The sequence below is a fragment of the Helcococcus massiliensis genome, from assembly GCF_900258485.1.
Classification (GTDB): domain Bacteria; phylum Bacillota; class Clostridia; order Tissierellales; family Peptoniphilaceae; genus Helcococcus; species Helcococcus massiliensis.
This window is the reverse complement of the sequence record NZ_OGVE01000004.1, coordinates 1-115343: the sequence shown is the minus strand read 5'-3', so window position 1 is coordinate 115343 and position 115343 is coordinate 1. Positions and strand designations below refer to the sequence as shown.

Sequence of the window (115343 nt, the reverse complement as noted above, 5' to 3'; positions counted from 1 at the left end):
TGTTTTTTATACTTACAAAATTACAAAATCCATAAGTATAAAATCCACTTTCTGATTTTAAAACTTATCAAAGCCTGAACCCAATCATATAAACAAAAAGCAGGTAATTGACCTTAGTCAATTACCTGCTTCCTTTTTATATTATTCTACACCCTTAAGGGCATCAACCATTGAAATTTTCTTCATGTGCCTATTGGCTACAAGTATTACTAAAATAGTAAATACTGAAATTATAACCGCTGCCAATAAGTAGGATATAGGATTTAAGTAAGGGTCAAATAAGATTGATCCCGGAGATAGTTTATACACTATTATATTGTGCATAAATTTAGCTACACCTATACCTAACAACATGCCTATGGCACTCAATATAAAGTTTTCCTTAAATACATAGGATGCAACTTCCTTTGGTCTAAAACCGAGAACTCTTATGGTTGCTATTTCTCTAACTCTCTCAGATATATTGATATTTGTTAGGTTATATAATACAACAAAGGTCAATAAGGCTGACAAAGCTACTACCAAGACTATAACCAACTTCAAGGAATTACTTAAATCGTCCAAGTTAGCCTTTAGGCTCTTATTGGTTAAGTAGGTCAAGTAAGCGTCATATCCTTTTACTTTTGAATCATATTTACCTACTTGGTCTTCATCCATATTTTCAAATTTTACCAATAAAGTATTTTTTTCTTGTAAGGAATCAACTTCTTTTTTGTAGGTGTTTTCTGTCATATAAATTTTGTGACCCAGGTAGTGTTCAACGATTTGCCCTATTTCTAGACTTCTAAACTTTCCATTTGGATCTTTAAATTCTAATAGATCACCTTCGGATAGTCCCATTATCTCAGCTAATTTTTCATTGATAATTATCTTTCCATCTTCTAGCTTATAGGTTACTTTTCCATTTTTGGACCTTAAGTCTATAAAATCACTTAGTTTATTTGTATCTTCAACTGCTACAAAACTAACTTCTTCTTTAAGGTCTGACTTATTTTTAATAGACCCACTAGTTTGGATTATATTCAAAGTCTCATCACTATCTTTTTTAACTCTTGCTAAAAAGTCATCATAATCGTCTGCATCTTTATTGTAGATGATTTGCGAATCATACTTGTATATATCTTCAAATTGCTTGTCTGACACATTCACTATGGATTTATATATACCAAAGGCCATGGCTATAAGTCCAAAGGATCCGGCAACTGCAAAGATTGTCATAAACAATCTGACCTTGGATCTCATGATATTTCTTACTGATATCTTATTTAAGAAAGAAAGCCTAGACCAGATAAATTTAATCTTTTCGAAGACTGTCCTTACTGCTTTTTTAGGTGGTTTTGGTCTCATCAAGTTTGCTGCTTTTTCTTTCAAAGAATTTGAAACAGATAAAATCACCGTCAAGGCAATGACAACTACTGATATAACAAATATCAATAGGGCCAACTGCCATTTAAATATCATAGGACTATTATTAAGGTCGGTGCTTGATAAATAAGCATTTACCACTGGTGGCATTAGTATATAAAAACCAATTACTATACCTAAGAGAGTACCGATTAAACCAGCAGATAATCCATAAACCATAAACTTGCTTAGTATAGATCCCTTTGAGTATCCCAAAGCCTTAAAGGTACCTATTTGTAACCTGTCCGTTTCTATCATCCTTAGAATGGTTGTTAGAGTAACTAGGATAGCTACCAGGTAAAATAGACTTGTAAAGATTATAGCTAGGTTTCTTAAGCTATCAGCTTGAGATAAGACTGAATAAAAGCTTTGGTTGTCATACTTTCCTTCAACTTCATATAAAGGAACCTTTATTTTTTCTATATCCTTTTCTGCCTTTGCTATATCTTTTTCAGCATCTTCTATTTTTTCTAGGGCCTCTGCCTTTTCTTTTTCAAATGTTTCAAGGCCTTCTTCATAGTCTTTTAATCCGTTTTGGTAGTCAACAAGACCTTCTTGGTACTTGTCTTCTGCATCTTCCAAGGTCTTTCTTTGGCTAGCTATTTCAGCCTTACCATTAGCCTCTTCTGTATCTATCCTTGCTAGATTGTCATTTAGTTCTTTTTGTTTTTCATTTAATTGAACTTGGCTTTCATCTAGTTTTTTCTTTGCTTGATCTAACTGTTCTCTTGAGTTAGCTTCTTTTGCATTGAGCTCTTCCTTAGCTTGTTCAAGTTTATTTAGCCCATTTTCAATTTCAAGACTAGCTTGGTCAAGTTTTTCTTTTTCACCAGCAAATCTTTCAAGGCCCATATTTTTTTCTGCTTCTAAGTGTTCTTGACCTGCTTCTAGCATATACATGCCCTTATTGTATTCTGCCTGCATCTGTGCAAGCCTATCTTGGTCAAAATTAGGGTCTTTTTTTGCTTGGTCAAGGGCTATCTTAAGCTTGTCTAAATCAGCCTTCTTATTTGATAAATCTTCCTCTGCACTCTTTATTTTTTCTTGGAAGTCGGTATAGGCCTCATTGTATAGGTCTTTGGACTTGTCTAGTTCAGCCTTGCCACTATTTATCTTATTTTCTTCTTCTTGTAATTTATCTTTTCCTGCTTGTATTTCATTTTCAAACTTAGACAAGGAAGCTTGGTATTTCTTCATGCCAGAGTCAATTTCCTTTTGACCCTGGTCTATCTGTCTTTGACCCTCTTCAATCTTTTGTCTAGCTGCTGCAATGTTATTCTTTAGTTTTTCTTCTCCATCAGCTAATTTTTTCTTTCCATCCCTGATATCAACTTGGGCCTGGTCTAGTTCTGATTTAGCCTCAGTTAAGTCTTTATCAGCTTGGTCTAGGTCTTTTTGGCCCTTAGCTAATTCATCTTTAGCATCTTGGATTTCTTTCTTCCCTTTATTTATTTCTTCTTCAGCTTCTTCTTTGATAGATTTTTCAACTTCCTTTGGTCTTTGTTCCAAAAGATCATTCAATTTATCTGAATAAATACTTTCCTCATGCCTATAATCTAAACTTCTAATATCAAAGTCTGCCAAGGCTGGTATTTTAAGTAAGGCTGTGTCTGCATATTTCTTATTTAAGGCATCAACTGTAACTACAGCAAAGTAGTCAGAGGCTGAAAGTCCTGAATCTCTTGTATTTGAAATGTGTTCAACAGAATTTACATATCCTACTATTTCAAATTCTTCCTGACTTAAAATATTTTCTTCATCAAGGTTTTCCTTGTTTATAAATGAAATTTTTTGACCAATCTTATTGCCATGGTCTTCAAGGTAGGCGTAATCCAAGGCTATTTCATTTTTATTCTCAGGTAGTCTTCCTTCAACAGGAGTAAACTTATCTATTTCTTTTGTATCTTGGTAGATATTTACAGAATAGTTTTGATCTTTGAGGTTAAATACTTCGTTTGACCTGTATTCTACCTTAGCCTTTTCAAAGGCTTCCAAGATTTTTTTATCTTCCTCCCTTATCCCAGTATAAGAATTCACCTTGAGGTCATGAAAACCATGACTTTGAACCCTGTCAACTAGCATAGCTTTCATATTTGGAACACCAGCTGCTAGACCAATAAATACCATGGCACTTAGGCCTGTCATAGCTATGATAGCTAAGTACCTAGAAAAAGAATCTTTAATTGTTCTAATAGTGGTCTTCCATAAGGAAGATGTAAAAAACTTCTTCATATAACTCTCTTTTTATATTTGTTCTAACTTACCTTCTTCAGTAATTTTTAGGACAGTTTTAAATAAATCAAGGTCTTTATCACCATTCTATATCCTCAATTGCCTTTGGACTAGCATTTTTTTCAACACTCTGCACTTTCGCATCCTTCAAGTGTATGATCTTATCAGCCATTGGTGCTATTGCAGCATTGTGGGTAATTACAATGACGGTAGTACCAGTTTTTCTACATGTGTCATGTAAAAGTTTCAATATTTGCTTACCTGTCTTGTAGTCTAAGGCGCCGGTAGGTTCGTCACAAAGTAAAATCTTAGGATTTTTAGCAAGGGCCCTAGCTATGGCAACCCTCTGCTGTTCCCCACCTGATAATTGGGATGGAAAGTTGTCAATCCTATGGTCAAGCCCAACCATTTTCAAGGTTTCCTTTGGTGAAAAGGCATCCTCTACTATCTGGGTCGCCATTTCAACATTTTCTAAGCTTGTTAGGTTAGAAATAAGATTATAGAATTGGAAAACAAAACCTATATCATATCTCCTATATTCAGTAAGGGACTTTTCATCATAGTCAGATATGATATTTCCATCAACTATTACCTGGCCCTTAGATACTGTGTCTAGGCCACCAAGTATGTTTAAGGTGGTTGACTTACCAGCTCCTGAAGCTCCCACCATGACAACAAATTCACCCTTGTCAATCCTGAAGTTTACCCCATTATTAGCATGGATTTCATTGTTGCCCATCTTGTATATCTTATGAACGTCATTAAATTCTATGTAAGCCATGCTTCCTCCAAACTATTCTTCCCTAATGAAATTTTTTATAGAAACAAATTTTCCTTGACTATTTTTGATTTTCCTTATATTTTTATTAAAATCAACTCTTTTTACCCAAAGTTCCCTATCGCAACCCGTACACCTAAGTTTCATATCAACTCCTGTACGAAGGACCATCCATTCATTTTGTCCACATGGATGGCCCTTTTTAAGTTGGACCAGGTCTCCTAGCCTATATTCCATCTTTATCACCTATTCTTGAAAATTCAATCTCTGACTCTTGTAAGGACTTTATAATTTCTTCCCTCATTTTTCTTTGGATATTAAATTGGCTACCATTTTTTGTCATTGCTTGAACTAAAACTGTATATCCAAATTCGGTAAAGGAATCAACACCTAAAATTTCTGGTTTGCTTACAAAATTGTCCATAGAGTCATAGACTTTATCTACAGCTTCCTGGATTTTTTTAGCAACCTCTGTATAGGGTCTATCGTCTGATATATAGACTAAAACGCTAGCCCTCATATCATTTATTGAATGGTTTATAACACTTGTAATATTTCTATTTGGTATTATAATTTCCTTGCCATCTATATCTCTTAACTTGGTAAGCCTCATGCCTACATCTATAACTGTACCACCCTTACCATCAATAGTTACCCAGTGACCTATTTCATACTGGTCCTCCATAATTATAAAGGCACCACTTATTAGGTCTTCAATAATTGATTTGGAAGCAAAGGCTATAGCCATACCACCAACCCCAGCTACAGCTAAAATTGAACTAGTAGATATATTGAAGACTGATAAAATTTGAGTCAAGGCTATAAAGTATATTACAAAGTTTAGGACATTTGTAAGTATGGAAAATATTGTTTTAACCTTACCTACATTTAGCATTTTCTTATCTTGCTTTATTTCTACCTTTTTCACAAGATGATTAACTATAGCCTTGATAATAATAGCAACTACTATAATCAATAAGACTTTTGTTAATTTTAATAGTAAAGGATATTGATTAAAAAATTCTCTATAATTAAGATCATTGAATAATTTATTTAACATCTATACTCCTATTTTTCCACTTTTACAATTTTATCTTTATAAACCACATAATCATTTCCAGCATTTTTATAGAGGGATATGGGATTTTCAACTCCAATAGAACTTATATTTTGCTTTTTATAGCTATAAAGGTTGGTTTTTGTAAGCACAGTTATTCCGCCCCTATTTATGGATATACCAATAGCTTCTTCTGATAAATCTTTAAGCACCTTTCCATTTAAATCACTATCAAATAGTTTTAATTCGCCCTTGTCAACCAAGGCAAGCTCATCCTTGTAAGTATCTAAGGCCTGGATATTTCTCAATAAAATCTTGTCCACTATTGCCCTATCTTCTATTACATATATATAGGCATTTGAAACGAGGATGGCCTTATTTCCAATTATTTTAGTATCTATAAAAGTTTCCCTACTAGTAGATAAATTGAATATTTTTTCTTGATTTTGATATAGAGAATAGTTTGAAATTGCCTTTCCCTTATCTAAAGTTAAACTTACAACTGATTCTAAGTCATTATTAAAGGCATACTTTACTGGATTATCTTCCTTGTCCATGGTATTTTTTACCTTTAATTTTTTATTCAATCTTATGACCTTATCTTTTCCATAAACTATTATGCTATCATCTTGGAATTCAGCATGGACTATTTCCATTTCTAAGTTGACTTGGTCCTTTTCCTTACCACTTTCCCTATCAAGTTTTCTAACTATACCATCCTTGTCAAAGGTATAAATCCTTTTGTCTGCAAGGACCTTGATAGCATTTTTAGCATCTTGGCTAAAGATTTGACCATTTTTACCATAAGCTGTAATTTTCCCGTTTTCAAGACTATAATATTTGTCATCCACAATAGCAAAATCTTGAATACCATCACTTTGACTTACTGAAAAGACTTCAAGCTTAGCGTCTAATTTATTAAATTTATAAAGTTTATAAAAGATAAAAATAAGAACTATAGCTAATATAGTAAAAATAATTTTACCTCTTCTATTTAGTCTTTTCATAAGGTCTCCTCATTAAAATATAGCGAAATATAGTAAAACTAAAATACCTAAAGCAATTCTATAATAACCAAATACTTTGAAGTCGTTCTTTTTAATATAGTCTAAGAATTTTTTAATAACTACATAGGCAACTATAAATGACAATACAAAGCCTAGGCCGATTAAGAACCATTGCCAGCTTGTCATCCCTGAAGCCTTAAGTATCTTTAATAAGCTAGCACCTATCATGGTTGGGATAGCTAAAAAGAATGAAAAGTCAGCTGCTGCTGTCCTATTTAATCCTAAGATCATAGCACCTATAATAGTTGCTGCAGACCTTGATGTACCTGGCCACATAGCCAAGACTTGGAAACACCCTATTAAAAATGCTGTTTTCCAATCTAGGTCAAAAACACTTGTAAATTTGAAGTTTTCTTTTCCTTCATTTGCTTTTTCTAAAATTATAATTATAATACCGTAAACTATAAGGGCTGCAGCTACAGGCATAGGTCCAAATAGTTTTTCTTCTATTATATCGTCAAATAATACACCTAAAACCGCTGCTGGTAAGACAGCAAATACTATTTTAAGCCAAAGGTTGGCTGTTTTATTATTTTTAAACCAAAAGTAAATATTATTTACTATCTTTTTAAATCCTGTCATTTGTGACACATGGCTTGGTATCAATCCCTTTGGATTTTTTTCTTTTGAAAAAGGGTTTAACTTATTAAAGTAAATCACTATAACTGATAAAATAGCCCCTAATTGTACTATTATCATAAAGTTATATGAAAAATTTTCTGGTGACAATTTAACAAATTCATTTGCTAGTATCATATGTCCTGTTGATGAAACAGGTAAAAACTCTGTAATTCCCTCAACTATTGAAAGAATCACAACTTTAATTAAATCTAAAATCATTTATTTCTCCTATATGGTGTTCAATTAAGAACAATATTCCTATATATTATATCAGAAATAAGGATTCTTACTAAATAAAAAACACAGCCAGGATTATTCCCAAGCTGTGTTTACTATTAACTTATATATTTAATTTCCTAGTCAAATTTGATAAATGCTCCATCATCTGCTGATATTACAACGTTTTTACCATCTTCAACATCAATATCATATACTAATACTCCATTTTCGGTGTCAAGTTCCCAACCTTCTATCTTAGTAGCATTAGCTTGTTTTAGAGCTTCTTCTATAGCCTTTTCTGGGCTTGTAATTTTATCAAGCTCTATAACAATCTTATCCCTATCAATATCGTCATCCATTTCGGATTCTTTCTTTAAGATTTCTTCTGTTTCAGCATCAATTTCAATCTTATATTCTTGATTATCTTTCCAACCTTCTATTTCATAGGTGTATCTACCATTGTCTCTATCATAATCTATTTGTGTAATATTTATAGCTTTGTCAGAGAAAGTATCATGAAATATTTCAACTGCCCTATTTATATCTACCTTGCTAGCGGTAGCTTGATTATTAGTAGTTTCTGTTTGTTTGGTTTCTTCTACTTTTGTTTCTTGCCTTGTTTCAGTATTTTGTTCTACCACTGTTTCTTTTGTTGTTTCACTTTGATTAGTTTTACCATTAGAACATGCTGTTAAAAACACTAGTCCTGATAATAGTAAAGCTGTTAATTTTATTCCTCTTCTTTTATACATAAAATCCTCCTTTAGATTTCTAGTCTATAATATACCCAGAAGGATTTTTACTTAAACATTACTTGTGGTAGGGTTCATTTTTCAATATTTTGAAGGACCTATAAACTTGTTCCAAAAGGATTACCCTCATTAATTGATGGGGAAAGGTCATCTTTGAAAAAGATAATTTCATATCAGATTTTTGTTTCAGCTCATTTGACATCCCATAAGATCCACCTATTATGAAAGTTATATCTGAATATCCATCTATAGTTAGATCTTCTATTTTTTGTGCCAAGGCCTCTGAAGTGACTTGCTTACCTTCAATGGCTAGGCTAATTACATAAGACTTTTCCTTTATCTTAGCTAATATATCTTGGTCTTCTTTTTCAAGAGCTTGCTCGATTTCTTTGTCCGATGCCTTATTTGATAATTGATATTCATTTATTTCAATGATATTTACATTAGCATAGGGTCTTAGGCGTTTAAGGTATTCATTTATAGCCTGGGTCAAGTAATTTTCTTTTATATTTCCTACTGTAATGATATCTATATTCATGAATAATCTCCTCCCAAATCTATAAGTTTTCCAAGTTTAAATTCTTCTGAAACTTCTAGGTCTAAGTCATCTCCTATTTTTATTCCCTTGTTTACTAATAAAGTTTCCATACCACTATAAACTATTTCTTTGCTATTGTTTGTAGAAGAAAGATGGCCTAAGATTATTTTTTCACCCTTGGCTTGTGCCAATTCATCAACAATTTCCAGAGCCATGTCATTTGAAAGATGACCATATTCTCCCCTTATCCTATATTTCAAACTTTGCGGATAAGGCCCTTCCATAAGTCTCTTCTCATCATGGTTGGACTCTAAAATCAGTATATTTGAATCTCTTACTGCATCAATTATAGGACTTGATACTATACCTGTATCTGTCAATATGGATATCTTTTGTTGCTTTTGATAAAAAACAAAAAATACAGGATCTGCAGCATCGTGGAAGGTTGACACATTTCTTATATCTAAGTCTCTAAAGCTAAAAAAGGTATTTGACTTAAATACATTTATATTTTTGCTAGCAATCTTACCTATTTTTGCCTGCATGGCCAGCCAGGTTTTAGCATTGGCATAAATGGGGATGTCGTATTTTCTTGATAGGACGCCAACTCCCTTTATGTGGTCAATGTGTTCATGGGTCACAAATATAGCATCTATTTCATTTGCCTTGATATTTGCCATAGCCATAAGGTTTACAGCCATTTTCCCTGTCAAACCCACATCTATTAAAATTTTACTTTTATCAGATTCCAAATAGGTACAATTACCCGCAGAACCTGATGATAGTGTTATAATTCTCATTCTTCATCAATCCTAAATTTCTACTTATATTACATAATAAAATTGCTTTATAACCTAGATTATTTAAAATAAAAAAAGGTATTGTATATTTACAATACCTTATTATATTAAAAATCCAATGCATTTTCAAAGTCTGCAATTAAATCTTCTATATCTTCGATGCCGCATGATAATCTCAATAAGCAATCTGTGACCCCTTGCTTTTTCCTTTCTTCGCAAGACAAGCAAGCATGAGACATGGAAGCTGGATGGGAGATTATAGATTCGACACCACCCAAGGAAACAGCTAAAATAGGGATTTCCAACCTTCTTAAAAACTCTTTCATATCCTCTTCATTGTATAATTCAAAGGACAATACTGCTCCCCCATTTGTAGCTTGCTTAAAGTGAACTTCGTGACCAGGGTGTGTTTTTAATCCTGGATAATAGACATTCTTTACTTTTGGATGCTTATCTAATAGCTCTGCTATCTCTTGAGCATTTTTCACAGATTCTTTTAACCTAATCCCCATGGTTTTCATGCCCCTTAAAATCAACCAGGCATCTTCAACCCCTACTATTGCACCGAAATTCTTCTGGTATAGTTTTAATTTTTCATAAATTTCCTGGTCATTGGTAGCTGCTAAGCCAGCAATTACGTCACTATGGCCATTTATAAATTTACTTACACTTTCAACAACTATATCAGCTCCAAGCTTTAGAGGTTCTTGGGCTAGGCTAGTCATAAAGGTATTGTCTACAACTGTTAGTAGATTATGATCTTTAGCTATTTTTATTATTTCATCTATATCACAAATTTTAAGCAGAGGATTGGATGGTGTTTCAATATATATCATCCTTGTATTTTCTTTTATACTATTTTTTACTTCTTCCAAGTTTGCCATATCTATATAAGACCTTTCTATGGCAAAATCCGGCAAGATAGCATTTGAAAATTGGCAGGTTCCTCCATAAACTTCCAAGGGGAAAATCACATGATTTCCTGCTTCTAATAGCATAAGAGATGTCGTAATCGCCGCCATACCTGATGAAAAACTTACAGCATATTTAGATTTTTCTAAACACCTAAAGCCATCTTCTAATGCATCGATGGTAGGATTTGAAAATCTAGAATACTGGTATTTTTGTTTTTTACAATATAACTCTGAATTGTGGAAGGTTGAGGTTTGATAAATTGGTATAGAAGCTGCACCTGTATATTCATCAATTACATTATATCCATGCAAAAGTCTAGTATTATCCTTCATTTTCTACCTCAGCAATCACCTCTATTTCTACTAAAGCATCCATTGGAAGCTTAGCAACTTCAAAGGCTGATCTTGCTGGATAAGATTTTTCAAAAAACTCTTGGTAAACTTCGTTAAAGTCGGAAAAATCTTTTATATTATCAAGATATACAGTTGCCTTAACAATAGAATCCATTGAAGAACCATTATCTTCTAAAATAGCCTTTACATTGTTTAAGGATTGTTTTACTTGCCATTTTATAGAATCTTTTTCGTCAATTTGCCCAGTTTCTGGATTTATTGGCAATTGACCTGATGTAAAGATTAAATTTCCAATCTTAGTAGCTTGTGAATAAGATCCAATAGCCTTTGGAGCTCTCTCACTTCTGATTCTTTCTAACATATTTTACCCCCTATTTTTTAGTTTTTTCCAAGCCATCAATGTAAATGGTAAGACTATATAACCCACAACCATAGCTATTATAGCGAAGGTGTTTGCTACTAGATCTCCATTTTCATTGGTCATTGTAAATTGTCCCTTCCAATTGAATTGGTATAGCAAGACTAGGGTTAGACCCAAGGCTATTATAGGAATTATTAAGTCTGTTAAAGTATTTTTCTTTACATTTTCTAATACTTGTCCCTTTTCCTTACCATAGTAGAACATTATGATTGCTATTGGTACAATTACAAATTGTACAAATCTTGATATGGAACTGATGATTATTATATTTGTCATATCAAATTTGAATGCCATTGGTATCACAACAGCTATAGCTATAGTTGTTAAAAATGATACTATTGGGAAACCATTGGATGTTCTTCTGGCAAATACATGAGGCACTTGGTCTTGCTTAGCCATTGATTCTAAAATCCTTGGTGTATGGAAGGAAGCTGCCACATTGATACCAAACATTGAAATAAGTGCACCTATAACAATCATATTTCTTATAATTTTATTTGAAAATACATCTGCTAGGGCTACTACTTCCTTAGATTCTACAAGGGCTTGTGGATTAATCGCCATTGCTATTCCTACAATTCCAATATAAATCAAGGCAATTATACCGATAGCTAGAGGAATTGCTCTTGGAAGGTTCTTTTCAGGCTCTTCCATATCTTCTGAACCCGATGCAACACTTTCAAAACCAGTAAAGGCATAGAAAGCTGCAATGATAGCCATTACCCATCCTGTTAAATCCAAGTTTGATCCTAGGGCTTGACCAGATTCATCTGTTATAGTTTTGATAGCAGAAAAATTATTTTCTCCCATGATAAATACCATTACAAAACCTACGATTATAGTTGTAACTAAGGCTCCCACCTTACCAATAGTAGATAGGTTGTTGATTATTTCAAAAACCTTGGTTCCCATTAGGTTAATAACCATCAAAACAAACATCAATACTAAAAATCCCATAGCTATATTGCTTAAACTTTCATTGTTTAGGTTAAATATCTTTAGAACAGTTTTAACTACTGCTGTTCCCATTACTCCCCAGGCTATACATGCTGCTACATATCTTGTTATACCAACATAGTATCCTAGGTTATCTCCAAAGGCTGCTTTTGTATAGGCATAGGCTGCCCCACCCTTTGAAACATATTTAGCTGCTGCAGCAAAGGTAACGGCTAAAACTGTAGAAAAGATAGCAGCAAATAGGTAAACTACTAAAGCCTTATCTCCTGATTGTGCTACTACAGAACCTGGTGATAAAAATATACCGGTCCCTATTATTGAATTTATTGTAAGTAATACAATAGAATAAAATCCCAATTTCTTTTTCATTTTCTACCTCTTCTCACCCGCTTCTTTTACGAGTTCATTAAATAAGCCTTGCATTTCATCCTTTACCCTGTGTAGCATTTCTGGATGGAATTGTACACCAAGTAAAAACCTATAATTAGGATCTTCAAAGGCTTCCACTACTCCATCCGGTGCTTGGGCTGATAATTTCAAGCCTTGTCCTAGATTTTTTATTATTTGATGGTGGAAACTATTTACGCTCAAAGTATCTTTTTTGAAAATATTGTGTAATTTAGTTCCCTCTTCTACTTTTATGCTATGGGTAGTTATTTCTGGTCCATAAACTTGATTGTGTTTTATATAGTCTTTGTCACTATAGGATAAGTCTTGCCATAAGCTGCCACCATAGCTTACATTTATTAGTTGGAATCCTCTACAAATACCTAAAATTGGAATGTTTTTTTCCTTAGCCTTTTTTAATAATTTAAGGTCAAAGCTATCTCTTTCTGGTAAAACTTGTCCTAGTTTTGGATTTGGATTTTCTTCATAATTTCTAGGATCAACATCATGCCCACCAGATAAGATTAATCCATCAATTATGTTAATATATTCATCTATTACTGAATCTTCATCATTTATAGATAAAACTAAAGGTGTAGCTCCTGCTTTGATTACCGCATCAGCATAGTCTTCATTCACATATATTCTCCTATATCCAGCAAAATCTCCATTGTCTATAAGAATACTTGCTGATATACCTATGATTGGTTTTGTCATATCTTACTTCCTTTCTGTCTCTGTAATTATATATTACTTTAATATGAAAATATTTCAAAATTCTTTATTATGTTATTTTATCAGCTTTATCTTTAAAATTCCCTAATACTTTGCTATAATATTCATAATCCTAAGGGGAGTAGCTTAATAATATTTAGTCGTCATTACGGATATAAGATCCCGGCTAAGTACCGAAAGGAAGCAAGACCTAGATTGAAATATTAAGGTCTTTTTTATTTTAAATAAATTGACCAAATGGAGGGTATTATGGAAAAATTCTATCTTAAGGGTAGAGATGAGGTTCTATCAAGCTTAGATGTTGATAGCAACCAGGGGCTTACTAGCCAAGAAGCCCAGGCCAGACTTGAAAAATATGGTCCAAATGAATTACAAGAGAAAAAAGGCAAATCCTTTTTTGCTAAACTTATAGATCAATTACTTGACCCTATGGTTATCATACTTTTAGCAGCAGCTACCTTATCAGCTTTTTCAGGCGATAAAATAGAAACTGTTATTATTTTAGCCATAGTTGTCTTAAATGCTGGTCTTTCTCTTTTCCAAGAAGGAAAGGCAGAGGATTCAGTAAAAGCCTTACAACAAATGTCGGCTCCAAATGCTAAGGTCTATAGGGATGGGAAGCTTACACAAATCCCAGCTAGAGAATTAGTACCTGGAGATATAGTTGTTTTAGAAACAGGTGATATAGTTCCAGCCGACCTAAGACTTATAGAAAGTCAAAACCTATCATCAGACGAATCTTCCTTGACTGGTGAATCAGTTCCAGTGGACAAGGATGCTGAAATAATTTTTGATAAAGATACAGAAATCGGAGATCGTTCAAACTATGTGCATTCTTCATCAATCATTACCAGAGGAAGGGCCAAGGCTGTAGTTGCCAAAACTGGCCATGATACTGAAATAGGTAAAATCGCAACAAATATCCAATCTAGTGAAAATGAAAGTTCACCTCTACAAGGAAAGTTAAACAAATTATCTAAAAGCTTAGCCCTTTTAGTAATAGCAGTTTCTATCATAGTATTTATAGTTGGTCTTTTCAGAGAAGACCTAGACTGGTTGCAATCCTTGATGACTGCGGTATCACTTGCAGTTGCAGCTATTCCTGAAGGTTTAGCAGCTGTTGTTACCATAGTTTTATCTATAGGTATGAATAGGATGGCTCAAAACAATGCAATTGTAAAGAAACTATTAGCCGTAGAAACATTAGGTACTACAACCTTTATAGCTTCAGATAAAACTGGTACTTTAACACAAAATGAAATGACAGTAAAAACTATCTACACTTCATCTAAAGATTATACAATTGATGGTGTTGGATATGAACCTGAAGGTGATATAAAATTTGACGGACAAGCCGTAGATCCAGTAAATGATAAGGACTTGAAAGTATTGCTTACTGCTGCAAGTCTAAACTCAGATGCAAAATTAAACCACACAGGAAACAAATGGGAAATAATGGGTGACCCTACAGAGGGAGCCCTTATCACTGTAGCTGAAAAGGCTAAGTTAAATAATGAAGAATTAAATGAAATGCTAAAAAGAGTCAAGGAATATCCTTTTGATTCTACAAGAAAAATGATGACCACCTTCCATGAAAACTTCTTTGAAGATGCCTATGTAGCCTTCACCAAAGGAGCACCAGATATAGTAATTGACAGGTGTAATCATATACTAATCAATGGTAAGGTTGAAAAATTAACTGAAAGTTTAAAAGATGAAATTTTAAATAAAAATAGTGAATATGCTAAACAAGCCCTAAGAGTTTTAGCTATTTCTATGAAGAAATGGGAAAATTTACCTGATGATCAAGACCCTGATAAGGTTGAATCCGACCTAGTATTTATCGGACTTGTTGGTATGATAGACCCAGCTAGACCAGAGACTAAAGAAGCTATTAAGCACTGTAAGACAGCTGGTATCACTCCAGTCATGATTACTGGTGACTACTTAGAAACAGCCATAGCGATAGGTAAAGACCTGGGTATAGCTGAATCTGATGACCAAGCTATCATGGGTAAAGAACTAAATGATATGACTCCTGAACAAATAAGGGAAATTGTAAAAGTAAAGAGAATATTCGCAAGGGTTTCACCTGAAAATAAGGTGCAAATTGTAACAGCCCTTAAAGAAAATAACCAAATAACAGCCATGACTGGTGATGGTGTAAATGACGCCCCAGCTATTAAAAAAGCCGATATCGGTATAGCCATGGGAATCACTGGTACAGACGTTGCTAAAAATACTGCTGAAGTTATCCTAACAGATGATAACTTTGCTACAATAGTAAAGGCTGTTGAAGAAGGTAGGGTAATTTACTCAAATATCAAGAAATTCGTTTCCTTCCTTCTATCATGTAATATCGGTGAAGTACTAATAATGCTAGTAGCCATGTTAGTCGGTTGGCCAATTCCATTGACAGTTATTCAACTGTTATGGTTAAACCTTGTAACAGACTCCTTCCCAGCCCTAGCCTTGGGTGTGGAACCGGGTGAGCCAGATATAATGAACCAGCCACCAAGAAAGACCGATGACCAAATTATAGATAGAAATCTTGTGGATAATATAGCTACTCAAGCTATAGCCATAGCTGTAGCAACACTTGCAGCCTTCTATATTTCATTCACCTACCTATATCCAATAAATGGTGTTGAAGCTGCATTAAGAGAAATTAATATCAACAAGGCAGAAACAATTGCCTTTGCAACCTTGGTATTGTCAGAGTTGCTAAGATCATTCTCTGCAAGATCAGAAAAATATACAGTTTATGAATTAGGAATATTCTCAAACAAGAGTTTAGTTTACGCCTTTATAGGTTCAACCTTACTAACTCTAGCTGTTATCTATATTCCATTTATGCAAGTAATTTTCCACTCCCATGCCTTTGGATTAAAAGACTGGGCAATAGTATTACCATTTGCATTTTTACCATTTGTAGTTGGTGAAATTCATAAATTAGTTGAAAGAAAATTTTTCAGAAATAAATAGTTTTTTATAAGATACCAGCCTAGCTGGTATCTTTTTTTGTGAATATTTGATAGCAATTTCTGTCGTGATAAGTTTTAAAGTCGGAAATTGATTTTAAAACTTACAATTTTTGATTTTTTATAAGTATAAATTTCAAAAAATAGTTTTAAAACTTATTTTCCCATTCACAGATAAGTTTTAAAGTCGAAAATTGATTTTAAAACTTACAATTTCCGATTTTTCATAAGTATAGATTTCAAAAAACAGTTTTAAAACTTATTTTCCCATTCACAGATAAATTTTAAGGTTAATTCTTTTTCTAATATTTACAATCCTCAGCATTTAGTAAATACAAAAGATGAATTAAAAACTTACATTCTTACTGTATTTATTTTCCAGCTATCTCTAAACTATCAGAATCTAAAATCCACAAAAAAAAATGGTGTGCAGACTAGATTTAACTAATCCGTAACACCATTTTTATCTACCTAATTAAGCTAATGATCCCATTGGGTCCCAAGGTCTTAATTTTATTGGTTCTTCCTCATAAGCTACAAGTACTTCTTCAGGTAGGTAAGCTTTGTTTACCAATACTTGGTACATGTATTCGTCAAACCATTCATCTGACATTACTAGGTAACCATCTATACCACTCTTGCTACCCCATGAGTTTTCAACCTTATATCTTAGAGGTCTTTCATTCTCCATATCATAGTCAAGGCCCATAAATACCATAGCATGGGTCATCAAGGATTCGTGATAGTCTAATCTTTCTTCCTTGCTAAAATCATAATCAACATCCAGCATATCAAAAACATTTACTGTAGTTAGGTCTAGTTTTCCAGATTCTCTTGAGAAAAATTGTCCAACATCACAACCAAACCATACAGGTTCATTGGACCTGATTTGGTCTACAACAGCTTCTTTCATAACTTCTATTGGTACATTTACATATTTTACCAAGTCGCCTTCTAGTACATTTCCTAGGTGTTCAACTGTATAAGATTTGTAGTAAGGTTTATCTTTGGTTGGTGCATTTATCAATGAAATATATTGGTCAAGGTCAAAATCGATTAAATTAAAGAATTCTAAAGGACTTAATCCTTTTTCAGAATGAACTTGGTCATCCTTGTCTCTAGCTTCAAAGTCAATTTTTTCTGGTGGTGTACCTAAAGAAATTGCTAGGGCATTATAAAATTGTCCCATGTATTCTTCAACCATTGCTCTTAAATCATCTAATGATTTACCTTCTTGATGAGCTTTTCTAATATTTTTAGCATACATTCTAAGAATTTTAGTCAAGTAATCATTCATATTTGCTGATGCAGTAGAATTTGCTGTATCGGGCATGGAATTAGCAGGTACAACACCATACTTTTTCACAATATTTTTAATCATATCCCATTGACCACCATCACCCATTGGTGATGATAAGATATGGGAAACTAATCTTGAAGATGGTTCTTCATCAAGTGTTTCTAAGATTGAATTAAAGAAATAATTTGCCCTTTCTAACTTGTCATAGAAATATATGTAATTTTGTGATAATTCAAATTCTTTTAGATTATACTTTTGGCACAAGGCATATTCTAAAACATTCATAGCTGCAAATATCCAGCATCTGCCAGATTTATTTTGATTTCTTATCTTTGTTTCAGGTAAGGAAATATTGAAATGAAACCTGTTGCTATCATATTCTCTTTTATCTATACTTGCTTCTACTAGACCTGTTGAACTAGCCGCTCTTTGCGAAATTCTCAAGGCCCTATTGTTGTTAAATTCTTTAGCTTTTTCTTGTAAAAATTCTCTTTCAATTTTCATAACTTCCTCCTTGTAATTAGTTTAAATTATAGCACTTTTATTTATTATGTAAAATTTTTTTGTTAGGTGAGCCTAAATTCTTAAAAAGAAAACTGATTTCGCAAAAATAAATATACCTCTGCAAAATCAGTTCTAAATTTTAATATTAAGCTTTTATTCCCAAGACTTTTCTAAATTTTTTAATTACTTTTTTTTCTAACCTAGATACTGTCATTTGGCTAACACCTAGTTTATCAGCTATAGCTACCTGGGTCATTTTATCGAAATATCTATAATAGACTATTTTCTTTTCTACATCCGAAAAATCTTTCATAGCTTCTGTAATATAGTTCATATTGTCAACAAATGCATAATTTTTATCCTCTTCTCCTAGTAAATCAGACAAACTAATTTCACTATCTTCAGAAGAAGTATCAAAATTTTTGTCTATAGATTGTGGCGAATAAACTTGTGAAGCATCTAGGGCTTCTAAAACCTCTTCTTCAGATACATCCAATAAATCGCTTATCTCATCGATCCTTGGAGTCCTTTGTAACCTCTGGCTAAGGGTTTGTTTAGCATTATTTATTTGCTTGGATAACTCCTGGATTCTCCTTGGAACCCTTATAGTCCAGCCCCTATCCCTAAAGTATCTTTTTATTTCACCAGTTATAGTTGGTGTTGCAAAAGAAGAAAATTCAAAGCCCCTATCGACATTAAACCTATCTACAGCTAAAACTAGTCCCAAAGAAGCTACTTGAAAGAGGTCATCATATTCTATCCCCCTATTTGTATATTTCTTTGCTAGTATCTCTGCAATATACAGGTTTTCTTCAATTAAATAGTCCCTAAGACTTTTAATTTCTCTTTTGATTTTGTTCAATTCTTCCTTATCTATTTCACCCTTTGCTTTTTCTAATTTTTCTTCTTTTAGCCTCAGTTCCTCTAGTTGTTTAAACTCGTCAAAGTATTTAATATCCTTGTTTACTTGTTTTTCTTTAGCCATTATGGACCTACTTGTTTACAACTATAGTAATGCTATTTTTTTCAATTTTAAGGTCATCAGACAAGGCTAATAATATTTGTTTTTTCAATTCAAAATCTAAATCACTAGTGTTTAATTTATTAAAAGCTTCTATATCATCAAAAACTATATTTAACTTGTCCTTATCTACTTCAAATATGACCTTTACTTCATCATAGGATGGTAGCAAGTAGGTATAAAGCTCAGAAACTAAAACCTTTATATCTTCAATCTTGTCTATATCCATTTCTAAAGTATTTGCTAAAGAAGATGCTGTTAGTCTTAAGCTAGGTAAATATTTGGGATTTGATGGAATACTTAATTTTATTTTATCCATTTAATCCTCCAAATTTAATATAGTATCTAATTCAGTAATCTTAAATAATTTTACGATATTTTTCTTGGGATTTATTATTTTAAGTTTTCTGCCCCTATCTTCTACTTCTTTGTAGATTGTCATAAAGGCTCCAAGACCTGTAGAATCAATATAATCTAATGATTCTAAATTTATAATCAAGTTTTTGTCTTCTTCCTTAAATTTATTTATTAGACTATCCTTAAATTCTTCTACAGTATTGATGTCTAAATCTCCAATAAGTGAAGCTTCTAAGCAATCACCAATATTATAAATTATATCGAAAGTCATATTAACTCCTATTCTTCAGCTATATATTTAGCTGCTGCAACAATCTTGTCACCATCTTCTTTTACCCTCTTTAGGATTACACCTTGGGTTGCCCTTCCTACTGTAGATATGTCTTTGCTTGAAAGTCTGATAACTTGACCATTAGCTGAAACTAGCATAATTTCATCATCCATATTCACAAGTTTAGATGCAATTAAATTACCTGTTTTATTTGTTATCTTGTAGGTTCTAACACCCTTACCACCACGATTTTGTTCCTTGTAGTGTCTAAATAGGGTCTTTTTACCATATCCATTTTCAGTTACTGTAAATAGGTATTCTTGGTCTTCATAGATACTTAAATCTACAACAAAGTCTTCCTTGTTTAGGCTAATCATTTTTACACCCTTGGCACTTCTACCCATTGGTCTTACACTATCTAAGTTAAATACTATAGATTGACCTAGGGAAGTAACAGATACAGCAAGTTGATTATCTTCAACTTCTCTTGCAGCTATTAATTCATCATCGTCTTCTAAGCTTATAGCTATGATGCCGCTAGTTCTGATATTTTCAAATTCTTCAGAATGGGTCTTTTTGATCTTACCATGTTTTGTAGCAAGTACTAGGTAGGTATCCTTTTCTACACCAGACACTGGTACAACTGCTGATACTTTTTCACCTGCTTGTAATGGTAGGATATTGATAATAGCCTGTCCCTTAGAAGTTCTCTTACCTTCTCTTATTTGGTAAGCTTTTTTCACATATACCCTTCCCTTATTTGTGAAGAATAATATGTTGTTGTGGGTAGATGTTACAAATAGGTCTTGAACAAAGTCATCATCCTTTGTTGTCATACCTGAAACTCCTCTACCACCCCTATTTTGAACCTTGTAGGTATCTGCTGGAAGTCTCTTTATATAGCCTTGATTTGTAAGAGTAATCAATACTTCTTCTTCTTCAATTAACTCTTCTTCGTCAAAGTCACCTTCTGCTGGAACTATTTTTGTTCTTCTTTCATCACCAAATTTTTCTTTGATTTCTAAAAGTTCTTCTTTTATTACTCCAATTAAAAGTTTTTCATCAGCTAAAATAGCCTTTAGATTTTTAATTGTTTCTAAAAGTTCCTTGTATTCATTTTCTAATCTTTCTATATTTAAACCTGACAATCTCTTTAATTGCATGTCTAAAATAGCTTGAGATTGGGCATCTGTTAAAGCAAACTTCTTAGCAAATTCTTTCTTGATTTCTTCATCATCATAGTTTGATCTAATAATCTTAATGATTTCTTCAATATTATCGTAGGCGATTCTTAAACCTTCAACTATGTGAGCTCTTGCCTCTGCCTTGTCTAAGTCAAATTGTGTACGTCTTGTAACAACTTCTTTTTGATGGTCTACATAGTGGTGAATTAACTCTTTTAAAGTCAATTCCTTAGGTATACCATTTACAAGAGCTAGGTTTATGATACCAAAGGTTGTAGTCATTTGTGTTTGTTTGTACAAGTTATTTAAAACAACATTTGGATTTGCATCTCTCTTTGTTTCGATTACAATCCTTGTACCATTTATATTAGACTCATCTCTGATATCTGTAATGCCTTCTATTTTCTTATCTCTTACTAGTTCAACTATCTTTAAGATTAGTTTAGACCTATTAACTGTATAAGGTATTTCTGTAACAATAATTACATGTTTAGATTTGAACTCTTCTATATGAGCCTCTGCCCTTACTCTTACCTTACCACGTCCAGTTTTATAGGCTTCAATAATTTCCTTTTTACCTAATATATTAGCTCCAGTTGGAAAATCTGGACCTGGAATATATTGCATCAAATCTTCAAAAGAAATTTCCGGATCTTCCATATAAGCTATGGTACCGTCGATAACTTCTCCTAAGTTGTGTGGAGCCATGTTTGTAGCCATACCAACAGCTATACCAGCTGATCCATTTACTAATAAGTTTGGAAATCTTGATGGTAAAACTTTTGGCTCAAGCTCTTCCTCATCAAAGTTTGGTTGGAAATCTACTGTGTTTTTATTGATATCTCTTAGCATTTCTTGGGCTAACTTTGTCATCCTTACTTCGGTATAACGTTGGGCAGCTGCCCCGTCACCGTCCATAGAACCAAAGTTACCTTGCCCATCAACTAGTGGATATCTTGTGTTAAAGTCTTGGGCTAGTCTAACAACTGCATCATAAATAGCTGAGTCACCGTGTGGGTGAAACCTACCCATTACTTCACCGACTAGTCTAGCTGACTTTCTATGTGGTTTATTTGATAAGAGACCTAGCTCATTCATCCCGTATAAAATTCTACGGTGAACAGGCTTTAGACCATCTCTTACATCAGGTAATGCTCTTGAAACAATAACTGACATAGAATAGTCTAGATAAGACTGTCTCATTTCTTGTTCTATATCTCTTTGAATTATATTTGAATGTTGAAATTCTGTCATATACTATCTCCTAAGCATCAATATTTTCTGCATATTGAGCATTTTCTTCTATAAATTCTCTTCTAGGTTCAACCTTATCTCCCATTAACACTGAGAATGTTTCATCTAAAGTCAAGGATTCATCATCTAAAGTAACTTGGATTAAAATCCTATTGTCTGGGTTCATGGTTGTTTCCCATAATTGGTCGGCATTCATCTCACCAAGCCCCTTATATCTAGATAATTTATACTTTTCACCTTCTATATTTTCCAAGATTTGTTCTAATTCCCTGTCATTATAAACATATCTTTCCTTCTTACCCTGGGTCAACTTATATAAAGGTGGTTGGGCTATAAATACCCTACCAGCTTCGATCAATGGTCTTAAGAATCTGAAGAAAAATGTTAATAACAAGGTATCGATATGGGAACCGTCAACGTCAGCATCAGTCATGATAACAATCTTTCCGTATCTCAACTTAGAAATATCAAATTCTTCACCAATACCTGTACCAAAGGCTGTAATAAGGGCTTGGATTTCTTCTGAAGAAAGAACCCTATTCATCCTTGCTTTTTCAACGTTTAGGATTTTACCTCTGATAGGTAAGATAGCTTGAGTTTTGTTATCTCTCCCCAACTTAGCTGAACCACCCGCTGAGTCCCCTTCGACTATAAATATTTCATTTTCTGAAATATCTGTTGACTGGCATTCTGCAAGCTTACCAGGTAGGGTTGTATTGGATAAGATAGAATTTTTCTTTCTTGACAAGTCCCTAGCTTTCTTTGAAGCCTCTCTGGCCCTTCTTGATGCTTCAGACTTTTCAATTATAATCTTTGCTGTCTTTGGATTTTCTTCTAAGTAGGCACTGAAGTGTTCTGTTAAGAAGGAATCAACTATACCTCTCATTTCTGAAGATCCCAACTTAGACTTGGTTTGTCCTTCAAATTGTGGATTACTCAATTTTACAGCAACAATAGCTGTTACACCTTCCCTAACGTCTTCACCAGAGAAGTTTTCATCCTTATCTTTTAGTAACTCATATTCTCTAGCATATGAGTTTATAACCTTAGTCAATCCTGACCTAAATCCTGTTAGGTGGGTACCACCTTCTGGGGTTAAAACTGTATTAGCAAATGATAAAACAGTTTCTGAATATCCATCTGTATATTGGATAGCTAGGTCAACTTCACAGCCATCTGTTAGGCCTTTAAAGTGCATTACATCACTATGTAAAGGTGTTTTCTTTTTATTTAAAAATTCTATAAATGATTCTAAACCACCTTCAGCATGGAATACTTCCCTATATGGCTTGCCATCTTCGTCTTTTTCTCTGTTGTCTATAAATTCAAGACGTAGGCCTTGGTTTAAAAATGACATTTCTAAAAATCTCTTAGCCAAAGTCTTTCTATTAAAGATAACTGTTTCAAAAATTTCATCATCTGGCATAAAACTAATTTTTGTACCAGTTTCATCTGTTTTTTCATGCTTGGTCAAACCTTTTACAGTTTTACCTCTTGAAAACTCTGCAGTATACCTATAACCATCTCTTTTTACTTCTGCAACCATCTTTTTAGATAGGGCATTTACAACAGAAACCCCAACCCCATGTAGACCACCAGAAAATTGGTAGGCTTCTGAGTCAAATTTACCACCTGCGTGAAGAATGGTAAGTACTGTTTCCAAGGTTGATAAACCTGTAGTTTTATGTTTCTTAACAGGAATACCTGACCCATTATCAGATATTTCTATAGAACCATCTTCTAAAATTTCAATTTTTATAGAGTCTGCCCTACCTGCCAAAGCTTCGTCAACTGAGTTGTCAACAACTTCGTACACCAGGTGGTGGAGGCCCTGCTCACCAGTAGAACCGATATACATACCTGGTCTAACACGAACAGCTTCCAGACCTTCCAAGACCCTAATACTTTGTTCACTATAGTCTTTACTTTGTACCATCTTTTTCCCTTCCTGTAATCACTTTTCCCTTATCTATTGTAAATACTTTTGAATCAGAATTGTCCAAATCCAAGTTTACTAAAGAATTTGTAGTGATTATATTTTGATATTTCTTAGATTTTTGCACCAATAAGCTAGCCCTTGTATTGTCTAATTCTGAAAATACATCATCCCACAAAAGTATAGGTTTGGTGGATGTTAGGACTTCTATCAGCTTAGCCTCTGCCAGTTTTAGTGACAACATCACAGTCCTTTGCTGGCCTTGGGAGGCATAATTTTTAACATCTTTTCCATTTATTAAAAATATTATTTCGTCCTTATGAGGACCATAAAGGCTTTGATATCTTTCTATTTCACTTGTTTTTTTATCAAGTAAAATGTCATAGTATTGTTTTTCAATAATTGTTAAGTCATCCAGCTTTTCTGCAAAATTGTATTCATAGATTATATCTAAATCTTCCTTGGAAGAAGTTAATTCACTATGGAATTCCTTGGCATATTTTTTTAGTATATTTAGGTATTTGTACCTGTAAATACCTATTTTCGCCCCATATTCCACAAGCTTAGTATTGTAACTTGCAAGCATTTGTTCAAAATATTTGTTTTTTGCTGGATTTTTCAACACTAAATTTTTTTGCCTTCTTATATTATTGTAATTATTTAGATAAATCTTATAAGCAATGTCGTTATTTGAAATTACATCGTCAATAAATTTTCTTCTCAATGAAGGAGTTTCCTTTATTATCAATATTTCTTCTGGAGCAAATAAGACTACTCCAAATTGACTTTTCATATCAGAAACATTCACGTCTACGTCATTTATTTTGATTTGCTTATTATAACTTCTTGATAACTTAATTTCTACATTTTTTCTCTTATTTTTACTAAGAATCACAGCCTTCAAATACATTGCGTTTTTATCAAAATTGATAAGCTCTGTTTCTTTTATACTTTTAAAACTATATCCTCTTGCAGCAATATAAATAGCTTCAAGCAAATTAGTCTTTCCTTGAGCATTTTTCCCTACTAATATATTGGTATTATCATGAAATTCAATGAATTCATCATCATAATTCCTATGATTAATAAGCCTCAATTCTTTTATTATCATGCTGCCTCAGTTCTTAAATAATTTCTAAAGTCTCTTCTAAAATTTCTATTTCAACCCTGTCTCCAGGTCTAATTTTTTTTCCTCTTTGGGTAACAACTTCACCATTTACCTTTACCTGTCCATCCAAGATAAGATTTTTCGCATCTCCACCTGTTTGTACAAGGTTAGCAAATTTTAATAAAGAATCTAATTTTATAAATTCAGTTTCTATTTTTATTTTTTCCATAACTACTCCTATTGGGATAATCTTACTGGTAATACTAAGTATAAGTAGTCATCATCTTCATTAGCTGGGTAAATGTTCATTGGTGATAAGGAATTTTGTAGGTGAAGTAGAACTTCATCTTCATTGATAGCCTTCAAACCTTCTAGTAAATATCTAGTGTTGAATGCTATATTTAAATCTTCACCTTCTTGGCTTGCAAAAACATCTTCATCCAAGCTTCCATATTCAGAATTTGATGATATATTAATCACTCCATCATGTATTTGTAGTTTTGTAAGGGATGATGACATACCAGTTGTTAATAACTGAGCTCTTTCTAATGAGTTTATTAAATCATGCCTATTAACCTTTACACTTGTTTGGTAAGAAGAATTTAATAGCTTCTTATAGTCTATATAGTTTTTAGATATTAGACTAGAATACATCTTGGTATCACCATTTATAAACACTATATGTCCTTCAACTACAACTATTTCTGTCTTATCATCATCCAAGATTTTTGTTAATTCACTAAAGGCTCTCTTTGGAACGATAGCTGACACATCTAAGTCTAAGTTACAATCTAAGGTTCTTACAGCCATCCTATAACCATCTAGACCGACAAAGTTTATCTTCTTATCTTTAATTTCGAATAAAACACCTGTCAAGGCTAGTCTTGTTTCATCTGTTGAGGTTGCAAACAAGGTTTCCCTTATAGCTTTTGTTAGAATAGTATTATCTAGAGTTAATATACTATTTTCTTCAACGTCTGGTAGTGGTGGATATTCTTCGGCATCTTGTCCTTGTATATCAAAAACTGAATTTTGAGATTTAATATTCACCTTATCATCTTTTACTGTAATAGTAATTTCATCTTGAGGCATTTTGTTTATAATATTTCCTATGATAGTAGACTTAATTAAACAAGCACCTTCTTCTATAACATCACACTTAACTCTTGTTTCTATAGACAATTCCATATCTGTTGATGAAAGTATTAATTCATCGCCCTTAGCTTGGAATAATATATTTTCTAATGTTTGTATATTAATCTTGTTAGATATAGCTTTTTGAGCTATAGAAATATGCTTGTATAAGTCAGATTTTAAAATTTTGAATTTCATAAAAAACTCCTATATATATAATTTAAATTAGTAATAATAATAGTAGGGGGCGTTTATAAGTGGATAAGTCTTATAAAGTTGACAAATCCAAGAAAAACTATTACTGATATCCCTGTGGATAAGTCCCTAAATTTTATCTTTACATACTAAGTTTATCAACAAGCTATTCCTTACTTTGTAAAATAGCAGTTATATTTTCTACATCTTTTCGCATTTCGCTATTAGTTTTAATCATCTCTTTTATTTTATCATCCCCATGAATGACAGTTGCATGGTCCCTTTCAAATGAGTTGGCTATCTTTATTAAAGAAAGAGTTGTTAAAGCCCTTGAAAGGTGCATGGCTATTTGTCTTGGTTCCGATATAGTTTTTTGCCTATTTTGCTTGATAAGGTCTTGGACCTCTAAATTATAATAATCAGCAACTACCTCTTTTATTTTTTCCAATGTAATAGGTTTTTGTTTCTTTTCTTCTATAGATAAGGCTTGTTGAGCTATTTCTAAAAATTCCTCGTCCGAAACATCTCTAGCACCTGCTGGATTTTTAAGCTTATAAACAGCCATTACCTTCAATAGAGAACCTTCTAAGTTTCTAATATTTGATGTTATATTTTCTGCTATGAATGCAAGTACATTATCTGGAACTGTGTATTTCTCCATCTTTATCTTATGTTTAAGTATAGCAACTCTTGTTTCATAGTCTGGCTTTTGTATGTCAGCAATCATACCACCAGAAAATCTAGTTACCAACCTTTCTTCTAAGCCTTTTATCTCTTCAGGTCGTTTATCAGAAGTAAAGATGATTTGCTTTTTAGCATTATATAAAGAATTAAAAGTATGGAAAATTTCTTCCTGTGTAGATTCTTTACCAGATATAAATTGGATGTCATCAATCATTAAAACATCGCAATTTCTATACTTATCCCTGAAAGATTTAGAATTCGATACAGAATTTTTACTATCTGTAATTGAAGATATAAACTCATTCATAAAATTCTCTGAAGTTATATAAATCACCTTTGCTGAAGGATTTTCTTCTAAAATTTTATGACCAATAGCCTGCATCAAGTGAGTTTTACCAAGTCCTGAAGCCCCATATATATAGAATGGATTGTAAAGGGTACCCGGATTTTCAGCAACATTTGTAGCTATTGCCAAAGCTAGGTCATTGGATTTACCTCTAATAAAATTCGAAAAAGTATATTTTTTATTTAGAGTATCTTTATAATGGAAGTTTGCAGGAGTTGTTTTGTTTATATTTTTATCTGCATCTTCGATATACCTTGAGATATCATCCATTTCAGTTTGACCAGGCACTTGATTTTCCTGACTTGTCTTATCTTCATTTATCAATTCTGTGAAAAGTTCATCATTAGGATGTAAGATTACAACTTTTATATCTTCACCTAGAATTTCCCTAAAGATATCTTCTATATTACTTTTATATTTTTGATCAGCTATCTTAGCAACAAAAGCAATAGAAGAATATAAATAAATGATAGAATCTTTTCTTTTCAAGGGAGTTAATGGTTTAATCCACGTATTATAATGTACTTCAATCATGTTTAAGAAAAGTTTTCTAGTAACTTCTTCCCACAATTGATTTAAGTTATCCATTTTTCCTCCACATATCAACAATTTATCCACGACAATTCATAACTTATGATGTTTGAAAACATCAGAATCTAGTTAAACAAAATAGACTTATCCACAAAAATGTATTTCAAAGTTATAGACAATTATTCACAAGAAAAAGACTTGAAAAATTAAGATTTTTAAGACTTATCCAAAATAAATATCCACAAGATATCAACTTAGTGGATAAGATTGTGAATAAACTGTTGAAAAGTTAATATTTCCTTTAATATTATAGCAATAAACAGCATAAACATCAAATTTTAATAGACTTATCCACAGAAGTGGATATTTTACTTTCGATTCACAAAACAGAAGTTTGAAATAAGATGGATTAAGACATGTTTAGAAAAATAAGATTTATATCTTTGATTACTATGCTTAACTTGACAATAGCTTGCAAAATATCTATAATGTTAATTGATTTATGTCGTTATTTTGCGATAAAAAAATTAGAAGGAGAAAATTATGAAAAGAACTTATCAACCAAGTAGAAGAAAAAGATCTAGAACACACGGTTTTAGAAAGAGAATGTCAACAGTTGGCGGAAGAAGAGTTTTAAAAGCAAGAAGACAAAAAGGTAGAAAAAAAATATCTCTATAGAAATTTAGGTGAAAGATGGAATCTAAAAACAGGATAAAAGATAACGAAGAATTCAAGAGATTATATAAAAAGTCAAAGAGATATCATAATAAAGATTATAGGATATTAGTTGCTAACAATGAATTTAACTTTCCTAGATTTGGATTTACCATTACAAAAAAATTTGGAAAAGCAAATAAGAGAAATAAAATAAGACGAAGGCTCAAAGAGATTATTCGTCTTAATTTGGATAAATTTGAAAATAAAGACTATATAATTACACCTAAATATCATACAGTAGATTATGATTATAAGGAATTAGAATCGTCATTACTCCATCTTATAAATATTACTAAGAAGGGCAAATAATGAATAAAATAATGGTGTTTTTAATAGAACAATACAGAAAATTTATTTCTCCTATGTTTGGACAAAATAAATGTAAATACACACCTACATGTTCTCAGTACGCAATAGAAGCCTATAAAAAGTACAACTTTTTAAAAGCTTCTTTTCTTACTATATGGAGAATTTTGAGATGTAATCCCTTTAGCAAGGGAGGATACGATCCCTTATCTTAGGAGGAAAAATGATAGAAATATCAATGATATTAGCTAAAACAAATGCAAACTACCAGCCAAATTTTCTAGCAGGCTTATTGGGTAGGTTATTTGAATTTATATTTAACACAGTTGAAGGCTTAGGCTTACAAACACAACACATATCAGATTATGCTGTTACCCTTATAATCATGGGACTTTTATACAAGTTGATAACTTTGCCTACAACAATACAAAATGCTAAAAATGCAGAAAAACAAAGATTGTTACAGCCAGAAATGGAAAAGTTAAAAGAAAAATATGGATATGACCAACAAATTTACCAACAAAAATTGATGGAATTCCAAAGAGAAAATAAGTTGATGGCTGGTACAGGAAAATCTTGCCTAATGCTTATCATACAAATGGTTATAGTATTCGCATTATTGAGTGTTATCAACAATGCAGACTACTTCTTAGGAAAAGAAAAATTTGCTGAAATTCACAAAAACTTTTTCTGGATACCAAACCTATCCTTAGCAGACCCTACAGGATTTGCTTTACCATTGATTAACTCATTGTCACAATTAGCTTATTCATGGTTAAATAGTAAAAACATGGCCCAAGCTAACCCACAAGCAGCAGGTATGAACACAATGCTTTATGTAATGCCATTGATGATGTTCTTTATCTTTAGAGGTCTTGCAGCTGGTGTTGTTTTATATTGGACAGTTGGTAATTTCCTAGAAGTTATAATAAGAGGTTTAGTAAAATTATTTAGATTGGCTACAGGCAAAACTGAAACAAAGTAAGAGGTAAGAATGAGATCTATAATAAAAACAGCTAAAACAATTGAAGAAGCAGTTGAAGCTGGTATTAAAGAATTAAATATAGATAGAGATGATGCAGATATAGAGATTATACAAGAAGCTACTAAAGGATTATTTGGCTTATTTGGTGGTGAAGATGCAATTGTAAAGATCAAAGAAAAAGAAAAACTTTCAATTGATGTAGAAGATATATTTTCTGATTTAAAATCTGATAACAAAGATAACTTAAAAGGAAAATTATATAAAGATTTTACAGATAAAGATGTTAATACTTTAGATTCTGACATAGAAACTGAAGAAGATTATGATAATAGTGTTGAAATCAATATGTATAAGAAGTCTGATGATGAGGCAAAAGAAGAAGTTGAAGAACTTTCAGCTGAAAATGATTTTGACCAAGACTCAGATGATGAATTTGATGGTTTATATGAAGAAGGATACCAACCAGAAGAAGAAATCATAGAAGAACAAGAAGAAAAAGAAGAAACTATCTATAGGTCAGACTTAGAAAAAACATTAAACACCAGAGAATTACTATTTTCAGGAGAAGCTAAAGAAGTTACAGATAATGATAGCTTAGTTGAAGTAGCAGAAAAAGTTAAACAAAACTTGGAAGATCTACTTATCAAAATGCACATAGAAGCTAAGGTTAGCTACGAAACTGCAAGAGATAATATTATTAATTTAGAATTAAGCGACATATCTGAAAATGATACTGGTATAGTAATTGGTGCTAAGGGCGAAACATTAAATGCGCTTCAATATATATTAAGCTTTTTAACAAATAACAAAACAAGTAATTTCTATAGAATAACTTTAAATGCAGGTAACTATAGGGATAGGAAAAAAGCAAATATTGAAAATAATGCAAAAAGAGTTGCTTATAAGGTTCTAAAAACTAAAAAGCCTATAGCACTAAAAGCTATGAATTCATACGAAAGAAGAATTGTCCACACAGCTTTACAAAGTTACAAGGAAATAGAAACAGTTTCAACTGGTAAATTCCCAAATAGAAAAGTTGTTGTGAGATATAAAGGCTTATAAGTAAAACGTCCCTAAATGTTAACATTTGGGACGTTTTTTATATAAAAAGAAAGGGTAAATATATGTCTGAACAAACAATTGCAGCAATATCAAGTGCTGTTGGTGAAGCTGGCATAGGTATAGTAAGGATGTCTGGTGACCAATCCTTAGACATTGCAAAAAGAATATATAGAAACTATAAAAAAAATACTGTAGATAATTTTGAAAATAAAAAAATGACCTATGGCTATATTTACGACCAAGATGAAATGATAGATGAGGTCCTTTTAGCCTATATGCAAGGTCCAAAGACTTATACAAGAGAAGATATGGTTGAAATATATTGCCATGGTGGTTTTATAGCTGTAAAGAAAATCCTAAACCTACTTTTGAAAGAAGGGGCGAGAATAGCTGAAAGAGGTGAATTTACCAAAAGAGCCTTCTTAAATGGGAGGTTGGACCTATCCCAGGCAGAAGCTGTAATAGATTTAATTGATGCAAAAACTGACAAGGCCTATGAGGCTTCCCTATTACAATTAAAGGGTTCAGTTGCTTCAAAGGTAAAAGATATCAAAACAAAGATGCTAGACCTCTTAGCTAGAGTTGAATATTCCATCAATTTTATGGAAGACTTTGAAGATGACCTACCTATAGAACCAGTTTATGAAAAATCTGATGTCATAATAGAAGACTTAGATGCTTTAATAAATTCTGCCAATAAGGGTAGAATTATAAAAGAAGGTATCAAAACTGCTATTATTGGTAAGCCAAATGTAGGTAAGTCTTCCCTATTAAACGCCCTAGTCCAAGACAACAGAGCCATAGTAACAGATGTGGCTGGTACAACTAGGGATACTATTGAAGAATCAATAGACCTTGGAGGCATATCTATAAATATAATAGATACTGCAGGTATAAGAGATACAGAAGATTTAGTAGAGTCAATCGGTGTAGAAAAATCAAGGAAAATAGCAGAGGAAGCAGATTTAATCATAGCTATATTTGATGTTTCTAAAGATTTTGACCAAGAAGATAAAGAAATAATGGAATTGATTAAAAATAGAAAGTCCATCATTCTTTTAAATAAAAATGACTTATCTAAATTAATGGATAAAAATATCATATATGATAACTTTGAAAATAATATGATAATAGAAACTTCCATTTTAAAAGAAGAAGGAATCAAGGAACTAGAGAATTCTATAATTGATTTATTCTTAGATGGAGATATTAAGGTGTCTAACACTACATTGATCACAAACCTCCGTCACAGGGATTTATTGGTCAAGGCAAGGGATAATATAGCTACAGCTATAAAAAGCTCTAAGAAGGGCTATCCTTTAGACGCTATTGAAATCGATCTAAGAAATGCTTATAATCAATTAAGTGAAATAACTGGTGAAACGATTGAAGAAGATGTCCTAGATAAAATCTTTAATGATTTTTGTATAGGAAAATAAAAAAAGAAGATTAGAAAATAGATATAAGAAACAGTCAAAGTGTTAATTATTTAACTATTTCAAGGAGATTTTATGGAAATAAGAGAATATATTGCTGACAATGTTGACGTTTTTGTAATCGGTGCTGGACATGCTGGTGTCGAAGCGGGATTGGCAGCAGCAAGATTAGGAAAAAAGACAATTGTAGCAAGTATCAGTCTTGAAGCTATAGCTGACCTACCATGTAATCCAAATATTGGTGGTACTGGTAAGGGTCACCTAGTTAGAGAAGTTGATGCTTTGGGTGGAGAAATTGGACTAAATACAGATAAGGCTTCAATTCAATCAAAGATGTTAAACACATCAAAGGGCCCTGCAATCCATTCTTTAAGAGTTCAGGCTGATAAAAGACTATACCACGAAGAAATGAAGAAAACCTTAGAAAATACAGAAAATTTAAGGGTCTTAGAAGCTGAAGTTACAGACCTTATAGTAGAAGATGGTAAGGTAAGAGGAGTTAAAACTACTACGGGAGCTATCTATGAAGCTAAGGCTGTAATAGTAGCAACAGGAACCTACTTAAATGGATTGATAATGATGGGTGAATTACAGTATTCATCAGGTCCTCACGGGATGAAACCTTCAAAATTCTTATCTAACAGCTTAGAAGAATTAGGCTTTGATTTAAGAAGGTTCAAAACTGGTACCCCAGCAAGGGTAAATAGTAGGTCATTAGACTATTCACAAATGGTTCCGCAATATGGAGATGAAAACCCGGTTCCTTTCTCATTCTTAAATATAGACAAAGACTTTTCTTACGACCAAGCCTTGACTTGGCAGACTCATACAAGACCTGAAACCCATGAAATCATAAGAAGGGAATTACACAGATCCCCTATGTATTCAGGTATGGTTGAAGGTATAGGTCCAAGATATTGTCCTTCGATAGAAGACAAGGTTGTAAGATTTGCTGACAAAGACCAACATATTATATTTATAGAGCCAGAAGGTAGGTCTACAAATGAAATGTATGTACAAGGTGCTTCATCTACCTTACCAGTAGAAGTCCAAGAAGAATTCTACAAGACTATAGTGGGCCTAGAAAATGTTGAATTTATGAGACCTGCCCACGGTATTGAATATGATTGCCTAGATGCAACCAACTTAAAAAGTAATTTAGAGTCTACAAATATAGATAACCTGTTTTTTGCAGGACAAATAAATGGTACATCAGGCTATGAAGAAGCTGCTGCCCAAGGATTAATGGCAGGTATAAATGCCGTATTAAACATAGATGGCAAAGAACCATTCATTTTAGATAGGTCAGAGGCCTATATAGGCGTACTTATAGATGACCTAGTAACTAAAGACCAAGTAGAACCATATAGAATGATGACTTCAAGAGCTGAATATAGGCTAACTTTAAGACAAGATAATGCTGATTTGAGACTAACTCAAAAGGGATATGATCTAGGTCTTGTAAGTCAAGAAAGATATGACCTAATGCTAGAAAAGAAAGAAGCAATAGAAAAAGAATTAGACAGACTAAAAGACATCATGATAACCCCTACACAGGAAAATAATGACCTATTGGAAGATTTAGACTCAAATCCAATTAAAACAGGTACTACCCTATATGATCTAATAAAAAGACCAGAATTAGATTATGAATTAGTAAAGGTATTTGATACGGAAAGACCGGAAATAAAGAGACCATATATATTAGAAGTCCAAACACAAATCAAGTACGAAGGCTATATAAATAAGCAAAATGCACAAATTTCACAGTTCAAGAAAATGGAAAACAAGAGATTAGACCATATTGAAGACTATGGTCAAATAGATGGGTTAAAACATGAGGCTGTTGAAAAATTAAATAAGATTAAGCCGAATTCTGTTGGACAAGCTTCAAGAATGTCAGGTGTGACACCTGCAGATATCAATGTTATCCTAATATACCTAGAAGTACAGAGAAGGAAGAACAATGAAGTATAAAGACTTATTTGAAAAAGAAGGCTTTGCCTTATCAGATAAAGAAATCAAAAAATACGAAGCTTTTTATAATCTGTTGGAAGAATGGAATTACAAGATTGACATAACAAAGATAATCAATGAAGAGGAAGTTTATATCAAACACTTCCTAGATTCTCTATTGGTATACAAGTCAGGCTTGATAGAGAAAAACCAAAAGATTATAGATATAGGTACAGGTGGTGGGTTTCCAGGTATACCACTAAAGATATATAATAATAGTCTGGAATTTACTTTATTAGATTCATTAAAGAAAAGAATCAACTTCTTAGATGTAGTAATATCAGATTTAGAATTGACTAATATGGAAACAATCCATGGTCGTGCTGAAGAGTTAGCTAGAAAAGAAGATTATCGTGAAAAGTATGATATATCAGTATCTAGAGCAGTTGCTAACCTTTCTACCCTATCCGAATATTGTCTCCCTTTTGTAAAAGTTGGAGGATACTTTATATCTTTGAAGGGACCAAATTACAAGGAAGAATTAAAAGAAGCCAAAGGTGCTATCAAGCTACTTGGTGGATATGTAGACAAGGTACTCGAATACGAACTTCCTAATGACTTAGGGTCTAGAAGTCTTATAGTTATAAGAAAAATTAAAAACACACCACATAGATTTCCAAGAGCTGGTGGTAAGCCAAGAACTAAACCATTGAATTAAGAGCTGTTTCCAGCTCTTTTTTCATTTTAAAGTTTCATATGAAACATTTAAAATTATCATAGGAATAAACACAACAATTGTTTCATATGAAACAATTAAATTTGATAAAAAATAAATATATACGACAATATTGTTTCATATGAAACTTTAAAACAGGACTCCATTATCTTATACAAGAATTAGTTTTCTATTATTTCTTTTTCGTATAGGTCAGCTTTCAGTTTGAGTAGTTCATACTTTGTATATGATAGTTCTATAAATACAAAAGAAAGAACTAAGGCAGGTCCAAGCTTAAACTTCCAACATAAAACTACAATTAATATTGATAATAAAAGAAAAACCCATTTGTATCGATTAAATTTTTCTATTGGATTTAAATTCCACCAAAATAATTTGTCCATATTTACTCCTTAATACACAATTACTAGTACAAAGCGATTAATATCTTATATTCATCTAAATATTATTACACGAAACTATCTTTGTCAAACAATAAACAACTAACTCTTATTAATTTGTTTCATATGAAACTAACTAGCCAAATAAAATATAAAAATATATAAAAATGTTTCATATGAAACATTTTTCTTATTTAATAATATCCTAATATCTGATATAATTTTAAATGAGGTGAATATGAAAGTTATATCAATATTTAATCAAAAAGGTGGCGTTGGAAAAACTACAACTGTTGTAAATTTAGCCGCTTATTTAGGAAATAAAAAGAAAAAAACATTAGTTATAGACTTGGATCCACAAGCTAACAGTACTTCTGGACTGGGTGTAGACAAACATTCTTTAGAGTCAAGTCTGTATGATGCCTTATTAGGTGAAGAAGTAAAAATTTTAGAAACAAGTGCCAAAAATGTTAGTATACTTCCTTCTACTTCAGACCTATCAGGTTTTGAAATAGAAGCTGTTAATATAGAAAATAGAGAAAGTCTATTAAAGAACATTTTAGAGAAAACTGAAGATTATGATTATGTGATAATTGATTGTCCTCCATCATTAGGACTTTTAAGCATAAATGCACTTGTAGCTAGTGATTCAGTCTTGATCCCAATACAAACTGAATACTATGCCTTAGAGGGTGTTTCTCAATTAGTACAAACGTTAGAATTGATTAAAGAAAGCTTAAATCCGAACTTAGAGGTTGAAGGTGTGCTAATATCTATGTTTGATGGTAGAAACAACTTATCATTAGATGTAGTTGAAGAAGTTAAGAAGTATTTTAAGGATAAGGTCTTTAAGACTGTTATCCCTAGAAATATAAGGTTGGCGGAAGCTCCTTCACATGGTTTATCTATTTTAGATTATGATCCAAATTCTAAGGGTGGCTTAGCTTATAAGAAATTAGCTAATGAAATTATAAAAAATAATAAGTAGGTGGATATGGCAAAGAAAAGAGCTTTAGGTAGAGGTCTGGGAGCTTTGATACCAGAAAGAGGAGATGCTAAAAAAGAGAATAATTATTCAGAATCTACCGATAAAAAAATAAACAAGAAAGAAGAAAACAAGACTAAAACTAATAAAAAAACAAACTCAAAAGACAAGATTGTTGATGATGTCTTATCTATTAAAATTGATCAAATAAAGGTCAATGAAGATAATGCTAGAAAGACTTTTAACCAAGAAAGTATAGATTCTTTAGGTGAATCCATTAAGTTATATGGAGTCTTACAACCCTTAGTTTTAATTAAAAGAGAAGACCATTATGAAATAGTAGCTGGTGAAAGAAGATTTAGGGCTGCTAAGTCAGTTGGTTTAAAAGAAGTGCCAGCTATTATTAAAGACTTATCTAAAAAAGATAAAGACATGGTTTCTATGGTGGAAAACATCCAAAGAGAAGATTTGAATCCTTATGAAGAAGCCCAAGCTTATAACAATATAATGAAAGATTACAAGATGACTCAGGCTGAGCTTTCTGAGCTTTTAGGTAAGTCTAGAACTTATATAGCCAACATAGTTAGGTTATTAAAGCTTGATGATTTTACCATTAAAGAATTAGAAAATGGGAATATCACTTCTTCACAAGCTAGAGCCTTATTATCTATCGATGACATCTTATTAAGGAAAGATTATTTAGATAAGCTAGCTAGAAAAGAAATCACTGTAAATGAGATTGAAAAGAAAGCTTCTCGTAAAAAGAAGAATGTAAGCAGAGATATCTTTGTAGTTGATATAGAAGAGAGGTTAACTGAGAGTCTTGGAACTAAAGTTAAAGTTAACAAAGGTAAAAATAAATGGACTGTCAATATTGAGTTTTCAAGTGATGATCAATTAGAAGATTTCCTATCTCAATATGAAGAAGAGGTATAAATATGCAAGTAATCCTATTATTAATAATTATAATATTAACCGTATTACTATTCGTTACCATCTATAGTTTAAACCAACTTTCAAATAAGATGAAAAGAATTACTTCAAGATATAATAAGCTTCTAAGAGGACGCGGAGAATTAAGTTTTGAAGAACTTTTAGGTGAATTATCTGAAGATGTGGATGTGGCTTTTGAAAAGGTTGAAGAATTAGAGCATCTTTCAAGAAGACTTGAAGATAATCTAGACAAGTCTACAAATGGATTTACAAAAGACTTTAATACTTCTATAAATGAAGTATCAAATGATATTTCCAGCCGTATATCAAGTCTTGATGCAAGATATAAAAATGAACTGGACGAAATAAAAGAAAGACTAGATAAAAGTTTTGATAGCTTAAACAAGGCTCAGGAAGACTTTGAAAATGAAATTGGTAAAGATACAGATAAAAGACTAAAAAACATGAATGAACAACTAGCATTCGCTGTTCAAAAAGTTGTTTTACACAAGTATGATGCTTTTGAAAATCAAACAGGAAAACTATCTTTCACTATGGTTTTACTAGATAGGTTTAATAATGGTATAATGTTGACGAGCATAAATGCAAGAGAGTCATCATATAACTATACTAAACATATTCAAAATGGTAGGTCAGACATTGAAATGTCTAGAGATGAACAAATTGCGTTGGACAAAGCTTTAAATAATAAATAGGGGGAGAAATGTCATTAAAAGTAATTGATGAATTAAAGGAAAAATTAAGAGGTAAGGATAAAACAATTGTTTTACCAGAAGGTACAGATCCAAGAATCTTAGAAGCTACTGAAAGATTACATAAAGAAGGAGTAATTATTCCTATCTTACTAGGTAATCCTGAAGAAGTGAAAAATGCTGCTAAAGAGCATGGTTTTGATATTGAAGGAGTAACTATCAGAAATCCTGAAGATGATCCAGAATTTGATAGGTATGTAGATGCTTTTGTAGATAGAAGAAAAGGGAAAAATACAAAAGAAGAAGGTCAATCAATGCTTAAAAATCCAAACTACTTCGCAACAATGATGGTTCAAGTAGGGGATGCAGATGGTATGGTTTCAGGAGCTGTTCATACAACTGGTGATACAGTTAGACCTGTTTTACAAATTATTAAAACAAAGCCAGGTGTTTCTAGAACATCAGGAGCTATGATATTACTAAGAAATGACGAAAAATACTTATTTGCTGATGTTGCTATCAATACATTCTTAGATGCACAACAATTAGCAGAAGTTGCCTTATCTTCAGCTGTTACAGCTCAAACATTTGGTATCGATCCAAAACTTGCCTTACTTTCATATTCTTCAAAGGGCTCAGCTGTTACAGAAGATACAAAGAAGGTAGCAGAAGCTACAAAAATAGCTAGACAATTAGCTAAAGAAAAAGGATATAACTTTGATATAGATGGGGAAATGCAATTTGACGCTGCCTTTGCACCAGAAGTTGCAAAATTAAAAGTTCCAGATTCAGTTGTTGCTGGCAGGGCAAATACCTTTATATTCCCAAATCTAGAATCAGGTAATATCGGTTACAAGATAGCTCAAAGACTTGGTGGTTTTACAGCTGTTGGTCCTATCTTACAAGGATTAAACAAACCTGTAAATGACTTATCAAGAGGATGTAATGTTGAAGATGTTTATATGACATCTATTGTTACAGCTGCACAATCATTATAAAAATATAAACTGGCTAGGCAACTAGCTAGTTTTTTATTAGGAGATAAGATGATAGGAATAATAGGGGCTATGGATGTAGAAGTCCAAGCAATTAAAAATAAAATGCATAATATAGAAGAAATTAATTATTTGGATTCCATTTTTTATAAAGGAAATATAAAAGAAAATGAAGTTGTCTTATGTAAAAGTGGGGTAGGTAAGGTAAATGCAGCTATTATAACAACTATTCTTTTGTATCATTTTGACATAGACTTTGTTATAAATGTTGGTACTGCAGGAGGAATGATATCTAGCCAAGAAACTTTAGATATAGTGATTTCGGATAGGGTAATCCAGCATGATTTCGATACTAGTTATTTAGATGGTCCTGAGGGGCTTGGAATTTATAGTCAGTCAGATAAAAGTCTAGGAGATAAAGTAAAGGAAGCCTTTGATAAAAACCATATAGGGGCAAATATTTACTTTGGAGATATCATTTCAGGCGATAAGTTTGTAGGTGATAATAATCTAATTAAAGTCTTAAGAGAGAAATTCCCACAAGCCATAGCTTGTGAAATGGAAGCGGGGGCTGTAGGTCAAGCTTGTGAAAAGTTTTCTATACCTTTTGTGGTGATTAGGTCCTTATCTGATATTGTGGATAAGGATAATAGTGAAAATGACTTTTTGAAAAATGTAGAAATAACTTCAAAAAGGTCAGCTGATATGGTTGAATCTTTTATAGAAAATTTAGCTTAAAGAAAAGAGTAAGAATACAAAGTTCTTACTCTTTCTTTATATATTAATCTTCTTTCTTATCTGAATCTTCTAATTCATCAATAGTTTCTTCAGAGTCTTGGTTGACATCTTGGTCTTTTATTTTTTCTTCCAAGTTTTTAATATAATCTGGTTTTTCAGTTAAAACATATTCATTATGGAAGATATCCATAAATTGTTCACCAGTAATAGTTTCTTGTTCTAATAGGTATTTAGAAATTTCGTGTAACTTATCTATATTTGCATTTAATAGCTCATGAGCCTTAGCATGGGCTTGGTTTATGATTTCCATAATCTTCTTATCAACCATGTTTTCTGTTTCTGCGGCTGCATAAGAGTTTGTACCTGAACCCTTTAGGTATTGGGAAGAAGGTTTTTCAAGTAAAACAAAGTTAAAGTCTTCATCCATACCATAAGTTGCTACCATAGCTCTGGCTATATTGGTAGTTCTTTCTATATCATTTGAAGCACCGGTAGTTTTGATGTTGAAGATTATTTCTTCAGCAGACCTACCACCAGCTAGGGTAACCATTTCTCTAAAGAGGTCATCTTTAGACATGAGGAATTTCTCTTCTTCCTCAACTTGCATAGTGTAACCTAAGGCTCCTGAGGTACGAGGAATGATTGTAATTTTTGTTACAGGAGCTGTATCTTCTTGGGCAACAGCCGCTATAGCGTGACCAACTTCGTGGTAGGCTATAATTTCTTTTTCTTTTTGAGTAATTACAGCATTTTTCTTCTTTTGACCAGCTATTACAACTTCAACTGACTCTGATAAGTCTTCTTCTGTAACGCTATTTCTACCTTCTCTAACGGCCTTTAAGGCACCTTCATTTATGATATTTGCTAGGTCGGCACCTGATGCACCAGCTGTCATCCTTGCAATATTCTTTAAGTTTACATCCTTGTCCATTTTTACTTTTTTAGCATGGACTTCTAATATTTCTTCTCTTCCTTTAATATCTGGAAGTTCAACCCTTACTTGTCTATCAAACCTACCAGGTCTTGTTAAAGCTGGGTCTAGGATTTCAGGTCTGTTGGTTGCTGCCAGGATTATAACGCCTGAAGTAGCATCAAAACCGTCCATTTCATTAAGCAATTGGTTTAAGGTTTGTTCTCTTTCATCATTTCCACTATAGCCTGAAGTATCCCTTCTCTTACCTATAGCATCAATTTCGTCTATAAATACTATACAAGGTGCTTTTTCATTAGCTTGCTTGAACAAGTCTCTAACTTTAGAAGCTCCAAGACCTACAAACATCTCAACAAATTCTGAACCAGATAATGAGAAGAAAGGTACATTGGCTTCACCTGCAACAGCCTTGGCTAAAAGAGTTTTACCAGTCCCTGGAGGTCCCACTAAAAGCACACCCTTAGGAGTCACAGCACCGATTTTTGCATATTTTTTTGGATTGTGTAAAAAGTCTACAATCTCTTCTAAAGATTCTTTAGCTTCATCTTGACCAGCCACATCCTTAAACTTGGCTGCATTGGTCGGTTGAATATATATCTTGGCATTGGATTTACCAAAGCTCATAGCATTTGACCCGCCCATCATATTTTTGGTTATAAATCTAATACCTAAAAACATTATTGCAAGCGGTACAACTAATTGGACTAGAAATAGGATAACTGGATTGGTTGGTTCAACAATTTCTGTTCCAAACTTAGTTTGGGCATTCAAAAGTCTACTTGTTATATCTGGATCTCTCCATTTACCAACTCTATATACTTGTTCGTTTTCCTTGTCACCAGTTTTAAATAAGTATTGGTAAGATTCTTCTTTTAATTCTTTTATTTCGCCACTAGATAATTTTTGCACAAATTCACTATAGCTAACTTCTTTTATACTGCTATTTTTTACAGTAGGTAAAACAAACATCTGTATAGCTAAAATAATAGCAGCACCAATCAAATACCATTGCCATATAGGTCTAGGACTTCGATTGTTTTTATTGTTTTTATTATTTTTTCTTCTATCTGTCATCAAAATCTCCTATTAAAATAAAAATATTTCTTCATATTATATATATTATATAAAAGTGTTTAAATAATGTATTACCTATAAAAAAGATTATATAATAAATACCCAATTAACAAAAATATAATAATGAATCTTGCTTCTTGTAAATAAGATGACTATATGTAATAATAAAATTACTTATTGAGTTACAATAAATATTAATTGAATTAAAACAAATAACGGAGAAAAAATGAAAAATATAGTATTCGTAGGAGCAGCTAGATCAGCTGTTGGAAAGTACTTAGGAAAATTAAAAAATATTGCAATTGAAAAATTAGGAGAAAAAGTCCTTGAAGATGCTATTTCTAGATCAAGGATAAAGAAAGATGATATAGATGAAGTCGTAGTTGGAAATGTTATTTCTAGCAATACAGCTATAAATTTAGCCCAAGTTATTGGAATAAATATGGGCTTAAAGGATGAATTAACTGGAATGACTGTAAATAGGGTCTGTGGGTCTGGTATCCAAGCTGCTATATCAGCCTTCCATGAGCTACAATTTTCAAAGAAAGAAGTAGTAGCAGCAGGTGGTATAGAAATGATGTCTAGGTCACCTTACCAACTACCTTTAGAAGCTAGGTTTCAAGGTCTAGGTCTTGCTAATAAAGCACTGATAGATACAAATTTTGAATGTTTAAGAAGTGTATCTGGTACAGACCATGTTATAGAAAATATGGGATTGATAGCTGAAAATATAGTAGAAAAATATAAAATATCTAGAGAAGACCAAGATAAATTTGCTTATGACAGCCATATAAAGGCTCAAAAAGCTAAAGAAAGTGGTAGATTAGGCCAAGAGATAGTAGGTATAAAAGTAGAAAATGGTTTTATCTTTGATGAAGATGAACAAGTAAGACTGGATACAAGTATAGAAAAACTTGCTAAGTTAAGACCTGCCTTTAGAAAAGAAGGCTCAGTAACTGGTGGGAATTCTTCTTCCTTTAATGATGGAGCAGCTTTTACTATTATGACAACAGAAGATTATGCTAAAGAAAACAACTTAGACATAATGGCGAAATTTGTCGACTATTCTATTATCGGTCTAAGACCAGATATGATGGGGATGGGACCAGTTGAAGCTATAAATAAGATATGTAGGGACAATAATTTAGACCTTAAAAAAGATATAGATATCTTAGAAATAAATGAAGCCTTTGCAGGTCAAGTTCTAGGATGTCTTGAAGAATTAGATATAAGCATGGATAGTGAATATTATAAAAATTCATTTAATATAAATGGTGGAGCTATTGCTCTTGGACACCCTTTAGCAATGTCAGGTGCAAGGCAAATTACATCTATTATTTATGAATTTAAGAATAATCCAAATAAAAGATATGCTATAGCATCTGCATGTATAGGTGGGGGTCAAGGTATAGCAATCCTTTTAGAAAACCCAGCCTATAAGGGATAGGAGAAAAAATGAAAGAGAAATTTAATAAGTTTTATAAAAAAACTCTTGAAGAAAGAAGACAAATCTTAAAAGAATTAAACATGTTAAATGAAAAAATTTCCCTAGATGAAGAAATAGGTGATACCATGATTGAAAACTATGTTTTAAACATGGAGATACCTTTAGGACTTGCTATGAATTTTTCTATTAATGGAAAAGAATATATTATACCAATGGCCATAGAAGAACCTTCAGTAGTGGCGGCTGCAAGCAACGGAGCAAAAACCTTAGGTAATATAGAAACTAGTATGGATAGAAAATATTTAATCGGTCAAGTCGTCTTAGAAAATGTTGAAGATCCGGATGCAGCTATAAAAATATTAGAAGAAAATAAGAATAGTTTAATGGATCTAGCAGAGGAACATTCTCAAAGTATGATAAAAAGAGGTGGTGGTCCAAAAGAAATCACATTCAAGAAATTTGACCAAGGCTTTGTTTGTATCTACATTTCAGTAGATACCTGTGATTCCATGGGAGCTAATACCATAAATACAATTTTAGAAGCCTTGGCTCCTTTAGCTGAAGACTTGACAAATTCTTCTGCTTTATTGAGAATTTTGTCCAACCATGCTATAGAATCAGTAGTTGTAGCTGAAACAAAAACTCCGGTACAAAACTTAGACAAGGATATTGAAAAAGCTAGACAGGTAGCTAGAAGAATAGAAGCGGCAACTAAATATGCAAATATTGACCCTTATAGGGCTGTTACCCACAATAAGGGGGTAATGAATGGCGTAGATGCAGTGGTCCTTGCAACAGGAAATGACTTCAGAGCTGTTGAAGCGGGAGTCCATGCCTATACTGTAAGGGATGGTCAATATAGATCTCTAACAAGTTGGACTTTTGACGAAGAAAATGACCTATTATTAGGAAGAATAGAAATCCCTATGGCAGTTGCCACCCTTGGAGGAACCATATCTATAAATCCGATAGCTAAATGGTCCTTACAGGTTTTAAGCAATCCAGACGCCAAAGAATTAGCTAAAATAATAGCTTCTGTAGGACTTGTTCAAAACTTTTCTGCCCTAAGGGCCCTTGTAACAGATGGTATCCAAAAAGGACATATGAGCCTGCATGCCAAAACTTTAGCTAAGCAAATAGGAGTTAAAGAAGAGGAAATGGATGAATTTATGAGGAGCTTACTTAAGGCTGACAAGGTAAACCTAAGTCTGGCCAAGGGAATATTAGCTAAGATGAGAGAAGAGGATTAAAATGAGTAAAACAAATAAAGTAGGAATAGAAAAAATTGGTCTCTACCTACCTAAATATTACGTAGACCTAGTAGATCTGGCTGAAAAAAGAGGAGTAGATCCAAACAAATGGACTATAGGAATAGGTCAGGAGAAAATGTCAGTAATAGAAGAAAGTGAAGATATAGTGACTATGGCAGCTAATGCAGCAAATAAAATATTGACAGAAGAAGATAAAAAGAACATAAGTCAAGTTGTCTTTGCTACAGAATCTTCCATAGATTTTTCTAAGTCGGCAGCTAGTCAAGTCCACAGACTTTTATCAATAAATAAGTTTGCTAAGTCATATGAAGTAAAGCAAGCTTGCTATTCTGCAACAGCAGCCTTATTAAATGCCTACAACCACGTAAAATTGAATCCAGAAGAAAAAGTACTTATCTTATCTTCTGATATAGCAAGTTATGGTGCAAACAGTGGTGGAGAGGTTACCCAAGGTGCTGGTGCTATCGCTATTTTAGTTTCTAACAAGGCTGAAGTGTTAGAATTATCAGGAAAAAGCCTAGCTCTTACCCATGATTGTTATGATTTTTGGAGACCATCCTATAGGGAATACCCTCTAGTAGATGGAAAATTATCAACAGATACCTATATAAATATGTTTAAAGAAAACCTGGAAGGATTTATGGAAAAATACGAGGATAGTGAAGATTCTTTACAAGCCTTTTTATTCCACCTACCATTCACTAAAATGGGCAAAAAAGCCTTAGTTGCAAGTAGGGAAGACCTGGGTGAAAAATATGGGAAACAAATAGACCAATGGCTTGGAAAATATGAAGATTCTACTAGACTTACTAGACAAGTAGGAAACCTATATACAGGTTCTCTATACCTGGCTTTTATTTCTCAGTTGATTTATGGAGCTTTAGAAGCTGGCCAAGAAATAGGCCTATTCTCATATGGTTCAGGAGCAGTTTCTGAAATATTTACAGGCTACCTAGCTGAAAACTATAGGGACCATATTGATGTAGAAGATATTGAGAACTCTTTAAATACTAGAGAAGAGATGTCTCTTGACTATTATGATGAACAATACTTCAAGTCTAAATATATTGAAAGCCAAGATAAAGAAATAAGGGTAAGAGAAGATGTTGAAGGCTTCTATTTAGAGAAAATTAAGGATGGAAAGAGATACTACAGTCATAGATAATGTTTTGTGTTTTAATCCACTAAGATATATAATTAAAGGGAAGTACAAAATATAAAACACAATAAGGAAAGGATATTTATGGAAAATTTAATTATCAATACAATTAGATCTTTATCAGCCGAAATGGTGTTAAAAGCTAATTCAGGTCACCAAGGTGCACCAATTGGTATGGCACCAATGGGATACGCCCTATTTAATGATGTGATGAAATACAATCCAAAAAACTCAAAATGGGTAAATAGAGACAGATTTATCCTATCAGCTGGCCACGCATCAGCCCTACAATACTCACTATTACACTTGTATGGCTTTGATGTAACCATGGATGATATCAAGAACTTTAGACAATTAAATTCTAGAACTCCTGGTCACCCAGAATACGGATTTACAGATGGGGTTGAATTGACAACAGGACCACTAGGACAAGGTGTAGCTATGGCTGTTGGTTTTGCTATGGCTGAAAAGCACTTAGCAGCAAGATTCAATACAGAAAAACACAAGATTATTGACCACTATACCTATGCAATAGCAGGTGATGGTTGCCTAATGGAAGGTGTTTCAAATGAAGCGTCATCATTGGCTGGTACCCTAGGCTTAGATAAATTAATAGTTTTATATGACTCAAACCAAATTACAATTGATGGTAGAACAGACCTTGCCTTTAGAGAAAATGTTGCAAAAAGATATGAAGCCTTAGGATGGCAAGTATTAGATGTTGCAGATGGTACAGATGTACAAGCTATCGAAGCTGCAATAGCAGAGGCTAAAAAAGATAAGGAAAGACCTACTTTAATTGAGATTCACACTGTAATCGGTTTTGGTTCAAACAAGGCTGATACATCAGCTGTACATGGGAATCCTTTATCAAAAGAAGACATTCAAGAAATGAAAAAGACTTTAGGCTACCAATACGAAGATGAATTCTTTGTAGCTGATGAAGTGAGAGAGTACTTGAAAAACAAACAAGAAGAATTAGCTAAAAATGAAGAAGAATGGAATAAATTAGTTGAAGAATATAGCAAGGAAAATCCTGACCTATATGTAGAATTCAAAAAAGCCTTCAAAAATGACTATGACTTCTCATTCTTAAATACAGAAGACTACTACAAGTTCGACAAGGCTTTAGCTACAAGAGCATCATCAGGTATAGCCTTAAATAGGTTAAATGAACATGTTGGAAACTTATTTGGTGGTTCTGCTGACTTAGCTGGATCAAACAATTCAAGATTAGAAGGTGAAGAAGACTTCTCTAAAGAAAATCCAAGAGGTAAAAATATCAACTTTGGTATAAGAGAACATGCTATGGCTGCAATGGCTAATGGTATTAGCTTACATGGTGGTTTAAGACCATATACAGCAACATTCTTATCATTTGCTGATTATATGAAACCAGCTATAAGATTGTCTGCCTTGATGCACCAACCAGTTGTGTATATCTTCACACATGATTCAATCGGTTTAGGTGAAGATGGACCTACCCACCAAGCTGTAGACCAACTACCAATGTTAAGAGCTATTCCAAATACAGTTACACTTAGACCTGCAGATGCTAAAGAAACAGCAGCAGCATGGGCCTTTGCTATAACTGAACACTCAAGACCAATAAACTTGATCTTATCAAGACAAGCCTTACCTAACTATGAAAATACTGGAGAGAACCTATTTAAAGGTGGATATATCCTTAAAGACTTTGGAGAAAATCCAGAAATAGTATTGATTGGTACAGGTTCAGAAGTACAATTAGCATATGAAGTAGCAGAAAGCTTATACGAAAAAGGTATTTCAGCTAGAGCAGTATCAATGCCTTCAATGGAACTATTTGATGCGCAAAGTGAAGAATACAAGGCTGAAGTTTTACCTGAAGGTACAAGAAGAGTTGCTATCGAAGCATCATCAGACCAAGCTTGGTACAAGTATGTAGGCTTAGATGGCTTGATTGTACAAATGGAAACATTTGGTTTATCAGGTCCAGCTGAAGAAGTATTTGACCACTTCGGATTTACAAGAGATAAGATTTTAGCTAAGATTGAAGATAAATTTGACTTATAAAATAAAAAAGGTTTTTCTGGATAGGATAACTATCTAGAAAAACCTTTTTATTTTGTAGATTCTCTTTCTATAAGTTGAGTTGGTATAAGGATTGTCTTCTTTTTATAAGCAGAATTATTCAATGCATCTAAAATATTTTTAACGGTTTCATCAGCAATAGTCTTGATATCTTGTTTTATACTTGTGAGTTTTGGGCTAGTATATTGGCAAGTTGGTATGTCATCAAATCCAACCAGAGAAATATCTTCTGGTATTTGTATATTATTATTTTTTAATATTTCAATTAAATTTATAGCCAAGCCATCATTTATGGCAAAAATACCATCCAATTTAGGATTAGATTTTAAGAAATTTATTACTTGATTTTCTAAAGCCTTATCATCAGAAATTTGTAAATGATTTTTATTCTTACAAAACTCAATATTTCTATCTTCTAAAGCCTTCAAGAATCCATCAAATCTTCTTTTGTTTGCAGATGATAATTTTTTAGGTCCCAAAAAGGCTATTTGCTTACACCCTTTATCTAAAAGGTGTGAAGAAGCCTGATATGAACCGGAAAAATGATCTGAAGAAATATAGGTGCTCTCATCAAGATTTGCAGGTTCCCTATCTATACAAATGTAAGGAATATCTTTGCTTTTACCCGAAAAAGCAAAACCCTTATCGATATTACCAGATATGGCGACTAAGGCATCTATGTTTTTGTTTTCTAATATTTGAAGGTAAGTTTTTTCCTTTTTTAAACTTCTATCTGTATTGCAAATAATAGTAGAGTAAGAATTTTCGAAAAAAGATTTTTCGATTTCTTGGACAAGATTAGCAAAAAAGTAATTACTAATATCTGGTACCAAAATACCAATAGTATGGCTTACCTTGGTTCTAAGACTTTTGGCATTATAATTAACTTGATAACCAATGTCATTAACAACCTTTAATACTTTTTCTTCAGTTTTCTTTGAATATTTACCTTTTTTATTTAGGACACGAGATACTGTTGCTATAGATACACCAGCTAATTTCGCTACATCTTTTATAGAATAGTTTTCCACAAACCCCTCCTGGATTGCTAATATGAAACAATTATATCAAATGAAGGAAGATTTTGAAATTATAGCTTTGGATATAGATATGTGGTTGACAAAATACGATAAAAGTAGTATATTTAAAATAATAGTAAACGTTTACCCTAAACAAAAGGAGGATTTATGAAAGAAATTTTACTTTGCCCATCATTAATGTGTGCTAACTTTGATAACTTAAAAGAAGAAGTAGAACAATTAGATAAGGCAGGCATCGATATTTTCCATGTTGATATAATGGATGGTCAATTTGTACCAAACTATGGTATGGGATTACAAGATTTAGAATCCGTTAGAAGAAATACAGATAAATTAGTAGATGTACACTTAATGACTAAAAATCCTGGTGATTATATAGATTTATTTGCAGAAAAAGGTGCAGATATTATATACATACATCCAGAAGCTGACCTACATCCAGCACGTACATTAGCTAAGATTAAAGACCATGGTAAAAAAGCAGGTATAGCTATAAATCCTGGTACAAGTCTAGAATGTGTAAAACCACTTTTATCACTAGTAGACTACTTTATGGTGATGACTGTAAATCCTGGTTTTGCTGGACAAAAATATTTAGACTATGTAGATGAAAAAATAGATGAAATAGTTAAATTAAAAGATAAATACAATTATAAGGTATTTGTAGACGGAGCAATTTCTCCAGAAAGAATAGAAAAATTAAGCGCCAAAGGTGTTGAAGGTTTTGTGTTGGGAACTTCATCCTTGTTTGGTAAAGAAAAATCATATGATGAAATAGTAAAAGAATTAAAGAGCCTATAGGAGGGGAGTATGAGATTAGCAATTGGATGCGATCATGTTGCATTAGACTTAAAGAAAGAAATAATTGAGTATGTAGAATCATTAGGACATGAAATAGAAGACTTAGGTCCTTTTACTGACGAAAGAACAGACTATCCTATATATGGACAAAAGGTAGCTAAAGCAGTTGCCAACAAAGAGTATGATAGGGGAATATTAATCTGTGGTACAGGTGTAGGTATTTCCATAGCAGCAAACAAGGTAAAAGGTATAAGAGCAGTTTGCTGTAGCGAACCATATTCTGCAAAATTATCTAGACAACACAATGATTCAAATATTTTAGCCTTTGGTGCTAGAGTTATAGGACCAGAATTAGCTAAAATGATAGTTAAAGAATGGTTGGATGCTGAATATGAAGGTGGAAGACACCAAAGGCGTGTTGACATGCTTGCAGAAATAGAAGCAGAGGGTCAAGATTTAGAAGCTTACCTTAAAGATGTAAAAATAAATTGTTAGTCATAGGAGAAAGATATGAGTAATAAAGATTTAGCAAAAATTATATTGCATAATATTGGGGGCAAAGAAAATATCAATGATTATTCCCACTGTGCTACAAGATTAAGATTTAATTTAAAAGATGAATCAAAGGCAAACACAGAGCTTTTAGAAAACCAAGATGGTATTGTATCTATAGTTAGGAAGGGTGGACAATATCAAGTAATCATTGGTTCTAGCGTATCTTCAGTATACGATGAATTAAGAAAAATAACTCATGGTGGAAAGGTTTCTGAAGAAGATGAAAGTAAAAGCGAAGGAAGAAAGAAAGGAAACTTCTTTACAACAATCGCAGCTATATTTTCTCCTGTATTACCAGCCTTTGCAGGATCAGGTATTTTAAGAGCCTTGGTTATATTGGCTAGCCAACTAGGTATCTTAAGTGAAAGTTCAGGAACCTATCAAATTTTAACAATAGCTTCCATGACAGTATTTTACTTTTTACCAGTAGTTTTAGCCTATACAACAGCTAAACATTTTGGTGCTAACCCAGTTATTTCAATGGTTATAGGTGCGGCTCTTATTAATCCGGATTTAATTGCCATGATGGGTGAAATAGGTAATGGTGCTAGGACCGACTTCTTAGGTATACCAGTAGTATTGATGTCTTACGCATCAACAGTATTCCCAGTAATCATTGCGGTTGCAGCATTTTCGTATTTAGAAAAATTCTTAAGAAGGTCTATACCAGAAGGTGGTCATTTAGTATTTGTACCTATGATTTCATTTGCTGTTATGATACCTCTTACATTAATAGTTATAGGACCTATCACATATAATGTGTCAAACTGGATAGCTAAATTGATAAATAGCTTAATAGAATCAAGTCCACTTTTAGCAGGAGCTTTAGTAGGTGGTGGTTGGAATGCTTTAGTTTCAGTAGGTTTACATTGGGCAGTTAATCCGATCATGATTCAAAATATAGCAACACAAGGCTATGACTATATAGTACCATTCACCTTTGCTACAAACTTCGCTATGATGGGTGCAGCTTTAGGTGTATGGCTAAAAGCTAGACATTTAAAGAGAAAACAATATTCATTGACAACAGCCTTGACAATTGCCTTCTCAGGTATTACTGAACCAGCAATCTATGGTGTTGCTATGATATTAAAACGTCCATTTATCGCAGCCTTGATAGGTGGTGCAGTAGGTGGAGCCTATATAGGAGCTAATGGAGTTACAGCACAATCATTTGTATTTGGTGGATTAACAACATTACCAACCTTCGCAGGTGGTAAAGAAGGAAACTTCATGCACGCTATAATAGGTTTAACAATATGTGTGCTAGTTGCAGCAGTATTGACTTATGTATTTGGTTTTGAAGAACCAGAATTGAAAAAAGAAAAATAAAATATGTTAAATGGAAGGGTAGAATTTTTCTATCCTTCTTTTTTTGTGCATGTATGAATCTTCCCAAATCTGTTATAATAATTAGACAAGGAGATGACTATGAGATTGAGATATAAGCCTTTTGCGCTACCAGAATTACATGAAAATAAGTTGGTATATTTTGACCCAAAAGAAAATAAGGGAAGATGGAAAGAAATATTTGGAAATGACAATCCCATCCACATAGAAATCGGAGCAGGCCGTGGTGGATTTATAAAAGAATTGGCTCTTAGAAATCCTGATATAAACTACATAGCAGTAGAAATGGATGAAAAGATTTTTGTCTATACAGGAAGAATGTTTCTAGAAGAGGAAGAAAACATTCAAAATGTAAGACTATTAAAGGACAAGGCTGAAAACTTGGCAGAGTTTTTTGAAGAGGATGAAGTAGATAAAATATATATAAACTTTTCAAATCCTTGGCCAAAAAAGAAACACCATAAGAGAAGGATCACCCATCCAAGGCAGCTTGTAAACTATGTTAAGATCTTGAAAAATGGTGGTCTAGTAGAATTTAAGACAGATGACAGACCATTTTTTGAAGATTCTTTAGAATACTTTGAAGAAAATGGCTTTGAATTATTAGAATACACCTTTGACTTAACAGAAGAATTCAAAGCTGACAATATAGTTACTGAATATGAAAGAAAATGGAGAAAAAGAGACATTCCTATAAACTATTTAAAAGTTGAGTTACACAAGTAAGAAAAGAGAAGAGGTAAAAATGTTATTTATATGTTATGAAAAATGTTCCACATGTAAAAAGGTAAAAGATTTGCTGGATGACAAGGGGCTTAAATATGACTTTAGGTCTATAAAGTCTGAAAATCCAACAGTTAAAGAATTAAAAGACTGGCACAAAAAATCAGGACTGGATATAAAAAGATTTTTTAATACATCAGGAAAAATCTACAGGGAAAACAATCTAAAAGACAAACTAGAAACTATGACTGAAGAAGAAAAATATGACCTATTAGCTACAGATGGCATGTTAGTGAAAAGACCTATATTGATCACAAATGATAAGGAAGTCTTTGTTGGTCCAGATGTTAAAAAATATGTAGAAAGCCTATGATAAACACAGAAAACAAGCCAATAGGTTTATATATACACATACCTTTTTGTGAAAAGAAGTGTAACTACTGTAACTTCCTAACCTTTGTAAACAATGATGAACAAATAGAAAAATATGTACAATACTTGATAAAGGAAATCAACCTATATAAGGGTGAAAATATCCACCTAGATACAATCTATATAGGTGGGGGGACACCATCATATTTGGATGAAAAATACATGGTCCAAATAGTTGATGCTATAAAAAATGTATTTGTATTGGAAGATAATTTAGAATTTACCATAGAAATGAATCCGGAATCAGTTGAAGTAGATAAGATAAAGACCTATCTGCAAATAGGAATAAATAGGTTTTCTATGGGAGTCCAATCTTTTAATAATGATGTTTTAAATATAATGGGAAGGCTCCACAACAGGACTTCAGTATTCAAGAAACTAGCTCTTATGAGGGAACTTGGTTGTAAAAATATATCAATAGACCTTATGCTGGCCAACCCAAAACAAGATATAGAAATTTTAAGGGAAGACCTGGCCATAGCTTGTAAATTAGATATAGACCACATTTCCTACTATTCTTTAATTTTAAAAGAGCAGACATATTTTGACCTTTGGTACAGGCAAGGGAAAATAGAGCTTTTTGATCCTGAAGAGGAAAGAAAAATGTACCATGAAGTGGTAGATACCCTGGTTAAAAATGGCTTTGACCACTATGAAATCTCATCATTTGCTAAAAAAGGACTAAGGGGAATCCACAATGCCAAATATTGGACCCTCAATGACTTTATAGGCCTAGGCATGGGAGCTGCAGGAAATATTTCTAGAACAAGGTTTGAAAATGTTAGAGATTTTGATAGCTACTATGAGCTCTTGGACAAGGATCAAAAGCCTCTTTTAGAAAAGGAAGAGCTTTCCATAGAAGATAGGGAAAAAGAATATTTAATGTTAAATCTAAGAATGATGAAGGGCTTTGACATTGACCAGATGAACAAAAAGTTTTCAATAGATTTTGAAGAAAAATACAAGGATATTTTAGAAAAAAATATAGGTGCAGGTATACTAAAGAAAGAAAATAATAGGATAAAATTTACAGATTATGGCATAGATAATGGAGAAGTATTTTTCCATGAACTCTATGGGTTAAATTAAGGAAAATATATGGCGATAAAAGTTGTAAAAATAATTGATATGGTCTTGCCAAACTTTTCAATTGGTCAAGATGATGAAGGAAAAGAATACAGGTTCAAGGGCGGCGTCCTTGGCCAAAAAGTTTTGATAAAAACTGGTAAAAAGAAGGCTGGTTACTTTTCAGGCAAGCTATTAAATATTGAAGAAAAGTCAGACTTGGAAACACTAGGAAACCATGACAAGTTGAATGAATTATCAGGTAACAAGTTTGAAAACATTCCTTATGAAAAAGAACTGGAAATAAAGAAAAACATGCTAACTAAGCTCTATAAGGACTTAGATTGGAAGGAAGACATTAAATTAAATCCTTCACCTTTGATTTCTGGATATAGGAATAAGATGGAATACACCTTTGGTGATTCTGAAAAAGATGGTCCCCTTATCCTAGGCATGGCCAAGCTTGGAAGATTTTATGAGAAAGTTGACTACGGTGGAGGCTCAATAGCAAATCCAGACTTTGATAAGATAAGAAAATTTACCCAAGAATTTTTCAGAGAAAAAAATATTAACCACCACCACAAGACCAGACATGAGGGAGAACTCAAGTTTTTCATCATTAGATATTCATTTTATGAAAATGCCTATATGCTAAATCTTGTAACAAAAGAATCAGAAGTCATTAACCAAAACTTGCTTGAAGAATTTATAGACAGGGCTAGACAGTTAGATTTAGATGGTGAAATATCATCATTCTTCCATACTGTTTCAAATTCAGTAGCTGATGCTGTTGTTGCAGAAAGAGTAGAAAAGGTATGGGGCAAGGACTATTTGACTGAAAAAATCAATGGATTAATCTTTAGAATAAGCCCATTCTCATTTTTCCAACCAAATCCAAAGGGAGCAGAAAATCTTTACCAAAGAGCCCTTGAATTTGCAGGAGATATTGAAAATAAAATAGTATATGACCTCTATTGCGGTACAGGAACCATATCGCAAATCTTTGCCAAAAAAGCCAAAGAAGTAGTTGGGGTAGAAATAGTAGAAGAGGCTGTAGAAAAGGCTATAGAAAATGCAAAGATCAATGAATTGGATAATCTAGTTTTCAAAGTTAATGATGTATTAAAAGAAATAGATAGCCTAACAAAAAAACCAGACATAGTGGTAGTAGACCCACCAAGAGCAGGGATACACGCAGAGGCTATAGGAAAAATAAGTAAAATGCAGGCCGACAAAATCGTCTATATATCCTGTAACCCTGTAAGCCAGGTAGAAGATATAAAACTATTTGAAGCAAATGGATATAGGCTGGAGAAATTAGAAACCTTTGACCAGTTTCCAAGAACAGTTCATGTTGAGGCTCTAGTATTGATGACAAGGGAAAGGGAGTAAAAAAACTCTGAAAGGCTTGAAATCAATAGGTTATTGATTTATTAGGCTGCTAATGAGAAGATGAATTTATTGAAATTAGTGTTCAAAAATATCTTTTAAATACCAACTTGTAGCAACACTATGAATATTATGAAAGGGTCGTAGCAACACTTTGGATATTTGATAGGTTGTGTCAACGGTATTGATGGAGTAAAAAAGGTAATATAAATTAGAATTTGAGGGGGATGATGAAATGATATTCATTCAGGAGATACCTGTTTCAAAAATCAACGAGTATTGGGACATTCAGTTTCAGTATTTGGTGAATGACGGAATGATAACGACGGAAGAAGAAAAGAAATACTTCCAGAGTGCTGAGTATCGAGATGTATTACAAAGTCATATGTTACGCACTCCGGACACTTTACATATGGTATATTTTGTGCGTGACGGAGTTAAGATTGGTGCTTCTCAATACTGCACTTACAAGAGCGAAGACGGGAAATGTTTCATTCTTGATTTTTGGGTATTCCCGGAGTATAGAGGAAACGGGACAGGACACAAATGCTTCCAAACGCTTTTGGAATATACAAAGAATGATGGTGCTTTGTACTATGCTCTCAATTATGCGAAAGAAGATTCTCGCAGATTCTGGGAGTCTCTTGGATTTATTGATAATGGTACCGATGAGTACGGCTCTCCATTGATGATAAAAAAATAGATCGATTCCTGTTTATTATTAGAAGCTTAAAGTAATAGTTAAATCTGAAATTAGGATTCAAAAATATCTTTCAAATACTTACTTGTAGCAACACTATAAATATTATGAAAGGGTCGTAGCAACACTTTAGATTTTTGGTAGGTCGTGTCAACGGTATGGGTGGAATTAAAAACAGGATAAAATAGAGTTTTATAGACTTTAGATATGTATGCAGAGAGCATAAAAAGAAATTTTGTGCTTTTTTCTGATATTAAGATAAAAATAATAAATTTATACACATTAAAGTATGCTGATATATTGAGGTATGCAGAGTATTCATTTTTAAATAGAAACAAAACAAAGCACTTTGATGAAGGATTGGGAGATTTCATCCTTATTCAAGGCTATTGAGAGTATATGGATTGATAGAACAATTTAAAAACGTTAATGACAGGTAAATGTAGCTAAATAACAACTAATAACATTAAATCAATTGATAAAAAAATGTGTTCAAGCTATAATTATTACAGATTATAGAAACGAGGTTATAAATGAGCGATATTAATAAAAATCAATTTATAGATAAGTGGATTAGTATTGATGAAGCTGCAGAGTATTTAAGCGTCAAGCCAGTAACTATCAGATCTTGGATAAGAAAAGGGAAGGATATTCCAGCTCATAAAATAGGACGTCAGTGGAAATTTAAATGTTCAGAACTTGACGAATGGGTAAAGAGCGGGAATAGTGCAATCAAATGATGAAAAATATTAGTGAAAATATAATAATCCAAGAAACGTTGAATATCATTTATCAATATATTAATAATAACTATAGTGATAAAGAGATTAAAAAGATAAACAAAGAACTAAATGTTTTATGTGATATTTCTAAGGTCAAATTTTCTAAAACAGAGTCTATTGGATATGAGACTGCTCAAAAAATGTTATCTTCAATTAATGAAAAAGAGAAAATAAGAAAGATTAAAGGAGTATATTATACGCCACATGATTTGATAAGATTTATTGCAATAAATACAATCAAGCTACATTTTGGAATATTAAATAATAATAATCTTCATGTACTAGATTTAAATGGAGTACCATATAGAAAGTTCTGTTTTGAAAAAACATTATTTGATCCAACTTGTGGAGCTGGTGAGTTTTTGCTTGTTGCTGCTGAACTTAAATTTGATGTATTAGAACTTCATAGAAAAAATATAACAAATGGTAACATCAAAAATATTTTGTCAACAATATATGGTAACGATGTTAATCCTGAATCTACTTTAATAGCACAATTACGATTATTTTTATTTGTACTAAATAGATATGGTGCAGAAAAAATTAGAGGCATAAGCTCAATTTTATTAGCTAATTTTTATTGCTATGATTTTATTACTAGCCCAAATGAAAATGATAAGTATGATTTAATTGTTGGCAATCCTCCTTATGTAGAAGACACGAAGAGTGGATTGTCCCTCAATAAAAGATATGGAAATATTTATGCTAATACTTTAGAAAATTCTTCATTGAAAGTAAATAATTTAGGAGTAATAGGATTTGTTATACCTCTATCATATATATCTACTCCAAGAATGAAAGAAATCAGAACGGTTATTAATGAAAACATGAATGAACAATATATACTTAGTTATTCAGATAGGCCAGATAGTTTATTTGTTTCAGTACATCAAAAATTATGTGTAATATTTGCAAAAAAAGATAGTAAATATCCAGCTTTATACACAGGAAATTATCAATATTGGTATAAAGATGAAAGAGAGGCATTGTTTGACAATACAATGTCATATAAAAATAATTTTGCTGAAACAAAATTTATTCCTAAACTAGGCACAGAACTAGATTCAAAAATATATGAAAAAATAATTAATAATGAAAAATCTTTATTATCAAAAATGAAATCTGGAGATGCCTCAATATTCCTAAATATGAGAGCTGCATTTTGGATTAAAGCTTTTATGAATTTTCATGAAGGATCTGAGTATAAAGAATATAAGGTAAATAAAGAGGCAAAATATTTTATAATGTGTTTATTAAATTCATCATTGTTTTGGTGGCATTGGATTGCAGTTTCTGATTGTTGGCATATAACAATGAAAGAATTAGAGAATTTTAAGATTCCGAATAAAATAAAATATTCAGATTTTAAGGGTTTGGCTATTGAATTAGAGCAAAAACTCGAAGAAACAAAATTATATGTGGGAACAAAACAAACTGAGTATGAATATAAGCATAAGGAATGTATAGATATAATACATGAAATAGATGACATTATTAATAAATCATTTAATTTAACCGAAGAGGAGAGTATTTATATAAAAAACTTTGCTCTCAGATATAGAATAGGAGGTGGTGCTAAGTGAAAGCTATTGATTTATTTGCTGGATGTGGTGGACTATCATTAGGATTTATTAAAAATGGATATGAAATCACAACCGCAGTAGAGTTTGATAGGAGCATAGCGGAAACTTATAAAAAAAATCATGAAGGAGTAAATGTCATAGTTGATGATATTAAAAATATAGATACTTCTGAAGTTTTTAAAAAAAATGACGCTGATGTAATAATTGGAGGACCACCTTGCCAAGGATTTTCAATGGCTGGAGCACGAATAAGGAATGGATTTATTGATGATCCTAGAAATTATTTATTTAAGCATTATTTTAATGTTGTGAAGAAAGTAAAGCCTCAAGTTTTTATTATGGAGAATGTTAAGGGATTACTTACTATGCACAATGGAGAAATTTTTAAGGAGATAGTAAGTTCATTTAGTGATCCTAATCTATTAGATGGGGAACCGTACCATATTAACTATAAATTAGTAAAAGCAGTTGATTTTGGAATTCCTCAAAAAAGAGAACGTGTAATTATAGTAGGAAGTATATATAATAATTTTAATTTTGAAGAATTATGGTTGGATACAATAGAAGATATTAAGAAAGAGATTCCAAATTATTTTGATTCTGTTACTGTAAAGGATGCTATTGGGAATTTAGGTAATACTACTGAAGATGGGATTAGTAAACTAAATGAAGAGCAAAGCGAATATGAAAAATTTCTATCAAATGGAAAAAACATAGTAACAAACCATAATAAAACTAATCATTCAAAGGTTGCAATTGAAAGAATGAGTAAGATAAAGTCTGGAGAGAACTTTAAATCTTTAAATGAAGAGATAAAATCAGTTCATAGTGGTGCTTATGGAAGATTGTCTTGGGATAGTCCAGCTCAAACGATAACAACAAGGTTTGATACTCCTGCAGGAGGTAGATTTATACATCCGGTGGAGAATAGAACCTTATCACCTAGAGAGGCAGCTAGAATACAAAGCTTTCCAGATGATTTTATTTTTTACGGTAATAAAACTTCAATAGGTAAACAAATAGGAAATGCTGTGCCACCAAAAATTTCTTATTTTTTATCTAGATTAGTAGACAAAATAATAGAGGAGGGAAAAAATGAATCCAATACTACAAAATAAATTTGATGAATTAAGCAAAGCATCTGATTATGAGTGTTGGTATTTAGTTAAACAACCAACCGATTTTGGAAATTTATGTTATTTGGTGTCTTTTTTAGAAGAATACAAAAATGATTCTGGCGGCTTAAATCTTCAAGACTTTATTAGTAAAAAAATTGGGGAATTAGCTGAAGAAAAACCAGGCATTATAATTTCTAATAACTATAGAGCATTAAGAGTAGCTGCATATTTTGGATTAATCCTTATGACATCAAAATCTTATGAAGATTCAATTATAACGGATACTTTCTATGAAATAAAAAAGAGAACTAATGGTAATTTTGAGAATATTGATATTTATATTGACATTATTCAAAGACAAATAGAGAAGATGTATATTAGTTCTGATGTTGATGAGCAGAAAGATAAAGTTAGAAAAGATTATAGGCTATATCCTGTAATGTTACTGTATAAAGTGTTGCTTGAAATCGGTAGATCAACAGGTGCTTATTCAATAAATATAGCAGAATATAAGTATTTAGTTGCAACAACAAAAAAATTTGAAGATTTCTTAGATACTTTACTTTTAATAAAATTATTTAGAGAAGATTCAGAATATAATAATATTTTTGATCAATTTAGAAATAAGTTTGATAATAGGTTAATACAGGCTTTAAAACAATTACCTACTCTTAATATAGATAAAAATTCAATTAGTATTGTAGAATCTATGATAGATGAAGTTTCAAAAAAAGTATTTATTTTTGAGAAAAATCCTAATATTTTTCTGACAGATAATTATTTGGAATTTCTTGGATCAACAAAAAGTTTATTTGACCTTGGAGTTGATACTGAATTAAAGAAATATAAAGTTAATGGAGATGTTCAGAGGGAAGAAGGTGGAAAAAATATACTGCTATATGGTGTACCAGGTTCAGGTAAAAGCCATACAATTAAAATAGATTATTGTGAAGATGAATCTAAAATTGAAAGAGTTGTATTTCATCCAGATTATATGAACACTGATTTAATTGGGCAAATTCTTCCTACAATTAAAGAAGATGGAATGATAACTTATGAATTTACATCTGGTCCATTCACAAAAATTTTAAAGAAAGCATATGAAGATCCATCAAATAAATACTATCTGGTTATCGAGGAGATTAACAGAGGTAATGCCCCTGCAATATTTGGAGAGGTATTTCAATTACTGGATAGAGATAAAAACGGTAATAGCACATATGGAATAACAAACGAGAATATATCTAGAATAGTTTATGATAACCCAAATCAATTAATATCAATTCCTTCAAATCTTTGGATTTTAGCAACTATGAATACCGCAGATCAAAATGTATTTACGTTGGATACAGCATTTCAAAGACGTTGGATTATGAGGATGATAAAGAATGATATAGAATCTTCTGAACATGCAAATATGGAAATACTTGATACTGGTGTAACATGGAAAATATTTGCTGAAACAATAAATAACCAGATAATATCAAGCAACTCTGCGACTATGTCATCAGAAGATAAGAGATTAGGAGCTTACTTTATTACGGAAGAAATACTACTAGAAGATAAAGAAAACATGTCTAAGGAAAACTTTAACTGTTTATTTGCAGAAAAAGTAATCAAATATCTTTGGGATGATGCGTTTAAATTTGGTAGAGAAAAATTATTTAATCCTGAATATAAAAGTCTTGAGAAAATTATAGAAGAGTTTTCAGATAATAATGGTTTTAAGAGATTTGATATTTTTGAAACATCTATAAAAGATATCTTAAAAGATAAGGTTCAAATTCATGAAGAACAAGAAGAAATAGAAGAGGAAGAGTTAGAGAGAAATTCAGAGGAGTAATGTATGGAAGATTTTATTAATGTTAATCCAGATACTCCATTAACTGAATATTGTAGAAATGCTAGTAATAGAGAGGGCGATACTTTTGTAGGTATTAAATCTGAATATGTTGATGGAAATCATTCATTATCGATACATTTTCCGATAGGATTTGAAATTTCTAAAAATGAAGAAATAGTTAGAGATGATATTATCAGCCTAATTTCTGTTTTACAAGTTTATAATGATCAACAATCTAGAATTTCAAAAATAATGCCAGAACAGGTTCTAAAGACAGTGAGATTTCCTGTTCAAGCATATTTTACAGTTTTAGCAGACTTTTTGAATAATGGATATTATCAAATTACAGAAGAACAATATAAACAAGGTATAGCTGGACCAATAAGTTGGTCAAGAACAATAAAAATGGAAACACCGATAGCCCAAACAAATGGCGTAGTCTACACCAAATATAGGGTAAAGCATCATAATGAAACGGACAAGGACTTAATAACAGAAATTAATAAGTATTGTGTGTATCAGAGTTATTTAAGGCTAGGTTGGATTTATAAATTATCTTTACCTCCAAAGCCTAATAGAAGAAGGGAAATAAATGTATATCAAAATTATATAGAAAGTGCCTTATTAAGAACAAATAGAGATAAAGATAAACAATTATTTTCCGCTATGGCAGATATACTAAATTTTGAGAATAATGCCAATGATCCTGACCAATTTTATTTTGGTACTAATAGATTTGAGTATATTTGGGAGAAACTAATCCAAGAAACTTATGGCAATGTAAGGAAAGAAGATTATTTTCCAAAAACAAAATGGAGGCTAAAATTTGGTTCTGAGAGTGATAATACAGCACTTGAACCAGATACAGTAATGAAAGAATCTGACGATATCTACATATTAGATGCTAAATATTATAAATATGGTATTACACAAAATCCGCGAGATTTACCTAATTCAAGTTCTGTTAATAAACAAATCACATATGGAGAACATGTTATAAATGAGAAAGTAAGAGATGGAGAAGGCGTATATAATGCATTTTTAATGCCATATGACTCTGAAAGACAACCATATAACCAAGAAGAGGGTCATTATTATTCAGTAGGTGAAGCCGTATCAAGTTGGAAACCATCAAATGAAAATTATCAAAGAGTACAGGGAATTTTAGTAGATATTAAGTTTTTAATAAAAAATTTAATAAAGCCGAATAACAATGAAATAGTTAAACTATCTAATGCAATTAAAGAAAGTTTAGAAGAAAATATTAAAAAAGAGCAGCTTAAGTAAATTACTTTTGCTGCTCCCTTTTTTTTCGTTGATATCGCCTTTGATTTACTATGTTGCCACATGTAAATGAATCACAATATTTTTTTTTAGAGTTGGTTTTAGATACTTCAAAATATTGATTACATGTTGGATTTGCACATTTTCTTAACCCTACTTGAGAAGAGTCAAGATAAAACAAAGAGAAATACATAGCACTAAACAATGATGGAAGTTTCCAATCAGGTTTCATATCTAAAACATTATATACGGGATGTACGGATTTTAGATTATTTTGAAACTCTTCACTTAATAATAATTTTGATGTATAAATCAGTGCATCAAAGATTTGTTTATTTTGTTTTAAATCCTTATATAATTCATCATTGAATATCCCATCGAGGGTTATGTTATACATATCAAATGGAGATAAATCAAATACTAAATGATAAAGGAAATCAGAAACTTTATGCCATTTATGATTTTTTACGAGCTGATTTTTATTCTTATATACTCTTAATAGTTTTTTACACCAATTTGGGAGTCTTTCATGTTGTAGAATTTTTAAATACTTTTCTTGATCAATCTTAATCGTAGTTTCAAAAACAGAATCGTAGATTTCAAAGTATCCTATTTTTTGCCCATTTCTGTCTTCGTACTTTAACCCTTCTATACCATCGTTATGATTTATAGAATTATTAACAATATTCATTATGTAATTTTGTTTTGTTTCAAAAACAATACTATCATTTATTTTAATTGTTTTAGGTTCTCTAAATAAAAGAAATATACAAGCATCTAAAAGTTCTTGTGTATTGATGGAATTCTTAAAATCTATATCATATTGGTTGTTCATCAGTTGAACAAATGCTAAAAGACTTTCTTGTAAGTAATATAAATCAGATGTATTTATAGATGTATACCTATCAGGATTTGTATTAAATAAAAAGCCATATTTTTCAAAGTACGACTTGTAAGATTCAATGTCGTCTTTTTTTATGCCTAAAAACTCTCCAAGTACATTATTTTTTTCTCTCTTTTTTCTATCTCCTAAAACTTTTAACCCTGAACCATAAATATATCCCATTTTTATAGTTTGATCTTTTGTTTCCTTAAGAGCAATTCTTTTTATTAAATTTCCACTCATGTCATCAATGACACTTTCAATATCACATGCACAACTATTATTTTCAAAAGTAAATTGTGTTAAAAATTCTCTTTCCATCGATATCACCTTATAAGTAATTATTTAAATTTTTCTAATTATATATGAAATTATATCACATAAAAATATAAAGTATCACATTATTAATAAAAAATATAATAAGCAAAATGCTGGAGTTATATTACATATAAAAAAATGGGAGAATATACATGTAATAGCTTATGTAATAAATATGAAAGGAGTAATAATTTATGATCAAAGTATAAAAAGTAAATTGAAAATTCAGGAATAGATGATGAAATATAACAAACTGTAAAAGAGCATAAGCATTGCAAAAAATAACATAAAATATTTTAGCCTTACGGCGCGCGACGTTTGGCGAGGATAAAAATAATAAGTATCACTTTAAGGGTAATTTGACACTTATTATTAATTCTCGCTTATTAGTCGTGCGCTTTTAAGTTTGATTGTCCTCGCCAAATGGCAGTAGCCAAGGCGGAAAGGATAATCAATGAAAAATAAAGCCAAAGTTGTTGAATTAGAAGTAACAGATGAAATAATAAGAGATTTTGGAATAGATTCAAAGGAAGTTAAAATATTAAAACATGGTAGTAGGTTTGTAAAATGCATTTTAGTAGAAACTACTGAAGAGGTATACAAGGCATATATGCAATTAGAGTGGAGAGAAGATAAAAGAAGATATAGACGTAGTCAAGAAGATATAATTTCTTCAAAAAAGATGCCAGTATCAATTGATGTAGAAGATGAAGATGGAAATAAAATAGCAATAAGGGATAATTTTAATTTAGAAAAAGATATATGTCTTAAAGAATTTTTTAATGAGTATCTAAAATTTTTAGGAGATGTCAATGATGTTGATATGAAAATAATTAGACTATCTTATGAAGAAGGTCTTTCTCAAAGAGAAATCGCTAAAATAGTTAAATTATCTCAAAAAACAGTAAGTAATAGATTAAAAAAATATAGAGATATATTAGTAGAAAATTTTAAAGATTATAAAGATTTAATTAGTTAAAAAAATGTAAAAAATACAAAGACAGATATTCCAAATAGTATAGGAGAATCTGTCTTTTAAATTTAATATACGGCTTGACGAACAAATGTTCTTTTTCGTATAATGAATTTATCAAATAAACGACTAGGTGTGAGGTCGTTAGCAAAAATTAACCCACTTAAAGCCTCGCTAATATCAATTTTTTAAGGGGAATGTAGATATGAGAAGAATACCAATAAGAGTTAATAGTAGGAAGAACAAACCAAGAATACTTGATTATGTATGCGGTGATAATGGTGAGGAGCATATTGAATATAAAGTGAATCAAGTTGTAAAAAGAATTAAGTTATCTGATTTTGAAGGTCAGATAAAAGCAGCTAAAAAAGTAGAAAAGTTAAAGTAAAACTACCGAGCAAGAGAGCCAAAAGAGTTACCAAATAGCCGGAGTTATTTTATAGACAAAAGTTTATGAAATAACTCTGGCTTTTTTTTATTACAAATAAATCTTATGCCTGATTACGTATAAGGGCGCTGAGATACAACATATAGGAATGGAAAGTAAACACTTTCTATCTTAAATGAAGTACCTCTTCTTTCTTATACCTAATTTTAGGCTAGTAATTAAGGATTGGTGCTATCAAACATCAATCCTATTTTTGTCCTGCGCCCTTTGTAATTAGCAAATTACAGAAAGGATGCAAAAAATGGACAAAAAAAGATTTTTAGATATTGATGGTTTAGAAGTTGAAGTTACTGAAGAGGTTTACAAGGAATATATGAGACCTATTTGGAGGGAAGAAAAAAGAGTTCAAAGACTCTACAAAGATTTTAATAATACCAATGAATTATATACAAAATCAAGGTCATTAAAAGAAGGATTTATTGAAGAGGTTAAAGGTCTACATCTTTCACTAGATCAAGCTTTAGAAAATTCTAGCTTTGAACCAGAGGATTTAGAAGATGTATTCTTAGAAACTTCATACTTAATTTTACTTGAACAATTGTATGAAGTATTAAAAACCTTTACGGAAAAAGATATGAAGATTATGAAACTTCATTTAATAAATGAATTTAGTCAAAGAGAAATAGCAAAAAAACTAGGTATTTCTCAAAAGACAGTAAGTAACAGGATAAAAAAATTACTTCCTCAAATACAAGAAAAATTAAAAAATTGGATTTAGATTACTCAAAAAAGACTTAGATGTCCTAGGGATAGTGAGAGGTGAGAAAACTTACTCAAATATAACCTAGATGTCCTAGGGATAGTGAAAGGAGGAAATCTAATGCCAAAAGAAAAGATAGATGAAATGGCAGCAACCTTATTTGCAATATCAGTAGTAACAAAAAAACTAGCAAAAGATGTATTAAAAGAAAGCATGGAAGGAGTAAAAAATGTCAAGAATAAAGATGCTAAAAGAAATCAAAGAAGAAGCAGAAAGTCTTGCAACAAGCATTGGTAATTTTCTTATAAGTATTGAAGATGAAAGTGTAGATAAAAAAGAAGAAAAGAAAATTAGTATTGAAGAGGTAAGAAAAATATTAGCAGATAAATCAAGACTTGGTCATACAAAAGAAATTAGAGAATTGCTTTCAAAGTATGGAGCAAAAAAATTATCTGAAATTGACCCTTCAAATTATAAATCTCTACTTAAAGATGTAGGAGAGATTAAATGAGCGATCATGCAATATTATCAGCATCATCAAGTTCAAGATGGATAAATTGTCCGCCAAGTGTAAGACTTAATCAAAAATATAAAGAAGAAACAAGTATTTATGCTATTGAAGGATCATGTGCTCATAGGTTAGGTGAAAACAAAATAAATAAAAGACTTGGTAGAAAAGCAGACTTAAATATTTCTGATTTAGATTTTTACAATGAAGAAATGGAAGGCTACACAACAGATTATGCAAATTTTGTAATGGAGGAAATCTCAAAAGTAGATGATCCAATAGTATTAGTAGAACAAAGACTTGATTTATCTAGTTTTGCTAAAGATTCATTTGGAACTGCTGACTGCATTATAGTATCAGAAAAAACAGTACATGTTATTGATATGAAATACGGGATGGGAGTTTTAGTTGATGCAAACAACAATACTCAACTAATGCTTTATGGACTTGGAGCATTAAATCTGTTTGATGGAATTTATGATATCGAAACTGTAAAGCTTACAATTTTTCAGCCTAGACGAGAAAACATCTCAAGCTTTGAAATAAGTGTAGATGATTTATATAAATGGGCCAAAGAAATAGTTATGCCAATGGCAAATTTAGCATATAAGGGCGAGGGAGAATTTAAGGTTGGAAATTGGTGTAGATTTTGTAAAGCAAAAAATACTTGTAGAAAAAGAGCTGAGTATTGTTTAGAAATAGCAAAAGATGAATTTAAAAATCCGGATGAGCTTGAAGACTATGAAATAGAAAAAATTCTAAAAAGAGTTGATGAGATGGAATCTTTTATTTCTGATATAAAGTCTTATGCACTAGATTTAGCCCTAAAAGGTAAGAAGTGGCAAGGCTTTAAGCTTGTTGAAGGAAGAAGTAGCAGAAGATATATAAATGAAGAAAGTGTAATTAATAAAGTTAAAGAAATGGGGCTTGATCCATATGAAAAGAAAATTTTAGGAATTACAGCCATGACTAAATTAGTAGGAAAGACAAAATTTGAGAAAGAACTAGGTGACTTACTTATAAAGCCAAAAGGAAAGCCAACCTTAGTAAAAGACTCAGATAAAAGAAAAGAATTAAATATAGAAACTGTACAAGATGAATTTAAGGAGGAGAAATAATATGACAACTGTAAGAAAAACAAAGGTAGTAACTGGAGAAGTAAGACTTAGCTATGTAAATTTATGGGAACCAAAAGCTAGTTTAGCTGGTGGAAAAGAAAAATATTCAGCATCAGTAATAATACCAAAATCAGATAAAAAGACACTTGAAGCAATACAAAAGGCAATAGATGCAGCAATTGAAGAAGGTATCGGTAAATTTGGAGGCAAAAAGCCAAATCCTAAAACTATTAAGTTACCTTTAAGAGATGGAGATGAAGAAAGAGATGATGAAGCATACAAAAATTCATATTTCTTAAATGCTAATTCTATCACCCAGCCTCAAATAGTAGATAGAAGGGTTCAACCAATAGTAGAAACATCTGAAATATATTCAGGAATTTATGCTAGGGTTTCACTTAACTTTTATGCCTTTAACACAAATGGTAATAAAGGAGTTGCTGTTGGGCTTGGAAATGTACAAAAGCTAAGAGATGGAGATCCACTAGGTGGAAGAACAAATGCATCAGATGACTTTGATTCTCTAGATGAAGAAGATGACTTTTTATCATAGGAGGTAGTAAATGAACATTGTTTTACAAGGTGTAATAACTGTAATTTTAGTAATTATGGTGATGATGGGAGCTAGTAGTTTTGTAGATACTTTATTTAGTATAAGAAGAGCAAAACTTGAAGAAAAAGAATTGAGTAAGAAAACTTTAATAGAACTAAAAAGAGCACAAGAAGGAATATTATCTGAATTAAGAGAGATAAAAACCATCCTTAGAGTTAATGGAAAATGAAAAAAATAAGCATAGACATTGAAACATATTCTTCAGTAGATTTAGGAAAATCTGGAGCATATAAATACGCAGAGAGTGAGGATTTTGAAATCCTCCTCTTTGCATACTCCATAGATGATAAAAAAGTTCAGGTTATAGACTTAAAAAAAGGAGAGATAATTCCTAAAGAAATACTATCAGCTCTTAGTGATGAAAATATAGAAAAATGGGCATTTAATGCAAATTTTGAAAGAGTCTGTCTATCAAGATATCTAAATAAAAAACTTGAACCTAAAGGTTGGTATTGCACCATGATTTGGTCTGCATACTTAGGACTTCCTTTATCACTTGAAAAGAATGGAGAAGTTTTAAAACTTGATAAACGAAAAATGAATGAAGGTAAATCTCTTATTAGATATTTTTCTATTCCTTGTAAACCAACTAACACTAATGGTATGAGGACAAGAAATCTACCACATCATGATCTAGAAAAGTGGAGGACTTTCAAGGAATATAACATAAGAGATGTGGAAACAGAAATGGAAATAAAAAAGAAACTGTCAGCTTTTCCTCTTCCTAAATCAGAATGGAGTAACTATTGGTTAGATCAAAATATCAATGATAGAGGGATTTTAATAGATGATATTTTAGTTGATTCATCGATTATATTTGATGAAATTTTAAGGAAAGAGAATATGAATAGGGCAATAAAATTAACTGGTCTTGAAAATCCAAACTCTCCTTTACAATTAAAAGAATGGCTAAATAAAAAAGGTTTAGAGATAGATTCCCTATCTAAAAAAGATGTAAAAAAAGCTCTAAAAAATGCTAAAGGTGATATTAAAGAAGTCCTAGAACTAAGATTAGAATTATCTAAATCTTCTGTAAGAAAATATGATGCTATGAAAAATGTAAAAGGAAAAGATAACCGTGCAAGAGGCCTTATACAATTTTATGGAGCAAATAGGACTGGTAGATATTCAGGAAGATTAATTCAAGTTCAAAATCTTAGGAGAAATAATCTAAATGATTTAGAACTTGCAAGAAATCTAGTAAGAAATAAAGAATTTAAAACCTTAGAAATGTTATATGACTCATCATCTGATGTTTTATCTCAACTAATTAGAACAGCTTTTATCCCAAAGAAAGGATCAAGATTTATAGTATCAGACTTTTCAGCAATTGAAGCACGTGTTCTTGCATGGCTTGCAGGAGAACAATGGGTTTTAGATGCCTTTAAAAATGGTGAGGATATTTATTGTAAAACAGCATCGAGAATGTTTGGAGTAAATGTTGAAAAACATGGAGAAAATTCTCATTTAAGACAAAAAGGAAAGATTGCTACTTTAGCCTGTGGTTATCAAGGTGCATTAGGAGCACTTAAGGCGATGGGAGGAATTGAGATGGGGTTATCTGAAGATGAACTTCAATCAATAGTTAATTCTTGGAGAGAGGCAAATCCTAACATAGTTAATTTATGGTGGGATATTGACTCAATTGTAAAAAGAGTAGTTAAGACAAAAGGTAAAGAAAAATATAAAAATCTAGTTATTAGCTATGAAAAAGGGATTTTATTTATTGAACTTCCTTCAAAAAGAAGGCTTTCTTATCCAAAGGCAAGAATAGGTATGAATAGATTTGGTGGAGAGTCAATAGTTTATGAAGGAATAGTTGTTGGAAATAAGTGGGAAAGACAAGAATCCTATGGTGGTAAGTTTGTGGAAAATATTATCCAAGCTATAGCAAGAGATATTTTAGCTGAGGCTATGATGAGGTTAGAAAAAAGAGGATTTAATATCGTTATGCATATTCATGATGAAGTTGTAATAGAAACAGATTCATCAAGTATTGAAGAAGTTAATAAAATTATGTCCATAATACCTAGTTGGGCTAAAGGTTTAATACTTGATGCAGATGGATTTGAATGTGAGTTTTATAAAAAAGATTAGTGGAGGTAGGTTAATGAATAAAGAATTATATAACAATAGTGGATGTAAAGATCCAACACCATATGAGGCAATAAAAAACATAGAAAGAGATAAATACTATCCCTTAGTATATATCTGTAGTCCCTTTTCAGGAGATATAAAAAACAATATAGATAAAGCAAGAAAGTATTCTAGATATGCATTAGATAAAGGAAATATTCCAATAGCTCCACATCTTTTATTTCCTCAATTTATGAGTGATAAAACTGAGAGAAAACTTGCTATGCGTTTTAATTATGTTCTTCTTGGTAAATGTAGGGAAGTGTGGGTGTTTGGAAATTATATAAGTCCTGGAATGAGTGATGAGATAAATATTGCTGTGAAAAGAAACATGATAATTAAACATATAAAGGAGGTGGATTAATGAAAATATATGCCTCAAATTTAATAGGAGTAGAGTCAAATTGTATCTATCAAGAAGAGATAGATGTAATAGATATTAGGTCATTTGAAAAAGCAGCAAGCTATGACCATGTAATGGCTAGATATAAAAACAATTATAGGTCAAATGATAATTTCATAGAATCTGATTGTATCCCTATGGATATAGATAATGACCATTCAGAAAATCCATCAGACTGGATTTCTACTAAAGACTTAAAGAAAATATTTGATGGAGTAAAATTTTTTATTGTATATAGTAGAAACCATAAAAAAGAGAAGAATAACAAATCTGCAAGACCTAGAATGCACATATACTTTCCAATTAAAAAAGTTACTAATCTTAAAGAGTATGTAGGATTAAAAGAAAGACTTTCAACTAATTATACTTTTTTTGATGGTAATGCCTTAGATGGAGCAAGATTTTTCTTTGGTGTTAAAAACCCTGTAGTTGAAATAGTTAGAGGAAATAAATATATAACTGATATCTTAAATGATGACTTTGAAGATTTTGATAATTCAAAAGATTTAATAAAAGAAGGATCTAGAAATCCTACAATGAATCATTTTGCAGGTAAGGTTTTAATTCGTTATGGAAATACAGATGAAGCAAGAAAATTATTTGATAAAAAAGCAAGTTTTTGCTCACCACCTTTGGAAGATGATGAATTAGAAAAATTATGGAAATCAGCTTGTAAATTTTATAAAAAAATAGCTTCTAGTGAAGGATATGTTCCACCTGAAAAATATACTGAAGATGTAAATTTAAGACCTTCTGAATTTTCAGATATAGGTCAAGCAGAGGTTTTTGTTAGAGAATATAAGGATAAAATTCGTTTTTCTCCATCGACAGGATTTCTTGTTTACAACGATTCCTACTGGGAAGAGTCAGAATTAAAAGCACAGGGTTATTCTCAAGATTTAGTATTAAAGCAAATAGAAGAAATAGATAATGAATTTATGAAGATGGAAGAAGAAATTAAAAACTCAGGTATAAGAGAAATTTTATCTTCTATGAGTGAGAAAAAAGCTATGGAGATTTTTAATCAACAACAAAAAATTCTATATTACAAGTTAACAGAACTTCAAGCATATAAAAAATATGCTGTTAAAAGAGGTGATACAAGGGCTATTCATGCAACACTAAAAGAATCAAAACCAATGCTTGAAATAGACCAAAGGAAGTTAGATACAAATGAGTTTTTACTAAATACACCATCATTTACAGTTGATTTAAAAACTGGAGAAAAAAGAGAGCATAATGCAGATGATTATATAACAAAAGAAACTCTAGTTGATCCAAGTGATAAAAATATAGATTTATGGCTTGATGCCTTAGATACTTTTTTTGTAAAAGATAAAGAGTTGATAGACTATGTTCAAAAAGTAGCAGGTATATCTCTTATTGGAAAAGTATATATAGAGGCTCTTATTATTGCTTATGGAGATGGAAGAAATGGAAAATCTACATTTTGGAATACTATATCAAGAGTATTAGATTTATATAGTGGGTCAATCTCTGCAGATATACTAACAGTTAATTCAAAAAGAAATGCAAAGCCAGAACTTGCAGAAACAAGAGGAAAAAGACTTTTAATTGCAGCAGAGCTTCAAGAAGGGTTAAGACTTAATACTTCAAATGTAAAACAGCTTTGTTCTACAGATGAAATTGTAGCAGAAAAGAAATATCGAGATCCCTTTAAGTTTATACCTTCTCATACCCTAGTTCTTTATACTAACCACCTACCAAGGGTTGGTGCTTTGGATGAAGGAACCTGGAGAAGACTTATTGTAATTCCTTTCGAGGCAAAAATTCAAGGTAGTAGTGATATAAAAAACTACACTGATTATTTAGTAGAAAATGCTGGGGGAGCAGTTCTCAAGTGGTTAATCGATGGAGCTAAAAAAGCCATAGATGAAGATTTTAAATTTAATCTTCCTAAAAAAGTATCTGATGCTATCAATGAATATAAAGAGTCAAATAACTGGTTCAAGCATTTCTTAAATGAATGCTGTGAGATTGATTCATCATATGAAGAAAAATCTGGGGAAGTCTATCAAGAATATAGAGCTTATTGTTTAAGAATTGGAGATTATGTAAGGTCGACAACTGATTTTTACTCTGCTCTTTCATCCCATGGATTTAATAGAGTAAAACTTCGAGATGGAATTAAGATTCAAGGGCTAAAACTAAAAAGTGAATTTGTGTAAATTTAGCCATTGTGCAAGTCTCGAAAGTCTTATATATAACTATTATATAGTAAGTAAATAAATTTAGTATATATATAAAGGTAATAGAATAGACCTTCGAGACCTTCACACAATTGTTAGAAAGGTTGAAATATAAGTGTTAGAAAGAAAAATAGAAAAAGCCTTAGTGGATAAAGTAAAACTTCATGGAGGATTATGTCTTAAATTTATATCTCCTTCAATGACAGGAATTCCAGATAGAATAATACTTCTTCCAAAAGGAAAGGTTGGATTTGTAGAAACAAAAAAACCTAAAGGAGAGCCAAGACCAATCCAGAAGAAAAGAATAAAGCAATTTAAAGACTTAGGATTTAAGGTTTATGTTCTTGATGATAAAAAAGACATTGATGAAATAATAAAAAATATAGGAGGTAGATAATTGAAATATACTCCACATAAATATCAAACCTACGCTACAGAGTTTATAAAAGAAAAGAAAGAGTCTGCACTACTACTTGATATGGGACTTGGTAAGACGGTTATAAGCTTATCAGCTATAAAAGATTTATTATTTGATTCTTTTGAAATTTCTAAAGTATTAATTATAGCGCCTTTAAGAGTAGCTAGAGATACTTGGAAGGAAGAAATAGAAAAATGGTCTCATCTTGATATTCTAAAATACTCGGTAGTTATAGGTAGTGAAAAAGAAAGGATAAAAGCTTTAGATGAAAAAGCAGATATATATCTTATAAATAGAGAAAATATTGACTGGTTAGTTAATAAAAGTGGTTATTCTTTTAATTTCGATATGATTGTCATTGATGAATTATCTTCATTCAAGTCTCATAAGTCTAAAAGATTTAAGGCTTTAATGAAAGTAAGGCCAAAGGTAAAAAGAATAGTAGGTCTAACAGGAACTCCATCTTCAAATGGTCTTATGGATTTATGGGCTGAGTTTAGATTACTTGATATGGGAGAGAGACTTGGAAGATTTATTGGTCAATATAGAGAAATCTATTTTAGACCTGACAAAAGAAATGGGATGATTATATATTCATATAAACCACTTAAATTTGCTGAAGATTTAATTTATAAAAAAATATCTGATATTACAGTATCTATGAAAGCTGAAGATTATCTAAATATGCCTGAAAAAATTAATAATGAAGTATTTGTAAATCTATCGGATAAAGAAAGAAGTATCTATGATACCTTAAAAAATGATTTAGTTGTTAGTATAAAAGACAAAGACATAGATGCAGTAAATGCTGCAGCTTTATCAAATAAACTTCTTCAAATGGCAACAGGATCTGTTTATGATGAAGACAAAAATATTATTCATATCCATGATAAAAAACTTGATGCATTAGAAGATTTAATTGAAGGAGCAAATGGAAAACCAGTATTAATAGCTTATTGGTATAAATCAGATATAAAAAGAATAAAAGAAAGATTTGATGTAAGAGAACTTAAGACAAGTAATGATTTTAAGGATTGGAATCAAGGTAAAATTCCTATAGCTATAATACATCCAGCATCAGCAGGACATGGACTTAATCTTCAAGCTGGAGGATCAACTTTAATTTGGTTTTCTTTAACTTGGTCATTAGAACTTTATGAACAAACCAATGCAAGACTTTATAGACAAGGTCAGAAAGAGTCAGTAGTAATTCATCATATACTTACTAAAGGAACAATTGATGAAGATGTTATAAAAGCTTTAGAAAACAAAGAAAAAAACCAAGCTGCACTTATAGATGCAGTAAAAGCAAACTTAAAATGAGTAGAGGTTCTATGGAGAACTTACCTCAAAAAATATTGGAGGTAAGAAATGAACGCAAAAGAGTATTTAAAACAAGCATTTTATTTAGATAAAAGAATTAATAGTAAATTAGAACAGGTTGAAAACTTAAATGTATTAGCTACTAAAGCTACATCAACTTTGTCCGATATGCCTAAAAATCCTAATAGAAATATATCAAGACTTGAAGATACGATAGTAAAAATAATAGACCTTCAAGAAGAAATTAATAAAGACATTGATAAGTTGGTGGATTTGAAAAGAGAAATAGCAAATTCAATTTATAAACTTGATGATAAGGAAGAACAAACAGTTTTAGAAAAAAGATATCTTTGTTTTGATTCGTGGGAACAAATAGCTGTGGATATGAATTATTCAATTCAGTATTGTTTTAAAGTTCATAAAAGGGCGCTTTTAAAACTAGAGGATAATAATGGAGCAAATAATATAAAAGAAAGTAACAATTAATTTTTACATTAAAATTGTTACTTGATTAACAAGATATTTTTTGATAAAATTTTGTTATAAATATTTTTGGAGGAAATAATTAAAAGAATAAAAAAAATTATTACATTCATATTAGTTTTTGCTATTGTTATCACAAATATTAATATGGTATTTGCTGAAAATGTTGATGTATCTAACTTTATTTAGAAGGTGCAATCAAAAATTAAGAAGAAAAGGAGTATTAATTATGAGAAAATGGATAACAGGCTCAATAATTGCAATAATTATTTTAATACTTATATATATTTTATTTATTTCAAAAATTCTATTTGAAAAGAATGTAGACAAATACATATCAAGTGAAGGAATAAGTGCAGAAGAGATAATAGAAAAGAAAATATATAGAGATAGTAAGCAGGGAGGATATATTGCAAAAATAAGGTTTAAGAAGGATAGAAACTACAATTATATTTTTGAACTGCATGGATATAATCCGTTGAAATATTTTGATTATAACAATATAGATATTTCTATATATGACAATGAAAATGCAGAATATACTATAAGTAAAGTCTTAGAGAAACCAATTTATTTTATTGAAGATTAGAATAGAATAAATTTAGCTTGTGGAGTGTTTTTTTCATATGCTATCCCATATAATAAATAGTATTTTTCTCCAATAACATAACTGGCCACTTCAAATGCTCAAAATCTTTCCAATTTGCATTATCATTGTCTTTTTCTTCAATAAATTATATCATATCTTCTGATGTTGATATTTATTTCATGAACATTTAATCATTGTAAACGATAATAATACAAACAAAATTAATACTAGTATTTTTGCATATACTTCTACTAAATAAAATATTATCGTAGCATGATGTGTTAATCAATAGTTTAAATATATTAAATTGATGTACTAAATATTTATATGTAGTTAGAAATTTATAGAAAATTACTTAACGGTATAGATGTGAAGATCCGGAAATGATTGATATTAATGCTTTTAAAATAGCTAAAGCAGAAGCTCAAAGACAATTAAGAGAAAAAAGAAGTAGAGAAGAATTTCATAATGCTGAAGCCAATCTTTCAAGAACTTTTAGTAATTTAAATATGAAGAATAAAGAATTTAAGTATTAATTTATTTTGTCTTAACTTTTTGTTAATTTTCTTAATAAATTCTTATAAAAAACCCCTTATTTTTTATTTTACGCTAATATATAATAAATTTAATTTGTATATACAATATAAATTTGAAGCGTATTTTACAATATTCTTAGACTATATTGTAATGATTTAATAAAAAATAAGGGGTAAATTAATGGAAAGAATTTTAAACGTTAAAGACTTAAAAAAATATTATGGTAAGAACACAAATCTTACTAAAGCTTTAGATGGAGTTTCATTTGAAGTTGAAAAAGGAGAATTTTTAGGGATTATGGGAAGCAGTGGTTCAGGAAAAACTACTCTTTTAAATTGTTTAGCTACAATAATTAAACCTACTGAAGGAGTTATAGAAATTAAAAATAAAGACCTAACAAAACTTAAATCTTCAGAACTATCAGAATATAGAGGCAAAGAAATAGGTTATTTGTTTCAAAATTTTGAACTTTTAGATAATTTAACTGCAGAAGAGAACATTTTATTACCTATATCTTTACATAAAAAAAGTGATTTAGATGCTAAAAGAAGATTAAAATTATTAGCATCTTACTTAGATATTTCAGAGATACTAAATAAATTTCCGAGTCAAATGTCAGGTGGACAAAGACAAAGGATTGCTGCTGCACGTGCTTTAATATTAGATCCGGAAATAGTATTTGCTGATGAACCTACAGGTGCACTTGATTCTAAAAATGCAGATATGTTAATTAGAAAGCTAGCACAAATTAATGAAGAAGAAAATGCTACTATACTCATGGTTACTCATGATCCGATTGCTGCCAGTTTTTGTAAGAGGATATTATTTATAAAGGATGGTAAAATTTCTCATGAAATAAAAAGGAACAATTCATCAGAAACTCAAGAAGATTTTTATCAACGAATTTTGAATATGATGCCTAAACTAACTGGAGGTAATAAAAATGATTTCTAAACTAGCTTCTAGAAATAGTAAAAAAGACAGAATAAATAATGGATTATATTTTGGTTCAATGATTGTTTCTATTATATCTTTTTATATTATACTGTCTTTATCTAATCAAAATGTAATGATTTTTCTAAAAAGCATAGAAAGTGATGCTGTAGATAAGCTTTTATCTATAATTCCAATATTCTATATTGCTACATTATTTATTTTATTATTTGTTGTTTATTTTTCAAGTAAAATGCAATTAGAAAGAAGAAGAAAAGAATTTGGATTATATTTAATTTTAGGAATGAGAAGAAGTAAATTATTTTTAATGATATTACTTGAAGATTTATTTAATAGTATAATTGCTTTGGCAATAGGTCTTCCTACGGCCATTATAATTTCTGAGATTACAAGTATTTTTACTATTAAAATAATAGGCATTAATATTATAAGTCACAAATTTTCATTATCAGTAACTGGGGTTTTACTTACAATACTAGGATTTTTCTCAGTAAAATTAATCGCAAATATATTTTTAAGTTCAAGAATATCAACAAAGGAAATAGGAGATTTATTAAGAGATGAAGCTTCTGGCACAAAAAAGAAGCTGCCAAAAATAATCTATTTAATTATCTTTATATTAGGTTTATTTATTCTTGGTTTAGCGTATTTATTTGGAATAAGTGGACAAGCATGGGAGTCAATTAATAATATGGGTATTACAATTTTACTAGGAATTGTTGGTACAATCATGATTTTTTATGGATTAAGATTGTTTATTGAATTTATTGTAAAATTAGGTAAAAAAAGAAAACTGCATGTTTATAACTTCAGACAAATTCAAGAATTAGTTATTAATAATTCAACAAGTTTGGCTATATCCTCTTTATTAATATTTGTAGCATTATCTCTCTTTGGTGCTGGAGTTACTATTTCAACTAATAATAAGAATAATGACATTCATATATTTGATTATACATTTTATGATCATGAATCAGAGAATCAAGAAAATTTTGATTCCAAATTAATGAGAAATAAATTTTCGAAATTAGGATTAGAATCAAGTTTTTCTAATATTATTGATATTAAAATTGGAGAAATTAAGAACAATAGTAGAGTAACTTTTGAAAATATAGTTAGTGAATTAAATAAACTAGAATATACGGATGTTAAAGGGGATTTAATTAATAGATTTAGACAGTATGATTACTCTTATTTTATGCCCATTTCTGAGTATAATGAAGTTAGAAAACTAGCCAATTTACCTATATTGTCATTAAATGACAATGAAGCTTTATTATATATGGATAAAGAAATTGTTATTGGTGAAGAAATCATAAATACTATGTTGAAAAAAAGTCCAAAAGTAAAAGTTGGCGAAGATAATCTTGAACTTAAGGGAGAATTAGAAAGTTTAAATATGTTTGCTGATAGTTTACAAAATTATTCTATATTATTAATCGTAAATGATAATTATTTTAGTAAAAATATAAAAAATAATTATAGTAGTTATGTGAATGCTGTATTAAATCATGAATTAGTAGAGGACAAAGGATTAATGCAAAGTATATTAGATATTAATGAAAAGTTAGACAAAATATCTATTGGTTATGGAACATATTTGCAAGATTTTGGAAGACAATTGTTTTTCATAGTAGCTATAAGTTATCTAACAATATATCTATCTATAATACTTTTAGTTGTTGCTAATACAATTATTGGAGTTCAATTTTTAATGTGGCAAAGCAAATCACATAAAAGGTATAAAGTTTTGACTTATTTAGGGGCCGACAAAACAACGCTTCAAAAATCTACAAATAAACAAATAAACTGGTATTTTGGACTTACTATATTTATTGCTGTTATAAATAGTATTTTTGGTGTAGCATCTTTATTTTCTGGAATTCTACCATCTAGTGCTAAAGTAAATTTGATATATCAAATAAAAATAGCAATAATAATCATATTTTTATTATCTTTGGTTGAGCTAATATATATTAGTATTGTTAAGAAAAACAGTTATAAGTTCTTATCAGTGCTAGATGAATAGAATATAGATTAAAAAAATAGGAATTTCATAGTTCCTATTTTTATTTTGTCTAAATTTTAGACCCTATTATTTGCGAGAATTGTTAAATGATTATAAAATAAATTAAAAGTAACCTTATAAAAAATTTCGTCATAGATAATATGAGATAGGAGTGGACGATAAAAAATCGTATACTTATTTTTTTAATAGATGAGATGGCCATAATTGAAACAATTAATAAGCTAATTGAGAAGAGTATGTAAAATATAGAAAGGTTAAGCAAATAGGTAAAATTATGATAATAGACAGTTTTGATAAAGACACAGAGCCAGTTATAAGTTTAAAAGACTTTTATGGAGAAAAGAAAAATATTGCAGAATAATGCTTGATAATATTTTCGAAAAGCCTGCTAGATTATTTACTTGATAATTTTGAATGCCAAGAAAATGGAACTATAGAGGCTGCAAATGGGTCAAGGACAGTATATAAAAGCACCTTTGAAGGTCAAGAATTTGCATTTTATCTAACAATGATTGGTTCAGCCCTTGCCTCAACAGATTGTGTAGAAGTCAATTGGATTACAGGTGCAAATAAATTTATTATGTTTGGATCTTGTGGCAGCCTTGATAAGGAAAAAACTTTTGGAAGGTACATTATCCCCACTGAAGCTTATAGGGGTGAGGGAGCATCTTATTATTATGCAGCTCCTTCAGACTACATTAATATTAAAAATCACGATAAGCTCGAAGAGTTTTTTATCAAGGAGAAAGCTCCCTATACCAAGGGAAAGGTATGGACTACAGATGTTATGATTCGTGAAACTCGTGGACTTGTCTCAAGGAGAAAGTCTGAGGGATGTATAGCGGTAGAGATGGAACTTGCAGGTGTTCAAGCGGCTTGTGATTTTTATGGATTTGAGCTTTATAACTTTCTTGAAGCAGGTGATGTTTTAAATGAGAGTTCCTATGAAGTTGAAGGTCTCCATAGTGCCAACCATGATATTGGAAAGCTGTATTTAGCTTTAAAATTATTAAAAGAAATATAAGATAAATTATAATGAGATTATAAGAAATTAAATTAATGGAGGATAAACTATGGACTACAGAAAAATAAACGACACAGTATACATTAGAATGGATAAAGATGATGAGGTTATAGGATGTATTTTAGATGTCTGCAGGAAGGAAAAAATCATGTCTGCTATCTTCAGTGGTATTGGGGGATTGGGTGAGGCAGAAATACAGACACTTATACCAGAAACTAACGAGTTTGAGACTAGAACAATTAGCGGTATGCTTGAACTTGTATCTATGACTGGAAATGTTATTTCTGACGAATATGGAGAAATCTATCAACATACACACGCTATAGTTTCCTACAAAGAGGACGGAAAACACTGCGTTGCAGGAGGTCATATCAAATCACTTACAGTTTCTTATACCGCAGAGATTGAGTTAAGACCGGTTATAGGTGGAGTGATAAATAGAAAATATGATCCAGAAACAGGCACTGGATTTTGGAAGTTTGAAGACTGATTTTGCTGGATTGTAGATTTGATTAACAATTTTAAAGTTAGCTATTAACATTGAAAATCCCCAGATGCTTATTATCATCTGGGGATAAATAATTCTCAAATTATCTTAATTATTTTAAGTTTATTTCTTTCTCTCCATCTACAATATTTATATGGAATGGTTTATTTTCATAACCATTACCTGTCAAAATTAATTTTGAGCCATCATCTAATTTATATACATTAACAACTGAATCGTATATTTGTTCTTCATCTTTTAATCTTTCAAAACGCTCGAAATCTTTCCAATCTACATTATCCTTGCCTTTTTCTTCAATAAACTTTATTACATCTTCTGTTGTTGATATTTGCTTATTTGTGCAAGCCGCCATATTAAATGATAATAGTATAAGGATAAATAGAAATAAAGCTTTTTTCATAAAAACCTCCCTAGTATTAAATAACTAATTGTACTAGTATTAAAAAAATAGTTAGAGTTTGTTCTCTAATACTAAAAACAAATTCGTTATGTAATCATCTTGATAATATTTTATCAATAAATAATAAAATATTCAATAGTTTTGTTATATATTAATAATGTGCTAAATAATTCAAAAAAGTAGTTTCTTTACAAATACATCCATTAGTAGCTTATTACTTGCACATTATTTTATCTAATAGAAATTTTATATGCATAAATTTATAACCATATATCTTAAAAAATGGTATTATTATAGTAAGAAAAATATATAAAACTTGTGGATTAATGTGAGCTGAAACCCAAGAACCAGAAAAGTTTAATTATAGTATATTCCTAAACTGTAGAATCAATTAGTAAATTCACTAAAAGGACAATAAACATGGTTCTAGAAGTGTTAGTAAAAATTTTAGGAGGTATTTTATGGGTAAAATTAGAAAAATGTTACCATATTTGTTTGTAATAATTCTTGCCTTTTATCTATTACCATTTCTTATTAAAGATACTGGAAGTGGTATGTTCATTTTATTGTTAGGAATTCCGATTGTATGCTTAATAGTTTCATTGCTTTATGGAATGAAAAATTCCTTTAATTGGTTGTTTTCTTTGCTTGTAAGCTTGTTATTTATCCCGGCTGTATTTATCTTTTATAATGAGAGTGCAGCTATTTGTATATTGGTATATGGCATAATTTCAGTAATAGCAAACTATATAGGTAGTTTGCTTTCTGAGAGAAGTCAATAAGGTATTGTTTTTGGACCAATTTTGGTATTGTCAGAAAGAACTTAGATTAAGATAAGAGACAGAAAAATCTAACAGATATTTGCAATTATGGAAGGTATTTATGAGATATATATCTACTAGAGATAGAAAAGGATATTCTTATTTATTAGAACTTTTAGATACAATGAGTGAATATATTACTAATTATAAATGGCTAATAACAGATGTTGAGGCATACCCTTTGAATAATGAGTTATTTGATTTAATTAATGAAAAAGACTATATTATTTTATCAACAGATAAGTTAATCGATTATTTGAAGAAAGAAAATTTTCAATGGATATGGGCTGTTTTCTCCGCTATACCAGAAACTATTTCAGATGAAGAAATATTGACCTATAAACTTCCTAAGGCAAGAGACAATAATCACATATATGAAGATGATCTTGCTATAATTCAACATCCATTAGCTGAAATTGAAATAGTAGCAGAAGATTCTTCATCTATTTTTATTGTTACAGATAAAAAAGAAATATTAGAGAGTTTTAAAAAATTGTATCCAAATAGCCAACGAAACTACTTATTTGGTTAAAAATTCATTTGTTCAGAAAATCCGAACAATTGCTTCTGATGGGAAAAATTATAATATCAAACTAATAACTTTAGCTATGTTGTAAAGGCTTATTTAGAAATTATAAACAAGTTTCTAAGGTAGTTAAGAAGAATAGGCAGTATAAGAAAAGAATTTTACAATTTATAATATGATTTTAATAAATCTAAGTTTAAACGCGTCGAATTCGATGTGTTTAGATGTTTAAATTGTTATAATACATATAATATCGACAAAAAAAATTCTATTATTTCTTATTTACAAAGTATTCAAGGTCTAATTTATTAATTGTACACTTGAAAATATAGGATATAACATATATAATTAATTTGAATAGAGAGGAATAAATGGATAAATTCGAAATTATTTTTTACGAAAAAGCTGATGGTTCTCAACCAGTTGTTGATTTTATAAAGAATCAAAATATTAAGATGAGATCTAAGTTATTAAAATCAATAGAACTCTTAGAAGATAAGGGGAATTATTTAAAATCTCCTTACTCAAAGTATTTAAGCGATGGAATATTTGAATTAAGGGTAAGGCAATCAAATGATATAACAAGAATATTATATTTTTTACAGTAGGTAAAAAAATAGTAATGACAAATGGATTTATTAAAAAGTCTCAAAAAACACCAAAATCAGAAATTGAATTAGCAAAAAAATATAGAAGTATTTACATAAAAAAGGAGGGTTTGTAATATGGGAAAGACATTTAAAGAATTACTAAATGAAGAACTAAAAGATCCTAAATTTAAAAAAGAATGGGATAATTTAGATGCTGAATTTCAAATTATTAGAGCTATGATTGATGCTAGAAATGAAAAAGAAATCACTCAAAAAGATCTATCAAATATTACAGGTATTTCCCAAGGAGATATTAGTAAAATAGAAAATGGTAATGCAAATCCATCAATAAATACTCTAAAGAGATTAGCAACAGCATTAGGTAAAAACCTAAAAATATCATTTGAAGATAAAATAGAAAAAAGAGGTGATAAAGAATTTTCAGTGGCTGAAAATTCTGTGGAATACAAATAAAGAAAATTTTTACTTAAGAGTACGCTATTTTTATAAAAATATTAAGAAAGGAAGGGCTGTCTATGAAAAAACTAAAATATATAATCATTACAATGTGTACATTGCTCCTATTAACAGCTTGCCAACAAGGTAAAAATCATCAAAAGTTAGGCGACATATTGGATCTTAAAGAAGATAAGATAAAAAATATTATAGTAGAGACAACTATGACCAAGAACAAGACAGACCTAGTATTAGAAAAGAAAGACTATAAAAAGTTTTTGGACAAACTTTCATCTTATAATACTTTAGAAATAAAAAATAACAACGAAAAAGGTTGGCAATATTTTATAAAAATAGAAGCTGATGAAGATATTCTAATTTCAATAATGGACAATGAAATTTCTGTAAATGATAAGTTATATATTTCAGATAACTTAGATAAATATGATTTTTTATATTTATTTGAAAATAGATAATGAAAAAAACATATATAAAGAAAGAGAGCCTCAAATGGATTTCGCCATATACAAATTCCCCTATGGATTCTTAAAAATCGGATATCAAGGCGAGACCTTGAAATTGCTCCAAAGGGCTGATAAAACAAGTGATAATGATAAAAAGACCGATTTTACTGACCTTGTCTACAAAGAAATCATGGAATATCTGAATGGAGAAAGAACAACCTTTGATTTTCCTTACGAATTAGAAGGGACAGATTTTCAGAAAAAAGTTTGGAAAGAGCTCACCCGCATTCCCTATGGTGAAATACGTACCTATAAAGACATAGCAAGTGCTATAGGAAATAAAAATGCCAGCCGTGCAGTAGGAATGGCAAACAACAAAAATCCAATTATGATATTAGTGCCATGCCATAGAGTAATAGGGGCGAATGGAAAGCTTGTAGGCTATGCTGGTGGTTTAGATATGAAAAAAGGCCTTTTGGATTTGGAGTCGAGGGTTAGAGAGATACCATATTTGGAAGGACAAGCTTGTAATTAGAAAGGAATTTTTATGAAAGATAAGAAAGTTTTATGGTACGCTATTATTGCAATAGCTGGTTTTTTAACAGCAATATTTATATTATAACTTAATAGAAAACATGTATATTATATTTTAGTAATGATAAAAACGCAGAAAAATTTTCTGCGTTTTTTTGTTGTTGATTACTTTAGTGATTTGAGTGAATGTAAGTTAACGAAACAATAAATCACCCGCTATGCAGGTAGTTTTGATTAAAAAATTAAAATCGCCATAAGAGAGATCTACATTCTAAAATCTGTTGAAATATCACCTTATAGGAGATATAACTGCTTAAACAAAATATAAGATAATTCTAAACAAAGTTATTGATTCTATAATAGCAATATTGTTCCGATAATATGCTGCCTTAATGGTATAATAAATAAATAATCTTATTAAAACGTGTAACATATTACCCAGAACTATTGATATGATATTCATATAAATTGATAGTAGGTATGAATTGTATAGCAATAATCAATAGAAGATTATAGAAATTATGGGAGGATTACAATTATGTTGAACATAAAAAACTTGAAAAATAATAAATTCAAAAATTTAATTAGCTTTGCTTATTGGGAATTTAATTTTGATGAAGGTAAATCTGTAATAAATAATATGTTTTTTGATAAGGGAATTATTACATTACAAAATATAAATGAACAATCTCAAATCGATGAATTTGGTCTTAAAAGTGATTATGTGTGTTTAGGCATGAACTATTCAACATTCAAAGAAGGTGTTGAAAGGATACCAGATTTTGGTAATTTCCATTTGATGTCAATGTCTAAGAGTAAAGGTAGAAATTATACTAATCCAGTAACTGGTAAAATTGATACTAAACCCTTACATAATGATGAAAGATTAGCATTATCCCTATATGATACTCCATTTTGGGGTGCTTTGATGCTTGATTTAATATGTATTGATAAAAATGGAGATTTCAATGGTTACCCAGAAAGTAAAATACAAGTTGCTAAAAATGAATTAAAAACACATGAATCAAAAATTAAACAAATAAATGGTGTGATAGAAATACTTAAATCTTTTGGATCTAACAATCCTCAAATCTTATGTTTCGGTAATGATGTATATAATGTTATGAATGAATATATTGAACATATTAAAAAAGAACTTGGTAGAGAAACTAAATTAATAAAGACAAAACATTATGCAACGACAACTGGTATTTCTCATAATGAATATATAAATGAAACTATAAGAGGAATTTTATAATTTGTAATTACTTGATGCTTGAGTTATCTGAACATGTAAAAGCAGATATAAAAAATAACCAATAAAAGAGGGGATCCCCCTCTTTTAACCATATTATAAGGAGACATCATGCAAAGACTCACCACCTTATATATCTTAAAAGTTCTAGAAAAATATGCTACAGGCAAAAAATTAAAGCGTAGTGAGATTTTAGATCACTTAAAAAAAGACTATGATATTGACATCACTAGAAAGACCTTATACAACCAAATCCTTGACCTTCAGACCCTTGAACTAATTGACGAAAATGAACAAGTTATAGGGGGGAGTGTTTTAAGCGATGAGGATAGGAGATACCTGATAGATGCAGCTATTTATGATAGTCAAATTCCTTTAGAAGTTTCAAAAAGAGTTATAGATAAGCTTATGGCAGACTTAAGCCACGATGATAGAAAAAGGTATAAGCATCATATAAACTACGAAAAAGCCAACCATTCGAAAAATGAAGATACCTATAAGCATATAAAAATCATTGAAGATGCCATTGAGCAAGAAAAGAAGATAAAAATTAGAGTGTTCAAAATCAATAGATATAAGGAATACATAGAGCACTATGAAACGGTATTAAGTCCCTATTTTATAACTATTTCCCGTGGGCATTATTATTTAATTTGTTCTGCTGACAGGTCTGACCAATTTGAAAATCGTAGGGTTGATAGGATTATGAGTGTTGAAATCCTAGATGAGAAGGCTATACCTTATGAAGAGGCTATAGAAAATGGAAAGGGATTCAACCAAGGGGAATTTATAAGTAAAAAACTTTACATGATGACAGGTAAAAATGAGGGAATTGTCATTAGACTTAAGGAAGAATATCTAAAATATATAGTTGATGGAATAGGAATGAATTTTTCCTTGGTTACCAACAAGGAAAATCCAGAAGACATGGTAGACATCGCCTTTCATATGAGTGAAGAATCCTTCCTTCACTTTGCTATCCAATATGGGTATCTTTTAGAAGTGGTAAGTCCACAGACTCTAAGAGATAAGCTTAAAGATTTTACAAAACATATGGTAAATAAATATATAGATTCTTAAGATGGGTAACTAAATACCCATCTCTTTTTATATACTCATAATGTAGAAAAGATGAGAATAAAAAATAAGGAGCTTTATATGGAGAAATACACATTTACATACGAAAATAAGAAACAAGAAATTGTAAAATATGGACTATGTGACAAAGATTTTAACAAGATAACAGATGCTATTTATGAAGATGTAAAAGCTTCAAGTTTTGGTTTAACACCGGTAAAAAGAAATGACCTTTGGGGATTTGTTGATGAAAATGGTAAAGAAGTTATTGAATGCAAATATTATGATGTAAAAAACTTCGAAGAAAATGGAACCTGCATAGTTAAGTTAAAAAGCAATAAGAGTTCTCACGTGCTAATAAATAGACAAGGCGAAGTTGTCGTTGATACAAGTCTTATAAAATCTATTATTGAAGACCATGTTGGTTACTTTAAAATTGAACCTTTTAATGGTAAAGACACTACAATTGCACAAATAGCAAGAATGAAAGTTCTTGTAAATGATGAAGGTGAACTTATTTCTGACAAATATAGTGAACTATATTATCTTGATGATTATGAAATGTATCTTGGTGTAAAAGATACTCCATTAACAGTAATTGATAAAAATGAAAAAGTAATGTTCAATCCAAAAAGATCTTATAGTGAGATATATTATCCAGATGAAGAATATGGCAGAGTTCTTGTTACAAAAGACTTCAAATGCGGTTTTGTTGATTTTGAAGGAAATGAAGTTATACCTTTAACATATGATTCAGTACATGAATTTACTGACGGGCTTTCACTTGCTTGCATTGACGATAAATATGGATATATAGATGTAGATGGAAATGTAATAATTGAATTAAAATATACAGTAGCTGAACCATTCATGCATGGACTTGCACCGGTAAAGGAGGATGGAAACTATTACTATATAAATAAAGCGGGACAAAAACAATTTGATCAAGAATATAAACTAGCTGGAAGATTTTCTTTATCAGGCTATGCAAAAATAACAACCCTAGACGGTGAAAATGCCATAATAAATACAAAGGGGGAAATCCAATTTAAATATTCTGCCCAAATGGAAATCGATGATTTTACATTTAAGAATATTACAACATACAGGTTTGATGACCATGTAGGCTTAATCGACAAGGATGGTAACAAATCACCTCATCCATATATAGATAGGATATATTTAAATAGAGACTCTGATGTAAATCTTTATGTAGGTAAATCTGGTAAGTACGGATATATACGTGACAATGGTGACATTGTAATGCCGGATATTTTTGATGATGCAACTGAGGCTGATGCTGATAATCATGCCTTTATTAAATCTTATGTACCTGAATTAGATGAAAGGGTATGTGCTTACATGAATATAGAAACCCTAGACTATAAAACCTTGAATGATAAGTTTAACTTTAATACCTTTGATAAAGATACTGGATACTCCGTTGTGAGAAACTACCGAGGACTTTATGAAATAATGGATGAAAACTTTGAAAAAGTAAGCGACAAGCTATACTCCTTCCTTTCATCATTCCATGATGGATACGCAATTGCAAGTCCTTACCCAGGTTATAATTTAATTGATAAAAATGGTAATGAAATAGACACAAATGAAGATGTTGAAATAGACTACTATAATAAAAAAATTGTCTTTGAAAAAAAAGAAATAATGTGAAATTTGAACACACCCAAGAGGGTGTGTTTTACTTTTATAGTTACAAGCTTATAAAAAAGATATTCAAGCTAACTTACAAAAGATATTCTCAAAAATGATATAATTATTTATATATTAGACATTTATAAGGAATAAATTATGAAAAGAAAAGCCTGGCCTAGATGGTTAACAAAAAAGAATATAGAAAAATATAACTATGCTAGCTTTGTTGGCTATCAATATGGTTATTTTACTATTATACTTGAAGATTTTAACAACCAATATGATAAGAAAAAAATTAAGGTCATATGGGACAATATCTATTCCTATACAGTAGCAAATGAATCTTATCGTGAAGATATGTGGATAGAAGACAATAAAGAATACTGGCCCTTCTATAAATTAGAAGATTCACCAGCTATATCAAATTTTAAATCAATAAATACTATTTACCAAGATGCTCCAATTTTTCACTATATCATTATCGGTGAGGAAGTTGTAGAAATTTTAACTGATAAAGATCCAGAAATTATAATAATCGATAATGAAAACAATAGTATAAAAGAATTCTCAGAAATTACCGGTGAATATGTGGACAAGATCAACGGACAGACAAGATTTGGATTTAGTTTGAGTGAGAATGAAGATTTTTATGATATTCAAAATATCATGGAACATGATGGTTATTATAAAGGATCAGTCATAAAATTTTATGATTTTGAAACAGCTGAAGTATCTACACCTTTTGAATTGGAGAAAAACATCCAATATAGTGCACCAATTTATATAGATTACAGCTATTATTTTTTACGAGCAGATTACAATAAAAAGCATGTGACTATTTATGAATATTATCCTCGAAAATATTTAAATCAAATAAAAGAATTTGAAATGGATAAATTAAATTTATATAATCTTGGGCTAGTAGGTGAAGAACTTCATTTGGTGAGTGATTATGACAAACTTGAAATTTATTATCCTTATAGAAAAACAATAGATTTAAATGGTAATGAAAGTCTTCTTTTTATAAAAGATGATAAACTTTACATTTTTGCTTGGATAGAAGAGGGCTGGGATGAAGAAAATTGGGGGCCTGGCCTGGATTATGAATACTACCATAAATTTATGATAAAGGATATGGATGGAAAAACTATTTCAGAAAAAAGAGGAGACCTATTCCAACATATCGATGGGACTTGGTGGCTTTCTTAGTAAGGACAGTTCAAAATGTAAGAAAAGTTTCTAAATATAAAAAGGAGTTTCAACAATGGACAAAAATAAATACGATACCATATACGACCTTATCTTATCTTCAAACAATATTGTTTTCTTTGGTGGAGCAGGTGTATCGACAGTAAGTGGAATCCCTGATTTTAGGTCAGCAACTGGCTTGTATAACAGAAAAAATGATACAGGCTATAGTCCAGAATATATGCTAAGCCATGAGTTTTTAATAGATAATCCAGAAGGATTCAGCAAATACTATAAAGAAAATCTAATTTATGAAGATGCGAAACCAAGCACTACTCATAAAGTCCTTGCAAGATTAGAGGAAATGGGTAAGTTAAAGGCGGTAGTGACTCAAAATATAGATAGTCTCCACCAGATGGCAGGAAGTAAAAATGTATTGGAAATCCATGGTAACTTAAGAGACTATTATTGCATGAAGTGCGGAAGAAAGTATGAGGCAGAGGACATCATTCCTACTAAGGGAGCCAATTATTGTGAATGTGGTGGTTATATTAGGCCTGATGTTACCCTTTATGGTGAAGGTTTAAACCAAGAAATTGTAAACCAGGCAGTTGTAGCAATTACTAATGCTGATGTTTTAATCATAGGTGGCACTTCCCTTGTTGTATATCCTGCAGCAAGCTTTATCAATTTCTATAGAGGGGATAAATGTATACTGATTAACAAAGAGGAAGGTGGAAATGATGGAATAGCTGACTATCTAATCCATGATGATTTAGAGATATTATTTAGGGGATTGGAAGAGAAATTGGATAAATAAATTACTGGCCTTATATGTTGAAAATTCAAAGGAGCTAAGATGAAATACAGGGTACTCTTCAGAATTGAAAAGTTAAAATTAATAGATAAATTAAAGAATAAGATAAAGAACTTGAGAGAATATATGGATGATGAAGGTCATGAGTATGCTATAGAGATAGTATTTTCTGGAGATGTGGTGAAACACTTTGAAGGAGACTATTCTGACTTCGTTGATCCAAAACTAGATGTAGCCTTATGTAACAATGCTCTTAATAATCACGATATAAAGCCTATTAACGATAGAAATATAAGAACAGTTAAGGCTGGTATAGGTGAGATAATCGAGAAAAAGGCAGAGGGTTGGATAGAATTTACAATAGAATAATTTGAAAGCAACTTGATTTAATCAGGTTGCTTTTTTGTTGTAAGAGGTGGAAAAATTCAGTTGTTTCTAAAATGGAAATAACTGTTAATGATGTTAAAGATTATATTTCTACTTTCTATAATTGATGTGCAAATTTAAAAATACTAAAACCAAATCCATCATCTCACACCTATGCTATAATTAATGGCAAGGAGATTATATTATGAAGATTTATTTAGAATTATTTATAACATTTTTTCAAATAGGCCTCTTTACCTTTGGTGGGGGTTATGCCATGTTACCCTTGTTAGAAAGAGAATTGGTTGATAAAAGAGGATGGGTCAGTAAAGAAGAAATACTTGATTATTATGCTATAGGTCAAGCCACTCCTGGGATTATAGCTGTAAATACTTCAACCTTTTGTGGTGTAAAAAAAGCGGGATATCTTGGTGGAATCGTTGCATCCTTCGGATTTATAACCCCATCTATAATCATCATTACATTAATAGCAAACTTTTTAAAAGCATTTTCTCACTTAACTTACATACAAAACGCCTTTGCAGGCATAAGGGTTGCAGTTTGTGCTTTAGTTTTAAATACGGTAATTAATCTAGTAAAGAAAAATGCGAATACAGGGATTAAATTTATTGTTTTTGCCCTAACTTTTATAGCAATAGCATTCTTACAAATTTCTCCAGTGTTAATGGTGATAGGGGTAGGAATACTCGGAATTTTATTTGGAAGAAGGTAATTTATGTTAATACTAATGTGGGAATTTTTTAAGACAGGTCTTTTCTCTGTTGGAGGAGGACTTGCGACAATACCATTTTTACAGGAAATGTCTCAAAATTATGACTGGTTTACATCAGAAGAGCTTTTGGACATGATAGCAGTTTCAGAATCCACCCCTGGTGCAATTGGTATAAACTGTGCAAGCTATGCTGGTTACAAGGCTTATGGGATTCCTGGAGCTATACTTGCAACCCTTGCTTTGGTAGCACCAGCAATCATTATAATTCTTATCATTTCCAAACTAATATCTAAATTCAAAGAAAACAAAACCATAGATCATATGTTTGAAATGCTAAGACCAGCAACAGCAGGCTTGATTTTCGGAGCTATGTTTTCAGTAATGGTCTTGACCTTATTTAATGTTGAAGCATATAAGCAAACAGGAAATTTCATAGATATATTCAAATATGTTGAAATTGTAATTTTTGCTGCCTTTCTCTTTATTTTAAGGAAATATAAAAAGATTCATCCTGTAGCTATAATAGCTTGTGGTGCTGCTTTGGGGGTTATTTTTAAGCTGTAATATTCTTGATGGATTAAATAAGTATTGAGGTAAAAAAGTTAAAGGAAGATTTTTTTCAATTTTATGATATGAGGTATTTTATATGAAAATAGCTTTAGCTGCTGTAGGTTTCGTAACTAACGATATAGAATATAATTTAGGAAAAATAAAAGATATTGTAAAAAAATATTATAAAGAAGTTGATTTGCTTGTGTTTGGTGAAAGCTTTCTACAAGGTTTTGACTGTCTGACTTGGGAATATTTAAAAGATACAGAAATTGCTTTAGATAGGGAATCATATTATATAAAAAGAATTAAAAGTTTAGCTAAAGAATATCAAGTAGCTATTTCATTTGGATATATAGAGAAAGATAAAGAAAAAATATATAGTAGTCAACTAACTATAAATAAAAATGGAGAAATTTTAGATAATTTCAGTCGTGTATCTATAGGTTGGAAAGAACCAATCGCAGATTTCCATTATTGCGAAGGTGAAGGTTTTAGACAATTTAATTATTTAAACAAATCTATTTCAATAGCCTTGTGTGGTGATTTATGGTATGAAGAAAATTGCATTCAAATGAAGGAATTAAACACGGATATAGTTTTATGGCCTGTGTATACAGATTTTAATTTCCAAGAATGGAATGACACTATAAAATATGAATATGCAGAACAAGCTGAGAAGTGTGGAAACAAGCTTCTTTATGTTAATTCACATTGTTTAGAAAGAGATAGTGATAGCATAGCGAGAGGCGGGGCAGCCTTATTTAGTAATGGAAAGATAGAAAGTGAGATTCCGGCTGGAGAAGAGGGAGTTCTTATTGTTGTGGTGTAAATATTATAAAAGTAAAATGTATTTTCTCTAATTTAATTGAAAGGAAGACTATTATGAAAAAGATTAATAGAAAAATTTTAGTATCCTTAGGAATACTAATTTTTTCATTCATCATAATTAGATATATTTTGTTCGACATTCATGGTATGAAACAATTTCCTATGATTTTGTTTTTGTGTGTTTTTCTTGCGATTACTGTTAGCACCTTGACTAAACTAAAAATCACGCCTTATATTTTTGCGATTGCATATCCAATTGGATTTATAATTGGCCTTATATTCCAGAAAAATAGAACTGATCTTGGTGGTGGATTAACAAATAATTTATGGTTAATATGGGTAAGTTCCATAGTTATAATTGCGATAATTTCAATTATAATAGAATTTATAATTAAGAAAAATTCTGTTAGTTAAGGAGTAACTAGGACTATGGTCTTGACTTTAGTGGATGTAAGGGAAGAATAGGATAAAAATGAAAGAAAAAACTAAAATTAAATATTCTATAATAATATTTTCAATAATGTACTCAATATTTTCTTTTTCAGTCTACTATATAAATTTTCACACAAAATATACATTCTTACTTAATCTCTTTGGATGGTATATAGATATCTTTGTAGTCTTTTATATATTAGCCTTGATGATATGTGCCTGGTCAATATGGGGTCTAATTGTTTTATGGAGAAAAGCTTCAAAAACAATATACAAGATATTTATTGCATTGCTTTGGATACCTTTAATAATATTTTTCCTATATGCAAGCTTGGTTGTAATGATTAAATCTGACGATTATTATTACGAATTTCAATCAGATAATAAAAAACATGAAATAGTCATCCAAGAAAGTACATTTTTACTTTCAGGAAGCTTGAATATTTATGATAGGAAAAATGCTTTTGTAGTTGAAAAGTTAAATAAAGATGATATTTTTTTAGATGATGCCATTAGACCTATATATTTTGGGGACTACCATATTAAATGGGATGAAAATATCTTAAAATTCTCCTTTTATTTGCGAGATCAAGTCTATTGGAAAGTGATTACAGTAGATTATGGAAATGGGAAAAGGATTGAGGAAACGATAGTGAATGAAAATGAATTAGAAAATAACAAGTAGTAGATAATTATAAAGCTTATAAGGAAGGGGATAAGTATGAGTCTAACAATCTTTCGAATAATATTAGTATTAATATCAATTGGCTTATTATATGTCACCTATCAATCTTACTTAAGGGAAAAGTATTCTGGTAAAAAATTTGTGTGGTCAAAAAAAGATATTAAAAATAAAAAACTAAAAGGCTACCATTGTTATGAAATAATATCTGTTTTAGCCGTGTATAGCTTTTATTTTATTGTTGATAATGTATCTATGGAGCTATTTAAAAAGCAATTTAAAATTGGTTCATCTTTGTTGCTTTTAAGTTCTCTTGCATACATACTAGCTAGTCATTTTAGGAAGAGGAGTTTGGAGAAGAAGGAAAATATAAAGGATTAAGGTGAATTAAATTTTTTTAATAAAGACTAATTTAAACTTACACAAAATATCCCTTCTAATCAAAGAAGGGATATTTTTTCTATTTCTAATCAACAAAAGAAATCATAAATATATCAGTATTTCTAGGAAGATATAGGACTTCTACTTTTCCTAATTTAAGTTCATGTAATTTGGTTAAAGGAATAACTTTTTTAAAGCTTTTATTTACAGTGTTACCAATATCATCTATAAATTTCATATTAAATCTTAATTGCGGCTGTTCATTAACATAAAGTCCAGTTTGCCCATAGCTTACGATTTCCCCTTCAGTGCTTCTACCATATAATAAAAGCTCTCCAATATCTTTTTTAGAATTAGAAGATGAAATTTCATGGTATTGACTTATTATATCTTGTTCAATACCTGATTTAAGAAGATATTTTAAGATAGAAATCCCGGCAATTGGAGCCCATAACCATGAGGTGAATGGATTTAAAAATCTCCATCCATATCCTTCATTTTTGAAATAGTAAGTGACTAGGAAAAAGACTATCATATATACAATATTAAAAATCAGCCATGCCCAAGCCCAAGGCCTAGATTCTGTAATGAATTCTCCTTCTCCAAAAGTGAATGCAGGATCAGAACCTCTTTGATTTAGTTTTAAATCTATAGTCTTACCTGGTTCAAATCTTTTTTCATGTTCTTTAGAATCTATAAGCTGAATAATTGCCTTTACAGGATTACCAGCCAGATTTTTAAATCGAATTAATAAATTTTTTAAAGGATACCCATCTTCACTACCAATATTTTGACTATCCAATATTTCGGCTTGAGTAATCTTTCCAGTGTCTCGAACTCTTTGGTGTTTTTTTGCCATTTTCTTAGGATTTGTTATAAACTGTGAAATCAAATAAGATTGTATAGACCAAAGAACTATCCCTACGACTAAGAGAACTGTTGCAAAAATTGGAGTTGTTCTAATGGTTGGAATTCCAATAAAAGGTATAGGAAAAACATACATAAAAAACAGTATTAATCGCCATATCATTTTAAGCCCTCTCTTTCTCGATTAAATTGCCATCTTTATCAAAGGTTAAATTATAATCTTCTCTCACACCTTCTACTTTTGCTTTAAATATTAAATCTTCTCCATCTAAATGAGCACTTATAGTATTAATTCCAAGGTCCCTATTCATAATGTTATATTCTCTATAATCACCCATTTCTTTTAGGACTTCTTTTCCTGTGTCGATTATTTTTTCAAAGGCATCAAAATTTATATCTGAAAATAAAATTGAATTTTCTATAGGATCAGTATCAGCAGAAAGTTTTTCAGGCTGTATAATCCATTTTCCTATGCTTAAATTATAGTAATACAAATCAACATGTTCAGAATTGTTAGGGTTTATGATATAAATATAGATACTGGTATCTAGAAGTCTAAATCTAGTTTGGTAAATATAAAAATCTCTGGCGCCAACTAAGTCAAACAATTCTTCCATTACTTCATCTCGTTTTTTAGTGTTCAATAAAAAATTGTTTTGATCATATTCTTTGGCTATTTCAATTACTTCTTCTTTAGACAAATAACGATGGATATCATTTCCTGTAAGATATCTACTAAAATGACCATTTAAGGAAGTAGGAAATTCATATCCCATTTTTTCTTCAGCATCTTTAATGATATCTGTAATAAAAACTCTATTATTGCTTTTATCTATAAAGACATCTTTTATACTACTTAAAAACTTTTTATTATCACTTTCTTTTTCTGTACTTGCTTTTTGTGGGGGCTTAGAAAAGGTGTCTTCTACTGCCTTCTCTATATGTTGACAAGCAGTCAGAAAAATAGTCATTCCAACAAGCAGTATTATAAAAAATCTTCTTTTCATTTTTTACTCCTTAAAATTACTTGCCTATTAACAATAAGTTACATCATTCATAAAATAATAATCATAAGTTTTTATTTCCTAATATAAGAATACCCTATTTTAAAGTAAAAGTGACCTCTATTGGCTTATTTTACATAAATTTTACAAGTAGAAAAAGATTTTTTTCGATAAATTACTTATTTGAAATTTGTATTATAATTAAAGAAATATTAATATATAATAAATATATGGTTGAAGTAGTTATTAAAACTTGATAAAGGAATTAAAGAAGAGGAAACTATGGGGCAGATAATTGAGTTTCAAGGATTCAAAGAATCAAAGGCAAAAATTTTAGAATTAAGAAAATCCCTTGAAGAATTAATCTTTGAAAGAGACCATCTTAAATTTGTAGTATGTAAAAACTTAAAAACTAATTATTTGCTTGAATTTGGGGTTCTTGAAAATAGCCTATATAGAGCATATTGTGATTATCTACGCTTACGTAGAAAAAAGGAACTTATCCAAGCAAAGTTGAATCGCCAAGAAGAAGTAGGAATGGAAGAAATTGAAAAGCAACTTGATGATGAGTTTGGTGAATATGAAGAAAAGTTAAATCAAAAAATTTATGATTTAGGAATAGCTTTTAAGCAAGCAGAATTAGATTTTCTAACAGATGAAGATTCTAAGTTGATTAAAAAGCTTTATAAGGGAATTGTAAAGCGAATTCATCCTGACATAAATCCTTTAATAAGCGAAGACCAACAAGAATTATTTTATAAGGCAACTGAAGCCTATGAGAATGGAGATTTAACTACTATACAAATTATATTTGAAATAGTTTCAGCTGACAATATGGACGATATAGATTCCTTAAGTCCAAAAACTTTAAAAGATGAAGTTAAAAGATTGGAAGATTTAATAGAAACTATAAAAGCTGACATTGATTCAATTCAGACTAGTCCTCCATATATATGGAAAATTTATCTAGAAGATTATGATAAAACAATGGAAAAGAGAAAAGAATTAAATGAGAAAATAGATAGTTACAAAGAAGCCATAATGACAGAAGAAGTACGCATAAATAATTTATTAGGATATGATTATGAATGATTTGGTAAAAAAAGAACAAGGAAATTTAATAGAATATTTGATTAACCAAGAAACTGGACTTGATTTACCAAAACCTTTTGAAAGGGATATTTATCTTTTTGATAGTCATGTAGCTGGCACAAGTCATATTGATAATATTGAAATCATAGGTGAACAATTAAAAGATGGAGATCGCTTAGTTTTTTATCGTGAACCAGATAATGAAACAGATCCCCAAGCCATTCGTATAGAAACTTTAGCAAAGGAAAAAATCGGATATGTACCAAGGCAAGATAATATTATATTTTCAAGACTAATGGATGCCGGTAAAGTTCTTTTTGCAAAAGTAGTTGAAAAAGAACTCTTAGGTGAGTGGCTCAAAATTAAAATTAAAATATACTTACACGAAAGTTAGGAAACCAATATTAACAATTAAAATGAGAAACTTCTAAGTAAAAAAGATCTTTAGAACTTTGTAATAAAAAAATACAGTGCCATAACTACCTTATTCTATCTTCATTTAACAATATTGTATAAATCTCTAAATTTAATATATAATATCCTTTGTGCTATTTTAGTTTAATATTAAGGGGTTAATTTATTTATGAAAGATAGAAAGTTTTTCTTTTCTGATAAAAGGTTTTTAAGATCGCTTATAGCAGTTGCCCTACCATTATCATTACAATTTTTGATATCTACTTCTATTAATATGGCAGATACCGTAATGATTTCTTCATTGGGTGGAGCAGAGATTGCCGCAGTAGGTCTTGTAAATCAATATGTATTCTTTTTTACTGTTATTATTTTTGGTATATCAAGTGCAGGCGGAGTGTTCTTTTCACAATATTTTGGCAACAAAGATGAAGAAAATGTAAGAAGATATTTGAGCTTAATAATGCAAATTTCCACATTTGTATCAATTATATTTACACTAGTTTCTTTATTATTTCCAAATCAGATTATGCATGTATTAATACCAGATGATGAAGTTAAAGTTTATGGCGTTTCATATCTGACACTTGTTGCACTTACATTTTTCCCAAATGCAATGTCTATGTGTTTTAATGCAGTACTTAGATCTGTGAATAGGGTTAAAGAGCCATTGCTTGCTTCAGTACTTTCATTTTTTCTAAATATATTTTTCAATTATATTTTCATATTTGGAAAGTTTGGTGCTCCAGCTCTTGGAGTTGCAGGGGCAGCACTTGGAACAATAATTGCTAGATACTTTGAAGTAATATTGTTGCTATTTTTTATTAATAGACATAATTATGAATTATTTAATGTAAAACCAATAAAACTATTCAAAATTGATTTAGAAAAAATGAAAAAATTCTTTCCAATTGCAACACCAATAATTATGGCAGAAATGTTTTGGTCACTTGGCCAATTACTATTTGCTATAGCCTATTCAAGGATTGGAAAAGATGCTACAGCTGCTATACAACTTACAGGTACCATTCAAAATGTATGCTTTATAATTGTTAATTCACTTAACTCTTCTGCTGCAGTTATTATAGGGCAAAATTTAGGTAGATCTAAACAAGAAAGAGTTGAAAGGTATGCTAGATATTTTATACAATTAACAATTATTATAGGTGTTTTATCTTTAACAATATTATCAGGATTCCCACATCTATTGATGAAGATATATTCTGGTATTGAAAAGAATGTATATGACATTTCTATAAGATTATTAATTATTAGAGGAATATTTATTCCATTCAGATTCATAAATGGGATGCTAATTGTAGGATTCTTTAGATCTGGAGGACTAACTAAGAAGCCTTTAATATTTGAATTATCTACAATGTGGTTATTTGCAATTCCAATGTCTTTCATAGGAGTGCTTGTACTGGATTTACCAATTGAATGGGTATTTACAATTGTAAGCTTAGAGGAATTTATTAAAGTATTCTTTATGATTTATCTATATCAAAAGAAGGAATGGTTAAATAATATAACTGAAAATTAATAAGTTTATTAATATATGAAAATAAAAAGAGGTAGTAAGAAAACAATTAACTTCGTAGTTAAAGGAGACAAAATGAAGAAAAAATATTTTAATTTAGCACTGATTTATGCCGTACTTGGAATGGTTGCAGGTGTATTCTACCGTGAATTTACAAAGTGGAACAATTTTACAGGTGTGACTGTCTTAGGCAAGTTGCATACCCATTTATTAACCCTAGGAATGTTGGTATTTCTATTAGTAGCAATATTTTCAAATTCTATGGACCTTGAAAAAGACAAGAAATTCAAAATTTTTATGAAAGTCTACAATATTGGACTACCTATATTAGCTTTGACTATGCTTGTAAGAGGAATAGTGCAAGTTCGTGATCTTCCAATTTCCAAGGCTTTAGATGCTTCAATTTCAGGAATCGAAGGTATAGGACACATGCTTGTAGGTCTTGGAATAGTTTTGTTTTTACTAGCTTTAAGAAATTGTGCAAAGAAATAAATCCTTGTATTCTTAGCCTTCCTATGTTAAAAGTATGTAAAATCCTAGAAATACACTTATAATTCTTATAAAATAAAAGTAAGACAATTAAATAAGCAGTAAAATTATTTACATACCACCGATAAAACATAGGAGGAAATATGAATAAAAACATAAAAAAAGCAAATAAATCATTTATGATTTCATTCTTGATTTTACTTGCTATAGGCATAATTTTTGCTGCTTTTGCAATTTCGGAAATAGTATCTTCTACAGGAGGAAATAAAGCATTAATATATGGGCTAGTAGCCTTGTTATTTATTGGATTCTCCTTATTTTACTATAAGTTTTTTGTTACATCTTATTTAATAGAAGAAGAGGACTATTTTACTGTAGGACATTTAAATAAAGAAGATACTGTTTATTATAAGGATATTGATAAAATAATAAGAGATATTAAATATTATATGGTTTATACCAAAAACAATGAAAAAGTACGTGTCCCAGCAACTATGTTTGAAGTTGATAAATTAAATGACTATATAGATAGAAACTTCAAAATCGAAGAAGAAGATACATTCAAGATAGTATATGTCAGAAATAATTAAAATTGAAAAGCAAGGTAGACTATAAAGTCTGCCTTGCTTTTTATAATTTATTTAAAATTAGACTACTTTAATACTTTTACATAGCCCATTCTAGGAGCGTTCATAGGAAGGCTTGCATCAGATTGCCAATGTCCATCATCAGGGCTAAAACTTATTATAATAGTTTGCTCATTGTATTTACTTAAATCTAAAGGTAGATCGATTAACTCTGCAGGTCTAGTTCTGTAACCGTCACCATCGCCAGCTACGACGGTGATATCTACAGCTTTATCCAAAATCATAACTACGTATTTTTCATTTGGATTCGGACCAATTAATTGTTCAAGATTCTGATATTTTGCCAATTCTTTCTCGCTAAATACTCTTACTTGGCCGGTGACTACCATTTTACCAGCCTCTATTTCTTTTTCGACTAGGGAATCCATAGTGTTTTTCTCTGTTTCTTTCAGAGTTTCTTCTTTTGTCTCTTTCGTGGTTTCTTCTTTAGATTCTACTAAAGTTTCTTTATTTGATTCTTCATGGACTGTCTCTTTTTTTGAAGAACATGCAGTCAATGTAAGTATCAAAATTAAACTGGTGATTTGTAACAATTTCTTTTTCATATTTACCTCTACTTATATATTTTAATATTGGTATAAAGATTCATAAAATCTTCCTGTTACTATATTATAGTATAAGAAAATATTTTTTGTTAAAAATTGTAATTTATACTTATAAATACTAATATTGTTCATCAAATTTTCTTGTATTTTTCAACTTTCTAGCTATAATAATATATGGATATAAGTTCACATATATTTCAAATTTAAAATATATCATTTATACTATTAGTATATTAAAAACGAATACAATTATAAAATATTTGAATAATTAATATTTGAAAGGGAGACAATGAATATTAAGACCAGATTTACAATATTTTTAACTAAATCAACAAAGGCACTTATGAGAATATTGAATAAACCTGCTACATATTTTCCTGGGTACTTGGCAGAAAAACTAGACAAGGACATATTAAAAAACTTAGATACTCCAAATAAGATTTATGGGATAACTGGTACAAATGGTAAGACTACCAGTTCAAATATATTGGCTGATACTTTAGATAATTTAGGAGTTTCTTACATATCCAATAGGGCAGGGGCCAATGTTAAAGTTGGGATTATTTCAAGCTTATTAGATGCTAACAAATTATTTGGTGGAAACAATAAAGAATCTGCAGTCCTAGAAATAGATGAGCTTTGGACAAAGAAGGTTTTAAAAGATGTAAAATTGACCAGCTTAACTATTACAAATCTTTCTCAAGACTACTATGAAAGAAATGCTAATATCTTTTATGTCAGAAAAAGAATAGAACAAGCAATTACACCAGGTGTAAAACTTATTTTAAATGCTTCAGACCCTATATCTTCTGATTTAGATGTTGATAATGAGAAAGTCTATTATGATGTACTAAATATTTTCAATGAAAAAGAAAGAAGAGATTCTAAGATAAATGATATGATTTATTGTCCAAAATGTTCTTCTAAAATTGAATGGAAATTTAATAGATATCATCATTACGGTAAATTCATATGCCCCAACTGTGGTTTTACAAATCCTCAGGCGGACTATATAGTAGAATCATTCGATGAAACTACAGATAAGTTAATAGTTAATGACAGAGGAGATATTGTAGAATTACCTATTGTACAAAAAACGATAGAGAATGTTTATAATCAGATTTCGATTTATGCAATCCTAAGAGAAGATGGATATAATCATGAAGATATAGCCAAAGCCATGGAAAAGATTAAAATTACAGAAGATAGGTATATGATAGATAAAGTTGGAAACAAGGAAATTATCAATTTAAACCAAAAGCTATATAATTCTGTATCCATATCTAGATTCTATGACAATATTTCTAAATATGAAGCAAAGCGTAAAACAATCATAGCCTTGTCTCAAAATCTAGAGTCTAAATACATAGACCACAGAAGTCCAGGCTGGGCTTTTGAAATAGACTTCCAATATGTGACTGATGAAGTCGATAAGATAATTATCTTATCCAAGCACTATCCAGAATTAGTTTTAGCAATGATTATGTCTGGGATAGACAAGGATAAAATTATAGTAGCTAAAGATGAAGAGGATATCTTGACATATATAGTTTTTTCTAAAGAAGAGACTATCTTTATCACATATGATATTTTCAAAGAAAACATTGCACAAGCAAATAGGATAGCTAATATGATTAAAGAGAAAGTGAGGGATTAGTGAATATAGAGATACTTTACAAAGAATTGTATGTGTATGGCGAAGATGCCAATGCAGAATATCTTGAAATGATGTTTGACAAACACAACATTATCAATACCGATTTCAATGAAACCCCATACTTTGTAGATAATCGTCCAGATTTGATTTTTATAGACGCTATAAGTGAGCATTTTCTTGACCAAATAGCAGAAAAGCTTTTAGTTTACAAAGAAAGGCTTAAAGAATTAATAGAGGATGGCGTCCACATAATCATAATGAATAACGCCATGGATATTTTTGGTAAAAGCTTAAATATTTCTGGTTTTGGTGAAGCCTACGAAGGTAAGTGCCTAGGACTTTTAAATTATATAACTTATAGAGATTATGACAACAGGCATGTGCGATTGACCCTTGCAGACTTTAAAGGTCATGAACATGTTGCTATCAATATGGGTTTTTCTCAGTACTATTATGAAGATGAAAGTGACCACCTATATGAGACTACTGCTGGTTATGGATTCAATATGAAAACTACACTTGGTGGTTTTAGATACAAGAATGTTTATTGTACAGAATTAGTTGGTGAACTTTTTATTGTAAATCCTCATTTATCAAAGGATTTACTAAAAGAATTAGGGCAAGAAGAAAAATTACCTTACGAAGAATATGTCTATGAAATCTACAACTTTAAATTAAAAAATTTGAAGAATGATCCTAAGGTAAATGAGCCGACAGAAAAATAATAAGAAATTTTAAGCTTTAATATTTTTATATCGGGTAATATATATAACGTAAGGATAAATAATGGAGGTATATATGGAATTTGAACACATTGTTGAATATACAGAAATTTATGAAAACCACAAAAAAGAATTAGAATCATTTAAGAAAGCTTTAAAGGATTTTCAAAAATCCTATGCTGAATATAGAAAATTGGTAGAATACTATGACAGTAAACAATTTATGGAAGACTTTGACAAATCAAACAATGGTGAAATAGACCCTGAAATAAACCAAGGTATACTTACTGAAGATGCAATTTATGATTTAATCGGTGACAATTATTATTTAGCTATTGATCTTTTATCAATGGCAACAGATATGATAAAAAATAACTGAAATTTATTAGTGGGAGAAGCCCTTAACCTAAATGAAAGGTTAAGGGCTTTTTCAATATGTAAATATCAAAAAAAGAAATAGATATCATTGCTATGTATTTAACTAATTTAAGCGGTTATCAAATAATTATTGCTTGTAAGCCTGATAACAGCTATTTTACAACTTGTAATTACCATTATTAAAAGTTCGTAATATTTATATGAGAAAATGATGTAAAAACGCTTTCAAAATTATGCTAAATAATAATTTTAAGTTATACTTTTAAATAAGAACAAAGGAGGTCGTATGAAAAAAAATGGAAGATTACTTGCATGGCTTTTAGTTTTTGCAATGCTAATAGGCTTTATCCCGCCTGTTAAACATGTAGAAGCTGCAGGTTTCGATGCGGTAAATCAAGAGTGGAAGATATCATCTGAAAACCCTACAACAGAGAAATCTGAAGTGGTAACAGATGATTCAGGTACATGGAGAAGATTTGTATCTTCACCAGAAAATGATAATGGAAAGAATGCAGCAGTATTCACAAATGAAACTATCGGTGATAGTTTAGACCATAATTATGAATTTGTAATTAAGTCAAATTCAAGTTCAGAAACTACAAGATTTGGATTTTTCTTAAGATATAAAAATTCATCACAATCAGTATTTGTTGGATACGATACAGCAGGATGGTTCTATCAGTTATACGATGGACAAAATAATCCATGGTATGAAGGTCAAAGAATACCTGCACCTAAAAAAGGTGTTGAAACAAAGGTAAATATCTCTTTATCAGGATCAGATTTAAATGTCTTGATAAATGGTGTAGATGCTTTTGGTGGCAAGGTTGATGTACCACAAGGTTTAACCCAAGTTGGTAAATTAGCTATTAAAGCCGGTACTTATAGCGGTGAATTAACAGATGTTCTTGTAAAGGGTAACAAAGCTACAGGTGATTTTACAGAAACTGTAGAAGTTGAAAAAGAACAACCTGACCAACCAGAAGAAGGTAATTTAGTAAATGGATGGAAGATTTCTAGTCCGAAAGTTCAAAATGAAGTATTAGAAACCCAAGAAAAAAATGGTAAATCATATACAAGATTTGTTGCTGGTCAAGGAAATGACAATCAACAAAATCCAGGTGTATTTACCAATGAAAAGCTAGGGGAAGTTAAAGATGGAGAATTCAACTTCACAATTTCTCCAAATACACAAGCAGCAAAAACAAGGGCTGGTTTCTACCTAAGGTACAATGGATTAAACTCAACAATATTTGTTGGATATGATACAGGTGGATGGTTCTGGCAAGTATACAACGGAGCAGGAAATCCTTGGTATGGTGGTCAAAGAATTGCTGCACCTGAAAAAGACCAAACAACTAATGTAAGCATCAACTTATCCGGAGATCAAATGACAGTTTCTATAGATGGTCAAGACGCCTTTGGAACAGTTGATGTATCTTCAGTAAGCCAAGCTGGTAAGGTTGGTATAAAAGCTGCAGCTTTTGGACAAGAATTTTCTGATGTAGCCTTAGAAAACAAGGAAATCCTTGTGACTGAAAAAGTTACATTGAAAGGTAAGGTTACAGACGAAGAAGATCAAGCTATAAAAGATGTCAAAGTTAAAGCCTTTGATAAAGAAACTCTTACAGATGAAGAGGGTGCATATACTTTAGAAGAAGTATCAAAAACTAAACAAAAATTAGTATTTGAACACCCAGCATATGAAGCTAAAGAAGTTGAATATCTAGGTGACGAAGAAACAAAAATTGATGTACAACTAGTTAAAAAGGCAGAGGTAAATGCTGACCAGTTAACTAACGGCACAATGGAAGTTACAATAAATAAAGACTTCCCACAAGTTGTACAATACAAGATGCTAAAAGAAGACAACAAGATATTTGAAGGTCAAAGACAAGTATTAAATACTATTACTATTAATGGTGTTGATTATCAAACAGAGGTAGAGTATACAAAGGTAAATGACACTAGGGCCAGATATATCCTTGAAAACTTAAGTGGAGATTTAAAATTTAGATTAACTTATGACCTATCAATTAAGGACAATAGTTTAGAATTAAAATTAGTTAAGGTTGAAAATCTAAATGCATCCCAACAATCAGATAAAGATATAGTAAGAACTATAGAGTTTAGACAACATAGTTTAGTATCTGTAAATACTAACCAAGAAAATCCAAACCTAATGGGTGGTAAGGTTAATGTAAATACTAGAACTAAGGCTGGTGATCAAAAGATTGATTTAGATGAAAAAACAAAAGTTCAATCAAGCGCTCATTCAATTGCTGTAATTTCAAACAATGAATTGTCAGCTACCTTATATTCTAATACAGAAACTGACTCACTTGGTGACTGGAACAATACAGTAAGTGAAGTTTATAAAGAAGGAAGTGTAAACCACTTAAGCTTAAGATCAGCAGAATGGGTTTACCAAAAAGGACTTGCTTACAAACCAGCAGATAGTGAAGCCTTAAATTCTTTACCAGTAGTTAGAGTAGCTATTACTGGCGATAGAAACGATGACGGACAAATCAACTGGAACGATGGGGCTGTTGCGTATAGAGACATAGCCTGGAAGAGACCAGGTGGATCATTAGTTCCTGAAACAGTTGCAACAAGAATCGCTATGAACTTTGGTTCACAAGCACAAAACCCATTCCTAGTAACTTTAGATAACGTGAAGAAGGTTTACCTACACACAGATGGACTAGGACAAAACGTATTGCTAAAAGGTTATGGATCAGAAGGTCACGACTCTGGTCACTTAAACTACGCTGACATCGGTAAGAGAATCGGTGGAGCAAAAGACATGAAGTTATTATTAGATGAAGGTGAAAAATATGGAGCAATTTTTGGTATTCACGTAAATGCTTCAGAAACATATCCAGAGTCTAAATACTTCACAGAAGACAGATTATTAAGAAAAGATGGTAACTATGCCTACGGTTGGAACTGGATCGACCAAGGTATAAATATCAATGCAGACTACGACCTAAGACATGGAAGAGCTCAAAGATGGTCCGACCTAGCTAAGGAACTTGATAGGGGTGATGGTACAAATGGATTAGACTATATCTACGTTGACGTATGGGGTAATGGTCAATCTGGTAACAACGGTACATGGGCTTCACAACAATTAGCTAAAGAAATCATGTCTCAAAACTGGTCAGTTGCTGGAGAATGGGGTTATGCAAACCATTACACATCCATATTCCAACACTGGGCAGCAGACTTAACCTATGGTGGATATTCACTTAAAGGTGTAAACTCTAAACTTATAAGATTTGTTGAAAACCATGAAAGAGATGCTTGGGTAGCAAACTATCCATCATATTCCGGAGCGGCCTTAAATCCATTATTAGGCGGCTACAACATGAAAGACTTTGAAGGATGGCAAGGTAGAAACTCTTATTCATCCTATATGACCAACTTATACAGAAACAACCTATCATCCAAATTTATCCAACACTTCAAGGTGAATAAATGGGTAGATGGCGAAAGCACAAATCTTCCAGAAGCTCCTGGTTGGATACCAGAAATGGAAGTTGGTGGTATAAACGAAGGTATAAATAAATCAATAAACATTAAAAGATTAGCAAATGACTATGCAAAAGACCAAGCAGGATACAGAACAAGAAAGATGTATCTAGAAGGTAAACATATCTTTACTGAAACTGCAAGTGATGTAAACTACTTAATACCTTGGTATTGGGATCAAAATGGTAAGATTTTAGGATCATCTGATCAAAAACTATATCATTTCAATACACAAGCAGGAACAACTACTTGGGACCTACCATCAGAATTTGCAGGTCAATCAAGCTTAGTAATGTATGAATTAACAGATACCGGTAAGAAAAATGAAAAAGTAATACCTGTATCAAATGGACAAGTTACAATAACAGCTGAAGCTAATACACCTTATGTATTATTCAAAGAAGCTAAGACAAATAAGAATGTGACTTGGTCAGAATATGCACACATCACAGATACTGGATTCAACGCAAGAAATCTTGATGCTTGGACAGTAGAAGGAAATGAAAATTCAAAGACAGAAATAGTTGATACAGCTACAGGTACACAAGTATTAGAAATTTCTAACAACGAAAACAAGACTACTTTAAGTCAAAAGATTAAAGACTTAAAACCAGGTCAAAGATATGCTGTATACGTAGGTGTAGAAAATAGGTCAGATACTAAGGCTTTTATAGAATTGAAAGATTCTAAGGGTAATCAAATTGACTACAACTATACAAATAGGTCAATAGCCCTAAACTTTGTAAAGGCTTATGCTCACAATACAAACAATCAATCTTACACAGTAAAAGAAAGTAGCCCATTCCCAAATTGGACACCAGGTACATCATACTTCCAAAACATGTATGTATTCTTTACAGCTCCAAGTGACGGATCAGAAGTTACCTTGACTATTGGTAAGGAAGCAGGCGAAGGTACAGCCTACTTTGATGATATAAGAGTATTTGAAAATGAAATGAACAATTATCCTGATGATGAAAAGACTTTTGTACAAGACTTTGAAAATTCACCACAAGGATTATACCCATTCGTAAATGGTGGTGCAGAATTTGTTGAAGATAATAGAATTCACTTATCAGAATACAATGCACCATATACACAAAAAGGATGGCATGTAAAGAAAGTTTCAGACGTTATAAGCGGTAAGTGGTCACTAAAAGTTAATGGTTTAACTCAAAAGAACCACCTACTATATCAAACTGTTCCTCAAAACTACAGATTTAAACCAGGAAAGACCTATGAAGTAACACTAGATTACCTAGTAGGTTCAAATGGAACATACAAATTTGTTTTAGGTGATGGTAAATATTATGACAACTTCAACGAATTTATTGCAAGTTACGACCTAACAGAAACTGTAAGCAATAAAGAAGGTCAAGAAGCAAACAAATTAAATGTTCAATTTACAGTTCCAGAAGATAGTGATGGCAACTATTGGATTGGTATGTTCTCAACCAATAAAGCTGCAGATACAAGAGGTGTAACAGGTGGAGATGCTACCTTCGGTGGATATAGAGACTTGATTATCGATAATCTAGTAATTAAGGAAAAAGATTCTAAGGATGAATTAGATTTAGAAGAATTAAACAAGGCTATTGAAGCAGCTAAAGAAGAATTAGCAAAACACACTTACACAGAAGAAAGTAGAAGAGCTTTAGAAAATCAATTAGAAGCTGCAAAAGTAACAATGGAAAACCCATTGACAGTTCAAGCTCACATCGATGGACATACCAACAAGATTAAAGAGTTAACAGACGCTTTAGAAATTGATGTTCCAAGTAAGATAGACTTGCAAAAAGCTATATCTGAAGCGGATGCTATACTAGAATCTGACGGTTACAAAGATGAAGCTAAGGAATTGATTAAAGAAGTTCTAGATGAAGTTAAAGAAGTAAATCTTGATGATAAGGCTAGCTTAGAAGAAATAAACGCTGCTACAGAAAAACTAAAACAATCGATTTTAGAGGCTAAGAGAGCAAATGGATTTACTAGAGAATATGAAGAAGAGGAAAGATTACATCCTGACAAGATTACTGCTATTGCTGCAACCGGAGAGGCTCCATATGATGGTGGTGCAACAAAGGATAAACTTGTAGATGGTAATAGAAATACATTCTGGCACAATGACTGGCAATCTAATAACGGTATGCCTCAATCAGTTGATTTGAAATTTGATGAAAAAGTTAAATTAACAGGATTCAACTATGTAGCTAGACAAAATGGTTCAAATGGTGATGTAAGAGCTTATAAACTTTATACAAGTGAAGATGGTAAGACCTGGACAGAAGCCTATAATGGTGAATTTAGCAATAATGGTAGCGGGTTAAATAATAAGAAAGTTAACCTAGTTCAATTCGCAAAACCTATAGAAACAGAATATCTAAGATTTGAAGTAACAAGTTCATTTGGTAATGAAAAGGATAAATTTGCTTCAGGTGCAGAATTAGAAATTGCTTACCTAGCTAAGAAGTTTGAACTTACAGAAAATACTCCTGAACTTGACATAGTAGACAAGACTCCTCTAGCAGAAGCTATAAGAGAAGCCTTGAAAGTTAAGACTGATAAATTTACTGAAGAATCTGTAGATGCCTTGAATAAACAACTTGAAGAAGTTAAGAAGGTATTAGCAAATCCAGAAGCTGGACAAGAAGAGGTAAATGAAGCAGTTGAAGCTCTAGAAAAAGCTATAGAAGACTTAGTTAAACTAGGTGAAGAACCAGGAGAAAATCCAGAAGAACCGGGCAAAAATCCAGAAGAGCCAGGCGAAAATCCAGAAGAACCGGGCAAAAATCCAGAAGAGCCAGGCGAAAATCCAGAAGAACCGGGCGAAAATCCAGAAGAGCCAGGTGAAACACCAGAAGAACCGGGCGAAAATCCAGAAGAGCCAGGTGAAACACCAGAAGAACCGGGTGAAAATCCAGATGATCCAGGACAAACACCAGGCCAACCAGGAGAAAATCCAGATGATCCAGGACAAACACCAGGCCAACCAGGAGAAAATCCAGATGATCCAGGACAAACACCAGGCCAACCAGGAGAAAATCCAGATGATCCAGGACAAACACCAGGTCAACCAGGAGAAACTTCTGAAGATATAGAAATGATTGTTAAGGATATAGATGGGAATGGCTTGTTAAATAAAGAAAGCTTAGAATTCTTGAAAGATAGAGTATTAGAATTCAAAGATATACATTTCAGAAATACAAAGACCAAAGAAGAAGTAGATGTGGATAAAGATATGAAAGTTACTGTTGAAGTAAACTATACAAACGACCTTAAAGTTTACCACATTGAAGAAGATGGATCACTAACAAGAGTAAAACACATAAGTGTAGATGGAAACAAAGTAACATTTACTTTTGATAGATTCTCACCATTTGTATTCTCAACAGCAAAAGCTGATGGACAAACAAAACCTGATGGTCAAGTAAAACCTGGTGTAGAAGCAAAAGACTTAACACCAAAACTAGCACCAAAGACAGGTGATGTATTTGTAGAAGTGTTTATGATAGCAACAGTATTTGCTGCAGTAGCAATATTTGTAGTAAAGAAAAGAAAAGAAGAATATCATAGATAGAAGTAAATAGAAAAAGAGCTGTTTTATAACAGCTCTTTTTTGCTTTATATAAATTTCTTACCAAAGAATCCTAATAGCAATTCCTTAGCAATCAAGGAAGTTTTATTCCCTATATCCAAACTTGGGCTAACTTCAACTAATTCTAGGCCCTTGATTTTATCATTCTTACCCAATCTTGACATTATATCTCTGGCCATGTTGTAGTCTAGTCCACCTCTTACAGGAACCCCTGTACCTGGTGCTATATCCATATCTATTGAGTCAATATCATAAGAAGTATAGATGTTATCTACATCTTTTAGGTATTCAAAAGTTTCTTCCAAAACTTTTTTAATTCCTTTTTCATAGATTTCAGCCATTGAGAAATATTTTATATTAAGATCTTCAATTATTTTTTCTTCACCTTCGTCGATATCTCTGATGGCAATATATACAATATTTTCAGGCTTTAAGTAATAATCTCCACCAATTTTATTTAGTCTGTCATCACAAAGATTAAGTAGGGCTGCGATTGGCATGCCATGGACATTTCCTGAAGTGGATGTCTTTTCAGTGTTTATATCCGCGTGGGCATCAATGTATATAAGGCCTGGATTGTCATGTTTTTTCAAAAATGCCTTAAAAGTTGCCAATACCAATGAATGGTCGCCTCCCAAAATCAATGGGAATGAATCCCTGTCAAACAAGTCATAAGCTTGTTCATTAATCTTTGCTAGAGAAGGTAATAGCCTGTCTAAATTGGTCATATTGTCAACGTTTTTTTCTTTTTTATAACCATTATCTATATCTACATTGCCTAAGTCAGTTACATTTAGTCCTAAATCTATTAGATCGTCTAAAACACCGGTCATTCTTATTGAATCAGGGCCTAGTCTAGTACCAATAGTGCTTGCTCCCAAATCCATAGGAATGCCAAGTATCGAAATATTGTTTTTATTCATATTATTCTCCGTTTTTTCTTTTAATTATATCACTATTTATCTCAATGGATTAAAAATTTTGACATATGTATAAAAATTCTTTATAATGATTTTAATAAATAGATTTAAGATTAAAGAGTATAGAAAAAAAGAGTAAGCTTATGAAAGAGTGCAGAGAGTAGTCGTTTGGTGCGAGACTATCTTGGAAGTAGGTTGAAAATCATTTTTCTCTTGCAAGTCCGAAAAGAGTAAGACTTGACGCGATTGCATGCGTTATTGTGCACGGCATTGATAGATGCTTGAGAGCTTATTTTTGTATAAGAATTAAGGTGGTAACGCGGAATATTTCGTCCTTTGTCAATTGGCAAAGGACTTTTTTATTTTTAAATATATTTATAATATTTTTTTTGGAGGAAAGATGAACAAGTTGAAAAGAAATGACTTTATGCATGTAAGTGTAATGTTATTTGGATTATTTTTTGGAGCAGGAAACCTGATATTCCCACCACTTTTAGGTAACCAAGCAGGAACAAGCATGTGGATTGCCTTTCTAGGTTTTGCCATTACAGCTATAGTATTCCCAGTAGTGGGTGCCATCGTTGTAGGTAAAACAGAAGGTTTAACAAACCTAGCAAGCAGAGTTGGACCAATCTTCGCCCTAGTATTTACAACAGCAATATACATATCTATTGGGCCAGGAATGGGAATACCAAGAGCGGGTAGTGTACCTTTCGAAATGGCTATAGCACCTTATTTACCGGAATCATTTTCAGTGACATTAGCAAGATTGATATATACTTTTGTATTTTTTGCCATAGCCATGTGGGTGTGTTTAAATCCAAGTAAACTAGTAGTAAGGGTTGGAAAATACCTTACACCAAGTTTATTACTATTGATAACTCTTATGTTTATTAGAGTAATATTGCTTCCAAGCAATGTGGGCCAACCAGTAGGAGACTATGCCAACGCTCCTCTAGTCAAAGGTTTCTTATCTGGCTATGAAACAATGGATGCCATAGCCGCCTTAAACTTTGGTTTTGTTGTTGCGGTCTCTATAAAAAGATTTGGAGTAAAAGATAAAAAAGTTGTGACTAAATATACAATAAAAAGTGGATTGATAGCAGGATCCTTATTAACTCTTGTCTACGCCATGCTTAGCTTAATAGGAATGAGGACATCAGGTTTGCTAGTAGGTGCGAAAAATGGAGTAGTCATTCTTACTGCAAATGTAAGAGAAGCCTTTGGAGAATTTGGTCTAGTTTTATTAGCAGGAATCTTCACCCTAGCCTGCTTGACAACATGTATAGGATTAATCACAAGTGGTGGGGAATACTTCTACACACTTTTCAAAGAAAAATTATCCTATAGAGCTTGGGTATACATCTGGACAATATTTTCATTTTTAATGGCAAATTTTGGTCTAAACAAGCTTTTAGCAATATCTGTACCAATGTTATTAATAATATATCCAGTTGCACTTTTACTCATAGTTATGGGTATAAGTCACGATTTATTTAAGTATGAGAAATTATCCTATTTATTTTCAGCTGTCGTGGCTGTAGTGTTACCAGTTATAAATGTAATGGCGACAAGTTTTAAAGTAAGGATCCCTTTCTTGACAAATTTTGAAGAGAGTCTGCCTTTAGCCGACAAAGGCTTGTCTTGGCTGCTACCTACTCTAGGAGTATTGGTCGTGGCTTATCTTGTTGAAAAATTGATAAATAGTGAAAAGTTGAAGGTTTGATAAAGGAAGAATACACTCTTGCAAAACTTGTGGTTTTGCAAGAGTTTTTTGATTGGTGATATTTGTGGTTGGCCATATGAAGAAAATAAGTTTTAAAATCAATTTTGGCCTTATATACTTATGAGAATTCAAAAACTGTAAGTGTTAAATCGGTTTTTTGAATTTAAAACTTATCTGAGAAGTTGGAAATAAGTTTTAAAATCACTTTTTAGATTTTATACTTACGAAAATCTCAAAACCGTAAGTTTTAAAACCGTTTTTCGAGTTTAAAACTTATCTCGCCCAAGTTGATACCAATCATTTAAAAAAAGTTGTTGCAAAATTTTTTGCAACAACTCCTCTTTTTACGTTGCCTAAAAGGCAGCAACATTTATATTATAGATAATAATCCATATCCTTTACCATGTATCTTGGATTTGGCATTTTATCTGTTGTGATATATCCTGCTTCTGCTTTTATTAAAGCAGGGATTCTATTTACTAGGTTAGAACATGTTAGTTTTACTGTGTCTGGATTGTCCATTACAAGTTTTGTATCTGGTTCACCTTCAAAGGTCCATCTGTTGATGTCATAATTTTCAGGAGCATAAACATATCCTAGGTTGTGTGTTTCGATCGTGATACCTTCTTCAGTTTCTGTAGTTACCACAAATTCTGTACCAGTAGCGTCACCAGCTTTTATTGTCATATTTAAGGTTGAAGATTCTAAATCTTCTGTGTGGGTTACAGGAATACTCTTTTGAGTTTGAGATGTTATTGTAAGTCCTAATTTTTCACATAACCAACCATTTTGATTCCACATATATGAAGGAATTACCTTTCCTTCTTCTATAGCTGTTAGGGTTTCTTCATAGTTTAAGTCATTGTATTGGCCAAATTTTTCATTGAAATCTTCTTGGTTTAATCCTGCACCATGACCTTCAGCTAAAGCTATTCCGTAGTCTTCAACATTGTAGCTGCTTATTCCGTGGATCTTTTTGATATCGAACAATGATCCTGCTACTGTATCTACTAAAACTCCCCAATACATATCAGGATAACCACTACCTGAAAGTGTACAGTTACTTACTTTTGCTAATTTGTCTAATTCTTCAGTTAATTCTTTGCTTGAATTCCATGGGTATAGGGCTTCTTCACATGTACTGATAGCATTCACCCCATGTTTTGCACAAAGTCTATATACATCTGAAATTTCTTCAACAGTAGACCTTGTTGCTACTATACAAACATTTGGCTTTTTAGCTTCTAAGCATTTTTCAAATTCTTCTGCAGCTTGTATTTTAATTCCCTTGTTTTCACTTTCTATAACAAAGCCTATATCTTTTCCGACTATATCTGGATTGTTGTCAAAGGCGCCAACAATTTCACCACCTTTTTCTAAGCAATATCTCATAAGATATTTAGCCATCTTACCGCATCCAAATTGCACGATTTTAATTTTTCCCATTTTAGTCTCCTTTTCTTGTATAGTAATATTCCTACAATATAATTATAAACCTTTGTCAAATAAAAAACTATATAAAAAAAACAAAAAAAATTGTTGCGAAATTTTGAACTGACCCCAAAAAGTTGGACCTAAAAACTAACTAAGGAGGTCAGTTTTTTCATGGCAAAATATAGTATAGAATTCAAAAAGAAAGTTGTAAACGAATATTTAGAAGGATGTGTAAGCTTAAAAGA

The 115343-nt window shown here is 31.1% G+C and carries 111 protein-coding genes, 1 pseudogene and 1 other annotated feature; of the genes and pseudogenes, 79 read left to right on the top strand and 33 right to left on the bottom strand.

Annotated elements, in window-relative coordinates; translation table 11 throughout:
• Nucleotides 1-141: 141 nt before the first annotated feature.
• From C4Q29_RS05310 to C4Q29_RS05250, 13 genes are all read right to left on the bottom strand, one after another.
• Nucleotides 142-3636 (bottom strand): ABC transporter permease, encoded by a 3495-nt coding sequence (locus C4Q29_RS05310; RefSeq protein WP_103981778.1) that lies wholly within the window; start codon nucleotides 3634-3636, stop codon nucleotides 142-144.
• 79 nt (nucleotides 3637-3715) lie between these two features.
• Nucleotides 3716-4417, bottom strand: a complete 702-nt coding sequence (locus tag C4Q29_RS05305; protein WP_103981777.1) for an ABC transporter ATP-binding protein — start codon at nucleotides 4415-4417, stop codon at nucleotides 3716-3718.
• Between the two features lie 12 nt (nucleotides 4418-4429).
• Entirely contained in the window at nucleotides 4430-4651 is a 222-nt protein-coding gene (locus tag C4Q29_RS05300) for a DUF951 domain-containing protein (RefSeq protein ID WP_103981776.1), read from the bottom strand.
• Nucleotides 4641-5474, bottom strand: coding sequence for a mechanosensitive ion channel family protein (locus C4Q29_RS05295; RefSeq protein ID WP_103981775.1), 834 nt, complete (start codon nucleotides 5472-5474; stop codon nucleotides 4641-4643). Before C4Q29_RS05295 ends, C4Q29_RS05300 begins: the two co-directional genes overlap by 11 nt.
• An 8-nt stretch (nucleotides 5475-5482) precedes the next feature.
• Nucleotides 5483-6478: a hypothetical protein gene (locus tag C4Q29_RS05290; RefSeq protein WP_103981774.1), complete on the bottom strand. Its 996-nt coding sequence runs from the start codon at nucleotides 6476-6478 to the stop codon at nucleotides 5483-5485.
• 12 nt (nucleotides 6479-6490) lie between these two features.
• On the bottom strand, nucleotides 6491-7378 hold the full coding sequence (locus C4Q29_RS05285) for an undecaprenyl-diphosphate phosphatase (RefSeq protein ID WP_103981773.1): 888 nt from the start codon (nucleotides 7376-7378) through the stop codon (nucleotides 6491-6493).
• Nucleotides 7379-7515: 137 nt separating this feature from the next.
• Nucleotides 7516-8130 carry a PepSY domain-containing protein gene (locus C4Q29_RS05280; RefSeq protein ID WP_103981772.1) on the bottom strand — a complete coding sequence of 205 codons (615 nt, stop codon included), beginning with the start codon at nucleotides 8128-8130 and terminating at the stop codon, nucleotides 7516-7518.
• Between the two features lie 58 nt (nucleotides 8131-8188).
• On the bottom strand, nucleotides 8189-8668 hold the full coding sequence (gene rlmH, locus C4Q29_RS05275) for a 23S rRNA (pseudouridine(1915)-N(3))-methyltransferase RlmH (RefSeq protein ID WP_103981771.1): 480 nt from the start codon (nucleotides 8666-8668) through the stop codon (nucleotides 8189-8191).
• Nucleotides 8665-9468: an MBL fold metallo-hydrolase gene (locus C4Q29_RS05270; protein ID WP_103981770.1), complete on the bottom strand. Its 804-nt coding sequence runs from the start codon at nucleotides 9466-9468 to the stop codon at nucleotides 8665-8667. The genes rlmH and C4Q29_RS05270 overlap by 4 nt, the downstream gene beginning before the upstream one ends.
• Nucleotides 9469-9575: 107 nt before the next feature.
• Entirely contained in the window at nucleotides 9576-10715 is a 1140-nt protein-coding gene (locus C4Q29_RS05265; protein ID WP_103981769.1) for a trans-sulfuration enzyme family protein, read from the bottom strand.
• Entirely contained in the window at nucleotides 10705-11097 is a 393-nt protein-coding gene (locus C4Q29_RS05260; RefSeq protein WP_103981768.1) for a RidA family protein, read from the bottom strand. Before C4Q29_RS05260 ends, C4Q29_RS05265 begins: the two co-directional genes overlap by 11 nt.
• Before the next feature lie 3 nt (nucleotides 11098-11100).
• Nucleotides 11101-12483: an APC family permease gene (locus C4Q29_RS05255; RefSeq protein WP_103981767.1), complete on the bottom strand. Its 1383-nt coding sequence runs from the start codon at nucleotides 12481-12483 to the stop codon at nucleotides 11101-11103.
• 3 nt (nucleotides 12484-12486) lie between these two features.
• Nucleotides 12487-13218: a gamma-glutamyl-gamma-aminobutyrate hydrolase family protein gene (locus C4Q29_RS05250; RefSeq protein ID WP_103981766.1), complete on the bottom strand. Its 732-nt coding sequence runs from the start codon at nucleotides 13216-13218 to the stop codon at nucleotides 12487-12489.
• A gap of 267 nt (nucleotides 13219-13485) precedes the next feature.
• Here C4Q29_RS05250 and C4Q29_RS05245 point away from each other — a divergent pair, with 267 nt between their 5' ends.
• Nucleotides 13486-16221 carry a cation-translocating P-type ATPase gene (locus C4Q29_RS05245; protein ID WP_103981765.1) on the top strand — a complete coding sequence of 912 codons (2736 nt, stop codon included), beginning with the start codon at nucleotides 13486-13488 and terminating at the stop codon, nucleotides 16219-16221.
• A 471-nt stretch (nucleotides 16222-16692) separates the two neighbouring features.
• On the opposite strand, the gene C4Q29_RS05240 is transcribed toward C4Q29_RS05245, so the two are convergent.
• The 10 genes from C4Q29_RS05240 to dnaA all read right to left on the bottom strand — a co-directional run bounded on the left by C4Q29_RS05240 (nucleotide 16693) and on the right by dnaA (nucleotide 28099).
• Entirely contained in the window at nucleotides 16693-18021 is a 1329-nt protein-coding gene (locus C4Q29_RS05240) for a C1 family peptidase (protein WP_103981764.1), read from the bottom strand.
• Nucleotides 18022-18166: 145 nt separating this feature from the next.
• Nucleotides 18167-19006 (bottom strand): SigB/SigF/SigG family RNA polymerase sigma factor, encoded by an 840-nt coding sequence (locus C4Q29_RS05235; protein WP_103981763.1) that lies wholly within the window; start codon nucleotides 19004-19006, stop codon nucleotides 18167-18169.
• A gap of 7 nt (nucleotides 19007-19013) precedes the next feature.
• The gene (locus tag C4Q29_RS05230) at nucleotides 19014-19361 is read right to left on the bottom strand and encodes an ATP-binding protein (protein WP_103981762.1); all 348 of its coding nucleotides are present in this window, start codon (nucleotides 19359-19361) and stop codon (nucleotides 19014-19016) included.
• The gene (locus C4Q29_RS05225) at nucleotides 19362-19670 is read right to left on the bottom strand and encodes an STAS domain-containing protein (protein ID WP_103981761.1); all 309 of its coding nucleotides are present in this window, start codon (nucleotides 19668-19670) and stop codon (nucleotides 19362-19364) included.
• An 8-nt stretch (nucleotides 19671-19678) separates the two neighbouring features.
• On the bottom strand, nucleotides 19679-22108 hold the full coding sequence (gyrA, locus tag C4Q29_RS05220; RefSeq protein ID WP_103981760.1) for a DNA gyrase subunit A: 2430 nt from the start codon (nucleotides 22106-22108) through the stop codon (nucleotides 19679-19681).
• Nucleotides 22109-22118: 10 nt separating this feature from the next.
• Nucleotides 22119-24044, bottom strand: coding sequence for a DNA topoisomerase (ATP-hydrolyzing) subunit B (gene gyrB / locus C4Q29_RS05215; RefSeq protein WP_103981759.1), 1926 nt, complete (start codon nucleotides 24042-24044; stop codon nucleotides 22119-22121).
• Complete coding sequence (gene recF, locus C4Q29_RS05210; protein ID WP_103981758.1) at nucleotides 24031-25155, bottom strand: DNA replication/repair protein RecF; 1125 nt, start codon at nucleotides 25153-25155, stop codon at nucleotides 24031-24033. The genes gyrB and recF overlap by 14 nt, the downstream gene beginning before the upstream one ends.
• Nucleotides 25156-25168: 13 nt before the next feature.
• Complete coding sequence (gene yaaA, locus C4Q29_RS05205; protein WP_103981757.1) at nucleotides 25169-25381, bottom strand: S4 domain-containing protein YaaA; 213 nt, start codon at nucleotides 25379-25381, stop codon at nucleotides 25169-25171.
• 8 nt (nucleotides 25382-25389) lie between these two features.
• A complete protein-coding gene (dnaN, locus tag C4Q29_RS05200) occupies nucleotides 25390-26484 on the bottom strand; it encodes a DNA polymerase III subunit beta (protein WP_103981756.1) in 1095 nt (364 codons plus the stop codon).
• A 163-nt stretch (nucleotides 26485-26647) separates the two neighbouring features.
• Nucleotides 26648-28099 (bottom strand): chromosomal replication initiator protein DnaA, encoded by a 1452-nt coding sequence (gene dnaA / locus C4Q29_RS05195; protein ID WP_103981755.1) that lies wholly within the window; start codon nucleotides 28097-28099, stop codon nucleotides 26648-26650.
• Between the two features lie 486 nt (nucleotides 28100-28585).
• Between dnaA and rpmH the strand changes: the two genes are divergently transcribed.
• The 8 genes from rpmH to rsmG all read left to right on the top strand — a co-directional run bounded on the left by rpmH (nucleotide 28586) and on the right by rsmG (nucleotide 35222).
• Nucleotides 28586-28720: a 50S ribosomal protein L34 gene (gene rpmH, locus C4Q29_RS05190; protein ID WP_103981754.1), complete on the top strand. Its 135-nt coding sequence runs from the start codon at nucleotides 28586-28588 to the stop codon at nucleotides 28718-28720.
• A gap of 15 nt (nucleotides 28721-28735) precedes the next feature.
• Nucleotides 28736-29068, top strand: coding sequence for a ribonuclease P protein component (rnpA, locus tag C4Q29_RS05185; protein ID WP_103981753.1), 333 nt, complete (start codon nucleotides 28736-28738; stop codon nucleotides 29066-29068).
• Complete coding sequence (gene yidD / locus C4Q29_RS05180) at nucleotides 29068-29280, top strand: membrane protein insertion efficiency factor YidD (protein ID WP_103981752.1); 213 nt, start codon at nucleotides 29068-29070, stop codon at nucleotides 29278-29280. Before rnpA ends, yidD begins: the two co-directional genes overlap by 1 nt.
• An 8-nt stretch (nucleotides 29281-29288) precedes the next feature.
• Nucleotides 29289-30050: a YidC/Oxa1 family membrane protein insertase gene (locus C4Q29_RS05175; protein WP_103981751.1), complete on the top strand. Its 762-nt coding sequence runs from the start codon at nucleotides 29289-29291 to the stop codon at nucleotides 30048-30050.
• Between the two features lie 9 nt (nucleotides 30051-30059).
• Nucleotides 30060-31112: an RNA-binding cell elongation regulator Jag/EloR gene (gene jag / locus C4Q29_RS05170; RefSeq protein ID WP_103981750.1), complete on the top strand. Its 1053-nt coding sequence runs from the start codon at nucleotides 30060-30062 to the stop codon at nucleotides 31110-31112.
• Between the two features lie 62 nt (nucleotides 31113-31174).
• A complete protein-coding gene (mnmE, locus tag C4Q29_RS05165) occupies nucleotides 31175-32551 on the top strand; it encodes a tRNA uridine-5-carboxymethylaminomethyl(34) synthesis GTPase MnmE (RefSeq protein WP_103981749.1) in 1377 nt (458 codons plus the stop codon).
• Nucleotides 32552-32623: 72 nt separating this feature from the next.
• A complete protein-coding gene (mnmG, locus tag C4Q29_RS05160) occupies nucleotides 32624-34525 on the top strand; it encodes a tRNA uridine-5-carboxymethylaminomethyl(34) synthesis enzyme MnmG (protein ID WP_103981748.1) in 1902 nt (633 codons plus the stop codon).
• Nucleotides 34515-35222, top strand: a complete 708-nt coding sequence (gene rsmG / locus C4Q29_RS05155; RefSeq protein ID WP_103981747.1) for a 16S rRNA (guanine(527)-N(7))-methyltransferase RsmG — start codon at nucleotides 34515-34517, stop codon at nucleotides 35220-35222. Before mnmG ends, rsmG begins: the two co-directional genes overlap by 11 nt.
• 179 nt (nucleotides 35223-35401) lie before the next feature.
• Here the strand turns inward: rsmG and C4Q29_RS05150 are convergent, their stop codons facing one another.
• A complete protein-coding gene (locus C4Q29_RS05150; RefSeq protein WP_103981746.1) occupies nucleotides 35402-35623 on the bottom strand; it encodes a hypothetical protein in 222 nt (73 codons plus the stop codon).
• Between the two features lie 235 nt (nucleotides 35624-35858).
• Between C4Q29_RS05150 and C4Q29_RS05145 the strand changes: the two genes are divergently transcribed.
• From C4Q29_RS05145 to C4Q29_RS05125, 5 genes are read left to right on the top strand one after another with little or no spacing between them, the layout of a single operon-like run.
• Nucleotides 35859-36608, top strand: a complete 750-nt coding sequence (locus C4Q29_RS05145) for a ParA family protein (protein WP_103981745.1) — start codon at nucleotides 35859-35861, stop codon at nucleotides 36606-36608.
• A gap of 6 nt (nucleotides 36609-36614) precedes the next feature.
• Complete coding sequence (locus C4Q29_RS05140) at nucleotides 36615-37541, top strand: ParB/RepB/Spo0J family partition protein (RefSeq protein WP_103981744.1); 927 nt, start codon at nucleotides 36615-36617, stop codon at nucleotides 37539-37541.
• Between the two features lie 2 nt (nucleotides 37542-37543).
• The gene (locus C4Q29_RS05135) at nucleotides 37544-38254 is read left to right on the top strand and encodes a DUF4446 family protein (RefSeq protein WP_103981743.1); all 711 of its coding nucleotides are present in this window, start codon (nucleotides 37544-37546) and stop codon (nucleotides 38252-38254) included.
• An 8-nt stretch (nucleotides 38255-38262) separates the two neighbouring features.
• Nucleotides 38263-39249 (top strand): phosphate acetyltransferase, encoded by a 987-nt coding sequence (pta, locus tag C4Q29_RS05130; RefSeq protein ID WP_103981742.1) that lies wholly within the window; start codon nucleotides 38263-38265, stop codon nucleotides 39247-39249.
• Nucleotides 39250-39297: 48 nt separating this feature from the next.
• Nucleotides 39298-39984 carry a 5'-methylthioadenosine/adenosylhomocysteine nucleosidase gene (locus tag C4Q29_RS05125; protein ID WP_103981741.1) on the top strand — a complete coding sequence of 229 codons (687 nt, stop codon included), beginning with the start codon at nucleotides 39298-39300 and terminating at the stop codon, nucleotides 39982-39984.
• 43 nt (nucleotides 39985-40027) lie between these two features.
• On the opposite strand, the gene ftsH is transcribed toward C4Q29_RS05125, so the two are convergent.
• Nucleotides 40028-41989, bottom strand: a complete 1962-nt coding sequence (gene ftsH / locus C4Q29_RS05120) for an ATP-dependent zinc metalloprotease FtsH (RefSeq protein ID WP_103981740.1) — start codon at nucleotides 41987-41989, stop codon at nucleotides 40028-40030.
• Between the two features lie 226 nt (nucleotides 41990-42215).
• On the opposite strand from ftsH, the gene C4Q29_RS05115 reads away from it, so the two are divergent.
• From C4Q29_RS05115 to tkt, 4 genes are all read left to right on the top strand, one after another.
• Nucleotides 42216-43436 (top strand): thiolase family protein, encoded by a 1221-nt coding sequence (locus C4Q29_RS05115; protein ID WP_103981739.1) that lies wholly within the window; start codon nucleotides 42216-42218, stop codon nucleotides 43434-43436.
• A gap of 8 nt (nucleotides 43437-43444) precedes the next feature.
• Nucleotides 43445-44686 carry a hydroxymethylglutaryl-CoA reductase, degradative gene (locus tag C4Q29_RS05110; RefSeq protein ID WP_103981738.1) on the top strand — a complete coding sequence of 414 codons (1242 nt, stop codon included), beginning with the start codon at nucleotides 43445-43447 and terminating at the stop codon, nucleotides 44684-44686.
• A gap of 1 nt (nucleotide 44687) precedes the next feature.
• Nucleotides 44688-45872 carry a hydroxymethylglutaryl-CoA synthase gene (locus C4Q29_RS05105; RefSeq protein WP_103981737.1) on the top strand — a complete coding sequence of 395 codons (1185 nt, stop codon included), beginning with the start codon at nucleotides 44688-44690 and terminating at the stop codon, nucleotides 45870-45872.
• A 78-nt stretch (nucleotides 45873-45950) separates the two neighbouring features.
• A complete protein-coding gene (gene tkt, locus C4Q29_RS05100; RefSeq protein ID WP_103981736.1) occupies nucleotides 45951-47921 on the top strand; it encodes a transketolase in 1971 nt (656 codons plus the stop codon).
• A 47-nt stretch (nucleotides 47922-47968) separates the two neighbouring features.
• On the opposite strand, the gene C4Q29_RS05095 is transcribed toward tkt, so the two are convergent.
• Complete coding sequence (locus C4Q29_RS05095) at nucleotides 47969-48970, bottom strand: LacI family DNA-binding transcriptional regulator (protein WP_103981735.1); 1002 nt, start codon at nucleotides 48968-48970, stop codon at nucleotides 47969-47971.
• Nucleotides 48971-49126: 156 nt separating this feature from the next.
• On the opposite strand from C4Q29_RS05095, the gene rpe reads away from it, so the two are divergent.
• The 13 genes from rpe (at nucleotide 49127) to C4Q29_RS05030 (ending at nucleotide 62607) form a co-directional block, all read left to right on the top strand.
• Nucleotides 49127-49780 carry a ribulose-phosphate 3-epimerase gene (rpe, locus tag C4Q29_RS06395; RefSeq protein WP_200813130.1) on the top strand — a complete coding sequence of 218 codons (654 nt, stop codon included), beginning with the start codon at nucleotides 49127-49129 and terminating at the stop codon, nucleotides 49778-49780.
• A gap of 9 nt (nucleotides 49781-49789) precedes the next feature.
• Entirely contained in the window at nucleotides 49790-50275 is a 486-nt protein-coding gene (gene rpiB, locus C4Q29_RS06390; protein ID WP_200813129.1) for a ribose 5-phosphate isomerase B, read from the top strand.
• Nucleotides 50276-50290: 15 nt separating this feature from the next.
• Nucleotides 50291-51667: a PTS transporter subunit EIIC gene (locus C4Q29_RS05085; RefSeq protein ID WP_103981734.1), complete on the top strand. Its 1377-nt coding sequence runs from the start codon at nucleotides 50291-50293 to the stop codon at nucleotides 51665-51667.
• A 99-nt stretch (nucleotides 51668-51766) separates the two neighbouring features.
• Nucleotides 51767-52411 carry a tRNA (guanosine(46)-N7)-methyltransferase TrmB gene (trmB, locus tag C4Q29_RS05080; RefSeq protein WP_103981733.1) on the top strand — a complete coding sequence of 215 codons (645 nt, stop codon included), beginning with the start codon at nucleotides 51767-51769 and terminating at the stop codon, nucleotides 52409-52411.
• 19 nt (nucleotides 52412-52430) lie between these two features.
• The gene (locus tag C4Q29_RS05075; RefSeq protein ID WP_103981732.1) at nucleotides 52431-52781 is read left to right on the top strand and encodes a Spx/MgsR family RNA polymerase-binding regulatory protein; all 351 of its coding nucleotides are present in this window, start codon (nucleotides 52431-52433) and stop codon (nucleotides 52779-52781) included.
• Complete coding sequence (gene hemW / locus C4Q29_RS05070; protein WP_103981731.1) at nucleotides 52778-53929, top strand: radical SAM family heme chaperone HemW; 1152 nt, start codon at nucleotides 52778-52780, stop codon at nucleotides 53927-53929. Before C4Q29_RS05075 ends, hemW begins: the two co-directional genes overlap by 4 nt.
• A gap of 9 nt (nucleotides 53930-53938) precedes the next feature.
• Nucleotides 53939-55297, top strand: coding sequence for a 23S rRNA (uracil(1939)-C(5))-methyltransferase RlmD (rlmD, locus tag C4Q29_RS05065; protein WP_103981730.1), 1359 nt, complete (start codon nucleotides 53939-53941; stop codon nucleotides 55295-55297).
• Between the two features lie 232 nt (nucleotides 55298-55529).
• Complete coding sequence (locus C4Q29_RS05060; RefSeq protein WP_103981729.1) at nucleotides 55530-55997, top strand: GNAT family N-acetyltransferase; 468 nt, start codon at nucleotides 55530-55532, stop codon at nucleotides 55995-55997.
• A 530-nt stretch (nucleotides 55998-56527) separates the two neighbouring features.
• Complete coding sequence (locus tag C4Q29_RS05050; protein ID WP_103981727.1) at nucleotides 56528-56734, top strand: helix-turn-helix domain-containing protein; 207 nt, start codon at nucleotides 56528-56530, stop codon at nucleotides 56732-56734.
• Entirely contained in the window at nucleotides 56734-58359 is a 1626-nt protein-coding gene (locus C4Q29_RS05045; RefSeq protein WP_159459222.1) for an Eco57I restriction-modification methylase domain-containing protein, read from the top strand. Before C4Q29_RS05050 ends, C4Q29_RS05045 begins: the two co-directional genes overlap by 1 nt.
• Nucleotides 58356-59477 (top strand): DNA cytosine methyltransferase, encoded by a 1122-nt coding sequence (locus C4Q29_RS05040; RefSeq protein WP_103981725.1) that lies wholly within the window; start codon nucleotides 58356-58358, stop codon nucleotides 59475-59477. Before C4Q29_RS05045 ends, C4Q29_RS05040 begins: the two co-directional genes overlap by 4 nt.
• Nucleotides 59455-61320, top strand: coding sequence for an McrB family protein (locus C4Q29_RS05035; protein WP_200813128.1), 1866 nt, complete (start codon nucleotides 59455-59457; stop codon nucleotides 61318-61320). Before C4Q29_RS05040 ends, C4Q29_RS05035 begins: the two co-directional genes overlap by 23 nt.
• 3 nt (nucleotides 61321-61323) lie before the next feature.
• Nucleotides 61324-62607, top strand: coding sequence for an LlaJI family restriction endonuclease (locus tag C4Q29_RS05030; RefSeq protein ID WP_103981724.1), 1284 nt, complete (start codon nucleotides 61324-61326; stop codon nucleotides 62605-62607).
• Nucleotide 62608: 1 nt separating this feature from the next.
• Here the strand turns inward: C4Q29_RS05030 and C4Q29_RS05025 are convergent, their stop codons facing one another.
• Nucleotides 62609-63808, bottom strand: a complete 1200-nt coding sequence (locus C4Q29_RS05025; RefSeq protein ID WP_103981723.1) for a CGNR zinc finger domain-containing protein — start codon at nucleotides 63806-63808, stop codon at nucleotides 62609-62611.
• A 451-nt stretch (nucleotides 63809-64259) separates the two neighbouring features.
• Here C4Q29_RS05025 and C4Q29_RS05020 point away from each other — a divergent pair, with 451 nt between their 5' ends.
• The 20 genes from C4Q29_RS05020 (at nucleotide 64260) to C4Q29_RS04935 (ending at nucleotide 80761) form a co-directional block, all read left to right on the top strand.
• Nucleotides 64260-64784: a sigma-70 family RNA polymerase sigma factor gene (locus C4Q29_RS05020; RefSeq protein ID WP_103981722.1), complete on the top strand. Its 525-nt coding sequence runs from the start codon at nucleotides 64260-64262 to the stop codon at nucleotides 64782-64784.
• Nucleotides 64785-64983: 199 nt separating this feature from the next.
• Nucleotides 64984-65166: a hypothetical protein gene (locus tag C4Q29_RS05015; protein ID WP_103981721.1), complete on the top strand. Its 183-nt coding sequence runs from the start codon at nucleotides 64984-64986 to the stop codon at nucleotides 65164-65166.
• Nucleotides 65167-65467: 301 nt separating this feature from the next.
• A complete protein-coding gene (locus C4Q29_RS05010; protein ID WP_159459221.1) occupies nucleotides 65468-65944 on the top strand; it encodes a sigma-70 family RNA polymerase sigma factor in 477 nt (158 codons plus the stop codon).
• A gap of 102 nt (nucleotides 65945-66046) precedes the next feature.
• Nucleotides 66047-66223 (top strand): hypothetical protein, encoded by a 177-nt coding sequence (locus C4Q29_RS06350; RefSeq protein ID WP_159459220.1) that lies wholly within the window; start codon nucleotides 66047-66049, stop codon nucleotides 66221-66223.
• A complete protein-coding gene (locus C4Q29_RS05005; RefSeq protein WP_103981719.1) occupies nucleotides 66156-66437 on the top strand; it encodes a hypothetical protein in 282 nt (93 codons plus the stop codon). Before C4Q29_RS06350 ends, C4Q29_RS05005 begins: the two co-directional genes overlap by 68 nt.
• Entirely contained in the window at nucleotides 66434-67552 is a 1119-nt protein-coding gene (locus C4Q29_RS05000) for a DUF2800 domain-containing protein (RefSeq protein WP_103981718.1), read from the top strand. The genes C4Q29_RS05005 and C4Q29_RS05000 overlap by 4 nt, the downstream gene beginning before the upstream one ends.
• A gap of 1 nt (nucleotide 67553) precedes the next feature.
• Nucleotides 67554-68105, top strand: coding sequence for a DUF2815 family protein (locus tag C4Q29_RS04995; protein WP_200813127.1), 552 nt, complete (start codon nucleotides 67554-67556; stop codon nucleotides 68103-68105).
• Nucleotides 68106-68115: 10 nt separating this feature from the next.
• Nucleotides 68116-68334 carry a hypothetical protein gene (locus C4Q29_RS04990; RefSeq protein ID WP_103981716.1) on the top strand — a complete coding sequence of 73 codons (219 nt, stop codon included), beginning with the start codon at nucleotides 68116-68118 and terminating at the stop codon, nucleotides 68332-68334.
• The gene (locus tag C4Q29_RS04985) at nucleotides 68331-70262 is read left to right on the top strand and encodes a DNA polymerase (RefSeq protein ID WP_103981715.1); all 1932 of its coding nucleotides are present in this window, start codon (nucleotides 68331-68333) and stop codon (nucleotides 70260-70262) included. Before C4Q29_RS04990 ends, C4Q29_RS04985 begins: the two co-directional genes overlap by 4 nt.
• 13 nt (nucleotides 70263-70275) lie before the next feature.
• Complete coding sequence (locus C4Q29_RS04980; RefSeq protein ID WP_103981714.1) at nucleotides 70276-70665, top strand: DUF7768 domain-containing protein; 390 nt, start codon at nucleotides 70276-70278, stop codon at nucleotides 70663-70665.
• A complete protein-coding gene (locus C4Q29_RS04975) occupies nucleotides 70665-72893 on the top strand; it encodes a phage/plasmid primase, P4 family (RefSeq protein ID WP_103981713.1) in 2229 nt (742 codons plus the stop codon). The genes C4Q29_RS04980 and C4Q29_RS04975 overlap by 1 nt, the downstream gene beginning before the upstream one ends.
• A gap of 136 nt (nucleotides 72894-73029) precedes the next feature.
• Entirely contained in the window at nucleotides 73030-73311 is a 282-nt protein-coding gene (locus C4Q29_RS04970; protein WP_103981712.1) for a VRR-NUC domain-containing protein, read from the top strand.
• The gene (locus tag C4Q29_RS04965) at nucleotides 73312-74655 is read left to right on the top strand and encodes a DEAD/DEAH box helicase (protein ID WP_103981711.1); all 1344 of its coding nucleotides are present in this window, start codon (nucleotides 73312-73314) and stop codon (nucleotides 74653-74655) included.
• A 48-nt stretch (nucleotides 74656-74703) separates the two neighbouring features.
• Nucleotides 74704-75141: a DUF1492 domain-containing protein gene (locus tag C4Q29_RS04960; protein WP_103981710.1), complete on the top strand. Its 438-nt coding sequence runs from the start codon at nucleotides 74704-74706 to the stop codon at nucleotides 75139-75141.
• A gap of 226 nt (nucleotides 75142-75367) precedes the next feature.
• Nucleotides 75368-75727, top strand: coding sequence for a DUF3139 domain-containing protein (locus C4Q29_RS04955; RefSeq protein ID WP_159459219.1), 360 nt, complete (start codon nucleotides 75368-75370; stop codon nucleotides 75725-75727).
• A 383-nt stretch (nucleotides 75728-76110) separates the two neighbouring features.
• Nucleotides 76111-76263, top strand: coding sequence for an ATP synthase subunit epsilon domain-containing protein (locus tag C4Q29_RS06345; protein ID WP_159459218.1), 153 nt, complete (start codon nucleotides 76111-76113; stop codon nucleotides 76261-76263).
• Between the two features lie 181 nt (nucleotides 76264-76444).
• Nucleotides 76445-77218, top strand: a complete 774-nt coding sequence (locus tag C4Q29_RS04950) for an ABC transporter ATP-binding protein (protein WP_103981708.1) — start codon at nucleotides 76445-76447, stop codon at nucleotides 77216-77218.
• Nucleotides 77208-79247, top strand: a complete 2040-nt coding sequence (locus tag C4Q29_RS04945) for an FtsX-like permease family protein (RefSeq protein WP_103981707.1) — start codon at nucleotides 77208-77210, stop codon at nucleotides 79245-79247. The genes C4Q29_RS04950 and C4Q29_RS04945 overlap by 11 nt, the downstream gene beginning before the upstream one ends.
• A 364-nt stretch (nucleotides 79248-79611) precedes the next feature.
• Complete coding sequence (locus C4Q29_RS04940; RefSeq protein ID WP_234994049.1) at nucleotides 79612-80271, top strand: nucleoside phosphorylase; 660 nt, start codon at nucleotides 79612-79614, stop codon at nucleotides 80269-80271.
• A 49-nt stretch (nucleotides 80272-80320) separates the two neighbouring features.
• Complete coding sequence (locus C4Q29_RS04935) at nucleotides 80321-80761, top strand: PPC domain-containing DNA-binding protein (RefSeq protein ID WP_103981706.1); 441 nt, start codon at nucleotides 80321-80323, stop codon at nucleotides 80759-80761.
• Nucleotides 80762-80870: 109 nt separating this feature from the next.
• Here the strand turns inward: C4Q29_RS04935 and C4Q29_RS04930 are convergent, their stop codons facing one another.
• On the bottom strand, nucleotides 80871-81179 hold the full coding sequence (locus C4Q29_RS04930; protein ID WP_103981705.1) for a hypothetical protein: 309 nt from the start codon (nucleotides 81177-81179) through the stop codon (nucleotides 80871-80873).
• Between the two features lie 461 nt (nucleotides 81180-81640).
• Between C4Q29_RS04930 and C4Q29_RS04925 the strand changes: the two genes are divergently transcribed.
• From C4Q29_RS04925 to C4Q29_RS04840, 18 genes and pseudogenes are all read left to right on the top strand, one after another.
• Nucleotides 81641-81961, top strand: a complete 321-nt coding sequence (locus tag C4Q29_RS04925; RefSeq protein ID WP_103981704.1) for a DUF2651 family protein — start codon at nucleotides 81641-81643, stop codon at nucleotides 81959-81961.
• A 100-nt stretch (nucleotides 81962-82061) separates the two neighbouring features.
• The gene (locus C4Q29_RS04920) at nucleotides 82062-82532 is read left to right on the top strand and encodes a hypothetical protein (RefSeq protein ID WP_103981703.1); all 471 of its coding nucleotides are present in this window, start codon (nucleotides 82062-82064) and stop codon (nucleotides 82530-82532) included.
• Between the two features lie 365 nt (nucleotides 82533-82897).
• A pseudogene (locus C4Q29_RS04915) lies at nucleotides 82898-83250 on the top strand (type II toxin-antitoxin system RelE/ParE family toxin).
• Nucleotide 83251: 1 nt separating this feature from the next.
• On the top strand, nucleotides 83252-83590 hold the full coding sequence (locus tag C4Q29_RS04910) for a helix-turn-helix domain-containing protein (protein ID WP_103981702.1): 339 nt from the start codon (nucleotides 83252-83254) through the stop codon (nucleotides 83588-83590).
• A gap of 62 nt (nucleotides 83591-83652) precedes the next feature.
• Entirely contained in the window at nucleotides 83653-84048 is a 396-nt protein-coding gene (locus C4Q29_RS04905; RefSeq protein ID WP_103981701.1) for a hypothetical protein, read from the top strand.
• 34 nt (nucleotides 84049-84082) lie between these two features.
• Nucleotides 84083-84571: a methylated-DNA--[protein]-cysteine S-methyltransferase gene (locus C4Q29_RS04900; protein ID WP_103981826.1), complete on the top strand. Its 489-nt coding sequence runs from the start codon at nucleotides 84083-84085 to the stop codon at nucleotides 84569-84571.
• A 537-nt stretch (nucleotides 84572-85108) separates the two neighbouring features.
• Complete coding sequence (locus C4Q29_RS04895; RefSeq protein WP_103981700.1) at nucleotides 85109-85828, top strand: hypothetical protein; 720 nt, start codon at nucleotides 85109-85111, stop codon at nucleotides 85826-85828.
• Between the two features lie 108 nt (nucleotides 85829-85936).
• A complete protein-coding gene (locus C4Q29_RS04890; RefSeq protein WP_103981699.1) occupies nucleotides 85937-86905 on the top strand; it encodes a helix-turn-helix transcriptional regulator in 969 nt (322 codons plus the stop codon).
• 78 nt (nucleotides 86906-86983) lie between these two features.
• Entirely contained in the window at nucleotides 86984-88576 is a 1593-nt protein-coding gene (locus C4Q29_RS04885; protein WP_159459217.1) for a WG repeat-containing protein, read from the top strand.
• A gap of 138 nt (nucleotides 88577-88714) precedes the next feature.
• The gene (locus tag C4Q29_RS04880; RefSeq protein WP_103981697.1) at nucleotides 88715-89767 is read left to right on the top strand and encodes a hypothetical protein; all 1053 of its coding nucleotides are present in this window, start codon (nucleotides 88715-88717) and stop codon (nucleotides 89765-89767) included.
• A gap of 55 nt (nucleotides 89768-89822) precedes the next feature.
• Nucleotides 89823-90566 (top strand): NAD-dependent protein deacylase, encoded by a 744-nt coding sequence (locus C4Q29_RS04875; RefSeq protein WP_103981696.1) that lies wholly within the window; start codon nucleotides 89823-89825, stop codon nucleotides 90564-90566.
• A 39-nt stretch (nucleotides 90567-90605) separates the two neighbouring features.
• Entirely contained in the window at nucleotides 90606-90932 is a 327-nt protein-coding gene (locus tag C4Q29_RS04870; protein WP_103981695.1) for a DsrE family protein, read from the top strand.
• Between the two features lie 202 nt (nucleotides 90933-91134).
• Nucleotides 91135-91662 carry a chromate transporter gene (locus tag C4Q29_RS04865; protein ID WP_103981694.1) on the top strand — a complete coding sequence of 176 codons (528 nt, stop codon included), beginning with the start codon at nucleotides 91135-91137 and terminating at the stop codon, nucleotides 91660-91662.
• Between the two features lie 3 nt (nucleotides 91663-91665).
• Nucleotides 91666-92226 (top strand): chromate transporter, encoded by a 561-nt coding sequence (locus C4Q29_RS04860; protein ID WP_103981693.1) that lies wholly within the window; start codon nucleotides 91666-91668, stop codon nucleotides 92224-92226.
• 82 nt (nucleotides 92227-92308) lie between these two features.
• Complete coding sequence (locus tag C4Q29_RS04855; RefSeq protein ID WP_103981692.1) at nucleotides 92309-93043, top strand: carbon-nitrogen hydrolase family protein; 735 nt, start codon at nucleotides 92309-92311, stop codon at nucleotides 93041-93043.
• Between the two features lie 53 nt (nucleotides 93044-93096).
• On the top strand, nucleotides 93097-93456 hold the full coding sequence (locus C4Q29_RS04850; protein WP_103981691.1) for a hypothetical protein: 360 nt from the start codon (nucleotides 93097-93099) through the stop codon (nucleotides 93454-93456).
• Between the two features lie 58 nt (nucleotides 93457-93514).
• Nucleotides 93515-94159: a hypothetical protein gene (locus C4Q29_RS04845; protein WP_103981690.1), complete on the top strand. Its 645-nt coding sequence runs from the start codon at nucleotides 93515-93517 to the stop codon at nucleotides 94157-94159.
• A gap of 36 nt (nucleotides 94160-94195) precedes the next feature.
• Nucleotides 94196-94537 (top strand): hypothetical protein, encoded by a 342-nt coding sequence (locus C4Q29_RS04840; RefSeq protein WP_103981689.1) that lies wholly within the window; start codon nucleotides 94196-94198, stop codon nucleotides 94535-94537.
• A gap of 85 nt (nucleotides 94538-94622) precedes the next feature.
• On the opposite strand, the gene C4Q29_RS04835 is transcribed toward C4Q29_RS04840, so the two are convergent.
• Together C4Q29_RS04835 and C4Q29_RS04830 are read right to left on the bottom strand one after the other, a co-directional pair.
• A complete protein-coding gene (locus tag C4Q29_RS04835) occupies nucleotides 94623-95567 on the bottom strand; it encodes a hypothetical protein (protein WP_103981688.1) in 945 nt (314 codons plus the stop codon).
• Nucleotide 95568: 1 nt separating this feature from the next.
• Nucleotides 95569-96411, bottom strand: coding sequence for a hypothetical protein (locus C4Q29_RS04830; protein WP_103981687.1), 843 nt, complete (start codon nucleotides 96409-96411; stop codon nucleotides 95569-95571).
• A 279-nt stretch (nucleotides 96412-96690) separates the two neighbouring features.
• Here C4Q29_RS04830 and C4Q29_RS04825 point away from each other — a divergent pair, with 279 nt between their 5' ends.
• The 5 genes from C4Q29_RS04825 (at nucleotide 96691) to C4Q29_RS04805 (ending at nucleotide 100530) form a co-directional block, all read left to right on the top strand.
• Complete coding sequence (locus C4Q29_RS04825) at nucleotides 96691-97500, top strand: J domain-containing protein (protein ID WP_103981686.1); 810 nt, start codon at nucleotides 96691-96693, stop codon at nucleotides 97498-97500.
• On the top strand, nucleotides 97493-97894 hold the full coding sequence (locus tag C4Q29_RS04820) for an HIRAN domain-containing protein (protein WP_103981685.1): 402 nt from the start codon (nucleotides 97493-97495) through the stop codon (nucleotides 97892-97894). Before C4Q29_RS04825 ends, C4Q29_RS04820 begins: the two co-directional genes overlap by 8 nt.
• Nucleotides 97895-98083: 189 nt before the next feature.
• The gene (locus C4Q29_RS04815) at nucleotides 98084-99454 is read left to right on the top strand and encodes an MATE family efflux transporter (RefSeq protein ID WP_103981684.1); all 1371 of its coding nucleotides are present in this window, start codon (nucleotides 98084-98086) and stop codon (nucleotides 99452-99454) included.
• Nucleotides 99455-99526: 72 nt separating this feature from the next.
• Entirely contained in the window at nucleotides 99527-99943 is a 417-nt protein-coding gene (locus C4Q29_RS04810; RefSeq protein WP_103981683.1) for a DUF2871 domain-containing protein, read from the top strand.
• A gap of 140 nt (nucleotides 99944-100083) precedes the next feature.
• Entirely contained in the window at nucleotides 100084-100530 is a 447-nt protein-coding gene (locus C4Q29_RS04805) for an OST5 family protein (RefSeq protein ID WP_103981682.1), read from the top strand.
• Between the two features lie 62 nt (nucleotides 100531-100592).
• Here C4Q29_RS04805 and C4Q29_RS04800 read toward each other — a convergent pair whose 3' ends face one another.
• Nucleotides 100593-101132 carry a hypothetical protein gene (locus tag C4Q29_RS04800; RefSeq protein WP_103981681.1) on the bottom strand — a complete coding sequence of 180 codons (540 nt, stop codon included), beginning with the start codon at nucleotides 101130-101132 and terminating at the stop codon, nucleotides 100593-100595.
• Nucleotides 101133-101421: 289 nt separating this feature from the next.
• Here C4Q29_RS04800 and C4Q29_RS04795 point away from each other — a divergent pair, with 289 nt between their 5' ends.
• From C4Q29_RS04795 to C4Q29_RS04780, 4 genes are all read left to right on the top strand, one after another.
• Nucleotides 101422-102789: a MurT ligase domain-containing protein gene (locus C4Q29_RS04795; RefSeq protein WP_103981680.1), complete on the top strand. Its 1368-nt coding sequence runs from the start codon at nucleotides 101422-101424 to the stop codon at nucleotides 102787-102789.
• Complete coding sequence (locus C4Q29_RS04790; protein WP_103981679.1) at nucleotides 102789-103514, top strand: hypothetical protein; 726 nt, start codon at nucleotides 102789-102791, stop codon at nucleotides 103512-103514. The genes C4Q29_RS04795 and C4Q29_RS04790 overlap by 1 nt, the downstream gene beginning before the upstream one ends.
• A gap of 73 nt (nucleotides 103515-103587) precedes the next feature.
• Nucleotides 103588-103890: a DUF4298 domain-containing protein gene (locus tag C4Q29_RS04785; RefSeq protein WP_103981678.1), complete on the top strand. Its 303-nt coding sequence runs from the start codon at nucleotides 103588-103590 to the stop codon at nucleotides 103888-103890.
• A gap of 285 nt (nucleotides 103891-104175) precedes the next feature.
• Entirely contained in the window at nucleotides 104176-111000 is a 6825-nt protein-coding gene (locus tag C4Q29_RS04780; RefSeq protein ID WP_103981677.1) for an endo-alpha-N-acetylgalactosaminidase family protein, read from the top strand.
• A 44-nt stretch (nucleotides 111001-111044) separates the two neighbouring features.
• On the opposite strand, the gene rocF is transcribed toward C4Q29_RS04780, so the two are convergent.
• Nucleotides 111045-111941 (bottom strand): arginase, encoded by an 897-nt coding sequence (gene rocF / locus C4Q29_RS04775; protein ID WP_103981676.1) that lies wholly within the window; start codon nucleotides 111939-111941, stop codon nucleotides 111045-111047.
• Between the two features lie 110 nt (nucleotides 111942-112051).
• Nucleotides 112052-112278: a binding site (T-box leader), on the top strand.
• A gap of 60 nt (nucleotides 112279-112338) precedes the next feature.
• Here rocF and brnQ point away from each other — a divergent pair.
• The gene (brnQ, locus tag C4Q29_RS04770) at nucleotides 112339-113664 is read left to right on the top strand and encodes a branched-chain amino acid transport system II carrier protein (RefSeq protein WP_103981675.1); all 1326 of its coding nucleotides are present in this window, start codon (nucleotides 112339-112341) and stop codon (nucleotides 113662-113664) included.
• Between the two features lie 375 nt (nucleotides 113665-114039).
• Here brnQ and C4Q29_RS04765 read toward each other — a convergent pair whose 3' ends face one another.
• On the bottom strand, nucleotides 114040-115110 hold the full coding sequence (locus C4Q29_RS04765) for an NAD(P)H-dependent amine dehydrogenase family protein (protein ID WP_103981674.1): 1071 nt from the start codon (nucleotides 115108-115110) through the stop codon (nucleotides 114040-114042).
• Between the last annotated feature and the right edge of the window lie 233 nt (nucleotides 115111-115343).

What these genes read in the sequence shown, in the direction of transcription:
- C4Q29_RS05310 (WP_103981778.1), bottom strand. Translation starts at nt 3,636, where the DNA reads ATGAAGAAGTTTTTTACATCTTCCTTATGGAAGACCACTATTAGAACA.
- C4Q29_RS05305 (WP_103981777.1), bottom strand. Translation starts at nt 4,417, where the DNA reads ATGGCTTACATAGAATTTAATGACGTTCATAAGATATACAAGATGGGC.
- C4Q29_RS05300 (WP_103981776.1), bottom strand. Translation starts at nt 4,651, where the DNA reads ATGGAATATAGGCTAGGAGACCTGGTCCAACTTAAAAAGGGCCATCCA.
- C4Q29_RS05295 (WP_103981775.1), bottom strand. Translation starts at nt 5,474, where the DNA reads ATGTTAAATAAATTATTCAATGATCTTAATTATAGAGAATTTTTTAAT.
- C4Q29_RS05290 (WP_103981774.1), bottom strand. Translation starts at nt 6,478, where the DNA reads ATGAAAAGACTAAATAGAAGAGGTAAAATTATTTTTACTATATTAGCT.
- C4Q29_RS05285 (WP_103981773.1), bottom strand. Translation starts at nt 7,378, where the DNA reads ATGATTTTAGATTTAATTAAAGTTGTGATTCTTTCAATAGTTGAGGGA.
- C4Q29_RS05280 (WP_103981772.1), bottom strand. Translation starts at nt 8,130, where the DNA reads ATGTATAAAAGAAGAGGAATAAAATTAACAGCTTTACTATTATCAGGA.
- rlmH (WP_103981771.1), bottom strand. Translation starts at nt 8,668, where the DNA reads ATGAATATAGATATCATTACAGTAGGAAATATAAAAGAAAATTACTTG.
- C4Q29_RS05270 (WP_103981770.1), bottom strand. Translation starts at nt 9,468, where the DNA reads ATGAGAATTATAACACTATCATCAGGTTCTGCGGGTAATTGTACCTAT.
- C4Q29_RS05265 (WP_103981769.1), bottom strand. Translation starts at nt 10,715, where the DNA reads ATGAAGGATAATACTAGACTTTTGCATGGATATAATGTAATTGATGAA.
- C4Q29_RS05260 (WP_103981768.1), bottom strand. Translation starts at nt 11,097, where the DNA reads ATGTTAGAAAGAATCAGAAGTGAGAGAGCTCCAAAGGCTATTGGATCT.
- C4Q29_RS05255 (WP_103981767.1), bottom strand. Translation starts at nt 12,483, where the DNA reads ATGAAAAAGAAATTGGGATTTTATTCTATTGTATTACTTACAATAAAT.
- C4Q29_RS05250 (WP_103981766.1), bottom strand. Translation starts at nt 13,218, where the DNA reads ATGACAAAACCAATCATAGGTATATCAGCAAGTATTCTTATAGACAAT.
- C4Q29_RS05245 (WP_103981765.1), top strand. Translation starts at nt 13,486, where the DNA reads ATGGAAAAATTCTATCTTAAGGGTAGAGATGAGGTTCTATCAAGCTTA.
- C4Q29_RS05240 (WP_103981764.1), bottom strand. Translation starts at nt 18,021, where the DNA reads ATGAAAATTGAAAGAGAATTTTTACAAGAAAAAGCTAAAGAATTTAAC.
- C4Q29_RS05235 (WP_103981763.1), bottom strand. Translation starts at nt 19,006, where the DNA reads ATGGCTAAAGAAAAACAAGTAAACAAGGATATTAAATACTTTGACGAG.
- C4Q29_RS05230 (WP_103981762.1), bottom strand. Translation starts at nt 19,361, where the DNA reads ATGGATAAAATAAAATTAAGTATTCCATCAAATCCCAAATATTTACCT.
- C4Q29_RS05225 (WP_103981761.1), bottom strand. Translation starts at nt 19,670, where the DNA reads ATGACTTTCGATATAATTTATAATATTGGTGATTGCTTAGAAGCTTCA.
- gyrA (WP_103981760.1), bottom strand. Translation starts at nt 22,108, where the DNA reads ATGACAGAATTTCAACATTCAAATATAATTCAAAGAGATATAGAACAA.
- gyrB (WP_103981759.1), bottom strand. Translation starts at nt 24,044, where the DNA reads ATGGTACAAAGTAAAGACTATAGTGAACAAAGTATTAGGGTCTTGGAA.
- recF (WP_103981758.1), bottom strand. Translation starts at nt 25,155, where the DNA reads ATGATAATAAAAGAATTGAGGCTTATTAATCATAGGAATTATGATGAT.
- yaaA (WP_103981757.1), bottom strand. Translation starts at nt 25,381, where the DNA reads ATGGAAAAAATAAAAATAGAAACTGAATTTATAAAATTAGATTCTTTA.
- dnaN (WP_103981756.1), bottom strand. Translation starts at nt 26,484, where the DNA reads ATGAAATTCAAAATTTTAAAATCTGACTTATACAAGCATATTTCTATA.
- dnaA (WP_103981755.1), bottom strand. Translation starts at nt 28,099, where the DNA reads ATGGATAACTTAAATCAATTGTGGGAAGAAGTTACTAGAAAACTTTTC.
- rpmH (WP_103981754.1), top strand. Translation starts at nt 28,586, where the DNA reads ATGAAAAGAACTTATCAACCAAGTAGAAGAAAAAGATCTAGAACACAC.
- rnpA (WP_103981753.1), top strand. Translation starts at nt 28,736, where the DNA reads ATGGAATCTAAAAACAGGATAAAAGATAACGAAGAATTCAAGAGATTA.
- yidD (WP_103981752.1), top strand. Translation starts at nt 29,068, where the DNA reads ATGAATAAAATAATGGTGTTTTTAATAGAACAATACAGAAAATTTATT.
- C4Q29_RS05175 (WP_103981751.1), top strand. Translation starts at nt 29,289, where the DNA reads ATGATAGAAATATCAATGATATTAGCTAAAACAAATGCAAACTACCAG.
- jag (WP_103981750.1), top strand. Translation starts at nt 30,060, where the DNA reads ATGAGATCTATAATAAAAACAGCTAAAACAATTGAAGAAGCAGTTGAA.
- mnmE (WP_103981749.1), top strand. Translation starts at nt 31,175, where the DNA reads ATGTCTGAACAAACAATTGCAGCAATATCAAGTGCTGTTGGTGAAGCT.
- mnmG (WP_103981748.1), top strand. Translation starts at nt 32,624, where the DNA reads ATGGAAATAAGAGAATATATTGCTGACAATGTTGACGTTTTTGTAATC.
- rsmG (WP_103981747.1), top strand. Translation starts at nt 34,515, where the DNA reads ATGAAGTATAAAGACTTATTTGAAAAAGAAGGCTTTGCCTTATCAGAT.
- C4Q29_RS05150 (WP_103981746.1), bottom strand. Translation starts at nt 35,623, where the DNA reads ATGGACAAATTATTTTGGTGGAATTTAAATCCAATAGAAAAATTTAAT.
- C4Q29_RS05145 (WP_103981745.1), top strand. Translation starts at nt 35,859, where the DNA reads ATGAAAGTTATATCAATATTTAATCAAAAAGGTGGCGTTGGAAAAACT.
- C4Q29_RS05140 (WP_103981744.1), top strand. Translation starts at nt 36,615, where the DNA reads ATGGCAAAGAAAAGAGCTTTAGGTAGAGGTCTGGGAGCTTTGATACCA.
- C4Q29_RS05135 (WP_103981743.1), top strand. Translation starts at nt 37,544, where the DNA reads ATGCAAGTAATCCTATTATTAATAATTATAATATTAACCGTATTACTA.
- pta (WP_103981742.1), top strand. Translation starts at nt 38,263, where the DNA reads ATGTCATTAAAAGTAATTGATGAATTAAAGGAAAAATTAAGAGGTAAG.
- C4Q29_RS05125 (WP_103981741.1), top strand. Translation starts at nt 39,298, where the DNA reads ATGATAGGAATAATAGGGGCTATGGATGTAGAAGTCCAAGCAATTAAA.
- ftsH (WP_103981740.1), bottom strand. Translation starts at nt 41,989, where the DNA reads ATGACAGATAGAAGAAAAAATAATAAAAACAATAAAAACAATCGAAGT.
- C4Q29_RS05115 (WP_103981739.1), top strand. Translation starts at nt 42,216, where the DNA reads ATGAAAAATATAGTATTCGTAGGAGCAGCTAGATCAGCTGTTGGAAAG.
- C4Q29_RS05110 (WP_103981738.1), top strand. Translation starts at nt 43,445, where the DNA reads ATGAAAGAGAAATTTAATAAGTTTTATAAAAAAACTCTTGAAGAAAGA.
- C4Q29_RS05105 (WP_103981737.1), top strand. Translation starts at nt 44,688, where the DNA reads ATGAGTAAAACAAATAAAGTAGGAATAGAAAAAATTGGTCTCTACCTA.
- tkt (WP_103981736.1), top strand. Translation starts at nt 45,951, where the DNA reads ATGGAAAATTTAATTATCAATACAATTAGATCTTTATCAGCCGAAATG.
- rpe (WP_200813130.1), top strand. Translation starts at nt 49,127, where the DNA reads ATGAAAGAAATTTTACTTTGCCCATCATTAATGTGTGCTAACTTTGAT.
- rpiB (WP_200813129.1), top strand. Translation starts at nt 49,790, where the DNA reads ATGAGATTAGCAATTGGATGCGATCATGTTGCATTAGACTTAAAGAAA.
- C4Q29_RS05085 (WP_103981734.1), top strand. Translation starts at nt 50,291, where the DNA reads ATGAGTAATAAAGATTTAGCAAAAATTATATTGCATAATATTGGGGGC.
- trmB (WP_103981733.1), top strand. Translation starts at nt 51,767, where the DNA reads ATGAGATTGAGATATAAGCCTTTTGCGCTACCAGAATTACATGAAAAT.
- C4Q29_RS05075 (WP_103981732.1), top strand. Translation starts at nt 52,431, where the DNA reads ATGTTATTTATATGTTATGAAAAATGTTCCACATGTAAAAAGGTAAAA.
- hemW (WP_103981731.1), top strand. Translation starts at nt 52,778, where the DNA reads ATGATAAACACAGAAAACAAGCCAATAGGTTTATATATACACATACCT.
- rlmD (WP_103981730.1), top strand. Translation starts at nt 53,939, where the DNA reads ATGGCGATAAAAGTTGTAAAAATAATTGATATGGTCTTGCCAAACTTT.
- C4Q29_RS05060 (WP_103981729.1), top strand. Translation starts at nt 55,530, where the DNA reads ATGATATTCATTCAGGAGATACCTGTTTCAAAAATCAACGAGTATTGG.
- C4Q29_RS05050 (WP_103981727.1), top strand. Translation starts at nt 56,528, where the DNA reads ATGAGCGATATTAATAAAAATCAATTTATAGATAAGTGGATTAGTATT.
- C4Q29_RS05045 (WP_159459222.1), top strand. Translation starts at nt 56,734, where the DNA reads ATGAAAAATATTAGTGAAAATATAATAATCCAAGAAACGTTGAATATC.
- C4Q29_RS05035 (WP_200813128.1), top strand. Translation starts at nt 59,455, where the DNA reads ATGAATCCAATACTACAAAATAAATTTGATGAATTAAGCAAAGCATCT.
- C4Q29_RS05030 (WP_103981724.1), top strand. Translation starts at nt 61,324, where the DNA reads ATGGAAGATTTTATTAATGTTAATCCAGATACTCCATTAACTGAATAT.
- C4Q29_RS05025 (WP_103981723.1), bottom strand. Translation starts at nt 63,808, where the DNA reads ATGGAAAGAGAATTTTTAACACAATTTACTTTTGAAAATAATAGTTGT.
- C4Q29_RS05020 (WP_103981722.1), top strand. Translation starts at nt 64,260, where the DNA reads ATGAAAAATAAAGCCAAAGTTGTTGAATTAGAAGTAACAGATGAAATA.
- C4Q29_RS05015 (WP_103981721.1), top strand. Translation starts at nt 64,984, where the DNA reads ATGAGAAGAATACCAATAAGAGTTAATAGTAGGAAGAACAAACCAAGA.
- C4Q29_RS05010 (WP_159459221.1), top strand. Translation starts at nt 65,468, where the DNA reads ATGGACAAAAAAAGATTTTTAGATATTGATGGTTTAGAAGTTGAAGTT.
- C4Q29_RS06350 (WP_159459220.1), top strand. Translation starts at nt 66,047, where the DNA reads ATGCCAAAAGAAAAGATAGATGAAATGGCAGCAACCTTATTTGCAATA.
- C4Q29_RS05005 (WP_103981719.1), top strand. Translation starts at nt 66,156, where the DNA reads ATGTCAAGAATAAAGATGCTAAAAGAAATCAAAGAAGAAGCAGAAAGT.
- C4Q29_RS05000 (WP_103981718.1), top strand. Translation starts at nt 66,434, where the DNA reads ATGAGCGATCATGCAATATTATCAGCATCATCAAGTTCAAGATGGATA.
- C4Q29_RS04995 (WP_200813127.1), top strand. Translation starts at nt 67,554, where the DNA reads ATGACAACTGTAAGAAAAACAAAGGTAGTAACTGGAGAAGTAAGACTT.
- C4Q29_RS04990 (WP_103981716.1), top strand. Translation starts at nt 68,116, where the DNA reads ATGAACATTGTTTTACAAGGTGTAATAACTGTAATTTTAGTAATTATG.
- C4Q29_RS04985 (WP_103981715.1), top strand. Translation starts at nt 68,331, where the DNA reads ATGAAAAAAATAAGCATAGACATTGAAACATATTCTTCAGTAGATTTA.
- C4Q29_RS04980 (WP_103981714.1), top strand. Translation starts at nt 70,276, where the DNA reads ATGAATAAAGAATTATATAACAATAGTGGATGTAAAGATCCAACACCA.
- C4Q29_RS04975 (WP_103981713.1), top strand. Translation starts at nt 70,665, where the DNA reads ATGAAAATATATGCCTCAAATTTAATAGGAGTAGAGTCAAATTGTATC.
- C4Q29_RS04960 (WP_103981710.1), top strand. Translation starts at nt 74,704, where the DNA reads ATGAACGCAAAAGAGTATTTAAAACAAGCATTTTATTTAGATAAAAGA.
- C4Q29_RS04955 (WP_159459219.1), top strand. Translation starts at nt 75,368, where the DNA reads ATGAGAAAATGGATAACAGGCTCAATAATTGCAATAATTATTTTAATA.
- C4Q29_RS06345 (WP_159459218.1), top strand. Translation starts at nt 76,111, where the DNA reads ATGATTGATATTAATGCTTTTAAAATAGCTAAAGCAGAAGCTCAAAGA.
- C4Q29_RS04950 (WP_103981708.1), top strand. Translation starts at nt 76,445, where the DNA reads ATGGAAAGAATTTTAAACGTTAAAGACTTAAAAAAATATTATGGTAAG.
- C4Q29_RS04945 (WP_103981707.1), top strand. Translation starts at nt 77,208, where the DNA reads ATGATTTCTAAACTAGCTTCTAGAAATAGTAAAAAAGACAGAATAAAT.
- C4Q29_RS04935 (WP_103981706.1), top strand. Translation starts at nt 80,321, where the DNA reads ATGGACTACAGAAAAATAAACGACACAGTATACATTAGAATGGATAAA.
- C4Q29_RS04930 (WP_103981705.1), bottom strand. Translation starts at nt 81,179, where the DNA reads ATGAAAAAAGCTTTATTTCTATTTATCCTTATACTATTATCATTTAAT.
- C4Q29_RS04925 (WP_103981704.1), top strand. Translation starts at nt 81,641, where the DNA reads ATGGGTAAAATTAGAAAAATGTTACCATATTTGTTTGTAATAATTCTT.
- C4Q29_RS04920 (WP_103981703.1), top strand. Translation starts at nt 82,062, where the DNA reads ATGAGATATATATCTACTAGAGATAGAAAAGGATATTCTTATTTATTA.
- C4Q29_RS04910 (WP_103981702.1), top strand. Translation starts at nt 83,252, where the DNA reads ATGGGAAAGACATTTAAAGAATTACTAAATGAAGAACTAAAAGATCCT.
- C4Q29_RS04905 (WP_103981701.1), top strand. Translation starts at nt 83,653, where the DNA reads ATGAAAAAACTAAAATATATAATCATTACAATGTGTACATTGCTCCTA.
- C4Q29_RS04900 (WP_103981826.1), top strand. Translation starts at nt 84,083, where the DNA reads ATGGATTTCGCCATATACAAATTCCCCTATGGATTCTTAAAAATCGGA.
- C4Q29_RS04895 (WP_103981700.1), top strand. Translation starts at nt 85,109, where the DNA reads ATGTTGAACATAAAAAACTTGAAAAATAATAAATTCAAAAATTTAATT.
- C4Q29_RS04890 (WP_103981699.1), top strand. Translation starts at nt 85,937, where the DNA reads ATGCAAAGACTCACCACCTTATATATCTTAAAAGTTCTAGAAAAATAT.
- C4Q29_RS04885 (WP_159459217.1), top strand. Translation starts at nt 86,984, where the DNA reads ATGGAGAAATACACATTTACATACGAAAATAAGAAACAAGAAATTGTA.
- C4Q29_RS04880 (WP_103981697.1), top strand. Translation starts at nt 88,715, where the DNA reads ATGAAAAGAAAAGCCTGGCCTAGATGGTTAACAAAAAAGAATATAGAA.
- C4Q29_RS04875 (WP_103981696.1), top strand. Translation starts at nt 89,823, where the DNA reads ATGGACAAAAATAAATACGATACCATATACGACCTTATCTTATCTTCA.
- C4Q29_RS04870 (WP_103981695.1), top strand. Translation starts at nt 90,606, where the DNA reads ATGAAATACAGGGTACTCTTCAGAATTGAAAAGTTAAAATTAATAGAT.
- C4Q29_RS04865 (WP_103981694.1), top strand. Translation starts at nt 91,135, where the DNA reads ATGAAGATTTATTTAGAATTATTTATAACATTTTTTCAAATAGGCCTC.
- C4Q29_RS04860 (WP_103981693.1), top strand. Translation starts at nt 91,666, where the DNA reads ATGTTAATACTAATGTGGGAATTTTTTAAGACAGGTCTTTTCTCTGTT.
- C4Q29_RS04855 (WP_103981692.1), top strand. Translation starts at nt 92,309, where the DNA reads ATGAAAATAGCTTTAGCTGCTGTAGGTTTCGTAACTAACGATATAGAA.
- C4Q29_RS04850 (WP_103981691.1), top strand. Translation starts at nt 93,097, where the DNA reads ATGAAAAAGATTAATAGAAAAATTTTAGTATCCTTAGGAATACTAATT.
- C4Q29_RS04845 (WP_103981690.1), top strand. Translation starts at nt 93,515, where the DNA reads ATGAAAGAAAAAACTAAAATTAAATATTCTATAATAATATTTTCAATA.
- C4Q29_RS04840 (WP_103981689.1), top strand. Translation starts at nt 94,196, where the DNA reads ATGAGTCTAACAATCTTTCGAATAATATTAGTATTAATATCAATTGGC.
- C4Q29_RS04835 (WP_103981688.1), bottom strand. Translation starts at nt 95,567, where the DNA reads ATGATATGGCGATTAATACTGTTTTTTATGTATGTTTTTCCTATACCT.
- C4Q29_RS04830 (WP_103981687.1), bottom strand. Translation starts at nt 96,411, where the DNA reads ATGAAAAGAAGATTTTTTATAATACTGCTTGTTGGAATGACTATTTTT.
- C4Q29_RS04825 (WP_103981686.1), top strand. Translation starts at nt 96,691, where the DNA reads ATGGGGCAGATAATTGAGTTTCAAGGATTCAAAGAATCAAAGGCAAAA.
- C4Q29_RS04820 (WP_103981685.1), top strand. Translation starts at nt 97,493, where the DNA reads ATGAATGATTTGGTAAAAAAAGAACAAGGAAATTTAATAGAATATTTG.
- C4Q29_RS04815 (WP_103981684.1), top strand. Translation starts at nt 98,084, where the DNA reads ATGAAAGATAGAAAGTTTTTCTTTTCTGATAAAAGGTTTTTAAGATCG.
- C4Q29_RS04810 (WP_103981683.1), top strand. Translation starts at nt 99,527, where the DNA reads ATGAAGAAAAAATATTTTAATTTAGCACTGATTTATGCCGTACTTGGA.
- C4Q29_RS04805 (WP_103981682.1), top strand. Translation starts at nt 100,084, where the DNA reads ATGAATAAAAACATAAAAAAAGCAAATAAATCATTTATGATTTCATTC.
- C4Q29_RS04800 (WP_103981681.1), bottom strand. Translation starts at nt 101,132, where the DNA reads ATGAAAAAGAAATTGTTACAAATCACCAGTTTAATTTTGATACTTACA.
- C4Q29_RS04795 (WP_103981680.1), top strand. Translation starts at nt 101,422, where the DNA reads ATGAATATTAAGACCAGATTTACAATATTTTTAACTAAATCAACAAAG.
- C4Q29_RS04785 (WP_103981678.1), top strand. Translation starts at nt 103,588, where the DNA reads ATGGAATTTGAACACATTGTTGAATATACAGAAATTTATGAAAACCAC.
- C4Q29_RS04780 (WP_103981677.1), top strand. Translation starts at nt 104,176, where the DNA reads ATGAAAAAAAATGGAAGATTACTTGCATGGCTTTTAGTTTTTGCAATG.
- rocF (WP_103981676.1), bottom strand. Translation starts at nt 111,941, where the DNA reads ATGAATAAAAACAATATTTCGATACTTGGCATTCCTATGGATTTGGGA.
- brnQ (WP_103981675.1), top strand. Translation starts at nt 112,339, where the DNA reads ATGAACAAGTTGAAAAGAAATGACTTTATGCATGTAAGTGTAATGTTA.
- C4Q29_RS04765 (WP_103981674.1), bottom strand. Translation starts at nt 115,110, where the DNA reads ATGGGAAAAATTAAAATCGTGCAATTTGGATGCGGTAAGATGGCTAAA.